Genomic DNA, 88,301 nt, shown 5'->3' with positions numbered 1-88,301 from the left:
ACCGTTTGACCAATTGAAAGTGCAGCGATAAAAACTGAAAATATTGTGAGGATAGAGCGTTTTCATATTGTTGAAACATATTATAGGTTTACATTTTTTGGTAGTTCAACGAGAATAGAGAAATCGTACTTCTTTGGTGAGCCTGAGCACTATAGATATTCGGAACAGTTCCTTCATACGCAAACGGTACTCTCCTTCCTTTAAATTTGCAGTGGGTGCCTTCAAACTCACCGTTACCGAGATCTGTTATATCAAAAACAACGACCTTCTTATCATCTACACTGCTGCTACCGTGAAAACGTTCCTCTGCCTCTACCAAACACACGAGAGTTTGATCTTTTATCTATATACAGCATCATAAATTCATTGGGACTATATTTTTGACATCGAAATATGTTGAAACCATGTCATTCGCATTCTCTTCAGTTACCTTAAAGACAAATCTGAATATTGGTTTGAACTCATGAATTTTCCAGATGATTCAATTCCCAGGATAGATGTCTTTAGATTTACTTTTGCAATCCCAAGTCTGTATTATACTTGCAAACGTAGCCCCTGACTTACTTTGACTACTTACTGTAGGATATAATTTTTATAATCCATTGTAGTTTAAGGTCCAGCAATAAATCCCGGGCATTAGTGACTTCTTTGCAGCAAATTTGATTTCCCGTTTCCGGATTTGGTCAATAACATTTCATTTAATACTTCCTTGGGCAAGCGAACGCCATCAAATAGATGATAGAGTCAACGCTCAAATCAAAGATGTTTCGAACTTTGAATTATATTTATAATAATTTCTTTGATACTTGCTTTTAATGCAATTGAACCTTTCTGGTGTTATTTAATGTAGTTTGTGAAATCCCTTGTAAACTAAATCCCATTATTACAAAAAAGAGTGCGGCAGATGATTGAACTGTCGTAAAACAGTTTTTGAAGATTTGTTCCTCGCCGCCACTGCCCATACCATACCTTACCGGCCATGTGAAGAACAGGCCTATGCCAAAAGTGAAGAGAGCAGCTAAGACGGATAAGAGGAACATGATCAATGCGCCTGTTATGGTGGAGTAGAGCATTCCCAGTGGACCGGAAGAAAAGCTGAGCAATAAGGCGGTTGTCATGCTTTTTTTGAGACTGGATGGTTACAATAGTGCTTTGACTAGCGTTTCCTGAGGGGTTGTTGGTGTTCATGTCGTTTGGTTTTTTATTTGTTTCTGAACCAAACGTAGAAAGACTGACCCTTTGAATAGGATCAATGCGCCAGCGGCCTTCGCAATGAGTTAACGGCAAGTAATGAGTTGATGAAATATCAGCGCCTATTCGAAGGTGACCCCATGGGTGCGCAGAAAGTGCAAAAAATCGGCTTTACGGCGCTTGGAGACATCAACGCGGTGTCCTTCGGCAAGAATAAGCGATACCGGCCTCCCCTTCATTCCTGAATTCACGTATAAAGCGGAAATTCACAAGATAACTATCGTGTGCTCTGAAAAATAAAACCGGAAAGCAGGGCTTCGAGCCTTGGAGCGTTTTTGAAATCACTTTCTTATTTTTCCCTGTCAGATATATTTCCGTATAATTATTGGAAGCTTTGCAATAAATAATATCCTCCGCACTTACGGCCTCTTCCCCCTAATTTCGGCAGGAAGATGATGGAAGAGGACGGATTTTGTGGTGAAGGAATCTCCGTTTTCTCCCGGTTTATCCTTCAGCAGACCTGCCTTTTCCCGTATTTTTCTCAACATCCCGAATTCGTCGAGATCGATTGGCTTAAGAAGATAGCCCACTATGTCAAAACGGTTGATGGCTTTTGATGGCATATTGTTCGTGAGCCGTAGTCAACACAATGAGAAAGGATGTTTATCTATTACGGCCCCAACATATCCAGACCACTACGGATGGGCATTTCAATATCAGCGAAGACGAGGTCGGTTTTAGATTCAATATCATCTTCTCCCCCTCTTCTGCTGAGAAGCCACTCCAATACGTCATAGCCTACACTAAAATCCAGTAAATATTTTTTCAATGATTCTCACCACCACGTTCGTCATCTACGATAACGGTGCGAAATACTTTGTGTCAGGCTGCATAATTTTGTATGGTTAGATCAAATTCCACTTTTGTCCCTGCGGGCAATCCGGTAGTATCGTATAAGTCAATGATAGTAAAAGTATCTGTATTGGAGACCTTATTATACATACTTAGTCGTTCTTTTGTAATCGCCAATCCATGCGAGGTATGCTGATGCTCGCTTTTCGCTTTTAAGTCCGCCGACTTCTGCCGACCAATACCATTGTCTATAATTGAAAATGGAGCAAATCGCCTCTTTTCTTCACTTCAATTTCAATAATCCCTTTTCTTACTTGATGGCATTAATCCATGCCAGATACTACCTCTCCACAAATGGCTGGAGGATGAGAGGCGAACGGAAACTCATTCATATCAATGCCCGGTTCAATGCTGATCTTGTAATCAAATTTTGTGTTGAAACGCATTTGCTCTAACTGAATATATAGTTCCAAAGTAGAAAGTTCCGTTTCCAAGAGAAACAATAGCTGACGGAGCTCTCCAATATTCGCCTTACTCAAGCGGGAAAACTTCGTAAGACTGGAGGAAGCCGTCATTGTATCTTTTGTAAAATACAATTATGAATAGAGTTCAGGGCATTAAAAAAATAAAATGCGGATTCATCTGTGCTCTTAATAACTTCATTTCCTGCTCTGCCCTCTGTGTAGCGAGCTTCTCTTCGTAACTCAATTGTTCCTGACGGATTAACTTTTCCTGTGTTTCTTGAATTGTGATTATTGCTTGATTTAGTTTACGGTTGGTTTTATAGCCGCGGTAGAGGGAGAAAGATAATGCAATAGATAGGACTCCAACAACAATAAGGGCACCCAAATATATTTGTCTGGTTTTTCGTTCGTGTTGGATCAAAGTATTCTGAATGTCCATGGCGGTGGATTGCAGATCTGAATTTCTATTTTTCGGGTGGAATCAATCGCTATAGGATCAAAATCTGAAAGTAACGATCTATTATATCACCGGCACTTATTGAATAAAATGCCGCTTTATCATATTCTTTTGAAATAACTAATTTTTGCCCAGCTGGGAAAGAACATATGCTTCAAAATATTGCACATGCCTTTTATAAGAAAATTGAGTCTCGCCATTAATTTGTTGAAATGAAAAGATTTATAATTAAAAAAATCTCCAATAAAACTTGAAGATCTAAAATCTGATTTTGAACGCAATGAGGGGTAAGTATAATAGAGATTCCTTAAAAAAGCGTATCCATTTCAGTTAATAATTTATAATCTAAGACTTTTTTTGGATGTGTACTTTTTATATAAAATCTCCAATCGTTGCTAATGCGGTTGAAATACCACCACTATCATTGCCATTTTTTGCAAATTTGTAATTGCATTTGCAATATCTCCAATGCTTCTCTATTCTGATTTCTTGACTTAAATATAAAAATACTTGCGACCTAGTACAATACTAAATTCGGACTTCCATGCTTTTCCCCTGGACTGTATAATACTTATCAAAATACAATAATGCACTTGTTGTGTCACCGGTCTTTAGTTTCATCTCTGCAATATTGCCATAAACATAACCTATTTGTACTGTGTCACCAATTTTGCTAAATGCATCCATTGCTTTATAAAAAATAATTCATGGCGTTGTTGGTATCTAATTTCATAGAGTACTCAGCTGCAATGTAATTAGCAACCTCGCCAACTTTACGATAGTCTTTTAAAATATATAATTTTCATAGGCTATCTTAAAATGATATAACGAAGCCTCTGCCTTTACACCAAATAATAATTGACCAATTCTTTCATTTGTTTTTGCAATTCCTTCATTATCTCCTATCTGTTCATAATAATTCAAAGCGGTTCTATAATATCGCAATGATGTCTTTCTATCATTAACCTGATACAACGCTCCGGTAAGCAATGTAGCTTTGCCTTGCAATTTCATATCATCTATTCTCATAGCGAAAGTTATTGCAGAATCATAATGCAACTTTGCAATGGCATTAGCCTTTTTATCGAATTCTTGGGCATGCGTTCGACCAATTTGTATATGTACTTGGGCAAGCAAGCGATTTACATCAATTTCTTTTTCGATGTGGAGAACTATTTACTATGGAATCTAAAATTTGCTTAGCTTCACGAACATAGGTTAATGCTTTATCTTCAATATAAAGTTTAGATATAGAATCCGTCAAACTTACTATTTGAGTTGCTCTAAGCAATGGATCCCTATCAGCATTTAACTTACTGTATATAGAATCATAGTTTAGATTTTGCGCGGACGCACAATTGGATAACAACACTAAAAGAAATACATTTAGATTAACTAGTACAAAATGTTTCAAATATTTTGACTTGTCAATTACAAAACAATCTGATAAAAGGAATTGCATACGGTTAGAATTTCGTTAAATTAAATTAAACTACTATTGATCAAATTTAATACTTCTTTCATCGCGCTAATTTATATGATGTAGTACTTTACAGACTAAACCACTAACTCAAACTCTACCTTCGTTCCTGCCAGCTCCATGTAGCTCATTATACAAATCAATAATAATAAAGAATTCGAATTGCCCTGGTTCTCATTATACATATTCAACCGTTCTCTCTGGTAATAGCAATTCCATGAGGTATGTTGATTTTCGCTCTTCGCTTTCAATTGAGCAGCTTTCTCTCTGCCGATGCCATTATCTGATATGGTAAAGTGCAGGTGCTCTCCCTTTCTACTAACTTCTACCATGATGCTGCCTTTCTTTTCAGAGGGCATTAATCCATGCCAGATACTATTCTCCACAAATGGCTGGAGGATGAGGGGCGGCACCATCGTGCTTGCAGGATCGATAGCCGGATCTACTGTAATGGTGTACTCAAACTTAGTATTAAAACGTAATTGTTCAATCTGAATGTATAATTCAAGGGTCGCCAATTCTGATTCCAGCGAAATTGTACTTTGCAGGGAATTATCAAGTATCTTTCTTACCAGCCTGGAAAATTTGGTTAAGCTGTTAGCTGCTGTCAAGGTATCTCTTTGCAAAATGCAATTATGAATAGAATTGAGGGCATTAAAAATAAAATGCGGGTTCATTTGTGCCCGGAGTACTTTCATTTCCTGTTCCGCCTGTTGCATTGCAATTTTCGTTTTTGCCGCTTCCTCTTTCCTTATGATGGCAACTCTTCGTTTATAAATAGTAAATACCAATACCGCCATAAAAATAAAAGTAGGCATAGAACGTAGAACTAAGATACCGGGTAGACTAACATTGATCGTCCGTTTATCTCCCTGCCTCCTTCCAGTTAAGGCCATCTGCAGAAACGCGAAACTGTATCGTGTGACTACCCAATGAGAGGCCGCTCAACAATAAATGCCTTGAGTCATCCAAATCAATCCACGAAATTTCATCAGAAGTCCGGTACTGAATTTTTGCAGTACTTCTAAAATTTGAAGAATAACTTGAAAATAAAAGTCAATGGCTTCATCATATTTAATATCTAAAATCTGTTGTAAAGAGTCTGCTCTGATACCTGCATAAAAACGGAGTCAATTCGAAACTGAGGGTAATAGGGTTGTGTTGCTAATACTTCATCGGAAACTATGCAGATTCCATTGAATGTCAGGAAGGCTATTTTAGCATTACTCGGTGATGAATAATTTGCAGGATACACTCCGCTCTTAAATGATCCACCAAACATATGATTTAATCCCAGCCAATTTTTCGTTCGCATATTGTAGAGATACAGTCCATCCTCCTTACCGGCAAGCATCATCTCCTTTTTAATAAAGAGATAGTTGACACCGCTGAATCGGGAGTTTGTGTGAGGAATTTAACTTCATCACTATTCAAAACTAATCGATATATCTTCCCATCAGTAGCGGAAATATATACTGTATTGTCCTCTCCGGTAGTAATGGTTTTTGCCTGAATTCCTTTCCTAAATCATCCTTAAAGCGTCGGCTTACTCCGGATATCGTATTCAATATGAATAATCCCGAATCTTCCGAATTTATAAGTAGTTTATTTTCCGGTAAACTTTTCATACGGTTTACCTTATGCCCCTTAAATGATTTTAAGAACGTGGTTTCCTTACTATAATAATTTACACAAACAACACCTCCCAATGAGCCGGCCCAGACCAATGAATCGTTATTCACATCTCTTTCCAGACTGAGATAAAAGTCACTCTTTCCATTGAAAGACAATTGCCCATTCTTCTTTTGTTTAATAAGGTTATAAAAAAAGTAAGCCATCTCCATATGTTGCCAATAAATAATTACCATCGTTCATTCTGACGGCACCATAAATATTTAATTTGGAGTCGAGATATGTCCGTTCCCCTTCTCCGGACATTACTTCAAATCCACCTGTTCCCGTGGCAATAAAATTGTTGTTACTATCCGACAAAAGTGAATTATAGGAAGATAATTCAGGAATGATTTTCTGAAACCTGATCTTGTCAGGATAGTATAGTGAAGCAATTCCACTATTTTTCAAAATAATTAAATAATTGCTGAACGGTCCTTTAATGGTATTATATACCTTTTCACCGCTCAATCCACTTGACTTATTTAATTCAAAACCCGACCACCCTTTAAAATCACAGCACCGCTACCCCAGGTCGATATCAGCACTTCATCATCCACTTTGCTGATCCCTGAAACAAAGGATTTTGATTGTGCGAGCATGCCTCCCGGGATTCCCGGAAAAAGTTTATCCGTTTTAACATTATAATGATAAATACCATTTCCCCAGGTGCCCAGAAGTAAAATACTATCATTAAAATTACAACCATAGCTGAGTTGGATTAACCCCGGAAGTTTTGCCTTCATTTGTAACGCCTGCCGATTTGCCGTATTCCATTTCAACAATCCTTTTCTTGTTGTTAGAAATAAATCATCGTTGGAAGCTTTAAAGATGGAATAAACCTCTGTAGGAATTTTATTGACATTTGACAGGATGCTATACAACCACTGTCCCGTTTCTGCCTGTCTAAGCACGATACAACCTTTGTCCATTGTGCCAATCCAATAGGTACCATCAGGTGCTTCAAAAATACAGGTGGTTCTAAAGGAGAAGGGGAATAAAACCGTAAACACCAGATTATTTCGTATAAATCTCAGTTTGAAATCAGGATGCTCATTTGCAAACCATAATCTCTGCTTACTGTCCTCGTATAAAATACTACTCTCCACATTCCAGTAATTGGCTGAAAAAAGTTCCTTTATGTTCTTACGACCTTTCACATGATTGTAAATCCCTTTATCGGTATACAACCATAGTACATTTTTTGAATCATACAAAACATTTTTAACATTCAAAGAACCGGTGATTCGTCTAAATTCCTCATTATCGAAACCATACTCGATAGGTTGAGCTATTGAGCTACTTCCTGCTAACAACAACAGCAAAGTGCAGATGAAGAGTTTGACATTGAATACCATTATTCAGACGTTGGTATTATCTCTTCTTTTCAAGGAAAAAGGAAGGATTCTTACGTTGGTCGAGACCTCTTAACTGTCCAAACTGGACATCCTGAAATTTCTGCAGTTTCTCCTGAACAATATTTGCAACATCCAGCAAGTTAACACAATTCGAATTTTTCTTCCCGGGGTTAGAAAGATATTCAGAAAACATCTCTGCAAAAACTGAATTATCACTCGTATTATCGGCAAGAGCGGATGTTAAGACATAATAACTTTTTCCCGGTTCAGGCTCATATAGCTCACACGTTCCAAATGATTCACTGCCTCTTTTCTTATCGATAAAAGCTAATCCCGTATTACAGGCATCCGAAATGACAAGCAGATTATTTAAACCATTAATATTATTGAGATCTTGTTGTAAACCCCTCAGCGATAAATAGCCTTCTCCATCCATGTTTTGCTTTGCATCAACCGGTATCCAATAAGAGTCCTCTCCGTCTCCCGAAGGTTCACCATGACCCGCATACCATAAAATCAATGTTTTTACCTGCGCATCCTCAACTTTTCTTTTCAGTTCCTTCGACAGAAAAGAGCTCATTTCTTTATGCTTCAGATTATGCTTACGAATAATTCTCTGAATCTGATACCCCTGCAACGAATTGCTTAGTGCGTTCACATCCTTATTGACACCTTCCAGATCAGTATAATTATCATAAATGGAATTAGAAATAATTACAACCCACGTTCTTCCTGACGTTTGTTGAGTACTCAACTTCGCATCCTTCTGTTCAATTTTAAATTGCAGTGTTTGGCTTTCTTCCCCTTCAATTTCATAGACAACATTTACCAATGTATCTAAAGGAGTAACTGAAATATTCGCTTCGAACTCATACGATCTGCCGAAAACCTTTGAAACAACGGCGGTAACGCCATTCACAGTAACATTTACGATTGTATACTGAGACTGTATTTTACCCTTAAAGAGTACCTCTCTTTCCCGATCGCTATCAATGTAAACTTCCTTTACTTCTTCGCTAATGAAACCGGGTGGATTTATTAATGACAATATACCACTGTTTTCAGGACCTAACCTCTGGATAATAATGTATGCAGTGTCAATGTTATCATAAATATCACTATATACACAATGGATTTCAGAAATCGTATCCGGAATAGATAGCATTTCATCAAAGTGATACTCCTTTTTTTTTGCTCTCTTCATCTTCATTTCGTTACCGTTCATTTTGAAATATTTTATTTCACTTTCATCTTTAAGGAGACCTTTTATCCTTATTTGCTTGATTTGATTTGGCACCGCCTTTTTATAACGATTGTATTCACTGGTAGGTGTGGAAGCCCTCCAGACTAAGTTCCGGCGAATTCCTTTCCCGATTACTTTCGAACTCCTTTTCTTTAATACGTATATAATCGTCCTCATAAACATCCTCGCCATGGTATTCTCTTATTTGATCCATTAATTGACGTGCCTTAAAATAATTCTTGTTTTTCTCATAACTCCTGGCGGCAAGAATCAAACTCAAGGTATCACTTGGATAAAGCTCAATGGCTTTTAGTAAAGGTAAAATAGCGATGGAAAAGTCAACACTATCATGCATGAGGATCTTATATTGTTCACGTAGAAAAAACAGACTATGAGGATTACGTTTCAAGAAACGATCAACAACAGGTGCAGCATTTTCGTAATCTCCTTGCAATATACAATTCATATATGTTAAACTATCATACAGTAGCACCCACTTACTATTACAGTTCGTTTGCTTCATATACGACAAGTACATTTTAGAAGAATTAAAAAGCTTAACATGGGTGTATCGCGAAGCGATGAAAAAATAGATATCACAATACTCCTTTACCTTCATTTTCTGCGGCAATGAATCAATTGCGCCAAGGTAAGGTTCAAATCGTTTCAAGTAGTAAACATAAGCTACCCGAGCCTCATCTCCACTTGTCAGTTTGTTCTTTTCCTCTGTATATTCTTCCCATTTATACCGCAATACATCTGCTTTTAGCTTCAACACTTCTGTATAAACCCAAGCGGGACGAATTTCTGATCTTATGCAAGAGTCCAACACCACAAGTAGCTTCAATCTATTAGCCCCTTTATAACGCGCCTTTAGGCCTTTCAAATAAACACTTCCCGGCTTTTTCTTATGAGTCTTATAAGCCTTGGTATAAAAGAATAAGGAAAGGTCAAATTTCTCCAACGTATCTGCATAATCACCCAATATCTCCAAATCGTCCGGTACAAGATTGGAGGCTTTTGAAAGCATCTTAAGATCATTCAGGCAGGCAGCACTGTCTCTCAAACCAAAATAGGCAATTGCTCTATAAAAGGTCGCACTTTGGCAAGTCGAATCCTTGGATAATACATCACCGGTGGCTCTTATTGCATCATGAAATTTGCGCTCATCAAGCATCGACTGAATTTCCCTGGCTTTTTTATTACTTATACATTTTTGCCCGAAAACAGCACCCGTTTTTAATAGCAAAATAATTACTAAAAACAACAATGTATTTCTTGTGATCATAACCCCAAATAAGAATTAAATTAAGTTAGAAACTGACCGATTCAATAAACTTCAAAGACTATTTCTTCCCAATGGACAAATTCCCGATGAAAAGAGACCCTTATTGCATTTTGTGCTTCAAATATAGTAAAATAATGCAATGAGCAAACAAGGGTCTAACAAATATCAGGTTTCGTTCGCCGCCCTTATAAACTTCTCTAAATAAGTAACTATTGTATGCGTGTGGAGCTCTTTGATATTCGAAATCCTCAAAGTTACCAACCTCGGTGCACTCACTTAATGGTGCCGATTACTCAATAAAAGCCGACGGATGCTAAATGAGTGTAGCCCAAGGTCTGTAAGACATGTTATTTCGGTTAACGATTACAAAATATCAAAGAATGAGCATGTTTTCCATGAAATCACAATATATAAGAAAAACTACTTAATAACGATTTACAGCACTCACCTGTCCAAGCCATGTACGTTGCATCTAAAATAAACCAACCCCTTAAAAATAAACAAAATGAAAACAGTCTCTTTATTGCTATTAATGCTGACGCTCCATTGTAGTAGCTACTGCCAGTACAAAGTCTCTGAATCTGTTATGCATGTCAAACATGTTTGTGCATTAAAATGGAATTCCCCCCAAGGTATTTCATATAAACAAGTGCCTGGTGCTAATCTTGGTGCCACATCATTTGAAATTCTAAGTAATAATCGTATAGCTTTCTTATGTAACTCAAGTAACGAAATTGTGATTGTAAATGCCATTGATGGAAGGATTATAAAAAGATTTCCAGTCTCATTTACACCAAGAGACTTCAGTTATGATAAGAACATGTTCTACGTTCTATCAGAATATAAAATTGTTGTTTATGATGAAAACGGTATGACTATTAACAGTTTTGACTTTAACAGAAAATTTGTCGGAGTTGAAAGGATTGCGAGATTTAACAATTCAACATATTTAATTCTTCCATCCGGTAATTCATTAATAGTAGAATCAAATAATCGAGCAGTTGAGCCAAAAGAAATCAATGGTTGCATAACTGCTTCAAGAAGTCAAGTTGCAACAAAATTAATCGGAAATAACAACTACAGCGTAACTATGACTTCCCTTTCGGATAGCAAATTTGAAACCATGTTTCAAACGGATAAGAAAATAGCCGGAGTTTTTGTAGTTGGAACAACAAGAAATCGAATTATTATAGATGTTCAAACATACATAACCGAAAATCCAATAAGGGTTGAAAGAAAAATAGTAAGCATTGAAATTGATACATTTAAAATAGGCAAAATCATTGCTGAAATAAAGGTGCCTGATGTATATTATGTGCTTTCCAACAAAGATATTACTCTTTCCTCTAATGGCGTTCTTTACGAAATGATTACTGCTCCCGAAGGTGTTTTTGTATATTCAATATCTGAATCAAAGGCGGGTAATAACTATCCGAATTTTTTAACAAATAAAACGTACCATTTCAATGATCACCTTTTAATAATAGAAGAAAACTAATTATTCATCCAAAAAAATTAAAACAAATGAAAAATACTAACGCTAGTTTAAATATAAACTTAAATGAAACCATTATGAAAGCTCTCAAAAGATATACTCGCTATTTGATATTCTCTCTTTTCCTGTTTTCTTATTCTGTTAATGCGCAAATTTCAAGAACACAAATCATAAACAATGCAACACCTTATACAAGTTTTTCCTGGAATGCAAACAGTTGTAACTTATGGAATGGTATTTTTTGCAACGGCGCTAACATATACAGTGCACCGTGGGTAAACATTGGTAATAACGTTTCTATGCCTTACTGTTGGGGCGGCTGGTCAACGCAAGCAGAATTTAATATTGCAATGTTGCCCGGTTGCAAATCAGCTGGTCAAGTTTGTTCAGGTGGTGGTGGTGGTTGCTCAGGCTTACCATCTGCTCCTTTGACATGTGCAGCAGGTCATGATTGTTCAGGGTTTATTACAAGAGCTTGGGGTTTATCGACTAAATATTCTACAACAACTTTACCAAATATTTCAACCCCTATTCCAATATCATCAGTACAACCGGGAGACATTTTAAATATTGCTGGATCCCATACTCGCCTTGTTGAATCCAATAATATAGGTTCAATCACTGTAATGGAGGCTTCAGGTACAGATTGGAAAGTTGCATATCATACGTACAGCCCTTCACTTCTTTCATCCTATAGCCCTCGATGTTATAATAATGTTATTGGAGGGTGCAATACAGCAAATGTTATTTGCAATAATGATAACTGTCTTGGTGCTGTTAATTTAACTTCTAATTCCTCTTGTTTAAATACACTTTGTTCGGTAGATAATGCAACATCTGATTCTTTTACGATCCCGTCATGTGATTTATATGGAGGAACTATATTAGGTGCAGGAGTTTTTTTTAAATTTACACCTACAACAACCGCCCTATACACAATTACAGTAGATCCTACAGGGTCACTTGATGCTGTCATTGTTGTATATAGCGGCAACTGCTTTAATCTCATGGAAATTCCGGGGGGCTGCATGGATACTCCGGGTGGAGCAGGAGCAACAACAACTCTGTCTATTCCCCTCAATGCAGGGGTACTATACACAATAAGAGTGTATGATTATGGTGCTTCCGCCCCGGCAATTGGCTCTGGAGGATTTGATATTTGCATTACGAATTCTTGTGTAACTCCAACAAATGGTTCTACAACTGCATCTCCAAACCCGGCGTGTATTGGTAATACCATTAACTTAAGCGGCAATGCTAACGGATCAATTACTTCCTGGAGCTGGACTGGGCCAAATGGTTTTACTTCTAATTCTCAGAATCCTTCTGTAAATAATATTCAAGCCAATCAGGCCGGAACTTATACTGTAACCGCAACCAACTCATGTGGAAGCACATCTTCATCGGTGAATGTTACAGTAAACTCACAACCAACAAACGGTTCTGCAACTGCATCTTCAAACCCCGCGTGTATTGGTAATACCGTTAACTTAAGTGGCAATGCTAACGGATCAATTACTTCCTGGAGCTGGACTGGGCCAAATGGTTTTACTTCTAATTCTCAGAATCCTTCTGTAAATAATATTCAAGCCAATCAGGCCGGAACTTATACTGTAACCGCAACCAACTCATGTGGAAGCACATCTTCATCGGTGAATGTTACAGTAAACTCACAACCAACAAACGGTTCTGCAACTGCATCTTCAAACCCCGCGTGTATTGGTAATACCGTTAACTTAAGTGGCAATGCTAACGGATCAATTACTTCCTGGAGCTGGACTGGGCCAAATGGTTTTACTTCTAATTCTCAGAATCCTTCTGTAAATAATATTCAAGCCAATCAGGCCGGAACTTATACTGTAACCGCAACCAACTCATGTGGAAGCACATCTTCATCGGTGAATGTTACAGTAAACTCACAACCAACAAACGGTTCTGCAACTGCATCTTCAAACCCCGCGTGTATTGGTAATACCGTTAACTTAAGTGGCAATGCTAACGGATCAATTACTTCCTGGAGCTGGACTGGGCCAAATGGTTTTACTTCTAATTCTCAGAATCCTTCTGTAAATAATATTCAAGCCAATCAGGCCGGAACTTATACTGTAACCGCAACCAACTCATGTGGAAGCACATCTTCATCGGTGAATGTTACAGTAAACTCACAACCAACAAACGGTTCTGCAACTGCATCTTCAAACCCCGCGTGTATTGGTAATACCGTTAACTTAAGTGGCAATGCTAACGGATCAATTACTTCCTGGAGCTGGACTGGGCCAAATGGTTTTACTTCTAATTCTCAGAATCCTTCTGTAAATAATATTCAAGCCAATCAGGCCGGAACTTATACTGTAACCGCAACCAACTCATGTGGAAGCACATCTTCATCGGTGAATGTTACAGTAAACCCACAACCAACAAACGGTTCTGCAACTGCATCTTCAAACCCCGCGTGTATTGGTAATACCGTTAACTTAAGTGGCAATGCTAACGGATCAATTACTTCCCTGGAGCTGGACTGGGCCAAATGGTTTTACTTCTAATTCTCAGAATCCTTCTGTAAATAATATTCAAGCCAATCAGGCCGGAACTTATACTGTAACCGCAACCAACTCATGTGGAAGCACATCTTCATCGGTGAATGTTACAGTAAACTCACAACCAACAAACGGTTCTGCAACTGCATCTTCAAACCCCGCGTGTATTGGTAATACCGTTAACTTAAGTGGCAATGCTAACGGATCAATTACTTCCTGAGCTGGACTGGGCCAAATGGTTTTACTTCTAATTCTCAGAATCCTTCTGTAAATAATATTCAAGCCAATCAGGCTGGAACTTATACTGTAACCGCAACTAACTCGTGTGGAAGCACGTCCGCGTCGGTGAATGAAATTGTCAATACCATGCCTTCTTTAGCTCCCTTATCAGAGCAAAATAGCTATATTGTCGTTTCCCCAATAAATTCAACAGATTCTATTGAATGGTACTATCAAAATACATTACAAAGCGGACAAACCAACGACTCCTTATTTTGTGTCGGGGCAGGAAATTATTATTGCATTGTTACTAACTCATGTGGGTCTGCGACGTCCAACACAATTAATATAAATACCTGCACAACTGAAATAACTGAAACAAGCAATATAAATATAATTACGATCTATCCAAATCCAACCAATGGATTAATTAATATTAAAGCCAATGGACTAGCTAATGAAACATGCCAGTTAGTTCTCCGAAACACTTTAGGACAAATATTAAATGAAAAAGTATTTCAAGCAACTTATTATTCCAACGAAACACAACTTGATCTGAAAGCTTTTCCCATTGGAGTCTATTTCTTGACAGTTTCTTCTAACAATATCAAATATACATACAAGGTACAAAAACAATAGAAACATAAATGTCGAACAGTTCAATATATGAAAGAAGGAGAGTAGTTCGTCGGTGACTGGACTACTTAAAAAAGCTAATAAAAATCTAAAGGGGGGAGGCCCTCCCCCCCCTTTAGAATATTTCAATATACATAATCTCTTGATAAATAATATAAACACCGAAATAATGGCAATCGAATGTTTAATTAGGGCAACTACTCTTACCTATGTACTAAAGGTTAAGCACAATCAATCTATAATTCCTAAACGTTTAACTAAAATATAAATGATAAATATTTCATGATTTACGTATCCCCCCTCAATACCCTCCATACATACTCAAGCCGCCTCCGAAATATTGCTGCTTGAGGTGTTCGAAGATAAGGTTGGTTTTTAAATCTACGGCTTCTGTGGCGTAGGTGGGATAGGGAAGGGTTTCAAAGAGGGTTTTGTTTACGGTGTTATATACCGCCGCCGCCGTGACATTTTTATCGGCCCATTGCTCTATTTTTAACTTGTCATTTTTCAGGTCGGCGAGTAACTGAACGGCGATTTCCTTTACTCTTTTTTTATCTTGTTCACTCAGATGTATCCCCTGTCTTAAAATATCAAAAATGGCCTTTTGTTCATCGTTTAAATTTTCACGTCGGGTGTCGGCTTCCTCTGCCGCTAACGAATTCACCAACTCGATCAACTTGCGAAAGGTATCCTGAATGACGGCTTCTTCCTTGCCCTTGTTATAGGCATCAATGATTTCCTGATAGCGCTTGTAATAATCCACCATCATTGGATTTCGGTCGACCATCTTCTTTAACTGTCGCTCTACTTTTTCTTTTAACTCCTGTACTGCCGCTTGCTTATGTTCTGTTTTAAGGAAATACTTTTCCAATACTTCAAAGTTGAGGGTACTCAGATCAACTATTTTCCCGGGCTCATGCTCTGCTGCGACGGTCATGCTTTCTATTGCGTCATCCACGACTTGCTGAATTTTTTTCATGATCTCAGAAACGTCGGCAATTTCAATATTGTTCTCGATTGCGGAGTAGATCACATCTATTGCATTCTTCCGGGGAGCATAGGTCATTAACACTTTGTTGGGTTGCAGGGCTTTGTATTTCTTAAATACTTCCCGGGCCAGCACCTGGAATTTACGTTTCGTCTCATCGTTGGTATATACGGCGTTTACCGCTTTTTCGAGCGCAGCAATTTTATGTAAGCCTTCCGCAAGAATGAGTTCCTTTAAATCAAAATTTACCTCTTCCGATAAAAAGTTTTCGGTCGCCTCCAGCGCTTCTTCCAATTGGCGGATCAGCTCTTCCATTGGTTTTACCGGGGGCTCATTCTCTCCTCCCCCTCCGGAACCACCTCCACTGCCACCGGCTCCTCCACCCGCACCATAAATAGCGAGGGCACTGAGGAGGGCTGTATAAGTTTCAATATAATCGACTATGAGTCCGTTGTTTTTCCCCTCACTGATGCGATTGGCTCTGGCAATGGCCTGCATGAGTGTATGCGACTGTAAGGGCTTATCCAAATATAAGGTAGATAAGGTAGGGACATCAAATCCTGTTATCCACATCGCACAAACAATTACCAGTCGAAACGGATCATTTTCATCTTTGAATCGGGTTTCAAGATCCTGTGAGTTCATTTTTTCCCGATGGGGCTCAATATCAAGATCCCATTCTTTGAACTTTTTGATCTCGTTCTGTTCCGAACTTATCACCACACAAATTTCTGTTTCCCTGATCCACTGCAGTTCGCGACTCTTCTCCAATAATTCCTGATCGCCATATTTGTTACGCTCTATCTCCTTCTCCAGATTCTCCACGTATAATGCCCAGTGATGGGTAATCCGGTTGTACATGTTTACAGCGGTCAGCTTGTCGAGGGCAATAAACATCCCCTTTCCCTTATATCCCCGGTTACAGAAATGCCAGACCACATCTTTCGCAATGGCATCCAGACGTTTCTTCGCGGTAAGGACAGGATACTCTCTTGAAAAAAGTTGTTCCACCTTGCTGCGTTCGTCGCTATCCATTTCTTCTCGTTCCTGTTCGAGGAGGGCGCGTATCTGTTCTGTAATCGCGGGAGTTTTCAATCCAAGTTGTTCACCTCGGTTTTCATAATACAGGGGAACCGTTGCTCCATCTTCTACACTTCTTTTGAAATCATAACGTGAAACATAATCTCCGAAGATGCGCCGCGTGATTTCATCATCCTTGAAGAGCGGTGTCCCTGTGAAACCAATGAAGGAAGCGTTGGGCAGCGCGTTACGCAAATTCATGGCGAGTTGTCCTCCCTGAGTACGGTGTGCCTCATCTGAAATCACAATAATATTATCGCGTCGTGTAATCTCTTCTTGAAAATTGAATTTATGGATGAGTGTAAACAAGTACCGGTGTGATGATCTCAGCAGTTCTTTCAACTGTTTCCCGCTGCTTGCTTTCAGTGAAGAAGATGATCCCGCTTTCACCTGCGGAACTGCTCCCGCTCCACTAAAGGTCCCGTATATCTGGGTATCGAGTTCATTTCGGTCAGTGACTACCAAAAAGGTATAGCTGCCCGTAAAGCGGCGATGAATCTTCTGGCAAAAGAAAACCATGGAGTAGGATTTTCCACTTCCTTGAGTATGCCAGAATACACCCAGCTTCTGTTTCTCTTCTGCAGTAATTCTTCCCGCCTGAAATAACATTTCCTTCTGGCGGATATTTTCAATAGCTTTATTTACTCCAATAAACTGGTGGTTGCGTGCAATCAGCTTCACGATTTTACCAAGCGAATTATCAAAGAGAATAAAATTCTCGAAGAGATCCATGAATCGCTCCTTTTCGCAGACACCTACGAGCATGCGGTCAAGGGCAACAATACCCTCTTCCTCTTCGGTGATCCTCTTCCACTCATGAAAATGCTGGTATTTACCGGTGACACTTCCTATGCGGCTTTCGATTCCATTGCTCAAAATCACAAACGCATTGTAGTAAAATAAACGGGGAATGACATCTTTGTAGTCACTGAAATTATCGTTGTAAGCATTCTCCAGTTTGCGGTGAGCGGCTTTCAATTCAATAAATAAGAGCGGAATGCCATTGACAAATCCAATGATATCAGGACGACGTTCGCGTTTACTCTTTCCTTCAATCCACAACTGCCTTACGGCCAGAAAATCATTAGTGGTAGGATTTTCAAAATCAAATACCCGGAGTGTTTTGTTCTTAACCGTTTCTCCATTCTGATCAATATAGTCTACTTGTATCCCATCTCTTAACAAGCGGTACTTCTCAAAATTAACTTCATCTATCGATTTATAGCTGGCTTCTTCCGTCAGCTTCAGGAATGCCTCTTCATATGCTTTTTCGGGAAGATCCGGATTTAATTCTTTGAGTTTACTTATAAAATTCGGCTTGAGGACTACTTCCTTTTTATGCTGCCGACCCAGTGACCCCTCCGGTCCGAAACTTTCTTTGTTAAACGCCAACTGGGTATTCCAATTCAGCCGATTAAAGAATAAATCAATGGCGGTCTGCTCGATCAGGTTATCTTCCGAATATTCCCAGGTCATATTATTCGAATAAAGTGGGTGTAACTATTGCGTTCCTTGTGTACTTTAATGGCTTGCCGACGATGGATTGTACATTGGGATTTTTTTTCAAATAGGCGGTCAGCTTTTTACTGTCCCAATCTAATTTCAATGCCAGTTTAATTTCCTTGCAGGTATAATTGTTCCCGGTCAATAAGTCCAGGATATCCTTTTCAATGTTACTATTTTCATATTCGCCTGATGCTTCGTTGGCATTGCTTTCATGGAGGTCATCAAATATATCCGTTTTTACTGAATGATTCTTCTCCATTACCTCTCCCTCCCCATTTACAGGCATGGCGCCGAGCGCAATGAGCTTATGGTTTGCATTCTTTTCTCCTGCCCCGGGCACTCTTACAAATATCTTCCGCTGTCTTTTCAAGCCGTCGATGACCCCTTGCCATGTGCCACCCGTGTCATCCGATTCGGCGACGTAAATTTCATTTGCCAGACCATAGATGTATGCATTTCTGGCCATCGCGAGCCCCACTTCCCAGCCGGCCTTTGGAAAGAATGTACTTAATACCAATACCTCACCATTCACGATGGGCTCATAGTATTTCTTAAAGCCCGACTGAAAAGTAAGTATCCCCTGCGGAAGAACGATTATGCTCTTACCATGCGCTTCGAGGGTACTGTCCAGCGCTTGTTTGTCCACACCTTTCGCGAAACCACTCACTACTACTTTTTGCTCTCGAACACTTTTCGCGGCGATACGCTCCGTGAAATCTATGGCTGCCTTGCCTGCCTTACGTGACCCGACAATGGCGACGGCCTCCTCTTGCAACAAACTCTTTCTACCCTTGACGTACAATACCGGAGGACTGCTTTTCATTTTCAGGTTCTCCTTTAATACCTGCGGATATTCCGGTGAATTGATGGGGATGATATCAAAGCCCTCGTTCTGCAATTGCTCGGCAATAAAGGCCAGACGCGGGATATCGTTCTTTGCCAATTCCATGTCTGCGAGTTCCTTCTCATTGAAGGCGAAAATTTCTCTCCAGCCTTTCTTATCCAACTCAAAAAATTCACTCCAGCTCAGTTTATGCTCATGCACCACCTGTACGATCAAACGGTTGATACGTTCCACATGCCATCTCGGTAAATGGGCGATGGCGATCCAATACGTATTCTCTGCAAACGTGTTCATTTCATCCTGATTTAAATATCTCCTCCCACAGTTCTTGCAATCACAAGCGGTGCAATTACAGTAGCTCCAGCGCCTGTTAAATATAGTCCGATTTCCTTTAACGTATATCCGCTGTCGAAAATATCATCGATCAACAATACACTTTTTCCGGCAATTTCAGCAGGATTTTCTACAGCAAATTTCCCGTGTACATTGTCCCTCTTTGAAATGCCACTGTGAAATGCTTTTTGAGGTTGGGTAGCGGAAGTTTTCATCAACGCATGCGAAATGGGTATCTCTAACACAGCAGCTATTTTAACTGCAAAGTTCTTGACCAGGTCGCCGGATTCGGTAGGTGGAACATAGAGCACGAGGTCAAAGGTACGGTTCCCATAAAACTTACGGTAAGCCTTCAACGTAAGCCGGAGGAGCCAGTCAGGGAAATCACCTCCTCCTTCATATTTGGAATAGTGGAGGGCCGCACCCACATTGGAGACTCCGTAATACGAGGCCGCCACACCATTGATGATCTTGCTTTTCAGCGTCTCTACCTCTAAAACAGGAAAGAAGGACTCTCTGAAGGCCTGCAATCTTTCTGCTGATCCTTCCGAAATCGTCACCTCCATTGCTTCGCTTGTATCCCTGTCACAAACGCCGCATTCACCTTGCTGAACGTCTCCCAGATAGCTACATAAATACTGCATCCTGCAAGTGGTAGAGACGGTGTAGGAGAGCATGCGATCCAGTTCCTCATTTTGTACAGCGCGGAGTGCTTCAAAAGCCGATACATTCAACGCGGGAGCCTCGGGATTATAGAAATACTTCTTGCTCTTGCCATGCAATTGTTCATTGACAATACCCTGATCCATTAAATCCGCCAGGATGACGGCCACCTGTGTTTGTTTCAGATTAGCGGCTTTGATAATTTCATTCCTGCCCAGCAAAGCCGACTTTATCACTGAAATTACTTTTTCATATTTTTTTAAAGATGGCTTACTGTTTTCGATAAAGTTACGGGGCAATTTATCATCTTCATTTGGATTGAAGAGTAAGATGGCAAAGGCTTCCTGTCCGTCTCTGCCTGCCCTGCCGATCTCCTGATAATAATGTATGGGCGACTGCGGCATTTGTGTATGAATAATAAATCGAATATCCGGTTTATCAATTCCCATACCCAGCGCATTGGTAGAAACCACACAATCAAATTTATTATTGATAAAATCCGATTCCACCCGTATTCTTGTTTCAGCATCGAGGCGGCCGCTATATGCGGCGGATTTGAATCCCAGAAATTGCAGCCAGTTGGAATAAATATCAGTATTGGTTTGCGTGCCGGTATAAATGATACCTGTTTTAGCAAGACGAGGCATATATTGCGCGAGCCAGAAAAACTTCTCCTCCTCACTCTTCACCTCCACCACAAACAAACGAATATTAGACCTCATCAACTGACCACGTACCGGTATCAGATCACTGCCTGTCTGGCTGATGATATCCTCCTGCACGCGAGGTGTGGCGGTAGCGGTGGTAGCCAGGACGGGAAAGCTCTTGGGAAGTAATTTAATCAGGCTGACGATACGCCGGTAATTCGGTCGGAAGCTTTGACCCCACATAGAGATACAATGCGCTTCATCAATCACCACCATAGCAATTTTCATTTCACGCGCGGCACTGATCCATGAAGCATTCTCCATACGCTCCGGGGCAATGTATAAAATATCGAGGAGATTTGATTGTGCCTTCGCAATGATATCGGCATTTTCACTCTCTTCCTGATTGGAATTAATAGAAGCGGCACGAATTCCCTTTTCCTGCATACTGCGCACCTGATCACGCATAAGGGCAATCAACGGAGAAAACACAATGGTAAGCCCCTCCAATTGGGTAGCAGGAAACTGATAGCACAAGGATTTTCCAAAACCTGTCTTTTCAATAAACAACACGCGTTTCCCTGCCAGCAATTGCTCTATTACCTGCCATTGCAAATCGTGGAAATGTTTAAATCCAAACAACTTTTGTAATTGGATTTCGGCTTGTAGGCGTGACATCTATTTCTTGTTGAGCTTTCGTACAGTTACCTCAGCACACAATTTTCTCTTTCTCATTTCTGTCTTCTTTCAAATGTTGTGTTGAGCATTCAATAATTAAGTCGTCATTTGGCTCCAGGTCAAATTTATATTTTAATTGAGGGTTGCCATAAATTTTATTTTTCTTAAATAATTTTATCCATCTCAAGAAATTTTTGATAAGCTCTTCATTTTCAATTTTCAAGTGACCCTGACTCTTTTTAATTAATCCTTTTAATTCCTTTGGTAAAACTCTGGCTTCTTCTCCGAAGTAATAAAAGTGATTGGAAATAAGTGCATTCTGGCCACTTAGATCTTTCATCTTATTTTTCTCGTTATGAATTCCTTTTCTCAAAAAAGGATTAGGCCCTTTTGAATAATCGTAAATGCAGTCACCCATTCTTTTTCTCCAATCCTTTGAAAACCATTTCGGCACTTTCTCCTTTAAATTAGTATTGCAGTATGTGTCATAGTCCGAAAGACTTTTGATGTCAGTTATTTTCATTGCATAAACTATGCTGTCGGATAGGTCATAAATTTTACCGTCACTAAGTTTTGAATTTTTAGAACCTGTCCCAATTACCCAGTCTCCAATTCTCGCGGTTCTCCTAATTGCAGGTTTGCAAATGGTCAGTGTACAAAGTCCCCAAAATGGATTTGGAGCTGCTCCGCCGTCATGCTTGATGATATAAGAATACAGTTTTGTCATTGTTGAATGTCACCGAGCATGAAGTATAAACGAAGTAGGGAATAAGAAGTTTTTTGCGATGGGGGATTAGATGCCACGCTGTTTGAAGTCCCCACTTTGGTTGTTAATGGAGCTATATATTCATTGTTCTACCTTTTGAAGCCAACACGAACTATTGATACTCGTTGGCTTACAAATGCATGAGCGTTCAGGGAATTCATGTTGTAAACTTATTGAATAATTATCTTTTTAGAAATAGCGTCTTTGTCAGCACTCATTTTAACAAAATATATTCCCGCAGCATGTTTTGTCAAATTGATTTCTGTTTTGAATTCATGAATTTCTGTTTCTAAAACTATTTCACCTAAAACATTCGTTACTTCAACTTTTAGGTTATTTATTTTTTCGCTTTGTGCAATTGAAAAAAATCCATTGTTAGGATTTGGATAAAGTGCAATCAAATTTTCAAAAGTATTTTCATTAATTCCGATTGTTGATGGAGTGCATCCCGGTGAGGTGGCTAAACTTGCCCTTATTCCACCGTTTCTAATTGCAGCATCGACTCTTACAAATTGAAAAAAGGTCAACATGTTTTTACTGTTATCATCTGAATAGTCCATGTAATTATTAAACATGATGCCGGGGTAATTCGGAGAGCAGGCATCTGCCAATGGAAAAGTTGGTGTTCCTGAACTACTAATTGTTTGGTTAGGTGTATCAAGACAACTATCAGAACCCGCACAAGCATTATCATCTCCCCAAACATGTCTCAATCCTAAATAATGTCCAACCTCATGTGTGACGTTTCTTCCTTTGTTTACAGGAGCTATGGCAGTTCCAATTGTTCCGAAAGCCTGGAAGTCTGAGATTACACCGTCTGCGGGTGGAATTATAAGCCCTAACCATGGGAAAGTTCCAAATCCTATTGTTCCGGGGTTTGGCAAACCGGGTAAATTGCAAACCCAAATGTTCAGGTATTTGGTTCTATCCCAGGAATCCTTTCCCCCTAAGCTCGTAAACCAGATAGAGGTATCAGCCATTGGGTTAAACTGAGTAATATTTGTGAAAGTTCGTGTAATTCCATTTGTGGAAAAACCGTTGGGGTCTTGTTGCGCTAAGCAAAATTGGTAACGTGTATCAGCAGAAAACCCTTTAAAAGCAACAGGGGCGAACGAAATATCCGGGTTAAGTCTTCTGAAATCCTGATTCAAAACATTTATCTGCGAGATAATTTGAGCATCTGAAATATTTTCTGCCGCTGTATTCCATACCACATGCACAACAACCGGAATGGTAATTATTGGGTCAGGTATATAAACAAGTTCAACAAGCATTGTTGTGCTTACAATAAAAGTGGACTGACAATCGTATTCGTCAAGTAAAATATCATAGCTTCCTGAAGTAAAAGGTGTAAAATAAATTTCAGACTGATTGTTGGCGCATAAATCATCATTATGTGCTACAACACTTCCCCCTCCCGTTGTATAGATAGTTATCTGCGTATCAAAGTCGTTGTTGCCACAAGTAGAAACGCGATAGGTTCTACCTGCAATCATATTTGTAACTCTAATATAATCTCCGCCATACATGCTTGAGGCAGTAAGTGTTCCACCTAAAACAGTGGGTGCTGCGCCAACACCAACATACGTATTATTGTAGCCACATAAACTTTGAATGGATGATACACCGCCATTTTTTTGATTAAAACCATTGGAATATTCCTTCTCTTGCCTCAAATAAATGCCAGATCGTCTTTCATCAACCTTAGATTCAAAGTTTTTTTCGTTCTCCTGAACTTTTTTAAAGAGTTCGGGGTTTCTTTTTTCAATCATTTCAATAAAAGCATTAACGCCACATTGTTCCGATTGAGCGAACGCAACCAAAGTATTAGTAAAGGAAATTACGACTGTCAAGACAACCGCATAAAATAGGGTAGAGTGGTTTTTCATTATGTCTATATTTTTTAGGAGAATACTTATCAACTTTACTAATTCAAAATTTCAAGTGCAGTCACTTCTTCGCCGTTTGCCAGTTTTGCCACAGCCCTGACAATTAGCGCTGCTCTGGATGCAATGAAATTCTCGAAATCCGCTTTTTATCTTATTCGCCTTCGCTTCATCGCTCAACCCTTCATAATCTCCGGCTTTCAATTGCTCAAGCGGTATTAAATGGCTATTCAATCGTTGAGAAACAATGGCCTCACTGACCCACTCGTATCGCTCTTTCAAATAGGTAAGGGGCTCTTTCCGTCCTATGCTACGATTTGTATTTCCGGTAATCAATGCACAGTTAAGCGCTATGGTACTGTTGATTTCATCTTCTGCATAAAATTCATTTGCTTCCTGAATTAATGCATCCGGAAAAATATGATGATATTCACGTTTTGACACATTTATTGCATTGATAATGGAACCATCCGCAAAATCACCTGCTCCAAAATAATTGGCTACCGCAAGTATCCCTCTACCCCTTATACTTACCCGCTTAGGCCAGGTCACGTTCAACAACTGCTCTTCCGTTGAGAGTGGAAAAAAACTACGATTTAAAACCGGTACATCCATTTCCTGAAACGGCTGCCCGGTTGCTTTTCTATTCCCCTTTATGATATTCAACAATGCCATATAATCAGCATAGGCTCGTGAAGCCGCAGAGTTTTCATACCGCTCTGTAAAAAATGATGACCACAAATATTTCTTTAGCAACACATTTGCTTGCCCTGCCTGATCCCCCGTTTCAGGAATCCGGGTATATAAAGCCGCTATAACAGCTAATACAGCATTAGTCGGTAAACGCTCTTCATCAAATAATTTATGATTTTCCAGAAACCCAGCCATCTTAGAAAGACCCTTTACCATACTGTCCCATTGATCGACTAATAATTTTTTATCCATATCCCAAATGCCGACGCGGTTAGGCACCTTCTCCTGCATCAATGCAGAAGTGTTCAAAATGAGATACGATAAATCAAAATAGCGACCTACAGCCGGGTGCGATGCATTCAATTTCTCCTGGAGCTGATGGAGCGAAGTATCTTTCAGACCTTCTATTTCTGCAACGATAATATCATATTGCGTTAATGGCTTACTGTTGGTATTCATATTAATAAACACCTCCAGGGCTGTATCTTTAGAAGTGCTTGAAGGAAGTGCTAAAAATGGGAGATTATAATGTTTAATTGTCTCCCGGTATTTGTTGATCAGGTTAAGGAGATTTTGCTTTTCCTCTGTATAATTTTCAAAAGCTTTTTCAAACTCAGGGTTGCCCGCTTGTGGCTTTTTTGATTCAAGAGCAGCTTTAACCCAGGATTCAATTTCCGGGCTGATATCGATCGGCCTGAATAATTCCATAGGAATACATCCTCTATTAAAACATTCCTGAGGATCATCTGCCCACAACGGCATAAGTCGTTTTCTCCGTTTTCCTATCCATCGATTTTGACAGAGCACTTTAGTTTTTATTGCCTGGCCCTGTTCTTCTTCTTCGGCCATTGGACTATCCGTGTACCAAATAGTATCGTAGTCCCGGACATACAGAAAATACTTCTCCAGTTCATAGTTATTGTGCAAAGCCCTCCAAATAGCCGTCAGTCGTTGTTGCCCATCCAGAAGGTGTTCATTAACTTTTGGATACGGTGGCTCTTTAAATTCAGCCGTGACCATATAGCGTGAAATGAATTTTTCCTGATCAACCTCCAATACCAATGTAATGCCTAAGGGTAAATCATGCATGATCATGGTGAGTAAACTTGAAATGCGACCTTTATCCCATGCTTCATGCCGCTGAAAACGGGGTAGTTTGATTTCGCCAAAACGAATCTTGTTGTACCAAACTTCTATTTTACGGTCTCGGGCTTGTACGCTCATGATTTAAATTTATTTTGGATGGTACATTAATTAAGTAATAAAATATTTCATATGGTTTATTGTTCGATAAAACTTTCCATCACTTCAGTCTCTTAATTAGAATTGCCAAATCTGCCTCTTTACGTCTGGATAATTTCTTGCCTCGGGTATGTTCAAAAAAAGAGTAATCAAGTTCAATTAATTTAATGCCATGCTGAGGTAAAACATCTCTTCTTCTCTGATCGTATCGTCTTCGTTGTTCGCCTCTGCCAACTCCACTTACTGTTTGTCTTTTATCAAAGAACGTAACTTCTTCGGTATGCTGCCTTTCTTTAAACTCTACCACAAGATTTAATTCCGGATAATAGGCATCAACTGGTAATTTTGATCCTGAATCGCCAACTAAAAAATCAAAACGGTGTTGGCGAATCGCTTTTTGATTCAATACTTCATCACATAAATCAATGATGTAGCTTTCATCACTATGACTTCTTTTATTTGGAATTGTTCTGGATGTCCCTGGCAGCATTATCTTCTACTATTTGACGAGTCGGTATTGGAGCTAACTTAATGGATGAACCAATGATTTTTGCAACACTCAGGAATTGCTCAACGGTATAGCCATTCGAAAAGCCATAATCACTTGCATAGAAACCAAGCTTGCGGATTTTATTCCGAATTCCTTTTTGCTTCGTTGAATCAGCTTTAAGCTTTTCTTTAATTAGCCTAACTATTTCATCGGCCTCAGCCTTTGTAAATGATGATTTACTTTTCATAATTACACTTCGATTTCTCCACTCATCAAACGAGGTAATAAAATATCTCGCGCCTCGCGGAGTTTGGAGTTTTGTTGTTTTAAATTCCAGTTTAATTCAAAATAACTTTTTATAGAATTTCCAAAGGCAGTTACAACTTCTCGTTTAGGATAGTATAATTTTCATGTATACTTTTTGAAATCTCCAATAATGTGGCTCCATTTGCGTTCCCAAGCCAAGTTTTCAACGGCAGTCCTTTCGAAGGCTCATTGAATCAAAAAGAATAAAAACATTCTGATTTTTGAGCTTAGGATAAAATTTCTAACTCCTTGATTTAGGTAAAATGCAGTTTCTGTTCTTGGGCATCATTCCAATCTTACCCGACTTGTCATTAAAATAGTTTTGGCAGCAATAAATTTGCTGAACTTATTTGCAACCTAATTCCGTAATTTTCTTCTCAGTGCCTATGAAACTACAATTGAATTGTGTAGTCAATATCTTTATTGAACCACAGGACTTCTTATCTTTCCAGGAAAACCTTAATCTGTCCAATCGGAACCTTTAACACCAAAACCAGATTTTACATCTGCTAAATCTCCAACTTTCCCCTCAATTAATTTTTCACTGCTCATTAGTAATTTGTAATCAACAAACGCCTTCTCCTCCAACAACTTTATCCTTTTCAGGTTATTTTCAATCAAATCATCATACGCAGATAAAATGGATGCGATGCGGCGCTGGGTGAAGGATTGAACTTTAAACCCCGCAATAATTCAAGTCGTATTCCTTTATAGAGGTTGCGCCAACCAACCTGCAATCTCTTATTTGTATTTACGATAGCATAGTAAAAATTTATTGTCAATCTTCATTTGGAAACGTTTTTTGGTTTAGCCACATAATAGTTGATAAAAGCTCCCTCCCATGAAGTTATCCAATGAAAGTTCGACTGATCCACAATTTGCAATCTACTGCGACTAAGTGATAATTCCCTTGTCATAAAGATAATTTTCAGAGTAACCAATAATCCCATTGGAGCCAAAAGCCGGAAAAACTCCTCTTTCTGATGGCTTAATTGTTTTCCCATTATAGAAATCAACGAATTTATCTAAGGTTAAATTCTCCCACTTCATATCGCCAACTCTTTAAAATTCTCAGCAATAGCCTTCGCCAAAGCAAAAGCTTCTTCATTCAACCCTTCCAGCTCAATATGTATTTCGTTCAGGCGTTCTTCGTAGTCGAAGTCGTCATCCGTGGTGGTATCTACACCCACGTATCGGCCTGGACTTAAACTCCAGTCCTTCGATTCAATTTCAGTGCGGCTAACGACTTTGCAGAGTCCTTCTACATCGGCATATTTACCTGTGGGAAAACGGCTCGTGAGCCAATGTGCCTGTTTCCAGAAATACTCTGTTTCGTGCAGCAGTCCGGGTTCATCTTCATTGGGATTTCCGCTGAGTTGCACTTGCAGGTCTTTCAGTTGTTGGAGTAATTCTTTCAGGCTTGCTTGTTTGGCATCCGGCTGGTTCAGTTCCTTCCAGTCTTTATTCTTACTCAGTTGAAATTCCTTTTGAGCATTTGCCAGAACATCCAGCAATTGCTTCATGAGTTTATCCTGACTTTTCTTCAGCGTTTTGCAGAGCTGTGCAATTTCCTCCAATGCCTTCAACTCCGGCTCCGCCCCTTTTACCGCGGAGATGAATTGCTGCTGATCCTGAAACACCTTCTCTGCTTCTTCAAAATGCAAGGCTGAGGTAAATGATTTCGCTTCTTTGTTTTCTTTCTCCAACTGCACTGCAAAATCCTTCAGCGTTTTGTGAATAGATTTAAACAGTCGCTGAAAGTCATGCACGGCCTCCGCGCTTTCGGAAGCAAAACCGGCTGCCGCCTGCAGGTAACCTTCCACGGTATCTTCAAACTTATTGGTATTCCCTCTGTAGAGATTCACAATACAGACCAGTTCTGCAATTGTTCGGGACTAAAATCATTTACCTTACTCGTCACCTTCCGGTAAATCTTACGCGCGTCCAGCATGAGCACTTTATCCTGCTGCGCTTTGTCCTTTTCCTTTGCTCTGTCGAAGAACCACAGCGTACAGGGCAGCGAACGGGTATAGAAGAAGTTATTTCCAATCGCCACCATCACATCCACCGCACCGGTCTTCACCAGTTTCTCCCGTATATCTTTTTCGCTATGTCCGGCATCACTGGCAGAAGACGCCATCACAAAGCCCGACCTTCCTGTAGGTTTCAGGTAATTATAAAAATATTGTATCCAGAGGTAATTGGCATTATCGTTCTTCGGCAGGTTCACTTTTCCATCGAGCACCAGTCGCGGATCCTTCTTCACGATCTCCTTCCCCTTGTCCACACCATCCACGTTAAAAGGAGGATTCGCCATCACGAAATCACATTTCCCTGTGAGGTCGTGTTTATCCTCATAAAAAGTATTCCCCTCCTGAATATTCCCTTCCAGTCCGTGCACGGCCAGATTCATCTTTGCCAGCTTCGTATTCAGCTCGGCTTTTTCCTGACCGTAGAAGGTCACTTTCTCGGCAGGATTCAAACCACTACTCTCGATAAAATAGCCCGTCTGCACAAACATACCCGCACTCCCGCATGCCGGATCAAACACAATGCCGTGGTCGGGTTCAATCACATTCACGATCGTCTGCACCAGACTCATGGGTGTAAAGAACTCCCCGCCTTCCTGAGCGCCTGTCATCGCAAACTTATTCAGGAAATACTCATAAATTTTTCCGAAGAGATCTCCTTCTGCATTCCTCAACACTTCCTTATCGAAAATGCGAAGCAGTTCCCGCAACAGGTCCCGGCTAAAAACAGAAAAGCTTCTCGGCAAGACTCCCTTCAGGTTCTCATACTCGTCCTCTATAATCTGCATCGCATGATCAATCGCCTCACCGGTATCCTCGCTTTCGGGCAATGCCACCAGATAATTGAACCGCGCCTTTTCGGGGAGGTAAAGCGCATTCTTCTCCTCGAAATCCTTCTTCGTCACGGCACGACGGCCCCGCTGCGGATGCGTTGGCAAGTCTTTCTCCACCTCCACCCGCACCTTCTCAAAACGGTTAAAGGCATGACGGAGGAAGATCAGCCCCAGCACGGGCAATGAATATTCGGAGGCGGTCAGTTTACTATTCGCTCTCAGCTGATCGGCGGCGCGCCAGAGTTCGGCTTCAAGTTTTCGGAGTTGATTGGCTTGCATAGATAGAATTACGTTAACAAGCCGGAAATAGTGGAGACCATAAAACCGGCTTAAAGTTCCCCTTCAAAAATAAACGGGAAGTTTGGGAAATACAAGAGGGATGGGGGATTTTTTTGGGATTGACCTGAGTTGACAAAATGAGGGGGATTCTCCTTCAACCCATCATTTACAACTTTCTCAATATCGCCTTCATTTTCCGATTTTTAAAACGCTTATGAGCATGTTCCTCTCCGGAATAGTACACATCCGCCATCATCTTCAATAATTGATAGCGTTCATCCTCCGTAAATTTTCCATTTTCAAAAATATAGTCTATGTCTGTAAATAAGGCCATATACTTGTTATCATACTGATGCATGGAAATTTCCGCATTAAAAAACCTCCAGTAATCCGGTTTGATCCACTGAAACTTCTTATTAAAATGATTATTTATTTCTTGCAAATCCAGAGGTGAGAAAAAGACAAGCAGATAAGCTCTAACAGTGTCATTTATTAAAAGCCATATATTAATATCTGTAATCCCGTCAATCGTAAAAAGCTCCACATTCTTTGAAAGATGCATTGTTGAAATACTATCATTGGTGCGTTGCCTTAAATTTTCTAAAGTAGAAACATGTGCTTTTATATAATTTTGAGCAGAAAGGTTCTGGCTGAGCAGGAGGCTCATGAGTAGCATTATAAAAGTGCGTTGCATGGTTTGGTTGTTAGGTAATAAATTAGTTAGTAATTTTTCAGTACGAATACACCTTCTTCCTGCCTTTGGTAATGGCAGTATATTGCCAACGGTAATCATCCTTTTTAAACCAGGGGTGAAGGATGATGTTGTCCCATTCCCCTCCCTGGGCTTTGTGACAAGTAAGCGCATAACCATACCTTAAGCGCAGCGCTCCCAGATATGGATCGTCGGAATTACGAAGTGTTTCTCTGAATTTTTTGTTTTTGGCAATTCGATCATGATATAAGGCTTGTTCTGTTTCATATACCAACTCACCCTTTTCAGAAGTTAATACTTCAAGAAGAGCTTTGGAATGGATAAAACTACTTTCTCCATTTTCGTCTTGAACAGCTAACTCAACATCCATAAAAGTAAGTCCGGCCACTTTCTCCATGCTATACTGATTTACACTTGTTATAAATGCAGGCTCTCCTTTCAAAAGTAATTTCCCTTCTCCCGACCAGGATTGATTCAGCACTACCGCATCATCTTTCATCAATATTTGCGGTTGTTTAAATTTTCGGCTACGGTATGCTGAATTAAACCAATTTACATCTTTATTCGTGAATGCAATAAATGCCACATCATTGTGCTGATCCTTCTTATGCAATTTACTAAAAGTAGAAAGTGCATCTGAAATATTGTACAATTTTGGTAACTGAAGACCGGGAAAGACACTTTGCTGTTCCATGCTGTTTCTAAGTTGTATGGCATTAGAAAGGATGTAGCTATCGCTATTTTGACGCATTACTTCTTTTAACTCCATCATAATTACTTTCAATTTATAATGATCGGAAATATGCTGAGGGTCAAGAGCTGCGGAAAAATTACGATTTACAGGAGGCAATTGAAAGCGATCGCCTATAAAGATGATCTTATTACCAGGATTTCCTTCTTTCACAAACTCTATCAAATCAGCCAGCAGGGATTTAGTAGCAATAAATTTTTCATCTCCACCCAAGCGATCAGAGATCATTGAAGCTTCGTCTATAATAAAAACAGATAGCTTTTGAGATAAATTTAATTTCCTAGTAAGGCGTATGTTTACGCCATTACTGCCTGACTCCGTTGTATAAATGAGACTATGAATAGTTTTGGCATTGCGTCCCGTTTTTCCGCTGATCACTTTGGCAGCTCTTCCTGTTGGGGCGGCTAAAAAACACGGTGTACCTTTAGCGGCCAACCAGAGGACAATGCCTGTATCAATGATGTTTTCCCGGTGCCTGCCGACCCGCGTAAGATAAAAGCATCTTCACCCTCAGGGTTAGCAACGAATTTTTCTAATGCATTTAAAACCATTGTCTGTTCCTTTCCGGGTGTTAGGGTACAATATTGCAAGAGCTGCTTGGTAGATACAGTGTTTGTTGTCATAGTTGTTTGTTTTATGGTTGCAAATTTGACTATGCATTCTGCACTCTAATTGCAATTATAACTGCCCCTGAAGAATAAAAACAGAAAAAAGGGGCAGATATACATCGCACGGATAAATTACTTTATCACGAATGCAGAAAAGCTACCTGCCGCTATCATTTCTTATGCCACAACGCACCCTTAAAGATAATTTAATGACTACCAGTGATTTAAAAAAATAAAGGTTTTTGAATGGATTAGGTGATTGATTAAATATGTCAAAAATTGAATGCTCTCATTCAATTTTTGAATCATAGCTCATGTGTTTTAAAAAACCATTTACTTTGTAAATAACTACAATTGAAAAAATTAGTGTCGGGTCATAGTGGAAATTTACAACCTTAAATTTACTGCTTAAATAAAATTCTTTTCAAATAAATATTGGTTTGCGGGTGGAATAATGTTTTGTGGAACACTTCCGGGACCGGCGAACAATTGAATTCCTCGGGTTTTATATCTTTTCTGATAACTGATCAGGTCGCTTGTATCTTTAATTTGAACTACGGCAGAAAAATCTGAAAAGCGGCCTCCCCAATTAGATGCCAGCTTTTGTTGCCCTTCAATTTGTTTCAACATTGCGTTTTTCCCCGACTTGGATTCAATAATATAAACCTTTAAGTCGCCGGTAAATATTAATAAGTCATATTCGGCACTTGTGGAACCGGGTGCGGTGTTGGATGAAATCTTTATTCCCTTAAACACTTGAAAAAACGGAAAAGGAGTAACATTCCTTACCGGCTCAAGTATTAACTTGTTGACCTCACATTCAAATACATCACCCTCGGTCCCCACACATGCAGCACTTAAGTAATCACCTAATTGAGAGGTATGTTCAATCAACGATTCATTGTAATTTAATATATCATACCCCTTCAAACTAATCATTTCCTTAAATGATAGTTTTGGTTTCAATTTTGAAATAGTTTCTACAAGACCACCATCCTGTTTTAATTGATACGTTAATACATCCAGTCTTTTAATATCAGGAGCTGCAAATATCAAATTGGGCGACGGGTGACTTACTTTATTCAGTTTATACATGGCATCCCATAGCCCTAAAATTTGCTGTCTGCTCCCGTTTCCAAGATTAACAATTACTTTACTTGAATCATCAAGATTTCCTTTAATTAAATCATAAATTAGTTCCGAAACATCCTGGACAGAATGCTCATGTACCGTTTTCAATAAAATAGGCTTATCACATTTAAATCCCATTCTGTTAAATACGTTTAAAGATTGATCCACCCAATTTTCCGAAGAGGAGGTGACTGTTATCAATGGAATAATTCGCTTAGCAGAAAAATGTTGTGCTGTCAATAATAAGTTCAGGTTGTATTCACTCAAGATCGAAATTAATATGACTTCCATGGTTCGAAATGTTTTTTTCAAATATAAATTATTTACTGCATTCTCCTGCATATTTAAACATAACAAAATCCTGCTAAAATACTTTAATACTTAATCCTTATTATGATGGAATTACTTTTTCGAGTCCAAGGAATAATTGGTGCTAAACTTGGTTGGTGCTGGTCTTAATCCATATTATTCTGGAATTACTTTTTCGTGTTCAACATGAAAGATGTTAAAAAGAATGTCGTAAAGTCTTAATCCTTATTATTCTGGAATTACTTTTTCGAGACCAATATATCACTACAAACAAATTATAAATCCAAAGTCTTAATCCTTATTATTCTGGAATTATTTTTTCAAGTTCGATTGCAGGCGGTGAAATGATCGTAAGCGAACAGTCTTAATCCTTATTATTCTGGAATTACTTTTTCGAGGAAGCATTAGCGCAGTTTGAAATCGACAACGCTATGTCTTAACCTTATTATTCTGGAATTACTTTTCGAGACGTGGAGTTTGTAGCTACAGAATCTGATAAACACGTCTTAATCCTTATTATTCTGGAATTACTTTTTCGAGTGCTAAACACCTCCACGACAAATACAGCCTACATCCTGTCTTAATCCTTATTATTCTGGAATTACTTTTTCGAGAAGGTTAAAAACCTGATGACCGTTGAAAGGGCTTCAGCGTCTTAATCCTTATTATTCTGGAATTACTTTTTCGAGTGGTGACAAGATGCAATTTATTGATTTAAGAAAAACGGTCTTAATCCTTATTATTCTGGAATTACTTTTTCGAGAGAAGAAAACCACGAGTGGTGGTATTTCTCAAAAGTGTCTTAATCCTTATTATTCTGGAATTACTTTTTCGAGAACTGTGACCTATGATTATGCAACTAAGAGCGTAATGTCTTAATCCTTATTATTCTGGAATTACTTTTTCGAGAGATCATTAAGCGTGCAATTGCTTGTGCAGAGGAAGTCTTAATCCTTATTATTCTGGAATTACTTTTTCGAGAAAACAAGATTATTCCGAACAGAAACAGCGTCTAAGTCTTAATCCTTATTATTCTGGAATTACTTTTTCGAGGAGATGATTGCTTTCAAGGAAAGCAATAACATCGCTGTCTTAATCCTTATTATTCTGGAATTACTTTTTCGAGAAAGAGATCGAAATCGTACACACCGATCCAGCGAGTCTTAATCCTTATTATTCTGGAATTACTTTTTCGAGAAAAACAAAGATTGTTGTTGATAGTCGTAACGAATAGTCTTAATCCTTATTATTCTGGAATTACTTTTTCGAGACTCGTAAGAGTCGTGAAGAATCACCTGAAAATCTTGTCTTAATCCTTATTATTCTGGAATTACTTTTTCGAGTGGTGTGCTGATGAAGTAACTGTTGGTGAAGTAATTGTCTTAATCCTTATTATTCTGGAATTACTTTTTCGAGTTCGTCAGGGTTACTACTCAAACCAGGACAGGGAGTCTTAATCCTTATTATTCTGGAATTACTTTTTCGAGCTTATGTGCATTGGTTGTTGGTGTTTACCATACAGGGTCTTAATCCTTATTATTCTGGAATTACTTTTTCGAGTGCTCAGAAAGATGAGTATGGCTCCGCTGACAAAGGTCTTAATCCTTATTATTCTGGAATTACTTTTTCGAGGTTGTTGGTGTTGCTATTGGATTTAATGGTAAAGTCTTAATCCTTATTATTCTGGAATTACTTTTTCGAGCCAATCTTGAAGAAAAGCACCAAACTAAGTATTTGGTGTCTTAATCCTTATTATTCTGGAATTACTTTTTCGAGACTATGAACATTGCATGTAAAGTAATTGAATTAAGTCGTCTTAATCCTTATTATTCTGGAATTACTTTTTTCGAGGAAACATTCACCGTCACTGCATTGGGTGAAAATGTCTTAATCCTTATTATTCTGGAATTACTTTTTCGAGGACGAGAAGTGCTGGTTGATAGGGCTTTGTTTTAAGTCTTAATCCTTATTATTCTGGAATTACTTTTCGAGCGATATTGAGTTGCTTGCATCATATCTTCGTTTAGGGTCTTAATCCTTATTATTCTGGAATTACTTTTTCGAGAGAGAGCCTTTGGTGGTGCCTCTGTTGATGCTTTGTCTTAATCCTTATTATTCTGGAATTACTTTTTCGAGTCATCGATACGTTCTTTGATGACTTTGAAGATGAGTAGTCTTAATCCTTATTATTCTGGAATTACTTTTTCGAGCTTTAAACCTATCCTTAAAGGATAACAACGAACAACGTCTTAATCCTTATTATTCTGGAATTACTTTTTCGAGAGAAATCAAAGTTAAACATTGCTGGAGGGGGCATGGTGTCTTAATCCTTATTATTCTGGAATTACTTTTTCGAGACGGCAAGAAAGAGCGTATCAAAGACGCTGAACGCGTCTTAATCCTTATTATTCTGGAATTACTTTTTCGAGAAGGCAAACTGTATGCCTAATCCGAACATGACTAGTCATAGTCTTAATCCTTATTATTCTGGAATTACTTTTTCGAGGTTGAGGATGGCTCAGGCTATTGCTACAACTACCAAGTCTTAATCCTTATTATTCTGGAATTACTTTTTCGAGCCACAAATAAAAACTAACCCATGAACAGAACAGAAGTCTTAATCCTTATTATTCTGGAATTACTTTTTCGAGACCTATTATATGTTCTATTGAATATAGATAGTGTAGTCTTAATCCTTATTATTCTGGAATTACTTTTTCGAGCGCCAATCGAAGGACTGCACACTACCCATAAAATCTAGTCTTAATCCTTATTATTCTGGAATTACTTTTTCGAGTTTCCCGAGAAAAACCGAGACCAAACGCCCCATAACCAGTCTTAATCCTTATTATTCTGGAATTACTTTTTCGAGCATTGATAATAAAACCTTTAAGGTCACCTGTACAGGTGTCTTAATCCTTATTATTCTGGAATTACTTTTTCGAGCGAGATGATTCTGTTCAAAGAACAGAACAACATCGGTCTTAATCCTTATTATTCTGGAATTACTTTTTCGAGTTAGAAGCCAGAGCAGCAGAAGAAGACAAACTTTCATTCTGTCTTAATCCTTATTATTCTGGAATTACTTTTTCGAGACGCCTGAACAAGGCACAGTTGAACATGGTTATCAAGGTCTTAATCCTTATTATTCTGGAATTACTTTTCGAGTATTGTTTTAACTACCAAGAGATAGGACCTAGTAGGTCTTAATCCTTATTATTCTGGAATTACTTTTTCGAGTACAATCGAAAACGCTGCCGCGATGGCATCGTTCTTGTCTTAATCCTTATTATTCTGGAATTACTTTTTCGAGTATCGTTATTTATTCTAACAATTAAAATCTATTAATGTCTTAATCCTTATTATTCTGGAATTACTTTTTCGAGGAACGAATTTCGTCTTACTAAGAAGAGCATGGCGAAGTCTTAATCCATATTATTCTGGAATTACTTTTTCGAGCTCGACTGATTATGTCGGGTGAGGCGTTCAGAGGTTTGTCTTAATCCTTATTATTCTGGAATTACTTTTTCGAGAATGAAGCTAATTCAACTATCCAACGCTCATGACTTGTCTTAATCCTTATTATTCTGGAATTACTTTTTCGAGTGAAGACTACGAAAACATTCCTCTTGATACTATCAAAGTCTTAATCCTTATTATTCTGGAATTACTTTTTCGAGGGGCTGATGAGTTGATTGGTCAATCTAAAGAGTGCATTGTCTTAATCCTTATTATTCTGGAATTACTTTTTCGAGCTATGATAAAGACGATTATAGTGGTCATGCAAGTGATGTCTTAATCCTTATTATTCTGGAATTACTTTTTCGAGAGGTAAGGATTTCATCGTTACCGCATTAGGTGAGAAGTCTTAATCCTTATTATTCTGGAATTACTTTTTCGAGATGCCTTAAACCTAACCTAAATGAAAACAGCAGAAGTCTTAATCCTTATTATTCTGGAATTACTTTTTCGAGGCCTATTGAACTTGCTGATGGTAAGGTTGCGAAGACGTCTTAATCCTTATTATTCTGGAATTACTTTTTCGAGACCAATCGTATTGTAGTGCTACGTTAGCTCTCAATGTCTTAATCCTTATTATTCTGGAATTACTTTTTCGAGGTAAGCCTTATTAACCAGACGAGAAGTGCTGGTTGAGTCTTAATCCTTATTATTCTGGAATTACTTTTTCGAGATCCTTACAAAGCACCAAATATCTTTCTTCGAAACGTCTTAATCCTTATTATTCTGGAATTACTTTTTCGAGACCTAATATTTCGATTATCCCAATTACTTCTTTACCTGTCTTAATCCTTATTATTCTGGAATTACTTTTTCGAGACAATTCTAAAAACCAAAGAAATGAGCACAAAGAGTCTTAATCCTTATTATTCTGGAATTACTTTTTCGAGTGAAGTCAATAGAATACACTAATGGCGAGATTGGCAATGTCTTAATCCTTATTATTCTGGAATTACTTTTTCGAGGAAGCGATCAAAAAGCATTATGAACAGTATTTAAAAGTCTTAATCCTTATTATTCTGGAATTACTTTTTCGAGTTCCAACATCTAAGCTCTAAAAACCTAAAAAAATGTCTTAATCCTTATTATTCTGGAATTACTTTTTCGAGATAAAGTGAAGGTCTCTGAACGCCAGCAACTGAAGGGTCTTAATCCTTATTATTCTGGAATTACTTTTTCGAGGTGGATAGTCGTAGCGACTATGCAGAGCAAAAATCGTCTTAATCCTTATTATTCTGGAATTACTTTTTCGAGAAAAATTATGGCAACAAAAGCAGAAACATTAGCTTGTCTTAATCCTTATTATTCTGGAATTACTTTTTCGAGTTATAGGGCTCTTGTTTTAATGATTCAGAAATTCTTTGTCTTAATCCTTATTATTCTGGAATTACTTTTTCGAGGCCCCACTGCTTAATGTGGAATGCGGGGACTAAGTCTTAATCCTTATTATTCTGGAATTACTTTTTCGAGCAATTCACTCCAGCTCAGGAGTTTAAACAAGAGCTAAGTCTTAATCCTTATTATTCTGGAATTACTTTTTCGAGAACCAAAAGAAAATGGCTAAATTGAAAGTAATGTTTGTCTTAATCCTTATTATTCTGGAATTACTTTTTCGAGCTTTAAGGATTGAGGGTGAATCCTTCACTACTGAAAGTCTTAATCCTTATTATTCTGGAATTACTTTTTCGAGATTTCACTTAAATGTGATATGAAAAAGGAATTGATTGTCTTAATCCTTATTATTCTGGAATTACTTTTTCGAGATTAAGTGCACAGTAGTAGAAATGAAAGAAGGGAAAGTCTTAATCCTTATTATTCTGGAATTACTTTTTCGAGTTGATAAGGTAGATACTGATAAAGGTGTGCCAATACGTCTTAATCCTTATTATTCTGGAATTACTTTTCGAGAAACAAAGATCGTAGTTGATAGTCGTAGCGAATATCAGTCTTAATCCTTATTATTCTGGAATTACTTTTTCGAGCAGAATGGCTGGGAACGGTAGATTCCCTCCTGCAGTCTTAATCCTTATTATTCTGGAATTACTTTTTCGAGTTACTGCATTAGGTGAGAAGGTTCGGCAGTAACAAGTCTTAATCCTTATTATTCTGGAATTACTTTTCGAGATGATCAAGAAATGAGATTCAACCGAATTGGGTGTCTTAATCCTTATTATTCTGGAATTACTTTTTCGAGTCGTCTTTTCGTATCAATTTGTCTTTCAGATATTTTTGTTGGTAAATTGAGTTGCTTTCTTTGTTTTTCATAAAATTATATCCTTGTTTTTGAAGGCTGCAAAGGTACTAAAAGAAGAGCGTATTTTTACCTTCAATAATTAATTCAACGTCTACTTGTTCGCCTACCATTTTCATACTGCGTAAATTGTCCTCTGCTACTTGCAAAAATAATATACTATCTGTATTGTTATACATATCCTGTACTTTTTTTAAGGTAGAATGTATTTCCATAAAAACTTTACGATCTATCTGTGCCAGAAATACTGACTTCTGTACTCTGATGCAGCCTTTGCGAATGAGATATTTTGAGATCTTTGTTCTCACTTTATTGTTTTCAATATCGTAAAATATAAAACATAACATTTCATTTATTTTTTTGAACCGGCCTTTTTCATGAAGAGTAAAATGGCTTCGATGCGCTGATTCAGATTTTGAATGGTATCATCAAATTTTGATGGGTTCATGGCGGGAGGTGAAGTAATGCCCGCTGCACGAATCCGTGCTATTTGCATTGAAAATGAGTCTTCAGGACTTTTCTTCCCTTTCTTTTTCATATTCCGGCACAAGTCTGGTTAATGGTTAAAATGTAATTGCACCCACCTAAAAATAAGAAAACTATGACAACCTTCCAACTCTTCTCCGGTAATTCTGTTCGTGATAGCAAAAATGATACACTAACTCCTATTTCAATGACCGAGGTGTTCCGCAAAATCGCAGCACCGGAGCCCGCCTTATCTGAATTGGTTAATAAACTACGTATCATGTACACTATTGATAAGAGAAAATATGCGGACATGAAAGTACATCTTCCCTATATTATCGCCGCTTCCTTCAAATCTCACATTCGTAACACATCAAACTTTGAAAAAATAGATGGCTTCTTTATTGACCTGGACGAGCTTCCCTCCCATGGTATTGACCCTGACACCTTAACCGCTTCCCTTAAAAACGATGAGCGGATTGTTTTGCTATTCCGATCTCCGGGTGGCTATGGGCTAAAGCTGTTGTTTCAATTAGCAAGCCCAATCTACAACACCAAGCAATTTACAGATTTCTATAAAGCATTTACCCTGCGTTTTGCCCGTCAATATCAATTAGAGAAGGTGCTTGATTTTAAAACTTCTGATGTAACCCGTATCTGCTTTCTGAGCGTGGATCATCATGCCTATTTGAACACGGCTGTCACTTTAGTAGAAGTATCTGATTATATTACTACTGATCCGCATTGCTTTACCGATGACGTAGGAGAAAACATCTCTTTTCCGGAAGTGGAACCGAAAGAACAAAATACCATTGAATCCCCTGTGAAAAGTGATTCAATTATACCCAGGCAAGTCATGCATGATATTTCAAAACTTCTTTCTCCAAACCCTGCGGTAATAAAACATCCAAAGACCTACTATGTGCCTCCACAATTGGATCGTATTGAAGGTTACTTAGAGCCCATTTTACAGGAACAGGACATACGAATCTCAGAAGCTAAGCCTATCCAATACGGTAAACAATTACGCTTTATATCCGGTAATTCCTTTGCAGAAATAAATATTTTTTATGGTAAAAACGGCTTCTCTATTGTTAAAACAACACGTAAAGGATATGATCCAACACTCTGCAACCAAGTTTTAAATGTACTCTCCTCCTGCCTTATTTATGCCGGGTCTCCATCAACCGTTTAAAAGGAATGAAGCCAATTGCTGCATTTCAAGATCAATATGTGTTGCCCGACTACGGCTTAATCCATTCAATACAATTATTTCATCTATGTAGTCATTGAAAGCTTGTATTAATATGCGTTTCCCTTCATTGTTTAACCAAAAAGCGCCATCTTCTACATCAAAAAATTCAATGAATATTACTTCCTGCATACATACACTGATCACAACATTATCTGCCCAAACCCTGTATTTTTCAATAACATCATAAACAAACACCGGCTTATTGTAATCATCGCGGTGATGGATCCCAATAGAAGGATCAATCCCCGCTTTAATCAAGGCAGATTCAACCTTACCATACAATATACCATAGGTATAATTCAATAAGCAATTAAACATATCTTCAGCCGGATGCTGACTTCTCTTCTCAAAAAATACTGATGAGGCAAATGACTAATTACCGTTTCAAAATACACTCTTGAGGCATTCCCTTCTAAACCTCTCAACACTGCACCCGCCTCAGAGGGTAACTTCATAAACATACCATTACTGACCTTTAGTAAACTACCATAAGACTGAATTACAATCTGCATATTGAAGTATGAAAAGAAAATCCACCTCTAAGATAATCATTTCCTGGATTGCCACAGGCAACGACTTTAAAAATGGTTCTGTAAATAAAACCGGACCTAATTATGCCATGCACAGATTCTTTTATACAGATGCAAAATTTCATTTGCTGTTACATGCCGAAACCGGGGATCCGTTATACCAAAAAAATGCTGAAATACTGTCCTCCTCTTTAAAAAAGGACTTTAAGGACCACACCATTCAACTGGAATCCATAAAAATTGGAGATGTAATTTCATTAAATGAGATCTTGCCAAAAGTAAGTCAACTTCTGTTAAAATACGAAGAATATGAAATAGATCTCTTTATTTCTCCGGGAACTCCTATGATGCAAGTAGCCTGGGTAATGACACATCTTGGCAAAATTGGCAATACGCGGCTCATACAATCGAGACGTCCTGAACATTCTAAAAATAATATCTCAGAATTTTTTACAACGGAAATTATTCCATCTGCAATTCCATATTTCATTCTTATCAAAGAAAACTCAAAAACAAATAAGGAGGAAAATGAATACATTGAGACCGGGATTGAAACTGCGATTTTTCGAGCAAATCAAATCTCGGGAATTGATAATATAAACACATTGATTACCGGGGAAACGGGCACGGGAAAAGAAGGAATGGCTAATTTGATCCATAGCTCCAGCTCCAGAAAAAGTCATCCATTTATAACCATAAATTGTTCTGCATTTTCTGATGAACTTTTAGGGGCTGAATTATTTGGATCTGTAAAAGGTGCATTTACGGGTGCTGTGGACAGGAAAGGCCTCTTTGAAACCGCTAATGGGGGAACTGTTTTTTTAGACGAGATTGGTGATATCAGTCCTAAAATGCAACAATCCTTATTGCGTGTTCTACAGAACAGAACATTTATGCGACTAGGAGAAACCAAGGAAATAAAAACTGACGTAAGAATTATCACAGCAACCAATAAACGGTTAGAAGAAATGAGTTACTCCGGTTTATTTCGTTCAGATTTGTTTTACAGACTAAACCAAACCAGAATACACTTGCCGGCATTATTCGAGCGGGGTGAAAATGCCATAAAACAAATTGTTAATCAAAAATCTAAAGAGCGGAGTGGCTTATACAAAAAACCTGCTTTACATTTGAATAAAGACGCCTGGTCGCTTTTAACATCCTATCGTTTCCCGGGCAATATTCGTGAGTTGGAAAACATAATCGATGAACTTTATATTTTTAAGGAAGATGAAAATATAACAAGTATGGATCTATCCCCTCTCTTAAAAAGCACCTCTTCAAAAGAAAATACAAGAATCAATACAGTAGTTTTGCTTAAAGATGTAATTCGTAACCATTGTAAAAGCACATTGGAAATTCATCAATCAAAGGCCAAAACTATCAAAGCATTAGGGATCAGCATAAATACTTTAAATAAATACCTGGAAGATTGAAGCCATTATTTCAGGATGTTTTAAAATCTTATGCAAAAAAAATGCAGTTATCACTCCCTCGATTCTCTTGGAAGAAACAACAAAGTAAATTTCCCATCAATAATATCTTCCATAACCACCATATCATTAATCTCCCAAATCCTAACCGCAGGATCAGGTCGCTCGAATTGCTCATCGAGATAGACAATGAATGAATAATAAGAACTCGACTCGTCAAATTTAATTATATAAGTGCACACGATTCCGTGATCAATTTGCCACATCAGCATGATGTCGCCTTTTGAAGTATAATATACTTTTGATTTATCCGGCATTTTAAATGACCGGGTTTTTACTCTTTCTTCTTTAAGTTTTAGTAAAAATTGCTTTTCATCTAAACCGAGAAGTGGTTGAGCAAAAAGTTGATTAGGTAAACTCAATATCGCTATTGCGATGCATACCAGAAAACGGACAGGGAAGCTGAAGTTATCTCTCATATTATGTTCTTGTTTTTTGAAATTTTACTTAACAGCAATGGCATTCATGATTTTCTCCGTAGTGGTTGCTGGTATTGTTTTTACATTGATTACTTTCATTCCGAAAAGCCAATCCTTCCAAAAATACTCCAGTTTCTCCACTTCGGTTTGATCTTCGCACTTCGCCCGGATTCCGACTATATATGCTTGTAATCCCGGAAAACTATATCTGACTTTTAATAGTCCGTAATCCTCTCTGGTAGCCTTTTCTCTCCAGTCCACTCCATGCAATTGTTTTAAAAATAAAGTGGTAGTATGCCTGTTATTGATCTGCTTTTTCGAATTCATATCTTCAAAGTCAAAGTAACCATCCGTCAGGACTATCAGTGTATTATCATAGCCATTCCTAACATCATTTACCAATTGCTCATTAAAGTATCTCCAAAGATCACTACCACTATAATCAGTGCTTGCTTTGGATTTTCCGGAAATAACATACAACTCCTTTAATCTTTGTTCAAAAGACTTAGAAAATGATTTAAGTGCATTAAGCCTGGCGGCAGTTGTTTGTTTACTCAAATCCAGTGTCAGCGCTTCCTCCATTTGATTCGCCAATATGCAATTACTTTTTTGTGGTGCTATAACAATGCTAAATCTGTTACGACAAGTCATAATCAATTGCTGCATGGCATTTCTTCTCAAAACGACGATAAAGATTTGAATTATAATTGAGGTGTCTTTGGAAATCTGACCGGGAACTAGCAAACGATCAGAAAGGTCCAATAATATTATGGTGTTTTGCGGCCTACGGTTCTCCACTGCTAACAAGCATTGAAATGCCAGCAATACGGATAAGCAAAGGATGGTGCGAATTTTTAATGTAGTAGTCATGGCTATGATTTTTAAGGTGTGAAATAATAATGGTGATTATTTGATTGGATGTATTACCGGTTGATCAATTGATCATAAAATGATTTTCTTTTATCGGCTGCCATGCTTGGAATGCCTGCCGGTATTGATGATACACTTCTTTCGCATCGTGGCAATAAAATTTCTTCGCGGGGATTATTGCTGACATATTTCATCCAGCCTTTATAATACGCATCCAGGCTATGCTCAATATCTCCGATGCCTTTATATGAGCGCCCAGCAAGATGTCCACTTTGTTTATCTCGTGGTTGATCTCCAACAATGCTCTTCGCAGCTCCGCCTCATCCTGACGGACTTTTAAATACTTCATTTTGCATAAGACGAAGTGTTAGGATCTCTTTTCTCCTCTCAAGGACAGCTAACCGTTGAGGGTTCTTTTTTTCATGCTCCTGAACTATTATTTCACACAGCAGCTTCCATGAAACATAGGCGCCTAAACCCAGCATAAATACTCCCCAGAACATGAATTCTGTGTAAAGGCATAATCACCTTCCGCGAGACCATTCATTTGCTTTAACTCATGGCTAAATGCTTCAATCTTCCATGCAATAATAAAATCAGCACCAATTGCCAAGATGAGAAAGAATGTAAAGAAGCGTCAGCCCTGTCCATTTAGCTTTTCCCTGCTTTCCTTTAGCCTTTTTTGAAGATAGGACCATACAAGAGCGAGAGCAAAGAAGAAGAACGGACCTATATACACCGCCGGTATTCCACTAGAGAAGGCGAACGGATTTAACACCGCGTTAAAGAGCGAATGGAAAAATCATTTGCAGCCTGTGATACCGCCATTTCAGCATTTAGATCCCGGTAAAAGGCTGAATAAATCGCCGATGAATAAAACAGATAAATAAATGCTGTTAACCCACCAAAAGCAATGATATAAATCCAAAACTTAAAGTTGCTATATCCGGATTGCTGTACCAACTCTTCCGTATTCATATCTATGGCGGCAAGCTGCTCTTCCTTATTTACAATGTCCTTTTGAAGTGCGGGTAAAATATGCTGAATCAGATGATTCAATTCCGTTTCAGGTTTCACTTTTTCGCCCGAATATCCTCACGTAGCATTCGCATCCGTTCAATGTAATCCGTATGTTTCGCTTCGTTCAGATTCTCATCAAGATACTTCCCTGAAACGATATGATTCAGTCCGTTTTGCAAGGCTTCAGGGCTACCCTCATTCAGTCCGGCCTCCACATACCCGTGGTCATCTAAAAACACTCTAATGGGCTCTCGTTGATCAGGCATGGCCCTAAAGACATCCAGATTAACCAGTGCATTTAGCTCTTTTGCGCTTTCGGGTTGAAGTGCCAGCTCATTGTTACCTTTAAACAGGTTACGGATAGGTTGTAAGAAGTTCGTCATAGGGATAGGTTTTAAGGGTTAATTCGTTGAACAATGCAAAAAAACCTATCCCTATTGCAGTCTATTTGCAGTAGCTTAATAAAAAATTAAATATTTTTAAAATATCCTTCTTCGGCTTGTTAAGCTTTCAACAATTTCTGCATAAAAGCGTTCACCTCGTCATAAGGAGGAAGTGTATTATTTCCTACATCAAAGTAATCAAAAAAGCAATGCGTTCAAATCTTCCGCCCTTCCATTTAGCTTACGATTGATCTCCTCTAATGACACACCGGTCATGCTATGGGCCAAATCATTTCTTAATTTACTTAAAGTAGTCAATCCTTCTAAGATGCCCGTAATGCCGGCGGGTCTTTCAGGATGATCTTCCGGGAAAAATAATTATAGACATAACGAAATACTATTCTATTTGGTGTTTTAAAGTCCAATTTAAAATTTGTTCCTGTTATAGGCTTTTCCAAATACTGTTTTAACTCCATGTTAGCATTAATCAAATTTAACCAGGAGGCATGTTTTGAAGAGGAATCATACTCAATTTTTCCACCTAATTTAATTTCCAGAATAGGCTTTAGCAGATTTTCTTCCAGCGTAAAAAAGTCTCCATAAATAATCAGAATAAGCGCCTTGATAAAAGTGAATCATTGCTGAAAAAAACAATTCTCTTTGTATAACATTCAGATTACTCTCCGGTGATAGTTCCTGATACCAGACTGTATAGGTATCCCTGTTATTCAAATCTATCTTCATCAACTCCATCAGGCTTTTTCGTGCTAAATTGAAATCCAGATGGTTTCGGGCAAAGCGCATAGGAGCTCAGATAAAACTCGCTCTTTTTTTTATTTACAATTTCCTTAATCAAACTATAATTGTACTGCTTCAATGCCTGACTAATACTATTTTCATAGAGCTTTTTTCTAAACCCGGACCGGAATAAATCTGTAAATTTTAAAGGCAGAGCATGATCCACCCCTGCACTTTTTTGCAATTGGATGAGATTTGGAAAAAATTCAATCAGATTTAACAACAACCCGGTATTCAATGCATCTACTCCTCCCTGTCCCAGAAAAAAAACTTTATCCGTATCTGCATACGCTTTGTACTGATCGTTTTCACTAAAGTACTTATTAAAAAATTCATACATACTATCCAAAAAAATGATGTTCCGCTCAATTGATAAGGGTTTAAAATCCGCTTGCTTATCTAGTATAAGGTTAAAATCCCTCTTGATTAATTGTTCTAAAATCAATGGATAAAAGAAAGTGTCGTTCTTCTTATACTCTTCCACAGCATCCACCTGATTGGTTACTACTAGTTTTACCCATTTTATGTTAAAACCTTGCTCTCGTATGAAATTAAATGCCGGTTTAATAATTGGATATTCAAACTCACCTACATCAGGAAATTTCCTTTCACGTGAAGACAGATAAGATCCAATCGCACGAGGATTTTTTATGCTGTAAGTTTTCGAATCAGGGTTATAAACCAAGTCTAATCCTGAAACTTCTTGATTCAACTGCAGATCCCGGGTTCCAACTGTAATAAATATACCTGCGTCTTTCATTTCTTAAATCCAACAAACTTCACTTCTTTAATCTTACCTCCTGCTAATTGCGGAACAGAGGCTATGACTATGGAGCCTATTTCAGGATTTGACAGGCCACGCATTAACACTTCGATTGTTTCGTCATGTATCACGAACTTTGCTAACGCTATACCTTCCTTGTTTCCGGTAATAACTCCTTCCACTTTAATACCAGGCTTGAGTTTACCTACAAATGGCAAGGGTTGTCTGGCAGCCTCCTTCAATCGTTCCACCTCAGCCAACTTCATTGCATGCTCTTCAATTTCTTTAAGTTTTTGCGATTCCTTATTTTGGTTATGATCCTTTAGATACCGTTCTGCTTTATCATGATCCATTAATGTCAACTTAACGAATCCGACCGGTGTACCACCATTCACAATTCTTCTTAATTTAGGGAAGGGCATATCTCCATATTCTGTACGACGTACGGCATGTGCAATTTCCTTCTGAACATCTTGCGCCAACACATCCGATTGCCAACCACCAGTGAGCGATTCAAAGCCGGATGCGAATCCAAGTCTTGCTATTGCCTGAAAATCCGATGCCATTGCGTTCTCCACTTCACCTTTCAATCGCTTTAATTCATCAATAAAATTTTCCGCTCCTTTAGGCAAGTTGATAACCGAGGGCTCCATAATTTAATTTCACGTTCAATGAGCTGTAAGGTTTGCATATTAATTGCCTTAAACAATGCTTCCAAAGTAAATTCTTATCACCGGGTAATCGTTCTTTGAATTAATAATTTGCTTTTTAAGATCTTCTGCAATACCAAGTCTACCTACACTCAATGAGCCGGCAGGAATACATTCAATAAATTGACCAACCTCATTTTTCATTTCCCAACGATCCATACCCGTTTGGTTTAAGGTCTCTGCTTTCAAACAAATTGTATCTTCAAATGAATAATCATCTAATCTTAAAGGCGAAACACATCATGATTGGGATCCTTCCCTAATAGCTTACCATTTAATTCTTTTGACTCAATTTAAAGTCTTGCTTATTTAATCTACGATTAAAACATTCCTGACCTAGTCTTTTTAATCCGTCCCATTTTCAAAACCTCTTTAGAAAACCAAGATGTACGAAAACTTCCTTTTAATGAAGAACCCGGAATCATCGGTTTTATATTACCGGAATGGATTTGTTCCCGAATATTGTTTTGATGCGAAGGAATATTAGTGCTATTAATATGAATCCATCTCATCGCCACTTTTTCAGAGGTAAGACTTCGATCAACATTTTCTAAAAGTTCTAACACTCCATTTCCTCTGTTTATTGCTGCAATCCAGGTATTTATTCTATCCTTACCTATAACTTCAAGTACTTTTTTATCATCCAGTACGGCAATTCGCATTTCATTATTAAAAACCAGATGTTCTATTCCACCCATCAGTACTCTACCGTTGCCAATATGTACCGGACTTAATGTTTCTATAATCAATTGCTTGTTCATGATCTGTCTTTGATTATAATGGGTAAAAAGAAAGCTCTTCCGTCTCTATAAACAGGATGTTTTACTCTGGCTCCTGACGGATTTAAATCAAGAATATAGCCTTTGCGGCTCGCATAATTTGAAAAAATAGAGCCTTCCGAAAACATAAATACTGATTTCTTATGCAATGAAAGATTATTTTCATCTTCCGGGCTGGATATATAACCTCCCCGTTTTATCAAATTATATCTGGAATTATCGAGAAAGCCCGAGCTTCTTTCTTCTGTTGGTGGACAATACAGCGACAGCAATACTCCGGATTTTGATTCCGGTAAGTTAAAACTGATGACATCTCTACTTACTGAAAACTGCCCGTTCCCAACTGATCTGTCAGTACCAATACCCTGCTCTCCCAACCAATTCAAACATTCTGCAATTTTATCTATGGTAGTTTTATCACCTGTTACCATAAAATACAATCCTCCCATTTCATTGAACCGGATTCTTTCAACATAATAAGGTTTGGTATCATTACCGTCTAGAGGTATTTGAACCCTTTGTTGAATTTCTTTCATCCAGAATTTTTGACTTTTAAAATTGTCCGGAAACGCAGAAAGAAATCCTCCATCAGCTACCAACTCTTCGCTCCTAATTTTACATTCGTTCGCATGTATTAAGTTTACAAAGTGTGTTTTTGATAGCCAATTTATTTTCTTATACTTCTTCGCTGTCGCAGCTCCTTCATCTTTTTCAAAATCAGGTAATTTAACAAGCGGCTTTGGTAAAAAATACTCATCCCCAAAAAATGGAAAAGCGGAAGAGAAAGCAACATTATTAAAATTCGACTCCTGATTAATTCCAAAAAATCGATTGCCATGCTACATACAAGGCAGCCGAAATCGAATCGGAATGCAATAAATAATCGCTAATATCATACACCTCTTTTCCTTTACCTAAATGAAGTGTTGAGGCAAACTTCAGCCTGAAAACTACGAATTCTTTTCCACGAATTTCTATTTTAAAAAATCAGGAATATCATAGATTATAGGCTCACCAGAGTTCTCTCCATACTGTCTTCCTATTATATTCAATGCACTAAACTTAACTCTTCCACTTCCCCTGGAGCCTCCTCCTCCTAAATAATCATCTTGTAGTAACTGAAGTCCTTGAAAAATTAAATCGAGTAACGCTTTTTCAGAAAATTTATCTCTATCAAATATATTAAGAACCATATCCAGTTTAAAAATAGCACCAGCTGGTACTCTTTCCAAAAAACGAGGCATAGCCTTTGCCGTTATACGATCAATAACAACTTCGGCTTTTATTTCCGTAAATTGCAGTTCGGTATCTTTTAAGTCATTTGGATTTTGTAATATGGCATCTCTAAAAATAATTCTTGAAGGTCTTTGATTTTCATCACCTATCGAGTTCCCAAATAAAACAGTTGTGATTTGATTTGGATCAACACATGGTCCATTATCTATATGACCAATCTTATTACCGCTTATCAATCCCAAATTTAATTCCAGTAAAGATCTCATTTTACCTTTTAAAGAACTCCCGGTATATAAGGTTCATTGGTAACTTGATTTCTTACCACAACCTTATCTAAACCTCCTATTGACAAAGAACTGTTATTGCCGCCAATCATTAAACCAGACAATAAATTTATATTGCCACTTAGCTGAATTTTTTTATTAGTTTCATCTTTTATCTTTTTTTTCATCGTGAACTTTATGATATGCAAGTATTGCTTCCAATAAATCACAAAAATTTTTAAATCTTTTTTCAGCATCAGGTTTACCGGAATCAACGGCAGCATGTGCCTCTTCCATTCTTTCTTGAAATAAAAGCGCTCCTTTCCTTTTTGCTTTAACTGCAGAATATGCAAGTTTTGGTTTCAATAGTAAAAAGTCGGCTTCATTGTTTCTCAAACCCTTCATCTGAATCCTTTTTACTTCACTATAATAATTCCTGATTTGGGAAGGTGTAAACCCTTACTTAAGAATCTCTTTGGCAAAATCATCGGCAAACTCTATTGCCTTTTCATCAATTTTTTGTGATATCCAATCCTTGTTAAAAGCCATAATTTTTAGTTTTTATATTGTTTATCTTATCGTTAATTCAGCCCATCTTGCAGCGAGGTTACACAAAGCTAAAGTTGTATGCTTTGAGTTTAATTTTTTGCCCTTCTGAGTATTTGCAAGAGTGTCAACTTTAAGTTCGTTTAGTAATTGCTTTGCATCACTATTCTTTATTCGTTGAGTGGCTCTTGCGAAATCATAGGCCATGATCCATTTCCAACTTTGATTTGCACCTTTCTTTTCTTGTTCTTCTGCCAAATATTGAAAAGTTGCAATCTTATTAATAAGCCCTTTATTTAAACCTTCCTTATCGCCTATAAGCTCTGTTAGGCGGTCTTTCATTCTTCAACATAAGGGAGTTCAAAATCCCAATTTAACGGTAACCCCATCATTGCAAAGGCGTTTTTCTCAAGTTTTCCAAAAGTATGGTCTTTGGCTAAGTGCTCTGCCTCACCTGACAATAACGCAGCCTTTGCAATTGGGAACTTACTGCTTACAATCGCTATGCCACCAGATATGCTTAACTTATCATTTGAACATATATATTTTTTGAATTCTTCGCGTATGCGCTTTGCAAATCGTATGGTTTCGTTCCATTGTCCTACAATAAATAAATCATCGCCACCGGAATAGATAATTGAAGTTTTATCTCTAAACCCGGCATCACTTCTCCAAATTTCATTGAGATACCCTTTAAAAAAGTAATCCAGGTTCCGGCTCAACGCGCTATATCTGGAAAAAGTATTCATGCCATGTTTAAATCCATCTACAAACAGTTTTCCGAGATTATCAACATCCATGCGGAGGACACCTAAGCGGCGTAAACCATCATTTTCACCTCCACTTAATTCATCAAACGTTTTAGGTTCTCCATTTGTATAAGAAGGGTAATCATTTCCTCCATAAAAACTGATTCCTCCGGCTGCTTTAAAACCAAAAGTACCTGCATATTTCATCTTACAATCATTCAGGCGATAGACTACAATATGGTCGGCGGTAGCTTTCAGCTGGTCCTTTAGTGATTTTACCTTTTCATCATCAAAAAGATACCACGTAGTATCTGAGTTTATTGGCGAAACACTAAAAACTATTGCTTGGTCCCAATAACTTATACGGCTTTTACTTTGAACAAGATAATCTGTTGATTTTAACTTTTTTACCTAATTCAATTATATCGTGATTTACTTTACTCAAAAACAGTTTAGGTTCATTCAGATCACCATCCATTTCGTTAAATGGTAAGGAGTCCGCCTTTTTTGAAATGAGATCACCGGATATCGCATCTCTCTTTTGATCTAACTCAAAGGGAATCGGATCAAAAAAATCACTATGTCTTTCTTGCAACAAACTCGCAAATTTCCTCCCCTTTTCAGAGGACAATTTTATGGTTAGCTGTTTCCATTCCTCCGGTACTTTGTTATTCATTACCGTATGAACTGAGAAGGGACTACTAGCCATAGCCAATGATAAAGATGTCCCGTGCTTTTCGAAAAGAACAACAGTAATACGCTTATAGAAGGCGTTTAATTTATCCTGTACAGACGGAACATTGGGTGCTTTAATATAAAAACCGCCACCTGAAGCATAAATAACACAGGATTGGGGTAAATTCAATTCGGTCAATAATTCCTGAATAATAGTATCGACTAACAATTGTAAATAAAAGAACGACCCTTAAGGTTCTTGGCTGCACTTTTGCTAATGATATCATAAATAAATGATTGTATTCCTGAAAGATCCCTCCAATTAACAAAAACGCTTCGTCCTCTTCTTTCAGTTCTCTAACTTGTAATCCCTTTTCTTTTAAATAATCATAAAGACACACTGCAAAAGCTGCTGTGCTTTGCAAATGATCATATAAGGATACGTCAGGTAAGTTTATTGTACTTGAAGGGATACAGGTAGTATACTTCAATAATAAGGTGTTCAATGTAAACGAAAACACCTCAAAGTCTTTGGAAGAGACTTCTCTAAATTCTTCACAAAATTTGCTCCAAAGCTGATCATATCCTTCCTCATTACTTTCCGCATCCTCTCGTGGAAAATTATTTCTATTTAAATCCAAAGCAACTACCGGCCATCTTTCTTTGCAATCAACCGCATCCTTGCCTATAATACCCAAAAGTGGAATTAATCTCTTCTTCTTAAAGGCATCCCACTGTTGTTCATCCTGCCCATCCTTCATGCCGGAGTCCTTCGTTCTGTCCATTCCCGAAGCAAGATGATCTGCTTTTTGAATGATTTCCTGTAAAAAATCTTTTTCAGGTCTATGGTGGGCAACTGCTGCTTTAAAAAGAATTCTTTCTTCAATAACTCCAAATAAATCAATGAAATTCGATTTAAACTCCTCCATGAATTGCGCGGTCCATAAAACATGCTTATGGCTATACTTACCATCAAAAACCGGGCAAAACATAGCCTCAAGATTTTTTACTTCCTGTAGTAGATTCTCTGAATTTCGCACACCGCTCTTGTCGGCCCGTTGATAAAACTTTCCGATATCGTGCAGCAGAGATGCCAGATAAATTATATTACGCTCGTTCGACATCTTCAGTATGTATTACTTTCTCACGGTATGGCCGTACTACTCCATATCCAAATGTTACACTTTTTCCTAAACCAATATTATCAGGCAGAAATACGTTTGTCTCGAAAACCAAATCGAATGCTGAAACTTTTACTCCCTTTAGTTTTACGGTAAGTTCCTTTTCAACTTTCTCAATTTTCAATTCTATCTGTTTATCAATATTCCATTCTATACCTTTAGCCATAGAAAGTATGTTCCCTTTTAAAATCTGCTCTAACATTAAGAGTTTATCTTCAACTTTTTCAAGTGCGCGATATTTCAAATAATTCTCAGAATTTAATGCAATCCAATGCCTCATTCTATATTTGAACTTCTTGTTCCAAACCTGCATATTAATTTGCTTCAGATCTAACTTATCAATCTTTAGATCCAATTTCCTGTCACTAATCTCAATAGACCAATCCCTTTGTCCAAAAACCTTATGTATTTCATCGACCCTTCGTCTAAACAATAAATGGCCGGTTTCCCATAGATCTGTTTGTATTGGATGACAGGATATTGATACATTACAGAACCATCCTCGCGATGATTATGAAATAAAAAATTATCCAAGCCCACTTTCTTTATAATTGCTCCTCTGAAAGCCGGAATTTCATGCGGCTTTATCTCGTTATCAAATACGACTAAAAGGGTCTTCAATTTTTTGACCATTTCACTTAAATTTATATTTTTACAAATCTCTAATCAACAATTGCAACCTATTTGCAATGCCTAAATTTATTTTAATAAAGCAAGTCAAAAATAAAACTAAAATTCAATATTCCAAATGCCGGTTAATAAAAATGCTCTTTTAAGGTTCAAGATTATTGATGAATTACTTCGTTCGAATTACCGCTATGGTATTTCGTTTGAAAGTTTATGGTTTAATACGGAAGAACTGTTGTTGGAACATGGAATTAAAAAAATTAGTGAAAGGACTATAAGAAATGACTTGAGTCATATTCAAAGTATTTATGGCATATCCATTGTCTGTAAGAATGGGTATTATAAATATGAAGATCCCAATGCCTCCATAGCTAATAGTCCTCTAAATGATGCTGATGCCGGGAAACTACAGGAAGCATTATCTATATTAGAACAATTTTCCGGTCTTCCTCAATTTAAAGATTTGGAAGAAATTTTAATAAAATTAGACCAAAAGGTTTCCGTAAAAGGGAGGCCGAAACCAAAATCGTTGATTTTGATGTGGTGCCCTCCTTATTCGGGATGGAACATCTAAGTACTGTATATACAGCAATCATTGAACAACTGCCTCTACAGATATCCTACAAACCCTTTCTGGGAGAGGTTACAAATTTTGGTTTCTCTTCTTACTTGTTAAAAGAGTATAATAACCGATGGTTTGTATTTGGAATAAAAGATGGAGAAAAAACTATTACAAATCTGGCGATAGACCGCATAGGCTCAATTTCAAAGCCTACTACTCCTTTTACATTCAATCAACACTTTAATCCGGAAGATTATTTTCATGATATTATTGGTGTCACGAAACTAGAAAATAAAGATAAAATCGAAATTCAACTAAGGTTCACCGTTAAAAGAGGGCAATATGTTAAATCCAAACCATTGCACCATTCTCAGAAAATCATTAAGGAAAACACAAAATCCTTATTGCTACAAATTGACGTTATTCCTAATTACGAGTTAATGTCTGTGATACTAAGTTTTGGCAGTGATGTAGAGGTGGTCGGGCCAAAAAGTTATAGGAAAGAAATTGCCGATGCAATTCAAAGAGCTGCCCAAGTTTATTAATGTTATTGAAAATATTTTATATTATTTGCTCTAGCGGTAACAGATATCATTTTGCAACTATCACTTTTGATAGTGTGTAGAAAGTAATTCACCCCCCCTATCTCCCCTCATAAACCTTCTTCCACTTACTATTATAATAGTACCTTCCTCCCTTCGGACCGGTATGAATTATTTTTTGTGATTTGTTGGTGCCGGAGCTCTTATCTTAAAATTACATGTTTAGTCAGTTCCAACGGTTCCTTCCTCACTAGTTTGTATGCCACGAAGTCGCCATCATTATTCAAAAAATAAGGTCCAAAAATTAACAACCAATTCTGGTCGTCTGTGTAGTACTTTCTTTTAGCTATACTATCCACTATCATCGTCCTGATTTTTTGAAGGTCTTTATCATTTTTATTATCGTAATAGGCAATAAGAACCCTTAATCCACAATTAATATGTAATAATTTGGTTAGTTCGTCTTCCCACAAATACAGTTTGTTTTCATGTTCAATCGCTATATCTAAATCCCAACTGACTGGTGATTCGCCGGGGCAAATGGTATAATCAATTCGTAAATACTCTGTGCAAAAATCGCGTTTATTATAATGAAGTTTATCAATTATCAATTTCATAGCGGCCTTCATAAAACATGTCCATTTCTTGTCATTATCATACAATCGCATCCTTTTAGTATTCGAGATGCAGTTTAATCGTTCACTGATTTCCTTTGCAAATACCTGCCAGAATTGCTCAGGAGATGGTGTTTTATCTGTTCCCATAAATATAAAATTGTTGATTAGTATTTAGTACCCCCACTATCTCCCCACATACACCTTCTTCCCCTTACTGTTATAATAATACCTTCCTCCCTTCGGACCGGTATGAATTATTTTTTGTGATTTGCGGGTGCCGGTGGAGTATGATGGTTTGCTGAAATAGGGTCGTGAGGTGCTGGTGGAGCGCCAGCGGGAGGCGCGTTCGCGGGCGGTCTTGCGTTCGTGGGCTTCCTTCGTGAGCAATTGCATGTTGGAGGGGTCATCGCTGCCGCCCTCTGACAAGGGTATGATGTGATCGATTTCATAGCCCGTGGGACTTTCTTATAGCCCAGCTTCGCTAAAAATTTGCGCTTGTTGGCTTCACTGCGCTTTACCATCAGGCGTCCCGTGGTGGAATAATAACTGTTGTAATAGTACTCTGTGCTGCCTATGGTATAGGTGCTTTGAGATTGCACCGGCCCTGTATGCATCAGAAAAAACAAATAAGCAATAAAAAGTATCTGCAAATGTTTTTAGTCATCGAAAATAGGAGTTAGAGCTCGTCTGAATTGATGTTATAAATACGTCTTACATTTTCTCCAAATCTCCATGCCCGCTGGCATAACATTCCTTTTGTTCATTATAGAACTTATAATAGAAACGAAAGAGTTTGTTGGAATGGAGGCTACTATCCCCCAGATCAAAATAGAGTTGATTTGCACCGTTCAACAGGGTGTAACTTTGTTGTATATAAATAGTATTCGTCTCGTCGGTGAGAATGAGTTTACAAATGGTAGGGTTGCTACTATTGATATACAGTGAAACGAGTTGCTGAAACGGGTTCGGATAACAAAAAAGATTCAATGTGCTTGTATCGGCTCCTGAATAATCCAGCGTATCACTAAAATTGAAGTAAGAATTAATTACTCCCGGGAAAAGGTCGTTCGCATTCCAGTCGAAGGCGTCAACTGTACCTATAAGATTTCCATTCATATCCCTCATGGTAATGCCACTGATGGATGGTGACACATTATGCAAGGTACTTACATTCTCGCTTTCCTTAGAGCAAGAGGTGACGATCAGAGTAATCAGCAGTGTTATTAAATTTCTCATTGAACTAGTCTGTTTTTTCTTCGCACGGAATCTCAATTTATCATCCTGTTTCCTTAACATACAAATATAACGTTCTTACACTTTTAAACTACATGGAATCAGGATAAGACCGTCAGGATACGCTACACTGCTTTTAACACTCTTCCGCATGGTGTTCCCTTTTGCACTATCCATCTCAACGCGAATGCCGGACCGGACACCTTTCAATCGCCTTAACTCCTTGCTACGTTTGTAAGACCTGTAATGGCGTATACTTAATATTCTACCCGTGCCTTGACGCTATTGCGTGTTCAATTCTGCTATTCACATCTTCAGGGAACTCGCCACTGCTCACACATCCATACTATCCCATAACAGGTGCCAGCGTTGTTACGCCTTTGCTTAAGATATCGGCAATGTCTCCTGAGCGATGCGAACCTTCTCCGATCTCTGCCATTGCTCTCAAATATAGTTTCTCGGAGGGCTTTAGACGGTCAAAGCGCACTCTGAAGAAACTTTCATCTAACGAAGCGATTGTTAATCTGCTTGCTTTCGGCGTCGTCTAATGTAATGGGTGATTGTGTCGCAACATCCCAGGTATGTTTTCCCCATTCCTGTATGAAGTAAGGATAGCCTTGCGTTTCCTGAAAGATATGTGTGAGGGCCTCCGGGTGAAATGTTACTCCTTCTTGTTTTGCCGGTATAACTAAAGCGGTATTTGCATCCTCTTGCTGTAAAGGACCGACAAAGAAAAAATCAAATAGTCTTTCTGCATAGGATTTTGCATTTCCCATTTGTCCGCGCAATTGCGGTAACCCTGCTCCAACCAACATCACAGGTAGCTGTTGCTGAGCGCATCGATGTAATGCGGTTATCAAGGCACCAAGCTGTGATTCCTCTACATACTGTAATTCATCAATACAAAGAATTAACGCTGATCCTGCCTTTTGTGCAGCTTGTCCTGCTACTTCCATTAAATCGACTAAGTCGGATTCCAAATCTCCGTTATCCGCCAAACCCGGCTCCGGTTCATCATCTATTCCCAGTTCGATATCATTGTATTTTATTTTAAGTGCTTTTACAAATCCCGCAAGCCCTTTGAGTGCGCGTCGTGCCAGGTCTTCTGCTTGTTTGGATAAGGATAGTTTTAACAATGCTTTGCGAAGCTGCGGTGCAAGCAGTGCCGGAAGAGATTTGTTCTCCGGCGATTCTACTCTTAGCGTAGTAAGTCCGGCCTCATCTGCTTTGTCTCGAATGGCATCGAGCAAAACCGTTTTTCCTACTCCTCGTAATCCAATCAATAAATAATTTTTCGCAGTCCGCCCTTCTTTAATACGAGCCATGGCAACGGCTACTGTTTCCAGCAATGTTTCGCGACCGGCTAAAGCAGGTGGCCTGGTCCCGGCTCCAGGAGCATAGGGGTTGTGAACAGGATTCATTTATATCTAGTTTATCAAGTTTACAAAAATATGATAAACTTGGATAAACTAAGTATAATTCATCGATAAAATTTGACTTATTACTCTGAAAAACAATAATATATGCCAACAAGCCGCTTTCCAGGTTCTTGAATGGCATCGGTTGAATGTAGAAAAAGAGGATGGGGTTTTGGCGAGTTATCGCGCCGGTTTTGTTTTGTTTCTGATTTCTATGCTATTGGGAAGGCGCATTAAGTATAATTTGGTAATGATGTAGCCGCGTTACATGTAACGCGGCTACCAATAATTGTAGCACTATATATAATCGGGATAAAATGTAGTCGTGTCATATGTATATACAACGCGGCTACCAATAATTGTAGCACTATTTATAATCGGGATAAAATGTAGTCGTGTCATATGTATATACAACGCGGCTACCAATAATTGCAGCTTTATTCTATGACCAGCTTTTTGCTCTGCACGATCTCTTCTCCCACCTGTAGTCGAATAATATATACGCCGGAAGAAAGAGCGCTGGTGTTTAACAGCAATTGTTGTGCTCCGCTGCCGGATGGTATCTGCTCTGCGATGACGGTCTTTCCAAGAATATCAATGCAACTGATGTGCACAGTTTCTTCCCGTTCATTGTTCCACGTGATCAATACCTGGTTGGTGGCCGGATTGGGGTGGAGATGAAATGCAACTTCTTTTCCCGCTAACCTCGGACAATTATTCAAAATGATATTAGCAATATAATTTGAACTGCTTCCGCAATTGTTGCCGGCATTTACTTTTAACTGTACCGTAGTTCCCGGTGTACCATTAAAGTTTAGTAGGACATTGGTCGTTCCTTGTCCGCTGACGAAGCTTGCTCCGGCAGGGAGGGTCCAGTTGTACCAGGTGGCGCCCGCTACAGCAGGACAACTGTAACTTACAGGCTGTTGATTGTAGCAAATACTTCCCGGGCCGTTGATGGCAACAGGTGATAATGGCTTTGCACGAATGGTCTTCGATTTGCTGACAGCAGGTCCGCAGAATCCACTTGCCGTTACGGCTATGCTACCCGTTATATTAGCGTTGGAATAAGTAACACTGATGCTGTTGGTGCCTTGTCCGGAGTTGAGATTCGCTCCCGAAGGAATCGTCCAGGTGTACGTGACTCCCGGTTGATTGGTGACCGAATAATTGAGAGTTTGTCCGCAAACACCATTCGCATTTCCACTGATATTGTTGATCGGCTGAGGAGCGATTTGTACTTCAACAGGAATACAATAATTTCCGCTGGCACCACAATCATTTTTGGCCTTTACACAAATATCTCCCGTCAGATAACTGCTGACACCGGTTACCGTGATGCTGGCGGTGTTTTGTCCGCTGATGATGAGTACGCCGATGGGAACTGTCCAGATATAAGAAGTGGCACCGGTTACTCCCGTTGTAGTATACGTTACCGTATCATTCCAGCAGAATACAGCGGGTCCCGAAATCCAGGATGGCTTATTCGGTCTTCCCCTTACCGTTTTCGTACGTGCGTTGCTGTTAGCACAAGGATTGGAGGCTACCACGAGAATATCTCCCACGTTAAAACTATTGCTAAACTGAATACTGACCGTGTTGGTACCCTGTCCGGAAAGGAGTGTCATTCCCGGAGGTACACTCCAGATAAAAGTGACGCCCGGAACATTGGTTACCGTATAGGTTCTCGTTTTATTGCAAACACCGTATGCGGATCCGGAGATGGCAGAAGGCGTCGCCGGAGGCTGATTACTAACGGTAACTATAACCGTAGCAGTGGCTGTGGCACCGTTCGCATCGGTCACTACCACCGTATACGTTCCGGCTGTCATATTCACTCTGTCTTCAATGGGAACACCATCACTCCACAAATACGAATAGGGTGAAACGCCTCCTGTAACAGAGATGGCAATATATGCATTGGAAGCACCGGCGCATATCTCATTTATCACCGTATCTATAGTAATCGCAGGTACCGCCAATGGGCCGTCACCGCAAGGAGTACTGCTGCGGGTAATCGTCCATGGGTTGCTATTGCCGATGGGTCCCGCAGGTTCAAAATAAGGCGCAGGTCCGGCAGGTATTATGGGCCAATCCCAGTTGATCACTCTCACTGAGTCCGAGGACCCGGCGGTCTGCCCGTAGGTCTGTGTATAGGTTTGCGAGGTATAGGGACTCACCAGGCGCATCCATGAATTACTTACTGTTCCGCTTCGCCATGGTTGAGCACGTCCAGGATCTATGACTGACATCCCCACCGGACGCTCTGCGGGAGTAAAGCGAAAAGTAATATCTGCTATTGCTGTAACGCCTGTTTTACTTAGTACCCAGAAGCGATCTGCTGCTGCTGCTGCATTATTCCCCGGACCGGTGGCCGGATTGAAATGTGTTACCGATAGCGGCCAGGGTAAATTACCGACGGCTTTGTAAGTCGAAATACTCAAATCCCCGATCGCACCACCTTTCAAATTACAGGAGAAAGGAATATAGACCGGTGTTGCAATCGCTTCGCTTCCGAAAGGAACAACACGGTAACCGTTATTATTTACATTTTTCCAGATGACAAGAGAGGCTGCATTTTCACTGATCAGAAAACCATTGGTCCTTGTGAATGGACCTGTTGGTGCCAATAAACTTCCTGCAGAAGGTGCACCATTGTTCATCCTGATGTATTTCCCGTTCATCAGCAAAGCTCCTTGTGTAAGAATAAGAGATGAATCGATGATCATATCCTTTTGTAAGGTGACCGTTTGAGCAGCAGCGCCCTTGCTTACCTCCAGCTCATTGAACATCGTCACCGAAGTGCCCGAGATAGTTTGTATGCGTGTACTATCTAACAGTACTCTGCTGTATCCCGGTACAAAGGTGCCGTTGTTGATCCAGTCTTCCTGCACGCTTAGTATAGCCTTCGCATAAGTACGGTCAAAGAGGAAGGTGAAGTTGGGGCGGAACGAATTGGAGCCTGAAAAGAAATTATCCGTTACCCCTGCTCCCGGTTGCAAGGCGCAGCCCGCTGATGCATTGGTCGTGCTGGATAAAATCAATGTGGATTTCCTCCCGGTGGTTTGTGTAATGGCGATGCGATCATCTGTTGATCCGATGTTCGCAGCATTGTTGAAGCAATACTGAATGAGCAGATTACTGTTTCCATCCCAGATAATGGGTGTCGTTAAGGCGATAACGTTAGTGCCCTGAACGGTAGAATAGGCCATAGGTCCGTATACCGTTGTCAGTGCACCACCATAAGGAGTGGTATTGCTATGCTGGTTAAATGGTACAAGTGCGTAACTCACCGTAAATCCATTAAAAGCGGCATTACTCCCTTTCGATACGACGCTAAACTGCAAACCTGAAATACGATCACCGCTGATCATACCGCTCTGTAATAGTTCGGCAGCAGAATATATTATTTGTGTTCTTGCATCTGTACTCTGTGATTTAAATGGAGTATATATATTATTCGCAAGTGTCCCGTTTCCGAAAGTAACATTACTGCTATAGGAGCTGATCACCTGAATCCTTCCGTTATTGGTCAGATCTTTTCTCACTTTGAGCGACGTTAATGTAGAAGCAGGGCATTGATCAGCAAGGTATCTGTAGCGGCCACGGTGAGGTTGTTACAATTGGCGGTGTTGGTTGATTTAATGGTAGGCCTAAAATAAGGACGGGTATGACTTCCTGAAGGCGGAAAAATGAGAGCTGCATTTATCACGGCATCATCCGTAATTGCAGGTACACCTCCACACCAGTTGGATGCATCGTTCCAGTCATCTGTATTGCCCAGCCAGAGTTTATATCCGGCAGGACAGGAAGGAAGAATGGTCACATAAAAATCTTCAATCTCCCCATTGCCATATTGCGCACAAGGATCAATATTACCGACGGCCCATACTTCCCTCACACGCATTCTTGTAATACCTGCATAACCGGTTGTAGGTACAGCAAACGCGATGGCCTGACTTTGATTGGCATTTAAACTGACCTGTCCTAGTTTCTCTCCTACGTCACTAAAATCACCATCGCGATTGTAGTCGATGAAGACGGCAATATTATTCGCGGTGGCCCAGGTGCCGGCCTGAACGGTGACTGAATACCCTATTCCCTGAGTTAATGATACTGTACGTCCGGGTATTGGATTCCACAATTCATAGTCGGGTGGATGTGCAGTAAAGTCACAGTTAGGGTAACAGGGCACAGTGGCAGGGATACCAAAATTATTATTAGACGCCCCGGTATTCGTATTGATGACCGTAGGGGCTACGCCATTTATGATCACAGATTGAATATAGTCATTGTTCTGGTAGGAATTCCAGACTCCGGATGTTCCTGTAGAATAAGTTCCGATACAATACGATAAGTCAATCATTGGTGCTCCCGCAATTGAAAAACCGTTTGCAGAGGGAATAACGTTCGTAGCGGTTCCTCCCGGAGAAGGGCATGAGCCTGATGTTCCCCCCAACGGCTGCGCTTCTCAACTCTGCATCAACATTATTTCCGCTTGTCGCCGTATTTTTTATATCCACAGCCAGCCAGAAATAAGTGGTATCGTACTCGAGGTAAATACACGAAGACATACCATTCACAAAATCCAGATTCGTTCCGGGTATAGCAATGATCTGTCCGAACCTGCGTGCCGGATAATCATCCATTCCTGCTGTTGCGGGGTAAGGAGATACATAATTGGTATCGAACACCACACTTCCTCCGGTATAGAAAATTTTAGCGTCATCTATATCCGCCAGATTGGTGGTTCCGTTTGTATTGAGCAGGAGAGAATCCAGCTTCAGGGCAGTAGATAGCGCGCCATTCACTACACCGTTACCACTGGTCCCGGTAATGATGCAGCGAATGCCCACGATCATTTGGTTCCGTGTACCTTGTCCGAGTGCTCCCGGATTTTGTGTGAAGAGATCAAAGCGCACGTCTGCAGCATTGGTAGCAGAAGGATAGGTGTACGTCCTCACCTGATCGAGGTAAATATTATTTCCATCCTTGCATACGCCCAAAATCATAAAGTAATAACGCTTCTGGGTATACGAAGCAGCCGGAAGATCATAGGTGTATTGGTTCCAGGTATTGGCTGTGGCTGCGGGTACACCTGTATTCCTCCTGAAAATCTGATTAGTCCCCAGTGTATTGCTCAGCAAAGTAGCGCCCGAGAGCGTCGGCGAAGTATTCACGTATACTCTGATATGATCATCCTGGGCCAGAAACCCATTGTCACGCCACATGTAAAAACTAAATTGCGGATTGACACCACCGTTATTGCTGAAATCAAAAGGCTTGGTCACGATCAGCGAGGTGTCATTATTAGTGCCTGTATAGGAGGTAAACGTCATCACATTAAATCCTCCTCCGGGAGAAGCTCCACAAGTAGGATTTGTTGTTGTCGCGACAGATTGAACTACGAATGAAGCTGTTACTGTTGAGGGGAACCTTATCTGCCTCCAGCCCGGCGAAGGGAAGATGGCCGGTGCTCCCGGTGTAGCGCTCTCGAATGATTCATTTTGCTGTACCATCTGAGCGAAACCGGAACTCGCCGCGATAAGCCAGAGTAAAATAAAGTAGATGTACTTCTTCATGTATATTTGGTTTGGAGTGTGTGACTGTAGTAGTGACAGGTCGCGATCTGTCACTGCGCCCTACCAAATGTACAAACTTTTGGGGGAAATAGCTGTAGATACTGGTCGTGAACTGTCAATACTATTATCCGCAAACGATTTTCAGGAATAACCTGCATTTACCCTCTGTTTTTGATCAGTCGTCCCACACATTCCTCTAAATACCTTTTGAACGCCGCTGAGCCGAGGACTGTAATCTCTTCCGGAAAGCCAAGCACAAAGCGGCTAACGGGCTTTAAATCGTTCACGGTAGCCTTAAAACGGTAGCGGTCTGTCTTTCCTTCACGTTTGATGAGCGGTTCCGTCATGGGGTATTCTTCCTTCAGCAACACCGACACCCGCATCGACATCAGGACATCCACTTTGTACTGTTCATCGGCCAAAGAAAATCCAAAGACATCGGGTTTGGCGAATTTATGTTTCACGGTATGCGCAAAAGAGCGATTTGTAATAGCTATTGCTGAAATCCTTTCAATATTAAAATACTTATTCTTCCCCGTTTTTATTTCGTAGGCTGCAAGACTCTGGTAATTGTCTGTAAAGCAGATGGGTTCCACGAGGCGATCGCTGATGATATTTGAATTCACGCTATGATATTTTTTCAATGTCACTTGCTTTCCTGCCTGAATAGCTGTAGAAAGTTGCTCGATGATTTTGCTGAGATGCGCTTTCAGCAGATGTTCGGCGTGGAGGTGTTCTTCGGAGTGAACAGCCAGTTTACGAAGGATGCTATCCCGGAGCTTGCTCTTCTTCCCGGTGGTAAGCAGCAGTTGACGGAGAAGATTACTTTCATCAGCAGAGAACGACATTTCCCCGGAGGCATCTGTTCGGTCAATATAAAGATGATTTACTCCCGTACGACAGATCTGAAAGCCCAGTTCTTCGAGCAAATCCACATAGCGGTAAATGGTACGTTCCGTGCTGTTCAGCACTTCAGAAAGATGACGAATTGATTTGGCAGGAGCGGCTTTGAGCAAGCTGATCAGTTGTAAAACACGCAGGATCTTATGCTGGTTATACATATCGTTTTATAAAAACTACGACAAGTTAGGTCAAAGTCAGCCATCCACCAAATCATTGACCCAAATTGTCAAAATTATTTCGGGAATTTGTAACAGTAGGTGACGTAGTGACAGGTCGTTAGTGACAGCGCGATTGCTCTTAGACAGGTCGCGACCTGTCACTACTACAGCACACCGGCAGGTGAATAGCGTTTTAGGCGACATCGTTTTCTGTTGCTTTTCCATCCGCATTCATTCTGCCGGATGCTGTATGCCTTTAGATAATCCTATTGAATAAATAGATATTTTCTAATGGTACATCCTCTGGTTCCGTAATGCGTTGGAAAACGCCAACCATGATGCCGGGGTTAGCATATGGCGGTCGGGGTTCAAATATGGAGGGGTTCAATATTTTGAACCCCTCCATATTTGAACCCCTCCGTATTTGAACCCCTCCGTATTGGAAAAACCATCGGATTGGAATACGATCGGATTTCAACAATGTCGATTTTGATTCATCGATTTTCAATTTCGCATTATTCGAGCTCCACTCTATTTGAACCTTTCATTTTCCTCCATGTACAAATCCCTCAACCCTTCCAATTGATTGGATTGTTCACGATATATCGTTTAAAATTACGTAACATGTTTGCATTGCGTATAATTTTATCATGAAAATTATCCTGCCATACAATCCTATCATTAAGCCCCTTTCTAACTTTTTTAGTTACTCCGATTTTATAGCCTCTAACTATACAACCAAGCGATCTTGGAATAATCTTTTGATAAGCGTTACGTTGATGAGTAGATTCAAGAGCAAGGTCGACATTTTCAGTTGGCAAAATTTCAATGATACCATGCAAATGATCCGGCATGATAACAAATTCATGAAGTTGAGTATTCGGATAATGTAATGGTATTTCTAGCCAACAGTCGGTTGCATATTTTCCGATTTCACTCAAAATCATTTTACCCTCTGTAATTTCCCCGAAAAAACGTTGTTTTTCATGTGTACAGATAGTAACAACATAACATCCCGGTTTTGAATAATCGTAATCGGGAAGGCGTATCGAGCGTCGATGATGTAAGAATGGATTGTAAGCCATATTAAAGGTGGTTTTATAAAATTTTTATTGAAAAGTATTATGCAAAGATATAAATCATCGGAATATAATGGTATGCTCATTTACCTGTCCCAAAGCATTGGAATGGAAGGTTTCAAACGGAGGGCGAAATTTCGGAGGGGTTCAAAATCTTGAACCCCTCCATGGGGGGATGGGCAAATTTGTTGGGCGATATTTTATTGGATTACACCAATGGAGGGGTTCAATATTTTGAACCCCTCCATTGGTGTAACCCGCAATTTCGTCGCATGTTATTCCCCTTACTCCTTCACCACCTTCTGGGATACGAGCAACTTCTTTCCGGAAAATACTTTCACAAAATAAATTCCGGGCTGAAGTCTCTCTGCGTTGGCATAGGAAAGCTCATTCCTTCCGGTTTGAAGTTCTACATTTTGCGAGTAGAGTACCTGGCCATTCATGTTTGTTAAAATCATTTCTCCGCTCTGGTCCAACTCCGAATTAAAATTTAGCTTAAAATAATTTGTGAATGGGTTCGGGGCTATTTGAGCTGTGGATGCAGCTAAAGCCAATCGGGATAAATCTACTGCTACCGGTTTAAAGGAAGCTGTTGTTCCATCATAGTCCGTTTGTTTTAATCGGTAGTAGCTGACTCCGGAAAAGGGTTCCTTATCTATATATGAATAGTACTTCATGTCGTTACTGTTCCCTGCACCTTTCACACGTCCGGCTTCTTCAAAGTTCTCCCCATCCGGTGAGCGCTCTATGATAAAAAAATCATTGTTCTTTTCCGATGAAGTACTCCAGACTAATCGTACCTGACGGTTATTCAGTATTTCCGCTTTCCACGACGCTAATTCAATCGGTAAGGGTGATGGCATCATATCAAAATACCGGAAATAAATACTATTCTGTCGCACTTGTATACCGGAAGAATAGGAAGCCGCTCCTGTTCTGTAGTTAATGGTGCTTACGTTATTAAATATTTTCATAAACATAGCCTGCGTTATATTGGTATCAATATTGGCCACATTAGAAAATGAACTTATGGCCATACAGGAATCTCGTCCGAATGTAACCGTAACCTGTGCACCGGCGAGCACAGAATACGTGGAAACCGGATGTGCTCCAATAATTTCTTTCAATGCACTCCCATCTCCATCCACATCAATGGCGGTGGCTGCCAATCGGGTGAGGACAGTGTCCGTATTCGTTCCTGCTTTCTTAAATGTAATTCTCCAGTTGATCCACGAACTTTTATTTCCCGGTGAATTGACGAAGGGTTGCCAGGCATCATAATAACCCGCCGTAAAATGATCCATGTTGTTTAGGGTCGCACCATTATAGAAACTAATAATTTTAATATGGGCATCGATGCCGGTTCCTACATTGGAAAATTTATAAACGGCATTTACACTTCCGGCCGTGCCGCTTATTAAAACCGGATTGTGAAAACTGAAACTCGGATAATAAAAGGAGTTTCCCGCAACACTTTTGTTGGGAAGCGACATATAAATAGCTGTAGCTATGATGGCGATTCCCGCTGCTATCGCTCCGGCAAAATAAAGAAACTTAATTTTTTGTGTGTTCCTGAGTTGACTCCTAAGGCTACTTTTCATATGGAAATTTTATGGTCTTACGGGTTTTTCGAATTGAAATATTTTACGTAGAACTTTCGTGAAGGTTACATCCCGTTTAGTCTTATATTAAACCACAATGAAAGATGAATTAATGATCATTTATCTATATAAGCCGTATTGATTCGATAACACCTGAACTAGAATTGGTGATCCCACAATTGGACTTCATGCTCCGCTAACGCCATGAATATTAGAAAAATAGGCTAAAAGCTATCCTAAAATAAAAATGCTTTTGATAAATAAAAATGGGCAATAGGATGGAATAATCATTTGAAAATGTCGTGGTCTCCATATAATTTAAAATCATTTTTGAAAAATTCAATCAAGGTAATATTTATTGGAAGATTCAAGGGGGATTCACGGAAGAGGGGTTCACGGAGGGGTTCAAGATTTTGAACCCCTCCGTGAACCCCTCCATCTATTCCCCAATAACAGTAATCATTGGTCCATTATTTTCATCATTCCAACAAAATTTTTCCCGTATAACCATCCATCCACCAGAAATAGATCCCCCGATTTAATTCTTTCACGTGCAATTGTATCCGCCCTGATCCTGCAAATCTTTCCTCGAGAACAGTTCTTCCTTGTGTATCCATCATCAGAAAGCGACTTCCTGTTTTAACGTTTTCAGGAATCACTATAAATACATCGCCTGTTGACGGGTTTGGATAAAGTTGTGGTGATTGCATGAATGCATTTTCCTGAATAGATGTGGTAGTTGAACCGAAAATGTGCTCGAAGTTTTCTGCATACTCATAGATCCCTCCACAGGTGGCTATTGCATCCCAGTTCATACTCCATGTCATCATTCCTCCCAGACCGGGATAACCCGCAGTATTCGTCAACGTATAGCTTCCCGGAGCAGGTCCTTGTCCGAGGAGATAGCGCATCGCCGAACTAACGGTAGCCGTATCCGTAAATCCACCTCCTGCAGCCATCGTGCAGGCCGGTAATCCCACCGCCACCTTCGATGCAGGTAATCCTGCGAAAGTGCCTCCACCTGTAGTAAATCCCTGAATGACCGCTTCTGTCATCGCCACAATAAAATCGGCGGTCCCCTGTGTATAAATTCCTCCATCTATTCCATACATGGAGCCACTGTTATAAAGTTGCACCTGGAGAAGATCCATGGAATCACGAAGCGCATGAATCACGGGCAGATAAGCACCCCATATACTTCCAAAAGCAGACATCCCGCCCTGTACAAAAGCCGTTTCGGGAGCCATCGTCAGCAACATTTTTCTATTAAAATTTATACGGTAATTGTCCATGATTTGCTTTACCGCTTCCACCAGATGTATTACAGGCAAATCAATCGGCGCATTAATAGTTCCTCCTGTCAGTGCAAGTGAACTTCCTTCCAGATCGATGTCCATTCCATCAAAACCATAGTTGTTGAGAATGCGAGTCATGGAATTTATAAAACTATCCCGCTCCACTACATTATTTAAAGAGACAGGAGCTGTTGCACCACCGATACTGATCAACACCTTCTTTCCTTGTGATTGCAGGGTTTGCATTTGCGATATAAAGTTCGGCGGCGTTACCTGATCCGGAATAAACTCCATCCTGTAATCGGTACCAAACTGAGGAATAGCGAAAGAGACTTCGATGACGTTGTACCTGTCGTCGACCTGGTCAATCGGAATATACGGAGCGCTTACATCGTTCCAGTTGTGCCAATAGCCTACCAGCGCCGGATTTGGTATTTGCGCCTGAATTTGAAAGCTGAAAACGATGAGTGTAAGGAATAGAGAGAGCTGTTTAGACATACTACAAATTTGGTGAAAATTTCTTTTTGTTACTAGTGGTTATAAAAAATGTTTTGACCCTGTTCGATATTTCCCCTTTGAAAAAACAGGAGATTTTACTTTGAATAATTAAGTCGTACTGAAACCGCATCTACCCTTCAAATTAATAACGAATGGTATATAGAAAGGGTGAAGGTTCTCAGAATTTTCTAAGGCAATTATTAAGCTATACTTATTGCCTAAACAGCACATCTTCAGAAAACCGATCAATCATTGTCTTCACGGTCCTTCTCTTTCTTTTTACCTTGCTTTTCAATATATCCTTTCACCTGCTGCTTCTCCTGTTCATTGAGTTGCTTACCATCGCTTCCTTCCCCCATACGTATATCATGTTCGTCAGCACTTTTATGACAACGGACGCAGTTTTCAAAATTGGTAATTCCTTCTTCCATATGCTCTGAACGAATTTTGGCCGGAGTATGTTCATGGCATCCGTAGCAACTATACGCTTTAAAATTATTTTCGGTATGGCAGGTTTCACACTTCACGTTGTGATCTCTGTCGAGAACAAAGTACCTGCTATGCTCAAAGGTAGATGGCTTCCAGTGCGAAGTATCGTGGCAACTCGTACAATTCTGCTGCGTAAAGTTATGCATGTTGTCTTGCGGCTTCGCATGACAGGAACTGCAATTGTTGAGTGCATTGACGGAAAGAAGTCCATGGTTAAAGCTTGCTCCCTTTTTCCAGTCGTCGGTAGTATGGCAAGATTTGCATTCGGAAGTGAAAAGCTGATGTAATTTATCTTCCGGTCTATTGTGACAGGAACTGCATTTTCCCTGATCGGGAGGAGATAAGAATTCGTGGTTGAACCGGGCAACACCTACGGGTGGATGCAGGCCCTGATGATCACTATGACAGTTGGTACATTCCTTGACTACCAGTTTATCGTGGAACAGTATTTTTTCTTTCAGCTGTCTGTCGTAAGCCGGAGCAGTACTGTCCTTGCCAATGTTTTCCAATTGATGACAGGAGATACATTTTGTAGTGGAGATTCCCCGAAAGGCATCGTGACAGGCTGAACACTCGTTGTCGAGTTGCCGATGTCTTTCTACCAACTGACCCGGATTGATCATCGCATGCGGAAACCAATACATCAAAAGTATGCATATGAATAAAATACCATATACGATCCACTTATTCATTTGGAGTAGATAAAGGTGCTGATGATGTGTAAGAGGGATAATAGCCCGACGAGTAAAGAAATGGGGAGATGCACCACCCGCCATTTCTTCATGATGTCGACAGTCACCGTATCAATAAATAATTTCTTTTCTATTTCTTCCTTTGTCAAACCCTCTTTCGCTAAGGCTATCTTCTTTTCTTTAAACGTTTCGTTCGCCTTCTTCAATAAGAATTTTCCCACTAAGCCACTGGCAACGGCTATCAGTAACATGATCACTGCCAACCAGGGAAGAATTGCATTAAAATGCACACCTGCATGAACAAATATCATTACCGCACCGGCCCAGGCCATGTACTCATGCCATTTAAGATAATCCTTGGGTGAGCCTGCTTTTATATACTGTCTTTTCCGTAAGGAGTAGATAAAAGATAATAGTATGGTAGCCGTTCCCACATAGCCGAGATAACGACCAATATAAACCATTCCTATGCGATGAAGAATATAATCGATAAGAATTGTCGCCAGAATCATCAGCACATACCATTGCAGAAATGGTAGCGCATAGCGGACATAGAGCGGTCGGTTCATAATAGAAGCAGTATCAGAAAAGAGAGAATGCCGAAATAGTTTTATTCCTCAACGTTCATCAAAACTGCAAAAATTAATTTGATAAAAAAATGATCTTCCTCACATTACGATATAACTATTCACTAAAATATTTTCCCTGACCCAATAACCAATGAGTTACTACATATTACGAAAAAACCAAACATCACTACTCAAACCGAATAGTCTTCGATTTGAAAAACATACCCTTCCGGCAAAATTGAATAAACTATTCCACCACCAGTTTTCCCTGCGCGCCGGCGTCGTCTATTGACCAGAGATAAACACCCCGTTCAAGATGATTCACATAGAATCCATACTGTTGGATGCCTTCCAGCGATGTTTCACGTATCACACGGCCTTGCATATCAAAAAGTCTGAAAATCGTGTTAGAGGTCCCTTCTTTCAACATAGAGACATTCACTAATCCGTTGGCAGGATTCGGATACACATTAACGTTAGCTTTCGTTTCCGGTTGTGGTTCCTGAACGGATGTTGTTGAAGAAAGGACATAGCTGGAACTTTCACCCGTCGTTCCCAAACTATCCGCGGAAATCGTAAGCAGGATGACCGGCTGAGCAGCTTGCAGCCAATAATAGCTGGACTGTTGAGAAACGGTAGGAGGATCAATCATGAAATAAGAACCATTACCAATGGTATCTGCCAGCAATGAATCGATGATGGTCTCCGTGGCTTTTATTCGCAGTGTGTTGGGGTAGGTAGCCGTGGGTAACTGCAATGCTCCATATCCATCTCCAACGAAAGCCTGATTGACCTGATGCACAAAGCGGATATACGGGAGCGCTGTATCTATATCGATGACATATTTATAATAGCTGGTTTGCGTATCGAGGTAGGTAAATGGTGTAGGGATGAAAAGATAAGAAGGGATGAAAGGAATGGCGTTCTGGCCAAAGGGTGCCTGACTGGTATAGAAATAATAGCCGTCGATATAAAGTCCTCCCGTATTCGTAGTTACATAGAGATAGAGGCTGTCTTCAGGCGTATGTATAGCCATATTAGAAGATGGAAAATATGATGGACCGTATGGTGTCGTGGCCGCCGCGATAAAGGTGGTAGTATCCTGATCCAAATTCTGCAAACTGGTATAGTTCCAGTTTTGATTTGCTCCGCCCGGAAGAATTGGCGCACTATACGTATCGTCTATAGCATCTACAAAACTATGTCCCACAGTAGGGAGATGGCTGCTATTGATCGTGATTTGAGCATTTAGAACTAGTGGTGATAATCCAATAAGGAGGAGTAAAATTTTCTTCATGGTATAGTTTAATTTTACGTAAAGTTATTGTAGAATATGAATGTTAAACAGTAGAAATGAAATAGTTATTAAAAGCAAACAGTTAAGAACCTGTACACTCTTCTAATGGTTCAATACCTGCTTTTTCGAGCAGGACTACTCCTGACTTAAATTTCTGACTAGTTGTCTTGTTTAAAAATTGAAATTTCAGGAACTAGATAGGGTGAGTATATTCCATAAGATACAAATCAAATCCGGGGGCCCAATAATCCTTCACCGTTTCAACAAGCGCGAACCCATTCTTCTCATAAAAATTGTGTGCAAGCTGAGAAGTACGTACAATAATTTTTTCAATGTTTTTGATCTTCGCAAGTTTCTGTAAGCGATAGTTCAACAATTGGGTTCCCCATCCTTTTCCCTGATATTGGGGATGGAAGATATCCCAGCTGATCATTCCGGTTTTTCCATCCTTTGAAATATTAATTCCTCCGCATCCTGCTAGTGTTGAATCGTCATAAACCACATAATAATTGGCACTATACCGTTCAAGATATTTAAGCAAGTCCCTCTCTTCATCGGGCGAAAAATAGGTTGGAGTATTAAGTCTGAATAAGTGAATTATTTCATTTTGATCTGAGACAACATATGGCCTTATGTTCATGTTCGTTCCTGTTTAAGAAGAGTCACTGAATTTTTAATAAGCTTCTCAAAATCAAAATTCTCCTCAACATTAATGAGAATTCTCTCAGCAATTGGTATCAAATAAATCCGCGCGAATCTCTACATCCGCTTAATCCGCGTTCCTACATTGCTATTCTTCCGTCTATTGAATATTCTGTACTACGTTTATTTGATCATTTTGCCACTTTAAAAATGTACAGCAAGGATGAATTCTTCTCGATATCTTTTTTCCCTTTTAGCGTCGTTTGCAGTCCGGTAAATGCTGCGGTCACCGGGTTAGAGGACCCATTTTTATACTTACCGCTCAGCAAGGCAATATAAAACGGATCGAAGAAGAGGGGTTGTACGCTGTGACACGTGAAACCTGCTTTTTCGATCAATTGCAGCATGGGTTTTTTACTAAAATGGTAGAGGTGACGCGGGACATCATAAGCTGCCCAGTAGGGTCCGTATACTTCAGCATCGTACGATGTTCTATTGGGCACCGCAATAATCAACACAGATCCTCCACATTCAGCGAATGATTCTTCCGTGCTTGATTCCGTGCACCCTCATCGGGTTCAAGACCGGCGCAAACCCATCCTTTTGCCTTAGCAGCAGCCAGGAACTCCCCTGTTCCACAGCCATAATCGAGTAACATTCGCGGGTCAGGATTCATGGACTCCAGTACTTTCATTTTCCCTACAATCGCACGCTTTCTAGCCAACTGATAGGCCTTATTCATCAGACCAGCCGAACTGTTGGTATGGCTGATATATTCCTCTGATTTATAATATTTACCAATTGCTTCCGGTTCCGGGCGTGGATTGGTAAATACTAAACCACAAGAGGTACATTCCACCAACTGAAATGTTTCATGTGAAACCGAATGGTCTTTGACTTCCAAATAGGGAATAAAGGTAGAAGCATTACAGGCAGGGCAAATATTCAGCAATTCGGACATATATTCGGTTATGCGTTAACGTTAGTCGTTTTCAGAGTATAAATGTACAATTTATATAGATAATATAGCTTCTTTCCCGTCTGTTTTATACCGGCTGAATGGGATACATGAACATGAATTTCTTTAAACGAGATTTCTTCCATCCGATATTTCCCCGGAATAACTCCTAATTGCCTATAGAAAACACTTTACTAACGGTCTCCTATACGGGTACGGATAGTCTAAATATCTCTATAAAAGTTCTCTTTTACACTATTCCGACCCATTTTAACAAGATATAACTCATGCTTTTACACTTTAATCCTCCAATATAATAATTCCGATCAGGCAACGACTCAGGGAGTCTGGCTCTTAACCTTCATTTTTGACAGGGACAGCACCTTAACCCTTCCTTCAAATGATCTAAACTACCGGCCATCTATCAATTTTGCGCTTCAGAAGACACTTTTCTAACGGTTGAATAAGGTTACCTTTTGGGATCCCAATCCGTATTCTACTTGTCATTCGACACTTTTCTAACGGTTCAAAAACCAGTCATAATTCGACATTCTATCAGAGTTCACCAGGAGACAACACTTTTATAACGGTTAGTTCCACGTGAAACAATGACAGGTAATTGCGCACTTATCTGCCCAGATGAACCATCAGAATCGATATATCAGCAGGGCTAACTCCGGAGATCCTACTTGCCTGCCCCAAAGTTTTAGGGCGAATTTTAGCCATCTTTTGACGCCCCTCTGCGCTCAAACTTTTCACTTCATCGTAATTCAAATCATCGAAAATTCGTACATCCTCCAATCTATTCATCTTTTGCGCCAGGTCAAATTCGCGCTCAAGATAGCCTTCATACTTTACATTTATCTCCGCTTGCTCGATTACCTCAGGATCATTCGATATCGCCCCTATCAAATTTCTCACTGATTCAACATTTGAAATCATGTCAAAAAGTCCAACTTGTGGACGAGTGAGTATATTAATCATTCGCAATTTTTGTCGGATTGGATCTGTTCCTATTTCCTCCAACCAAGGATTTACTTCTTCCGGAGAAAATGATGTTTCGCGCATTATTTTTATAACTCTTTGATAATCAATGTTTTTAGAATTTTACAACTTCAAATCTATCCTGACTTGCAAGACCAATTTCATATCCTAAAGGTGTTAATCTTAAATCAGCATTATCCTGACGCAATAAAGTTCTAAATTCAGCTCGACTTGTAAACATGCGGTATGGTTCTTCCGTACCTTTTGTAATTAAGTCATCGATAAGAACTCCGATATAAGCATCAGACCTGCCAAGTACAATAGACGAAAGACCGTTCACTTTCCGGTGCGCATTGATTCCAGCCATTAAACCCTGGCAGGCCGCCTCCTCGTATCCGGTAGTTCCATTGATCTGTCCGGCAAAATAGAGACCCTCCACAAGCTTCGTTTCAAGCGTATGGGTCAATTGAGTTGGTGGGAAATAATCATATTCGATGGCATAGCCCGGGCGAAACATTTTGCAGTTTTCAAAACCAGCAATCAATTTTAGAGCTTTGTATTGAACATCTTCAGGGAGTGAAGATGAGAATCCATTCACATAAATTTCGACCGTTTCCCAGCCCTCCGGTTCAACAAAAAGTTGATGTCTGTCCCGATCCGCAAAACGGCTAATCTTATCTTCAATACTTGGGCAATACCTGGGTCCAAGGCCTTGAATCCGCCCGGTAAACATTGGAGATTGTTCGAAGCCGGTACGGAGTATTTCGTGGACATTTTCATTGGTATAAGTGATATGGCATGGACGCTGTTTTGCAAGCTTTGGAGTATTGGTAAAGCTAAATTTACCCGGCTCCGGATCTCCTTCCTGCACCTCCATTTTCGAATAATCCAGGGATCTGCCATCTAATCGGGGTGGGGTTCCGGTCTTCATTCGACCGCTTTCAAAGCCTAATCCAACGAGTTGCTCCGTGATCCCTGTCGCCGCCTTTTCGCCTGTTCTACCCCCTCCAAATTGCTTCTCTCCGATATGAATAATCCCGTTTAGAAAGGTGCCATTTGTTAGAACTACAGCCTTTGTTTTAAACACTAATCCCATTGAAGTATTAACCCCGGTAACACGTCCATCCTCCACTACAATACCATTCGCCATGTCTTGCCAGAAGTCCACATTGGGCGTTTGCTCCAGCATTTTCCTCCATTCTGCAGCAAATAACATACGGTCATTTTGTGTTCTGGGGCTCCACATCGCGGGACCTTTCGATCGGTTCAACATTCTAAACTGAATAGCACTTCGATCGCTTACGATGCCCGAATAGCCTCCTAAAGCATCAATTTCCCGCACAATTTGACCCTTTGCGATTCCTCCCATAGCCGGATTACAGCTCATTTGGGCAATCGTTTGCATATTCATGGTCATCAATAATACCTTTGATCCCATATTGGCGGCGGCGGCAGCAGCTTCACAACCTGCATGACCTGCACCAACCACAATTACATCATATTCCGGATAGTTCATAGTTCCACGTGAAACGTTTAGTGATTACAGTTTTTAACATCTAGACAACTTAAAACAAATGTACTGTATATCAATAAATTATGCAAGTAAATTAACAAGAAATGAACGGGGTTATAAACAGGCGGTTGTGAATTTTACAATTCCACCTGGTTATTAAAATAGGATGTTTTAGAAAATTCATTCTAACTTCTTAAGACAAGGAGGGAAATACGAAAGAGTGGTGGAACACAGACTCGCTAAAGATTAATACCGGGACAATGATGGTATTTAGAAATAATTCGAGCAGAAACGCTATGATTTGTTGTAAAAAGCTGTTAATTAATTATTTAACTTGCCTAATCAAAAGATATTTATCTTCCAGGCCTCTCATTTTACTCTTCAGCGCCTTGCTTTTATCTGAATAACCGCAGAGATGTAAAAGTCCATGTACCATTACACGGTGAAGCTCGTCTTTTAAATTCACTTTCAATTGTTTAGCGTTATCGCGTATTCTATCCAAACTGATATACAGCTCGCCGGAAATCCTCCCTTTTGCGGTTGAATTATCAAAAGTGATGATGTCCGTTAATGTAGCATGCTTCAGAAAATCAACATTTAGCTTATATAGATAATTGTCGCTACAAAGAATGATGTTCAGTTCATCCAGCTTATATCCTTCCCTTTTCGCGACTTCGGCTAGCCATAACCGTAAGTCTCCTCTGGAGCGTAAAGCGTAAGTAATATCGGCTGTAAAGAAGGATATCATGGGTACAGTAAATCTCCCTGCGAAAGTAGCAAAATCGCAATGCCGGAAGCTGTACAGTACGTTTATAGGGGCATAGGAGCATATTCTTGCTACTTAAAGCAAGTCTCCGATTTCAAATTGAACCGGATTCTATTCGGCTATATGTCCGCCTGTTTTGAAATAGAGCTCAACAACACGACCGTTTTCAGAGAAAATAATCTGATCAGCCAAATGTTTCATAAGAAAGACACCACGACCGGTAGGCTTCTCCAGGTGATCCGGATCAGTAGGGTCGGGGAGGTTCATGAAATCGAACCCGGTTCCTTCATCGGTGATTATAAAAGAGATCTGGTCCGGTTCCACTTCATGAGAGATAATTACTTTTTTATCAGGATCATACTTGTTACCGTGTTGAATAGCGTTGTTCACTGCCTCGGTCACGGCGACTAACATATTTCCATAGCACTCTTCGTGCACATTGTACTCACTCTTTATCTCGTCAATAAGTTTCTCTACCAGGTTAATGCTTTCCGGCTGTGAGGAAATTTGCATAGTTGATGATTGCTTTTCAGTGTTCATGTGAATCATGGTATCAGAAACTGCATTTTTATCCTTCTCCATATCCCTATTAGAGATGTTTGCATTCCTATAAGGGTACGAAACTACGAAGTTCCCGATGGTGCTAAGTTAAGGGAAAAGATATTTACTAACTTTTAGGTGTTGGAACTCCCCCAGCTTTGCTTCACCCTCGAAGAGGGGGGTATGATCCCCCAGCTTTGCTTCCCACCTCGAAGAGGGGAGTATGATTGCCCCGGCTTTGTTTCACTTAGGTTGTTGAGGGTGACTCTCGCAATTGGATGATTGTATTTCGTATAGATTCACGTACAGAGTCTATGTCCCTTAAGACTTCGGTGTTTGTGAATCGAATTATATGAAAGCCAAGACTTTCAAGTTTTTTCTGGCGGATAATGTCCTTTTTATAAACTGATTCTATATCATGGATACTTCCATCCACCTCTATAATTAGCTTAAGTTCTTTGCACAAGAAATCGACAATATAACGATCAATAGGTCTTTGCCGGTTAAACGCTGCATTTTCCAGGAGGCTGGCCCTTAGGACGTATTTCCACAAACAGCATTCAGCTTTAGTACTTGAATTACGAAGTTTTCGAGCGAAATTTCGATTTTGAGGATTATAATAATAGTGTTGCTCCAGGTAAGACATGCATGGAATTTTCATGCAAAGAAAAATGAGGAGTGGGGTTATAGTCGGATAATAAACATTTGTATTCGAATGTAAATGGGGTTAGGCGGTTTTACTGCTGATCCCTTTTTGTTGCTTGAGTTTAATGGGGTGATTCCCTCCGGCTACGTGGCTTTTATGCTGCTATACCCTTCGGCTACTCGGCTCCCTCCGGCCCCCCGGATCTACTACTGCTACCCCCCCCCCCCCGCCCCCGGCTCCCCCGCTGCGCTGCCCTCTCAAAGAGTGGGACAGGCTCCCGTCGCTGCCTACGGCGGATTAGTTCTGGAGGTTTTGGAAGTAGGTGTTAACGAGGTTTTTGTAGAAAGTGCTGAATCCGGGAGGAATGGATTTCAGAAGCTCGTTTTCACGGATTTTTAGCTTTTTAAAGTCTTCAAACTGAGGTGGGGTTCGGTAAATATCCCTGGCCTCGTTGGATTCCCGGCGTTCTTCCTGTTCACGTTCCCGCTCTGCTTTTTCTGATTCCAAAAGACGAGTAAGAATCTCCTGTTGGCGTTTAATAGTAATCTCGGTGATTCTTTTGTTGACAATGTCCTTTTCGTTTTGCTCCATCTGCTCGGCTATCTTCCCCAGATCTCCCAGTTTACCCTGAGCATCCTTGTTTTCCTGCTGATTGAGTTGATTGAGGGCATTTCTCAGTGCTTCCTGCTGTGCTGCCATTCGGGCCAACTCCTCGCTCATGCCTTGTCCGGGTTTGCCGCCGGGTTTCTGCCCTTGCTGCATCTTCTCTTTCATCTCCTTCAACTGCTGACCGAGCTTTTCCTGCATCTTCTTAATATCTCCTGCATTGGGTCCGGGCTTGGGTTTACCTTGTCCGGGCTTTTTACAGCTGGAGTTGCTCGGCATGTTCTGCGACATTTGCTGCTGCATCTGATCCAGCGACTCACTAAGCATAAGCGCCAGATTATTTACCGCCGTCATGATGAACTGCTGGTTCGCCCTTGCCTGTGGCACCTGACGGTCCTGTAAATTAGCGAGTGCCTTTTCCGTATTGTTGTTGATGTCGGTTATCTGTTCGTTTACACTAGATGCAATCTGTATTACCCTTTTACTCAGCGCCAACAATGAATCCTCCAACACCTTCGCATCATCTTTTAGTTTTCGTTGTTCCTGAGCGAGCTTTAGATAGCGTGGGTTGTTGATATCAATGCCCTTCGCTTCTTCTAGTAGTTTTTCCTGGTCAAAACTGAATCGCAAGAGGTTCTCCAGCAATGCTCGCATGGCCTGCATATCCTCTTCGTTCTGTTCTTCCTCTTTCTCTTTCTGCTGTTGCTTAATCTTCTGACTAAGCTCCTTCATTTTCTCAGCCGCTTGCTTCTGCTTTTTCTTCGCGCTCTTCTTTTGTCCCTGAGATAGCTCTTGTTCGCTTTTCTCCATTTCTTCAGAGATTTCTTCCTGCTCTTTATCGAAATCCTTCATCTCCTGGGAATATTCCAGCTCCTCGTTCTTCTTCTCAATATCGTCAATGTTCTTTTTGATCTCTTCAAATTCCTTGTTGAGCTCTTTCTGTTCTTCCTTCAACTTCTCCGACTCACTGCCTTTCTCCTCATTCTTCTCCGCCAGCTTCTCCTGATCTTCCGCTAACTTCTCCAGATTCTCGGCTGTCTCCTTCATTTTCTGCTCCAACTCCATTTGTTTGAAGAGTTCCAGCGTACGGTCGAGTTGCTTTTCGAGGTCTTTATTGTCCAACTTCATCTGCTCCATCGTTTCCTGGAGTTTCTGTTTGTCGATTTGTGCCATCATCTTCTCCAGCTCTTCCATCATCTTCTTCATCTCCGGTGTCATGAGCTTTTCGAAGAGTTCTTCTAACTGCTTTTGCTTCTCGGCCAGCTGAGGATCCGGTGCGCGAAGCTCGTTCTGCTGCTGTTTATTGAGTGATTGCTGCTTCTGTATTTCCTCTACTTTCTTCTCGAGTTCTTTTTGTTGCTTTAAGATGTCGCTGACCTTCTTACGGTCTTCGTAGTCGAGGTTCTTTTTGTTGAGGAGATCTTTGTGGAGGTCGTTGAGGGCTTTCTGCAATTCTTTTGCCTTCTTAATGCTCTCGCTCATGTCTTCCTTCAGGGCTTTGTTCTGCGATTCATTCTCCTTTGCCAACTCCTGCAATGATGGGGCTTTGAAAACATTGCTCACCGACCTTGCGCTCTTAGGACCTTGCACGCCATCGTTATCCCAGACTTCAAAATAATATTCCAGTTCATCTCCCGCCTTCAGACTCACAGCCCCCAGATCCCAGAAATGGAAAAACTGGTCCTGAGAGAGTCCTTTATTGAAAGATATCGCCGCGGCAATCGCTTCTTCATTCACGCTCTCTCCTTCTCTTTTCAGAAAACGATAGCGAAACTGTAGTTTACTCAACCCATAATCATCCTGCACCATACCCCGGAAATAAATACGCTGATAAGAGGCGGAATCTTTCTGCTCCTCCACTTCAATGAGCGGATACTGATCGGGAATCACATTGATGGTATAGGCCACTGAATCCTTCGACTGCAAGAATTTATTTCCTGTACTGATAGCATAACTGCTGCTACTCTGAAGTCGGCGCTTAAAGGTGTATCGGTTATTCTCCGCTTCACGCAAAGCATAGGTACTATCGGTGAAGCGTATACGAAGTTCCGATGTATTCTGTGTTCCGATGTTCCACGTGGCACGGGTTCCCGCGGGTACAAGTAGATCACCGGTATTCTTAATCACTTCATTTTTTCTTCCGAGATAGGCAGGATAGTCGAGCTCCACTGTGAAGTCAACCATGACAGGATTAGGGACAGCGCTCAATAAAAAATCATCCGAGAAAAAACCATCTGCCACGAGACGAAAATCGGTATTGCCCTGCACATTGCGGAAGGTATAATGGAAGTCGGTAAGATTTTCCTTTTCGAGACGGAAGGTATTGTTTCCTACCTCTACAAATACTTCTGCAGGAATCTCCTTACCGTCCATCTTCACATCAATCGTGAAATCTTCAAACTGCACCACCTGTAACTTATCATTAGTCACCTGAAATGAAAAGGGGGCCGGCTTGGAGAAACTCTTGCCATGTTCCAGTAAACGGCGGGTAGGATCGGTGATCAGACTTGGGGCGGCAAAGAGGATGATCACCAATGCGAGCAAGGGGAAAGCGGCATAAGGAAGATACTTGCGGTTTTTACGCAAATCGATGGCTGAGGTAAAAGGGATAGGACGTAATTCAGCACTTTTCTGGTTGATAGAGGCATGAATCAGGGCGAGATGTTCCGGTTCGGCATTCGCCTGATCGTGAAGCTGCAGGGTATTCAGGAGCTTATCGCGAATCGGCTGGAAATGTTCTCCGATAATTTTCGCGGCATCGTTACGGCTTAACGTCTTGCCCAGTTTATAAAGTTTGAAGAGGGGTGTAAGCACCAGCTTCCAGAGTACGGCAGCAGTAGCGGCGAGATAGGTGTAGAACAAAACAGAGCGAACTGCAGGACTAAACCAGGCGAACGACTCCAGCAAGGTGACAGCCAGATAGAAGCCAAGGAGCAATGCAAAGGCATAAATTCCCCCTTTTATCAGCTGGTTGGTATAATACTTCCGGATGAAAGCGTCCAGCTTCTCCAGCAACTCACGGTAATTATTCTCGGCGGTGGACATATGGCAAAGGTAAGGGGAAACGTTTGTATTTTGTATAACGGTATTTGGCGAATGGAATTGTACGATCTTTACCCTATAAAGATACAAATGCCGTGCGGGATCCGTTCATTTTAAAATCACCTCTGTAGATTTTATCTTCTCAAAAACTAACCGTAACTTCCATTTCTCAAAAATACCATGACCATTTCTTACCCCAGGCTTTCTGTCATAGCATTACTTTTTCTTACTGTTCGGTTGGTGGCACAACCGGGCAACCTGATTTGGGGAACCCGGCTGGGTGGAGGATTAAACAGCGGATCTATTTTGAACTATGCTATCGGAAGCAACGTCGTTACCAATGAATTTGACTATTACCGGACATATATCGGCTATTTACCATCCGGCGGGGCGTTGACAGCAGGGCCCGATTCCATGATTTACGGTACTACCGGTGCCGGAACTTTTCGGGAAAAGGGAAATATCTTTAAATACAATCCTTACGATGGTGTTTACACCCAAATTTATGAGATAAAAAGTGGCGATGCCGTGAAATTCCCTTGCAATGATTTATATATTGATTCCGGTTTTGTCATGTATGGTGTTTCAACAGAAGGAGGAGGGAATGGAAGTATTTATAAATATGAAATAAATACCAACGTGCTTACGGTCCTGCACCTGTTGAATGGTAGCGATGGCATGCGCCCGCTTTCGGGATTGATGAAAGCTGCTAACGGTTTATTTTACGGATCAACCAACGAAGGAGGAACGTTCGGTTTTGGTGTGATTTATTCTTTTGATCCGGTTACGAATGTCTATTCCGTTTTGCATCATTTCAACAATGAAGGGTGTACGGGGAAATTGATTGAATATTCGCCGGGGAACCTTTACGGTGTAGGGAAAACAGGTGGACAATTTGCTCTGGGACATCTCTTCAAACTCGAGTTGAATTCAAACACTTTTACACGTTTACATTCGTTTGATATCATTGGCGGAACAAAGCCCCATGGACCACTTCTCATAGCAAGCGACGGGTTTTTATATGGTACTACTTCTGAGGGTGGTTTAAACAATAGTGGTACAATTTATCGATTCGATACATCAGGAAATCAATATTCGGTACTGCATCATTTCAATGGCATCTCTAAAGTGCGTAATGCTTTATGCGAAGGTGTGCCGGGTATTTTTTATGGAAGTGCGGAGGACGTTCCTGGCATAAATGATGGTGTTGTTTTTCGTTTCGATGCATCATCAGGATTTCTCACTATGGTCGATACCATCAATAGCGAACGCAATGGAAGTATTGTAGAAAACAGCTTTATAAAACATCCAAATGGCCGGCTTTACGGGTATAGAAACAGTATTCTCAGCGGGACCCCTGCATTTGATGGAGTTGTTGTCTCCGTTGATCCCATTACCGAAACTGTAAACAATGAATTTGTATTTGACCAATATCCAACTGGACATTTTCCTATCGGCAGTTATGTGGCTGCTTCAGATGGAAATTTATATGGAATCCATGCGGGCTCTGAATATTACTTTGACAAATACCTTGTGAAATATTCTTCTTCCGGGGACACCATGGAAGTGGTACATACTTTTCAGGACAGGAGTCTTTTTGAAACCACTTCTTTACAAGGCAATCTCATCGAAAAAAATGGTGTCATTTGGGGATGTGTGGAACATTCAGATTCCTTCCCGGATGGCGCAGTCTTCAACTATACCATTCAAACCGGAATTTATGCTGAAGTCATCAACTTCGATACAATTCCCGGTTTTAAATCTCCCCGTTACTTTCAAATGGGTGCTGATGGTAATTTTTACGGGATCTGTTATCACAAGACCAATTTCAGCATAGAATATATTTATCGATTAAATCCATTAACACTTCAGTTTGATACCTTGCTAAGGTACGGTGTAAATGGTATCATTGGAAATGGATCGATGGGTGACCTCTCCTTTAACCCGGCAAGAACAAAATTTTCAGGTATGAGTGCAAGAACAGGAATTACCAATATCGGCAACCTTTTCATCTATGATATTATTGGGGATAGTCTGACCTTTGCACTAAATTTAACGGACCCGATTGTATCCTCCTATTTTGAACGTTCCCATCATTTCATAAATGATTCACTTTTTATCGGGATTAATTACGACCCTACTTATTCATTGGGGTATGGTATGATTTGGAAATTAAATTTAACAGATACCTCCTTCGCCAATATATATAATTACCCTTCTACATTAACTCAGCATTATTTCTCACAATTTACCATGGATAATTTTGATCTCATGTCGGATGGAAAAATATATGGTATCGTCAATATCTCTCAGGACGATGTGTTGATGCGGATCAATCCCATTACAGGAAATGTAACTTCTTTGAAAACTATTACTTCTCAAAAAGGTATTCAACCGGGTGGTAAATTAATAGAGCTTCCTTTTTTTACCGGTGTAGAAAATCAGAATGGAATATCTTCTGTTCTGAAATTATATCCCAATCCTTGTGATGATTTCCTTGTGTTGAAAGGAACGTTAAAAAATAAAATGGTTTCCATCTATGATATTAATGGAAGAGTAATTCACGAGCTGTTATCCGAGGATATTCATACCCGGATAAATACTTCTTCGTTAAAACAAGGATTTTATTTGCTCCGCTATTTTGATGGAAAGAAATACACTTCGATTAAATTTATCAAAAACTAAATTCTGCCAAGAACCGGAGTGGTAATCACCGGTATCTTGAAAATAATTCTCACCACCGATAGCTGTTTTAATAAATTATATTACCTTTATCTAATCAAATCATGCATCATGTTCAATTCATCCTTCAGACATTCGATTTTTTTTATTTTAATTTCAGCTTTACACCTGTCTGCACAACCCGGAAATCTGATTTGGGGAACGTGGTCTGGCGGTGCATTAAATAATGGTACCATTTTAAACTATAATACAGGAACCAATGTAGTAAAAAAGGAGTTTGATTTTTATCGTACTCATATAGGTTCCGAACCCTTTGGAGGAGTATTGACTGTCGGACCGGATTCCATGATTTATGGTACTACAAGTACAGGTACCTTCCGCGAAAGGGGAAATATTTTTAAATACAATCCATATGATAGTGTATATACCGAGATCTATGAATTTAAAAATGTAGATGCAGTGTATGGACCTTGCAATGACTTATATATTGATTCCACGCTTGTCATTTATGGAACTTCATCGGATGGAGGTGGATATGGAAGTATTTATAAATACAATTTAAACACAAACCTGCTTACCATACTTCATCAGTTCAATGGTCTTGACGGGTCATTTCCACTTTCGGGTTTAACAAAAGCTTCTAATGGTTTATTTTACGGCGTAACAAATGATGGAGGAATTGGAACCCACGGTGTAATTTATTCTTTTGATCCCGTAAACAATAATTTTTCTGTGTTGTATCATTTCAATTTCAATTCCGCCAACGGACGACCACTCTTTAAACTTATTGAATACTCTCCCGGGGTACTTTATGGAGTAACGGAACAAGGGGGAGTGAATTCTTTAGGAACAATATTTAAATTTAATGTGAATTCCAATACTTATACAAATCTATATTCTTTCAATACTGCAACTGGTGGTAGGCCAAACGGTCCACTCCTAATTGGTTCAAGTGGTCTTTTATATGGTACAACAGACGTAGGGGGTGTAATTAATGGTACAATTTTTAGCTTTGATCCTTTGGGAAATCAACTTACGGTGCTTTATAATTTCATAGGTGCTACTGAACACAGCGGGCTTTGCGAAGGGGCGCCGGGTGTCTTTTATGGAAATAGTGATTATACAAATTCAACCGTTTATGGTGCTATTTATAAATTTGAACTTTCTACCGGGCTTATTACTTATATCCATACTATCAATGATGCACTTGATGCTGTTATTGGAAAAAATGGCTACATAAAGCATCCAAACAACCGTCTTTATGGATATAGGTCTTATGCTTATTATAGTAAGCCGGCAGCAGACGGCACACTTTTTTCAATTGATCCGGTAACGGACACTGTTAACAGGGAATTTATTTTTGATCAATGTCCTATGGGGTATGGCTTACTTGGAAGTTATTTAGCTGCATCAGATGGTAATTTATATGGGATCAATGATTATGGCCATTATTTTTTTGATAAATACCTTGTGAAGTATACTCCATCGGCAGATACCATGGAAGTATTACATACTTTTCAGGACAGGAATCCTTGGGATCAAAGCACCTTTTTACACGGAAACCTCATCGAAAAAAATGGTGTAATATGGGGCTGTATTGTGGAGTCAGACTCCTTCCCTGATGGTGCCGTATTCACTTATGATATTCAATTGCAGACATACAACGAAGTAATAAGCTTTGATACTATTCCTAATTTTAGTTTTCCCCGCTATTTTCAAATGGGGGCAGATGGTAATTTTTATGGGATCTGTTATCACAAGACTGATTTTAGCATAGAATATATTTATAGATTAAACCCTGTAACGTTTCTGTTTGACACTTTGCTCAGATATGATGTAAATTCAGTAATCGGTCAAAGTGCGTCCGGCGATCTTTCATTTAATCAGGCAAGAACTAAGTTTTCAGGCATGAGTTCCAGAACAGGAACTACAACTGTTGGCAACCTCTTTATCTATGATATCATTGGTGATAGCCTGACCTTTGCACTAAATTTAACGGACACTATTGTATCTTCTTATTTTACCCGATCACATCATTTAATAAATGATTCTATAATTATAGGTATAAACATAGACCCTGCTATTATGATCGGTACCGGCTTAATCTGGAAATTGAATTTAATGGATACCACCTTTTCAACTATTTATACATTTCCTTCAACGGTAACTCAACATTATTGGTACCAATTTAGTAATGATAATTATAACCTGATGTCTGATGGAAACTTATATGGCGTCGTCAATATTTCTCAGGACGATGTGTTGATGCGTATCAATCCTATTACAGAAAGCGTCACCGCTTTAAATTCCATTAGTTTTCAAAAAGGACATGAACCCGGTGGTAAATTAATAGAACTTCCGGTTATCACAGGTATAGTTAATACAAAAGATCCATCTTTAGTTAATTTATATCCCAACCCTTGTAATGATTTTATTGTGTTGAATGGAACAATAAAATATAAAACGATTTCCATCTATGATATTAACGGGAGAGTGATTCGGGAGATGTATTCCGATGATATGAACACCCGAATAAATACTACTTCTTTAAAACAAGGATTTTATTTACTCCGGTATTTTGACGGGGAGAAATACACTTCGATGAAATTTATTAAAAACTAAATTCTTCCTACAACACCTAATGGTAACACCACGCCGCTAGTAGCCTGTAAATAGATTTCTCCGCATTCGGCTGTTGCTCCTCTTTTTCCGAAATGATCTTCCATTAAGTTTTTAATGATGAGAGAAGAGAAACCGAGGGAGTAGGTGTTCAGGACTAAAAAGGAGTTTTCAGGTTCAAGTAATTCAGAGACGTACTTCATCATATCATTGATCATTTCCTCGAGTTTCCAATGCTCTCCATCGGGACCATGTCCGTAGGCAGGCGGATCGAGAATAATACCATGATATTTCTTACCTCTTTTTACTTCGCGTTTTACATAGGTCATTGCATCTTCCACCAGCCAGCGAATACCATCGAGATGACTTAGCTCCATATTCTCTTTCGCCCAGGTCACCACTTGTTTTATAGAGTCAAGATGCGTGATATCTGCACCGGCAGCTTTGGCAGCAAGGGATGCTCCACCGGTATAGGCAAACAAATTTAAAACACGAGGCTGATCAATCGTTTTACGAATTGTCTTTATGTTATTGTAGATATACTCCCAGTTGACAGCCTGTTCCGGAAAT

General features: G+C 39.6%; 77 protein-coding genes, 5 pseudogenes and 1 CRISPR repeat array (1 of these 83 only partly in view). Of the genes and pseudogenes, 10 read left to right on the top strand and 72 right to left on the bottom strand.

Going from position 1 to position 88,301, the window contains the following annotated elements; translation table 11 throughout:
* Window positions 1-88 precede the first annotated feature (88 nt).
* The 16 genes from IPJ86_06260 to IPJ86_06185 all read right to left on the bottom strand — a co-directional run bounded on the left by IPJ86_06260 (window position 89) and on the right by IPJ86_06185 (window position 10,004).
* Complete coding sequence (locus IPJ86_06260; GenBank protein ID MBK7886910.1) at window positions 89-325, bottom strand: hypothetical protein; 237 nt, start codon at window positions 323-325, stop codon at window positions 89-91.
* Between the two features lie 487 nt (window positions 326-812).
* Window positions 813-1,118: a hypothetical protein gene (locus IPJ86_06255; GenBank protein MBK7886909.1), complete on the bottom strand. Its 306-nt coding sequence runs from the start codon at window positions 1,116-1,118 to the stop codon at window positions 813-815.
* Between the two features lie 262 nt (window positions 1,119-1,380).
* Window positions 1,381-1,599 (bottom strand): LytTR family transcriptional regulator DNA-binding domain-containing protein, encoded by a 219-nt coding sequence (locus IPJ86_06250; protein ID MBK7886908.1) that lies wholly within the window; start codon window positions 1,597-1,599, stop codon window positions 1,381-1,383.
* Window positions 1,600-1,610: 11 nt separating this feature from the next.
* Window positions 1,611-1,814, bottom strand: coding sequence for a hypothetical protein (locus tag IPJ86_06245; protein ID MBK7886907.1), 204 nt, complete (start codon window positions 1,812-1,814; stop codon window positions 1,611-1,613).
* A 47-nt stretch (window positions 1,815-1,861) separates the two neighbouring features.
* Window positions 1,862-2,020 carry a hypothetical protein gene (locus tag IPJ86_06240; protein ID MBK7886906.1) on the bottom strand — a complete coding sequence of 53 codons (159 nt, stop codon included), beginning with the start codon at window positions 2,018-2,020 and terminating at the stop codon, window positions 1,862-1,864.
* Window positions 2,021-2,366: 346 nt separating this feature from the next.
* Complete coding sequence (locus IPJ86_06235) at window positions 2,367-2,639, bottom strand: histidine kinase (GenBank protein ID MBK7886905.1); 273 nt, start codon at window positions 2,637-2,639, stop codon at window positions 2,367-2,369.
* A 13-nt stretch (window positions 2,640-2,652) separates the two neighbouring features.
* Window positions 2,653-2,946: a hypothetical protein gene (locus IPJ86_06230; GenBank protein ID MBK7886904.1), complete on the bottom strand. Its 294-nt coding sequence runs from the start codon at window positions 2,944-2,946 to the stop codon at window positions 2,653-2,655.
* Window positions 2,947-3,492: 546 nt separating this feature from the next.
* On the bottom strand, window positions 3,493-3,651 hold the full coding sequence (locus tag IPJ86_06225; protein ID MBK7886903.1) for a hypothetical protein: 159 nt from the start codon (window positions 3,649-3,651) through the stop codon (window positions 3,493-3,495).
* A gap of 99 nt (window positions 3,652-3,750) precedes the next feature.
* A complete protein-coding gene (locus IPJ86_06220) occupies window positions 3,751-4,101 on the bottom strand; it encodes a hypothetical protein (GenBank protein ID MBK7886902.1) in 351 nt (116 codons plus the stop codon).
* 420 nt (window positions 4,102-4,521) lie between these two features.
* The gene (locus IPJ86_06215; protein MBK7886901.1) at window positions 4,522-5,262 is read right to left on the bottom strand and encodes a histidine kinase; all 741 of its coding nucleotides are present in this window, start codon (window positions 5,260-5,262) and stop codon (window positions 4,522-4,524) included.
* A 263-nt stretch (window positions 5,263-5,525) separates the two neighbouring features.
* Window positions 5,526-5,801, bottom strand: coding sequence for a hypothetical protein (locus IPJ86_06210; protein ID MBK7886900.1), 276 nt, complete (start codon window positions 5,799-5,801; stop codon window positions 5,526-5,528).
* Between the two features lie 79 nt (window positions 5,802-5,880).
* A complete protein-coding gene (locus IPJ86_06205; GenBank protein ID MBK7886899.1) occupies window positions 5,881-6,282 on the bottom strand; it encodes a hypothetical protein in 402 nt (133 codons plus the stop codon).
* Complete coding sequence (locus tag IPJ86_06200; GenBank protein ID MBK7886898.1) at window positions 6,263-6,586, bottom strand: hypothetical protein; 324 nt, start codon at window positions 6,584-6,586, stop codon at window positions 6,263-6,265. Before IPJ86_06200 ends, IPJ86_06205 begins: the two co-directional genes overlap by 20 nt.
* 14 nt (window positions 6,587-6,600) lie before the next feature.
* Complete coding sequence (locus tag IPJ86_06195; protein MBK7886897.1) at window positions 6,601-7,473, bottom strand: hypothetical protein; 873 nt, start codon at window positions 7,471-7,473, stop codon at window positions 6,601-6,603.
* 16 nt (window positions 7,474-7,489) lie between these two features.
* Complete coding sequence (locus IPJ86_06190) at window positions 7,490-8,698, bottom strand: caspase family protein (GenBank protein ID MBK7886896.1); 1,209 nt, start codon at window positions 8,696-8,698, stop codon at window positions 7,490-7,492.
* Window positions 8,699-8,792: 94 nt separating this feature from the next.
* Window positions 8,793-10,004: a hypothetical protein gene (locus tag IPJ86_06185; protein MBK7886895.1), complete on the bottom strand. Its 1,212-nt coding sequence runs from the start codon at window positions 10,002-10,004 to the stop codon at window positions 8,793-8,795.
* Window positions 10,005-10,509: 505 nt separating this feature from the next.
* Here IPJ86_06185 and IPJ86_06180 point away from each other — a divergent pair.
* The 4 genes from IPJ86_06180 to IPJ86_06165 all read left to right on the top strand — a co-directional run bounded on the left by IPJ86_06180 (window position 10,510) and on the right by IPJ86_06165 (window position 14,894).
* Complete coding sequence (locus IPJ86_06180) at window positions 10,510-11,502, top strand: hypothetical protein (protein ID MBK7886894.1); 993 nt, start codon at window positions 10,510-10,512, stop codon at window positions 11,500-11,502.
* A 74-nt stretch (window positions 11,503-11,576) separates the two neighbouring features.
* A complete protein-coding gene (locus tag IPJ86_06175) occupies window positions 11,577-14,042 on the top strand; it encodes a hypothetical protein (protein MBK7886893.1) in 2,466 nt (821 codons plus the stop codon).
* Window positions 13,984-14,256, top strand: coding sequence for a hypothetical protein (locus IPJ86_06170; protein MBK7886892.1), 273 nt, complete (start codon window positions 13,984-13,986; stop codon window positions 14,254-14,256). The genes IPJ86_06175 and IPJ86_06170 overlap by 59 nt, the downstream gene beginning before the upstream one ends.
* A gap of 146 nt (window positions 14,257-14,402) precedes the next feature.
* A complete protein-coding gene (locus IPJ86_06165; protein ID MBK7886891.1) occupies window positions 14,403-14,894 on the top strand; it encodes a T9SS type A sorting domain-containing protein in 492 nt (163 codons plus the stop codon).
* A gap of 298 nt (window positions 14,895-15,192) precedes the next feature.
* Here IPJ86_06165 and IPJ86_06160 read toward each other — a convergent pair whose 3' ends face one another.
* From IPJ86_06160 to IPJ86_06095, 14 genes and pseudogenes are all read right to left on the bottom strand, one after another.
* Window positions 15,193-18,435 carry a type I restriction endonuclease subunit R gene (locus tag IPJ86_06160; protein ID MBK7886890.1) on the bottom strand — a complete coding sequence of 1,081 codons (3,243 nt, stop codon included), beginning with the start codon at window positions 18,433-18,435 and terminating at the stop codon, window positions 15,193-15,195.
* 1 nt (window position 18,436) lies between these two features.
* The gene (locus tag IPJ86_06155; protein MBK7886889.1) at window positions 18,437-19,603 is read right to left on the bottom strand and encodes a DNA-protecting protein DprA; all 1,167 of its coding nucleotides are present in this window, start codon (window positions 19,601-19,603) and stop codon (window positions 18,437-18,439) included.
* 11 nt (window positions 19,604-19,614) lie between these two features.
* The gene (locus IPJ86_06150) at window positions 19,615-21,630 is read right to left on the bottom strand and encodes a RecQ family ATP-dependent DNA helicase (protein MBK7886888.1); all 2,016 of its coding nucleotides are present in this window, start codon (window positions 21,628-21,630) and stop codon (window positions 19,615-19,617) included.
* 31 nt (window positions 21,631-21,661) lie between these two features.
* On the bottom strand, window positions 21,662-22,357 hold the full coding sequence (locus IPJ86_06145) for a hypothetical protein (GenBank protein MBK7886887.1): 696 nt from the start codon (window positions 22,355-22,357) through the stop codon (window positions 21,662-21,664).
* 209 nt (window positions 22,358-22,566) lie between these two features.
* A complete protein-coding gene (locus IPJ86_06140; GenBank protein MBK7886886.1) occupies window positions 22,567-24,318 on the bottom strand; it encodes a T9SS type A sorting domain-containing protein in 1,752 nt (583 codons plus the stop codon).
* 5 nt (window positions 24,319-24,323) lie between these two features.
* Window positions 24,324-26,199 (bottom strand): annotated as a pseudogene (locus tag IPJ86_06135) (DUF262 domain-containing protein).
* A 79-nt stretch (window positions 26,200-26,278) separates the two neighbouring features.
* A complete protein-coding gene (locus IPJ86_06130; GenBank protein MBK7886885.1) occupies window positions 26,279-26,707 on the bottom strand; it encodes a hypothetical protein in 429 nt (142 codons plus the stop codon).
* Window positions 26,673-26,954, bottom strand: a complete 282-nt coding sequence (locus IPJ86_06125; GenBank protein ID MBK7886884.1) for a hypothetical protein — start codon at window positions 26,952-26,954, stop codon at window positions 26,673-26,675. Before IPJ86_06125 ends, IPJ86_06130 begins: the two co-directional genes overlap by 35 nt.
* A gap of 1,105 nt (window positions 26,955-28,059) precedes the next feature.
* Window positions 28,060-30,155, bottom strand: a pseudogene (locus IPJ86_06120) (N-6 DNA methylase).
* Between the two features lie 166 nt (window positions 30,156-30,321).
* A complete protein-coding gene (locus tag IPJ86_06115) occupies window positions 30,322-30,822 on the bottom strand; it encodes a hypothetical protein (protein ID MBK7886883.1) in 501 nt (166 codons plus the stop codon).
* A 64-nt stretch (window positions 30,823-30,886) separates the two neighbouring features.
* Window positions 30,887-32,053 carry an AAA family ATPase gene (locus IPJ86_06110; protein ID MBK7886882.1) on the bottom strand — a complete coding sequence of 389 codons (1,167 nt, stop codon included), beginning with the start codon at window positions 32,051-32,053 and terminating at the stop codon, window positions 30,887-30,889.
* Between the two features lie 581 nt (window positions 32,054-32,634).
* Window positions 32,635-33,648 carry a hypothetical protein gene (locus tag IPJ86_06105; protein MBK7886881.1) on the bottom strand — a complete coding sequence of 338 codons (1,014 nt, stop codon included), beginning with the start codon at window positions 33,646-33,648 and terminating at the stop codon, window positions 32,635-32,637.
* A gap of 87 nt (window positions 33,649-33,735) precedes the next feature.
* Window positions 33,736-39,379: a CRISPR direct-repeat array (repeat unit 37 nt; unit sequence GTCTTAATCCTTATTATTCTGGAATTACTTTTTCGAG).
* Window positions 39,380-39,486: 107 nt separating this feature from the next.
* Window positions 39,487-39,744, bottom strand: a complete 258-nt coding sequence (gene cas2 / locus IPJ86_06100; GenBank protein MBK7886880.1) for a CRISPR-associated endonuclease Cas2 — start codon at window positions 39,742-39,744, stop codon at window positions 39,487-39,489.
* A gap of 44 nt (window positions 39,745-39,788) precedes the next feature.
* Window positions 39,789-39,974, bottom strand: coding sequence for a hypothetical protein (locus tag IPJ86_06095; protein ID MBK7886879.1), 186 nt, complete (start codon window positions 39,972-39,974; stop codon window positions 39,789-39,791).
* A 63-nt stretch (window positions 39,975-40,037) separates the two neighbouring features.
* On the opposite strand from IPJ86_06095, the gene IPJ86_06090 reads away from it, so the two are divergent.
* Window positions 40,038-41,096, top strand: coding sequence for a hypothetical protein (locus tag IPJ86_06090; GenBank protein MBK7886878.1), 1,059 nt, complete (start codon window positions 40,038-40,040; stop codon window positions 41,094-41,096).
* Here IPJ86_06090 and cas1 read toward each other — a convergent pair.
* Window positions 41,085-41,474 carry a CRISPR-associated endonuclease Cas1 gene (gene cas1 / locus IPJ86_06085; protein MBK7886877.1) on the bottom strand — a complete coding sequence of 130 codons (390 nt, stop codon included), beginning with the start codon at window positions 41,472-41,474 and terminating at the stop codon, window positions 41,085-41,087. The genes IPJ86_06090 and cas1 overlap by 12 nt on opposite strands.
* On the bottom strand, window positions 41,456-41,668 hold the full coding sequence (locus tag IPJ86_06080) for a hypothetical protein (protein ID MBK7886876.1): 213 nt from the start codon (window positions 41,666-41,668) through the stop codon (window positions 41,456-41,458). The genes cas1 and IPJ86_06080 overlap by 19 nt, the downstream gene beginning before the upstream one ends.
* An 8-nt stretch (window positions 41,669-41,676) precedes the next feature.
* On the opposite strand from IPJ86_06080, the gene IPJ86_06075 reads away from it, so the two are divergent.
* Window positions 41,677-43,122, top strand: coding sequence for a sigma-54-dependent Fis family transcriptional regulator (locus IPJ86_06075; protein MBK7886875.1), 1,446 nt, complete (start codon window positions 41,677-41,679; stop codon window positions 43,120-43,122).
* A gap of 50 nt (window positions 43,123-43,172) precedes the next feature.
* Here the strand turns inward: IPJ86_06075 and IPJ86_06070 are convergent, their stop codons facing one another.
* The 17 genes and pseudogenes from IPJ86_06070 to IPJ86_05990 all read right to left on the bottom strand — a co-directional run bounded on the left by IPJ86_06070 (window position 43,173) and on the right by IPJ86_05990 (window position 54,204).
* Complete coding sequence (locus IPJ86_06070) at window positions 43,173-43,598, bottom strand: hypothetical protein (protein MBK7886874.1); 426 nt, start codon at window positions 43,596-43,598, stop codon at window positions 43,173-43,175.
* A gap of 24 nt (window positions 43,599-43,622) precedes the next feature.
* Window positions 43,623-44,468, bottom strand: a complete 846-nt coding sequence (locus IPJ86_06065) for a hypothetical protein (protein MBK7886873.1) — start codon at window positions 44,466-44,468, stop codon at window positions 43,623-43,625.
* Between the two features lie 771 nt (window positions 44,469-45,239).
* Entirely contained in the window at window positions 45,240-45,545 is a 306-nt protein-coding gene (locus IPJ86_06060; GenBank protein ID MBK7886872.1) for a hypothetical protein, read from the bottom strand.
* Window positions 45,542-45,871: a hypothetical protein gene (locus IPJ86_06055; GenBank protein MBK7886871.1), complete on the bottom strand. Its 330-nt coding sequence runs from the start codon at window positions 45,869-45,871 to the stop codon at window positions 45,542-45,544. Before IPJ86_06055 ends, IPJ86_06060 begins: the two co-directional genes overlap by 4 nt.
* Window positions 45,872-46,595: 724 nt before the next feature.
* Window positions 46,596-47,429 carry a hypothetical protein gene (locus tag IPJ86_06050; GenBank protein ID MBK7886870.1) on the bottom strand — a complete coding sequence of 278 codons (834 nt, stop codon included), beginning with the start codon at window positions 47,427-47,429 and terminating at the stop codon, window positions 46,596-46,598.
* Window positions 47,426-48,085, bottom strand: coding sequence for a hypothetical protein (locus IPJ86_06045; GenBank protein ID MBK7886869.1), 660 nt, complete (start codon window positions 48,083-48,085; stop codon window positions 47,426-47,428). The genes IPJ86_06050 and IPJ86_06045 overlap by 4 nt, the downstream gene beginning before the upstream one ends.
* Before the next feature lie 48 nt (window positions 48,086-48,133).
* On the bottom strand, window positions 48,134-48,331 hold the full coding sequence (locus IPJ86_06040) for a hypothetical protein (GenBank protein MBK7886868.1): 198 nt from the start codon (window positions 48,329-48,331) through the stop codon (window positions 48,134-48,136).
* 131 nt (window positions 48,332-48,462) lie between these two features.
* Window positions 48,463-48,903 carry a type III-A CRISPR-associated RAMP protein Csm5 gene (gene csm5, locus IPJ86_06035; GenBank protein MBK7886867.1) on the bottom strand — a complete coding sequence of 147 codons (441 nt, stop codon included), beginning with the start codon at window positions 48,901-48,903 and terminating at the stop codon, window positions 48,463-48,465.
* The gene (csm4, locus tag IPJ86_06030; GenBank protein ID MBK7886866.1) at window positions 48,900-49,739 is read right to left on the bottom strand and encodes a type III-A CRISPR-associated RAMP protein Csm4; all 840 of its coding nucleotides are present in this window, start codon (window positions 49,737-49,739) and stop codon (window positions 48,900-48,902) included. The genes csm5 and csm4 overlap by 4 nt, the downstream gene beginning before the upstream one ends.
* 156 nt (window positions 49,740-49,895) lie before the next feature.
* A pseudogene (csm3, locus tag IPJ86_06025) lies at window positions 49,896-50,608 on the bottom strand (type III-A CRISPR-associated RAMP protein Csm3).
* The gene (csm2, locus tag IPJ86_06020) at window positions 50,586-50,861 is read right to left on the bottom strand and encodes a type III-A CRISPR-associated protein Csm2 (protein MBK7886865.1); all 276 of its coding nucleotides are present in this window, start codon (window positions 50,859-50,861) and stop codon (window positions 50,586-50,588) included. The pseudogene csm3 and the gene csm2 overlap by 23 nt, the downstream one beginning before the upstream one ends.
* A 129-nt stretch (window positions 50,862-50,990) precedes the next feature.
* Window positions 50,991-51,308, bottom strand: a complete 318-nt coding sequence (locus IPJ86_06015) for a hypothetical protein (protein ID MBK7886864.1) — start codon at window positions 51,306-51,308, stop codon at window positions 50,991-50,993.
* Entirely contained in the window at window positions 51,305-51,922 is a 618-nt protein-coding gene (locus IPJ86_06010; GenBank protein MBK7886863.1) for a hypothetical protein, read from the bottom strand. Before IPJ86_06010 ends, IPJ86_06015 begins: the two co-directional genes overlap by 4 nt.
* 163 nt (window positions 51,923-52,085) lie before the next feature.
* Window positions 52,086-52,619 carry a hypothetical protein gene (locus IPJ86_06005; GenBank protein MBK7886862.1) on the bottom strand — a complete coding sequence of 178 codons (534 nt, stop codon included), beginning with the start codon at window positions 52,617-52,619 and terminating at the stop codon, window positions 52,086-52,088.
* A complete protein-coding gene (locus tag IPJ86_06000) occupies window positions 52,525-53,319 on the bottom strand; it encodes a hypothetical protein (protein MBK7886861.1) in 795 nt (264 codons plus the stop codon). Before IPJ86_06000 ends, IPJ86_06005 begins: the two co-directional genes overlap by 95 nt.
* A gap of 178 nt (window positions 53,320-53,497) precedes the next feature.
* Window positions 53,498-53,926, bottom strand: a complete 429-nt coding sequence (locus IPJ86_05995) for a CRISPR-associated endonuclease Cas6 (protein ID MBK7886860.1) — start codon at window positions 53,924-53,926, stop codon at window positions 53,498-53,500.
* A complete protein-coding gene (locus IPJ86_05990; protein ID MBK7886859.1) occupies window positions 53,917-54,204 on the bottom strand; it encodes a hypothetical protein in 288 nt (95 codons plus the stop codon). Before IPJ86_05990 ends, IPJ86_05995 begins: the two co-directional genes overlap by 10 nt.
* A 115-nt stretch (window positions 54,205-54,319) precedes the next feature.
* Here IPJ86_05990 and IPJ86_05985 point away from each other — a divergent pair, with 115 nt between their 5' ends.
* Both IPJ86_05985 and IPJ86_05980 read left to right on the top strand, forming a co-directional pair.
* Complete coding sequence (locus IPJ86_05985) at window positions 54,320-54,772, top strand: hypothetical protein (protein MBK7886858.1); 453 nt, start codon at window positions 54,320-54,322, stop codon at window positions 54,770-54,772.
* A complete protein-coding gene (locus IPJ86_05980) occupies window positions 54,760-55,305 on the top strand; it encodes a WYL domain-containing protein (GenBank protein MBK7886857.1) in 546 nt (181 codons plus the stop codon). The genes IPJ86_05985 and IPJ86_05980 overlap by 13 nt, the downstream gene beginning before the upstream one ends.
* A gap of 200 nt (window positions 55,306-55,505) precedes the next feature.
* Here IPJ86_05980 and IPJ86_05975 read toward each other — a convergent pair whose 3' ends face one another.
* From IPJ86_05975 to IPJ86_05870, 22 genes and pseudogenes are all read right to left on the bottom strand, one after another.
* Window positions 55,506-56,066, bottom strand: coding sequence for a hypothetical protein (locus IPJ86_05975; GenBank protein MBK7886856.1), 561 nt, complete (start codon window positions 56,064-56,066; stop codon window positions 55,506-55,508).
* Between the two features lie 36 nt (window positions 56,067-56,102).
* Window positions 56,103-56,363: an HNH endonuclease gene (locus IPJ86_05970; GenBank protein MBK7886855.1), complete on the bottom strand. Its 261-nt coding sequence runs from the start codon at window positions 56,361-56,363 to the stop codon at window positions 56,103-56,105.
* Window positions 56,364-56,630: 267 nt separating this feature from the next.
* Window positions 56,631-57,155, bottom strand: coding sequence for a hypothetical protein (locus tag IPJ86_05965; protein MBK7886854.1), 525 nt, complete (start codon window positions 57,153-57,155; stop codon window positions 56,631-56,633).
* Window positions 57,156-57,498: 343 nt separating this feature from the next.
* A pseudogene (locus IPJ86_05960) lies at window positions 57,499-58,573 on the bottom strand (ATP-binding protein).
* 434 nt (window positions 58,574-59,007) lie between these two features.
* Complete coding sequence (locus IPJ86_05955; GenBank protein ID MBK7886853.1) at window positions 59,008-62,118, bottom strand: T9SS type A sorting domain-containing protein; 3,111 nt, start codon at window positions 62,116-62,118, stop codon at window positions 59,008-59,010.
* An 11-nt stretch (window positions 62,119-62,129) separates the two neighbouring features.
* Window positions 62,130-62,936: a hypothetical protein gene (locus IPJ86_05950; protein MBK7886852.1), complete on the bottom strand. Its 807-nt coding sequence runs from the start codon at window positions 62,934-62,936 to the stop codon at window positions 62,130-62,132.
* Entirely contained in the window at window positions 62,929-64,152 is a 1,224-nt protein-coding gene (locus IPJ86_05945) for a hypothetical protein (GenBank protein ID MBK7886851.1), read from the bottom strand. Before IPJ86_05945 ends, IPJ86_05950 begins: the two co-directional genes overlap by 8 nt.
* 158 nt (window positions 64,153-64,310) lie before the next feature.
* Window positions 64,311-65,213: a WYL domain-containing protein gene (locus IPJ86_05940; GenBank protein ID MBK7886850.1), complete on the bottom strand. Its 903-nt coding sequence runs from the start codon at window positions 65,211-65,213 to the stop codon at window positions 64,311-64,313.
* A 569-nt stretch (window positions 65,214-65,782) separates the two neighbouring features.
* Complete coding sequence (locus IPJ86_05935; protein ID MBK7886849.1) at window positions 65,783-66,298, bottom strand: transposase; 516 nt, start codon at window positions 66,296-66,298, stop codon at window positions 65,783-65,785.
* A 278-nt stretch (window positions 66,299-66,576) separates the two neighbouring features.
* On the bottom strand, window positions 66,577-67,893 hold the full coding sequence (locus tag IPJ86_05930) for a T9SS type A sorting domain-containing protein (GenBank protein MBK7886848.1): 1,317 nt from the start codon (window positions 67,891-67,893) through the stop codon (window positions 66,577-66,579).
* A 479-nt stretch (window positions 67,894-68,372) separates the two neighbouring features.
* A complete protein-coding gene (locus tag IPJ86_05925) occupies window positions 68,373-69,686 on the bottom strand; it encodes a T9SS type A sorting domain-containing protein (GenBank protein ID MBK7886847.1) in 1,314 nt (437 codons plus the stop codon).
* A gap of 245 nt (window positions 69,687-69,931) precedes the next feature.
* Window positions 69,932-70,867, bottom strand: coding sequence for a class III cytochrome C family protein (locus IPJ86_05920; protein ID MBK7886846.1), 936 nt, complete (start codon window positions 70,865-70,867; stop codon window positions 69,932-69,934).
* Entirely contained in the window at window positions 70,864-71,436 is a 573-nt protein-coding gene (locus IPJ86_05915; protein ID MBK7886845.1) for a hypothetical protein, read from the bottom strand. The genes IPJ86_05920 and IPJ86_05915 overlap by 4 nt, the downstream gene beginning before the upstream one ends.
* 247 nt (window positions 71,437-71,683) lie before the next feature.
* Window positions 71,684-72,733: a T9SS type A sorting domain-containing protein gene (locus IPJ86_05910; GenBank protein ID MBK7886844.1), complete on the bottom strand. Its 1,050-nt coding sequence runs from the start codon at window positions 72,731-72,733 to the stop codon at window positions 71,684-71,686.
* Window positions 72,734-72,926: 193 nt separating this feature from the next.
* Window positions 72,927-73,373 (bottom strand): GNAT family N-acetyltransferase, encoded by a 447-nt coding sequence (locus tag IPJ86_05905; protein ID MBK7886843.1) that lies wholly within the window; start codon window positions 73,371-73,373, stop codon window positions 72,927-72,929.
* Window positions 73,374-73,566: 193 nt separating this feature from the next.
* Window positions 73,567-73,893, bottom strand: coding sequence for a hypothetical protein (locus IPJ86_05900; GenBank protein ID MBK7886842.1), 327 nt, complete (start codon window positions 73,891-73,893; stop codon window positions 73,567-73,569).
* Window positions 73,887-74,336: a hypothetical protein gene (locus IPJ86_05895; protein MBK7886841.1), complete on the bottom strand. Its 450-nt coding sequence runs from the start codon at window positions 74,334-74,336 to the stop codon at window positions 73,887-73,889. Before IPJ86_05895 ends, IPJ86_05900 begins: the two co-directional genes overlap by 7 nt.
* Window positions 74,337-74,960: 624 nt before the next feature.
* Window positions 74,961-76,833: pseudogene (gene mnmG, locus IPJ86_05890) on the bottom strand (tRNA uridine-5-carboxymethylaminomethyl(34) synthesis enzyme MnmG).
* Window positions 76,834-77,155: 322 nt separating this feature from the next.
* Window positions 77,156-77,578 (bottom strand): rRNA maturation RNase YbeY, encoded by a 423-nt coding sequence (gene ybeY, locus IPJ86_05885; protein ID MBK7886840.1) that lies wholly within the window; start codon window positions 77,576-77,578, stop codon window positions 77,156-77,158.
* Window positions 77,579-77,707: 129 nt separating this feature from the next.
* A complete protein-coding gene (locus IPJ86_05880; protein MBK7886839.1) occupies window positions 77,708-78,109 on the bottom strand; it encodes an ATP-binding protein in 402 nt (133 codons plus the stop codon).
* Window positions 78,110-78,383: 274 nt separating this feature from the next.
* Window positions 78,384-78,782, bottom strand: a complete 399-nt coding sequence (locus IPJ86_05875) for a DUF559 domain-containing protein (protein ID MBK7886838.1) — start codon at window positions 78,780-78,782, stop codon at window positions 78,384-78,386.
* 297 nt (window positions 78,783-79,079) lie between these two features.
* Window positions 79,080-82,433 carry a DUF4175 domain-containing protein gene (locus tag IPJ86_05870; GenBank protein ID MBK7886837.1) on the bottom strand — a complete coding sequence of 1,118 codons (3,354 nt, stop codon included), beginning with the start codon at window positions 82,431-82,433 and terminating at the stop codon, window positions 79,080-79,082.
* Between the two features lie 177 nt (window positions 82,434-82,610).
* Between IPJ86_05870 and IPJ86_05865 the strand changes: the two genes are divergently transcribed.
* Window positions 82,611-85,115, top strand: coding sequence for a T9SS type A sorting domain-containing protein (locus tag IPJ86_05865; protein MBK7886836.1), 2,505 nt, complete (start codon window positions 82,611-82,613; stop codon window positions 85,113-85,115).
* Between the two features lie 108 nt (window positions 85,116-85,223).
* Window positions 85,224-87,734, top strand: coding sequence for a T9SS type A sorting domain-containing protein (locus IPJ86_05860; GenBank protein ID MBK7886835.1), 2,511 nt, complete (start codon window positions 85,224-85,226; stop codon window positions 87,732-87,734).
* Here IPJ86_05860 and IPJ86_05855 read toward each other — a convergent pair.
* Window positions 87,731-88,301, bottom strand: the 3' portion of a protein-coding gene (locus tag IPJ86_05855) for a class I SAM-dependent methyltransferase (GenBank protein MBK7886834.1). It continues 308 nt past the right edge of the window; 571 of the gene's 879 nt are visible here — the last part of the coding sequence; its start codon lies off the right edge, out of view; it ends in the stop codon at window positions 87,731-87,733. The genes IPJ86_05860 and IPJ86_05855 overlap by 4 nt on opposite strands.

It is taken from the genome of Bacteroidota bacterium, from assembly GCA_016713925.1.
In the GTDB taxonomy this organism is placed as follows: domain Bacteria; phylum Bacteroidota; class Bacteroidia; order AKYH767-A; family OLB10; genus JAJTFW01.
Note: the sequence above shows the minus strand (reverse complement) of the source record. Positions and strands in the feature narration are given on the sequence as shown.

Coding starts and splice junctions, on each gene's coding strand:
- IPJ86_06255 (MBK7886909.1), bottom strand. CDS start 1,118: ATGACAACCGCCTTATTGCTCAGCTTTTCTTCCGGTCCACTGGGAATG.
- IPJ86_06245 (MBK7886907.1), bottom strand. CDS start 1,814: ATGCCATCAAAAGCCATCAACCGTTTTGACATAGTGGGCTATCTTCTT.
- IPJ86_06230 (MBK7886904.1), bottom strand. CDS start 2,946: ATGGACATTCAGAATACTTTGATCCAACACGAACGAAAAACCAGACAA.
- IPJ86_06225 (MBK7886903.1), bottom strand. CDS start 3,651: ATGGATGCATTTAGCAAAATTGGTGACACAGTACAAATAGGTTATGTT.
- IPJ86_06215 (MBK7886901.1), bottom strand. CDS start 5,262: ATGCCTACTTTTATTTTTATGGCGGTATTGGTATTTACTATTTATAAA.
- IPJ86_06210 (MBK7886900.1), bottom strand. CDS start 5,801: ATGATGCTTGCCGGTAAGGAGGATGGACTGTATCTCTACAATATGCGA.
- IPJ86_06205 (MBK7886899.1), bottom strand. CDS start 6,282: ATGGCTTACTTTTTTTATAACCTTATTAAACAAAAGAAGAATGGGCAA.
- IPJ86_06195 (MBK7886897.1), bottom strand. CDS start 7,473: ATGGTATTCAATGTCAAACTCTTCATCTGCACTTTGCTGTTGTTGTTA.
- IPJ86_06190 (MBK7886896.1), bottom strand. CDS start 8,698: ATGAACGGTAACGAAATGAAGATGAAGAGAGCAAAAAAAAAGGAGTAT.
- IPJ86_06185 (MBK7886895.1), bottom strand. CDS start 10,004: ATGATCACAAGAAATACATTGTTGTTTTTAGTAATTATTTTGCTATTA.
- IPJ86_06180 (MBK7886894.1), top strand. CDS start 10,510: ATGAAAACAGTCTCTTTATTGCTATTAATGCTGACGCTCCATTGTAGT.
- IPJ86_06175 (MBK7886893.1), top strand. CDS start 11,577: ATGAAAGCTCTCAAAAGATATACTCGCTATTTGATATTCTCTCTTTTC.
- IPJ86_06170 (MBK7886892.1), top strand. CDS start 13,984: ATGCTAACGGATCAATTACTTCCCTGGAGCTGGACTGGGCCAAATGGT.
- IPJ86_06165 (MBK7886891.1), top strand. CDS start 14,403: ATGCCTTCTTTAGCTCCCTTATCAGAGCAAAATAGCTATATTGTCGTT.
- IPJ86_06160 (MBK7886890.1), bottom strand. CDS start 18,435: ATGACCTGGGAATATTCGGAAGATAACCTGATCGAGCAGACCGCCATT.
- IPJ86_06155 (MBK7886889.1), bottom strand. CDS start 19,603: ATGAACACGTTTGCAGAGAATACGTATTGGATCGCCATCGCCCATTTA.
- IPJ86_06150 (MBK7886888.1), bottom strand. CDS start 21,630: ATGTCACGCCTACAAGCCGAAATCCAATTACAAAAGTTGTTTGGATTT.
- IPJ86_06145 (MBK7886887.1), bottom strand. CDS start 22,357: ATGACAAAACTGTATTCTTATATCATCAAGCATGACGGCGGAGCAGCT.
- IPJ86_06130 (MBK7886885.1), bottom strand. CDS start 26,707: ATGCTGCCAGGGACATCCAGAACAATTCCAAATAAAAGAAGTCATAGT.
- IPJ86_06125 (MBK7886884.1), bottom strand. CDS start 26,954: ATGAAAAGTAAATCATCATTTACAAAGGCTGAGGCCGATGAAATAGTT.
- IPJ86_06115 (MBK7886883.1), bottom strand. CDS start 30,822: ATGAGCCTCCTGCTCAGCCAGAACCTTTCTGCTCAAAATTATATAAAA.
- IPJ86_06105 (MBK7886881.1), bottom strand. CDS start 33,648: ATGGAAGTCATATTAATTTCGATCTTGAGTGAATACAACCTGAACTTA.
- IPJ86_06095 (MBK7886879.1), bottom strand. CDS start 39,974: ATGAAAAAGAAAGGGAAGAAAAGTCCTGAAGACTCATTTTCAATGCAA.
- IPJ86_06090 (MBK7886878.1), top strand. CDS start 40,038: ATGACAACCTTCCAACTCTTCTCCGGTAATTCTGTTCGTGATAGCAAA.
- cas1 (MBK7886877.1), bottom strand. CDS start 41,474: ATGTTTAATTGCTTATTGAATTATACCTATGGTATATTGTATGGTAAG.
- IPJ86_06080 (MBK7886876.1), bottom strand. CDS start 41,668: ATGCAGATTGTAATTCAGTCTTATGGTAGTTTACTAAAGGTCAGTAAT.
- IPJ86_06075 (MBK7886875.1), top strand. CDS start 41,677: ATGAAAAGAAAATCCACCTCTAAGATAATCATTTCCTGGATTGCCACA.
- IPJ86_06070 (MBK7886874.1), bottom strand. CDS start 43,598: ATGAGAGATAACTTCAGCTTCCCTGTCCGTTTTCTGGTATGCATCGCA.
- IPJ86_06065 (MBK7886873.1), bottom strand. CDS start 44,468: ATGACTACTACATTAAAAATTCGCACCATCCTTTGCTTATCCGTATTG.
- IPJ86_06055 (MBK7886871.1), bottom strand. CDS start 45,871: ATGACGAACTTCTTACAACCTATCCGTAACCTGTTTAAAGGTAACAAT.
- IPJ86_06050 (MBK7886870.1), bottom strand. CDS start 47,429: ATGAAAGACGCAGGTATATTTATTACAGTTGGAACCCGGGATCTGCAG.
- IPJ86_06045 (MBK7886869.1), bottom strand. CDS start 48,085: ATGGAGCCCTCGGTTATCAACTTGCCTAAAGGAGCGGAAAATTTTATT.
- csm5 (MBK7886867.1), bottom strand. CDS start 48,903: ATGAACAAGCAATTGATTATAGAAACATTAAGTCCGGTACATATTGGC.
- IPJ86_06015 (MBK7886864.1), bottom strand. CDS start 51,308: ATGAAAGACCGCCTAACAGAGCTTATAGGCGATAAGGAAGGTTTAAAT.
- IPJ86_06010 (MBK7886863.1), bottom strand. CDS start 51,922: ATGAAATATGCAGGTACTTTTGGTTTTAAAGCAGCCGGAGGAATCAGT.
- IPJ86_06000 (MBK7886861.1), bottom strand. CDS start 53,319: ATGGAGGAGTTTAAATCGAATTTCATTGATTTATTTGGAGTTATTGAA.
- IPJ86_05990 (MBK7886859.1), bottom strand. CDS start 54,204: ATGGTCAAAAAATTGAAGACCCTTTTAGTCGTATTTGATAACGAGATA.
- IPJ86_05985 (MBK7886858.1), top strand. CDS start 54,320: ATGCCGGTTAATAAAAATGCTCTTTTAAGGTTCAAGATTATTGATGAA.
- IPJ86_05980 (MBK7886857.1), top strand. CDS start 54,760: ATGGAACATCTAAGTACTGTATATACAGCAATCATTGAACAACTGCCT.
- IPJ86_05975 (MBK7886856.1), bottom strand. CDS start 56,066: ATGGGAACAGATAAAACACCATCTCCTGAGCAATTCTGGCAGGTATTT.
- IPJ86_05965 (MBK7886854.1), bottom strand. CDS start 57,155: ATGAGAAATTTAATAACACTGCTGATTACTCTGATCGTCACCTCTTGC.
- IPJ86_05950 (MBK7886852.1), bottom strand. CDS start 62,936: ATGATTGACTTATCGTATTGTATCGGAACTTATTCTACAGGAACATCC.
- IPJ86_05945 (MBK7886851.1), bottom strand. CDS start 64,152: ATGAAGAAGTACATCTACTTTATTTTACTCTGGCTTATCGCGGCGAGT.
- IPJ86_05940 (MBK7886850.1), bottom strand. CDS start 65,213: ATGTATAACCAGCATAAGATCCTGCGTGTTTTACAACTGATCAGCTTG.
- IPJ86_05935 (MBK7886849.1), bottom strand. CDS start 66,298: ATGGCTTACAATCCATTCTTACATCATCGACGCTCGATACGCCTTCCC.
- IPJ86_05930 (MBK7886848.1), bottom strand. CDS start 67,893: ATGAAAAGTAGCCTTAGGAGTCAACTCAGGAACACACAAAAAATTAAG.
- IPJ86_05925 (MBK7886847.1), bottom strand. CDS start 69,686: ATGTCTAAACAGCTCTCTCTATTCCTTACACTCATCGTTTTCAGCTTT.
- IPJ86_05920 (MBK7886846.1), bottom strand. CDS start 70,867: ATGAATAAGTGGATCGTATATGGTATTTTATTCATATGCATACTTTTG.
- IPJ86_05915 (MBK7886845.1), bottom strand. CDS start 71,436: ATGAACCGACCGCTCTATGTCCGCTATGCGCTACCATTTCTGCAATGG.
- IPJ86_05910 (MBK7886844.1), bottom strand. CDS start 72,733: ATGAAGAAAATTTTACTCCTCCTTATTGGATTATCACCACTAGTTCTA.
- IPJ86_05905 (MBK7886843.1), bottom strand. CDS start 73,373: ATGAACATAAGGCCATATGTTGTCTCAGATCAAAATGAAATAATTCAC.
- IPJ86_05895 (MBK7886841.1), bottom strand. CDS start 74,336: ATGTCCGAATTGCTGAATATTTGCCCTGCCTGTAATGCTTCTACCTTT.
- ybeY (MBK7886840.1), bottom strand. CDS start 77,578: ATGATATCCTTCTTTACAGCCGATATTACTTACGCTTTACGCTCCAGA.
- IPJ86_05880 (MBK7886839.1), bottom strand. CDS start 78,109: ATGCAAATTTCCTCACAGCCGGAAAGCATTAACCTGGTAGAGAAACTT.
- IPJ86_05875 (MBK7886838.1), bottom strand. CDS start 78,782: ATGTCTTACCTGGAGCAACACTATTATTATAATCCTCAAAATCGAAAT.
- IPJ86_05870 (MBK7886837.1), bottom strand. CDS start 82,433: ATGTCCACCGCCGAGAATAATTACCGTGAGTTGCTGGAGAAGCTGGAC.
- IPJ86_05865 (MBK7886836.1), top strand. CDS start 82,611: ATGACCATTTCTTACCCCAGGCTTTCTGTCATAGCATTACTTTTTCTT.
- IPJ86_05860 (MBK7886835.1), top strand. CDS start 85,224: ATGTTCAATTCATCCTTCAGACATTCGATTTTTTTTATTTTAATTTCA.